Annotated in this window: 79 protein-coding genes and 2 pseudogenes; 53 read left to right on the top strand and 28 right to left on the bottom strand. The window is 58.4% G+C overall.

All coding sequences use genetic code 11. The features are described 5' to 3' along the window. Positions 1-115 precede the first annotated feature (115 nt). Positions 116-364: pseudogene (locus tag IB246_RS27745) on the top strand (NYN domain-containing protein); the annotation flags it as partial. 53 nt (positions 365-417) lie between these two features. On the opposite strand, the gene IB246_RS27740 reads toward IB246_RS27745, so the two are convergent. After that, complete coding sequence (locus tag IB246_RS27740) at positions 418-939, bottom strand: hypothetical protein (protein ID WP_225609162.1); 522 nt, start codon at positions 937-939, stop codon at positions 418-420. Between the two features lie 822 nt (positions 940-1,761). Here IB246_RS27740 and IB246_RS27735 point away from each other — a divergent pair. Further along, on the top strand, positions 1,762-2,139 hold the full coding sequence (locus tag IB246_RS27735) for a c-type cytochrome (protein WP_081500204.1): 378 nt from the start codon (positions 1,762-1,764) through the stop codon (positions 2,137-2,139). Here IB246_RS27735 and IB246_RS29135 read toward each other — a convergent pair. Then, positions 2,120-2,320 (bottom strand): MerR family DNA-binding transcriptional regulator, encoded by a 201-nt coding sequence (locus tag IB246_RS29135; RefSeq protein ID WP_008039741.1) that lies wholly within the window; start codon positions 2,318-2,320, stop codon positions 2,120-2,122. The two genes, IB246_RS27735 and IB246_RS29135, sit on opposite strands and share 20 nt — an antisense overlap. Positions 2,321-2,687: 367 nt before the next feature. Here IB246_RS29135 and IB246_RS27725 point away from each other — a divergent pair, with 367 nt between their 5' ends. Beyond that, positions 2,688-3,140, top strand: coding sequence for a hypothetical protein (locus tag IB246_RS27725; protein WP_008039739.1), 453 nt, complete (start codon positions 2,688-2,690; stop codon positions 3,138-3,140). A 267-nt stretch (positions 3,141-3,407) separates the two neighbouring features. Beyond that, positions 3,408-4,541 (top strand): aminotransferase class V-fold PLP-dependent enzyme, encoded by a 1,134-nt coding sequence (locus IB246_RS27720; protein ID WP_008039735.1) that lies wholly within the window; start codon positions 3,408-3,410, stop codon positions 4,539-4,541. Positions 4,542-4,878: 337 nt separating this feature from the next. On the opposite strand, the gene IB246_RS28795 is transcribed toward IB246_RS27720, so the two are convergent. The 5 genes from IB246_RS28795 to IB246_RS27695 form a co-directional block, all read right to left on the bottom strand. Beyond that, positions 4,879-5,733: a hypothetical protein gene (locus IB246_RS28795; RefSeq protein ID WP_225609161.1), complete on the bottom strand. Its 855-nt coding sequence runs from the start codon at positions 5,731-5,733 to the stop codon at positions 4,879-4,881. Further along, a complete protein-coding gene (locus tag IB246_RS27710) occupies positions 5,727-7,475 on the bottom strand; it encodes an ATP-binding protein (protein WP_008039733.1) in 1,749 nt (582 codons plus the stop codon). Before IB246_RS27710 ends, IB246_RS28795 begins: the two co-directional genes overlap by 7 nt. Positions 7,476-7,844: 369 nt before the next feature. Next, positions 7,845-10,223 (bottom strand): DUF262 domain-containing protein, encoded by a 2,379-nt coding sequence (locus tag IB246_RS27705; RefSeq protein WP_008039731.1) that lies wholly within the window; start codon positions 10,221-10,223, stop codon positions 7,845-7,847. Further along, a complete protein-coding gene (locus tag IB246_RS27700; protein WP_008039729.1) occupies positions 10,220-11,995 on the bottom strand; it encodes a DUF262 domain-containing protein in 1,776 nt (591 codons plus the stop codon). Before IB246_RS27700 ends, IB246_RS27705 begins: the two co-directional genes overlap by 4 nt. Positions 11,996-13,356: 1,361 nt before the next feature. Continuing rightward, on the bottom strand, positions 13,357-13,911 hold the full coding sequence (locus IB246_RS27695; protein ID WP_008039726.1) for a TetR/AcrR family transcriptional regulator: 555 nt from the start codon (positions 13,909-13,911) through the stop codon (positions 13,357-13,359). Positions 13,912-14,037: 126 nt separating this feature from the next. Here IB246_RS27695 and IB246_RS27690 point away from each other — a divergent pair, with 126 nt between their 5' ends. The 7 genes and pseudogenes from IB246_RS27690 (at position 14,038) to IB246_RS27660 (ending at position 21,241) form a co-directional block, all read left to right on the top strand. Continuing rightward, positions 14,038-14,688: a DJ-1/PfpI family protein gene (locus tag IB246_RS27690; RefSeq protein ID WP_032832512.1), complete on the top strand. Its 651-nt coding sequence runs from the start codon at positions 14,038-14,040 to the stop codon at positions 14,686-14,688. Positions 14,689-14,711: 23 nt separating this feature from the next. Continuing rightward, positions 14,712-15,242, top strand: a complete 531-nt coding sequence (locus IB246_RS27685; RefSeq protein WP_008039722.1) for a DUF2867 domain-containing protein — start codon at positions 14,712-14,714, stop codon at positions 15,240-15,242. Positions 15,243-16,185: 943 nt separating this feature from the next. Beyond that, positions 16,186-16,362: pseudogene (locus IB246_RS28790) on the top strand (ubiquinol oxidase subunit II); the annotation flags it as partial. Between the two features lie 637 nt (positions 16,363-16,999). Beyond that, positions 17,000-18,151: an efflux RND transporter periplasmic adaptor subunit gene (locus IB246_RS27675; protein ID WP_177318176.1), complete on the top strand. Its 1,152-nt coding sequence runs from the start codon at positions 17,000-17,002 to the stop codon at positions 18,149-18,151. Then, positions 18,148-18,834 carry an ABC transporter ATP-binding protein gene (locus IB246_RS27670; RefSeq protein ID WP_008039716.1) on the top strand — a complete coding sequence of 229 codons (687 nt, stop codon included), beginning with the start codon at positions 18,148-18,150 and terminating at the stop codon, positions 18,832-18,834. The genes IB246_RS27675 and IB246_RS27670 overlap by 4 nt, the downstream gene beginning before the upstream one ends. Further along, the gene (locus tag IB246_RS27665) at positions 18,834-20,045 is read left to right on the top strand and encodes an ABC transporter permease (protein ID WP_008039715.1); all 1,212 of its coding nucleotides are present in this window, start codon (positions 18,834-18,836) and stop codon (positions 20,043-20,045) included. Before IB246_RS27670 ends, IB246_RS27665 begins: the two co-directional genes overlap by 1 nt. Then, complete coding sequence (locus IB246_RS27660) at positions 20,045-21,241, top strand: ABC transporter permease (protein ID WP_008039714.1); 1,197 nt, start codon at positions 20,045-20,047, stop codon at positions 21,239-21,241. Before IB246_RS27665 ends, IB246_RS27660 begins: the two co-directional genes overlap by 1 nt. A gap of 313 nt (positions 21,242-21,554) precedes the next feature. Here IB246_RS27660 and IB246_RS27655 read toward each other — a convergent pair whose 3' ends face one another. Next, positions 21,555-22,385, bottom strand: coding sequence for an alpha/beta fold hydrolase (locus IB246_RS27655; protein ID WP_008029447.1), 831 nt, complete (start codon positions 22,383-22,385; stop codon positions 21,555-21,557). A 234-nt stretch (positions 22,386-22,619) separates the two neighbouring features. Between IB246_RS27655 and IB246_RS27650 the strand changes: the two genes are divergently transcribed. After that, positions 22,620-23,069: a MerR family transcriptional regulator gene (locus tag IB246_RS27650; RefSeq protein WP_008029448.1), complete on the top strand. Its 450-nt coding sequence runs from the start codon at positions 22,620-22,622 to the stop codon at positions 23,067-23,069. Between the two features lie 53 nt (positions 23,070-23,122). On the opposite strand, the gene IB246_RS27645 is transcribed toward IB246_RS27650, so the two are convergent. From IB246_RS27645 to IB246_RS27635, 3 genes are all read right to left on the bottom strand, one after another. Further along, positions 23,123-24,049, bottom strand: coding sequence for a hypothetical protein (locus tag IB246_RS27645; protein WP_032832511.1), 927 nt, complete (start codon positions 24,047-24,049; stop codon positions 23,123-23,125). Between the two features lie 343 nt (positions 24,050-24,392). After that, the gene (locus IB246_RS27640; protein WP_008039709.1) at positions 24,393-25,157 is read right to left on the bottom strand and encodes a tetratricopeptide repeat protein; all 765 of its coding nucleotides are present in this window, start codon (positions 25,155-25,157) and stop codon (positions 24,393-24,395) included. A 660-nt stretch (positions 25,158-25,817) separates the two neighbouring features. Further along, positions 25,818-28,640: an amino acid adenylation domain-containing protein gene (locus IB246_RS27635; protein ID WP_192230221.1), complete on the bottom strand. Its 2,823-nt coding sequence runs from the start codon at positions 28,638-28,640 to the stop codon at positions 25,818-25,820. 135 nt (positions 28,641-28,775) lie between these two features. On the opposite strand from IB246_RS27635, the gene IB246_RS27630 reads away from it, so the two are divergent. After that, positions 28,776-30,212, top strand: coding sequence for a M15 family metallopeptidase (locus IB246_RS27630; protein ID WP_008044119.1), 1,437 nt, complete (start codon positions 28,776-28,778; stop codon positions 30,210-30,212). Positions 30,213-30,216: 4 nt separating this feature from the next. Here the strand turns inward: IB246_RS27630 and IB246_RS27625 are convergent, their stop codons facing one another. Genes IB246_RS27625 through IB246_RS27615 form a run of 3 tightly spaced genes read right to left on the bottom strand, consistent with a single transcriptional unit; the run spans position 30,217 to position 32,130 of the window. Continuing rightward, positions 30,217-30,675, bottom strand: a complete 459-nt coding sequence (locus tag IB246_RS27625) for a GNAT family N-acetyltransferase (RefSeq protein ID WP_008044118.1) — start codon at positions 30,673-30,675, stop codon at positions 30,217-30,219. 20 nt (positions 30,676-30,695) lie between these two features. Further along, positions 30,696-31,070 (bottom strand): nuclear transport factor 2 family protein, encoded by a 375-nt coding sequence (locus IB246_RS27620; RefSeq protein ID WP_008044117.1) that lies wholly within the window; start codon positions 31,068-31,070, stop codon positions 30,696-30,698. Further along, positions 31,060-32,130, bottom strand: a complete 1,071-nt coding sequence (locus tag IB246_RS27615) for a sterol desaturase family protein (RefSeq protein WP_008044115.1) — start codon at positions 32,128-32,130, stop codon at positions 31,060-31,062. The genes IB246_RS27620 and IB246_RS27615 overlap by 11 nt, the downstream gene beginning before the upstream one ends. A gap of 176 nt (positions 32,131-32,306) precedes the next feature. Here IB246_RS27615 and IB246_RS27610 point away from each other — a divergent pair, with 176 nt between their 5' ends. After that, positions 32,307-32,621: a DUF3630 family protein gene (locus IB246_RS27610; RefSeq protein ID WP_008044113.1), complete on the top strand. Its 315-nt coding sequence runs from the start codon at positions 32,307-32,309 to the stop codon at positions 32,619-32,621. Between the two features lie 306 nt (positions 32,622-32,927). Here the strand turns inward: IB246_RS27610 and IB246_RS27605 are convergent, their stop codons facing one another. Together IB246_RS27605 and ggt are read right to left on the bottom strand one after the other, a co-directional pair. Next, positions 32,928-33,461, bottom strand: a complete 534-nt coding sequence (locus IB246_RS27605; protein ID WP_192230220.1) for a cysteine hydrolase family protein — start codon at positions 33,459-33,461, stop codon at positions 32,928-32,930. A gap of 69 nt (positions 33,462-33,530) precedes the next feature. Further along, on the bottom strand, positions 33,531-35,258 hold the full coding sequence (gene ggt / locus IB246_RS27600; RefSeq protein WP_008045279.1) for a gamma-glutamyltransferase: 1,728 nt from the start codon (positions 35,256-35,258) through the stop codon (positions 33,531-33,533). 150 nt (positions 35,259-35,408) lie between these two features. Here ggt and IB246_RS27595 point away from each other — a divergent pair, with 150 nt between their 5' ends. Beyond that, entirely contained in the window at positions 35,409-35,918 is a 510-nt protein-coding gene (locus tag IB246_RS27595) for a methylated-DNA--[protein]-cysteine S-methyltransferase (protein ID WP_008029471.1), read from the top strand. Positions 35,919-36,026: 108 nt separating this feature from the next. Here the strand turns inward: IB246_RS27595 and IB246_RS27590 are convergent, their stop codons facing one another. After that, on the bottom strand, positions 36,027-36,614 hold the full coding sequence (locus IB246_RS27590) for an NUDIX domain-containing protein (protein WP_008045277.1): 588 nt from the start codon (positions 36,612-36,614) through the stop codon (positions 36,027-36,029). A 50-nt stretch (positions 36,615-36,664) separates the two neighbouring features. After that, entirely contained in the window at positions 36,665-37,102 is a 438-nt protein-coding gene (locus IB246_RS27585; RefSeq protein WP_008045275.1) for a hemerythrin domain-containing protein, read from the bottom strand. 146 nt (positions 37,103-37,248) lie between these two features. On the opposite strand from IB246_RS27585, the gene IB246_RS27580 reads away from it, so the two are divergent. Then, a complete protein-coding gene (locus IB246_RS27580) occupies positions 37,249-37,692 on the top strand; it encodes a GNAT family N-acetyltransferase (protein ID WP_008045273.1) in 444 nt (147 codons plus the stop codon). Positions 37,693-37,778: 86 nt separating this feature from the next. On the opposite strand, the gene IB246_RS27575 is transcribed toward IB246_RS27580, so the two are convergent. Continuing rightward, on the bottom strand, positions 37,779-38,129 hold the full coding sequence (locus tag IB246_RS27575; RefSeq protein WP_008029480.1) for a hypothetical protein: 351 nt from the start codon (positions 38,127-38,129) through the stop codon (positions 37,779-37,781). Positions 38,130-38,290: 161 nt separating this feature from the next. Here IB246_RS27575 and IB246_RS27570 point away from each other — a divergent pair, with 161 nt between their 5' ends. The 9 genes from IB246_RS27570 (at position 38,291) to IB246_RS27530 (ending at position 43,258) form a co-directional block, all read left to right on the top strand. Further along, a complete protein-coding gene (locus IB246_RS27570) occupies positions 38,291-38,539 on the top strand; it encodes a hypothetical protein (RefSeq protein WP_008045271.1) in 249 nt (82 codons plus the stop codon). Between the two features lie 20 nt (positions 38,540-38,559). Further along, the gene (locus IB246_RS27565) at positions 38,560-38,889 is read left to right on the top strand and encodes a DUF6388 family protein (RefSeq protein ID WP_008045269.1); all 330 of its coding nucleotides are present in this window, start codon (positions 38,560-38,562) and stop codon (positions 38,887-38,889) included. Positions 38,890-38,917: 28 nt separating this feature from the next. Beyond that, entirely contained in the window at positions 38,918-39,622 is a 705-nt protein-coding gene (locus IB246_RS27560) for a YoaK family protein (protein WP_008029486.1), read from the top strand. Between the two features lie 158 nt (positions 39,623-39,780). Then, complete coding sequence (gene tusD / locus IB246_RS27555) at positions 39,781-40,173, top strand: sulfurtransferase complex subunit TusD (protein WP_008029488.1); 393 nt, start codon at positions 39,781-39,783, stop codon at positions 40,171-40,173. Between the two features lies 1 nt (position 40,174). Then, entirely contained in the window at positions 40,175-40,537 is a 363-nt protein-coding gene (tusC, locus tag IB246_RS27550) for a sulfurtransferase complex subunit TusC (RefSeq protein WP_008043790.1), read from the top strand. Beyond that, the gene (tusB, locus tag IB246_RS27545) at positions 40,537-40,830 is read left to right on the top strand and encodes a sulfurtransferase complex subunit TusB (protein WP_008043791.1); all 294 of its coding nucleotides are present in this window, start codon (positions 40,537-40,539) and stop codon (positions 40,828-40,830) included. The genes tusC and tusB overlap by 1 nt, the downstream gene beginning before the upstream one ends. Continuing rightward, positions 40,827-41,162 carry a TusE/DsrC/DsvC family sulfur relay protein gene (locus tag IB246_RS27540; RefSeq protein ID WP_008043792.1) on the top strand — a complete coding sequence of 112 codons (336 nt, stop codon included), beginning with the start codon at positions 40,827-40,829 and terminating at the stop codon, positions 41,160-41,162. Before tusB ends, IB246_RS27540 begins: the two co-directional genes overlap by 4 nt. After that, complete coding sequence (locus tag IB246_RS27535) at positions 41,159-42,160, top strand: glycosyl transferase family protein (RefSeq protein ID WP_008043793.1); 1,002 nt, start codon at positions 41,159-41,161, stop codon at positions 42,158-42,160. The genes IB246_RS27540 and IB246_RS27535 overlap by 4 nt, the downstream gene beginning before the upstream one ends. Before the next feature lie 90 nt (positions 42,161-42,250). Beyond that, on the top strand, positions 42,251-43,258 hold the full coding sequence (locus IB246_RS27530; protein ID WP_008043794.1) for a glutathione S-transferase family protein: 1,008 nt from the start codon (positions 42,251-42,253) through the stop codon (positions 43,256-43,258). A gap of 137 nt (positions 43,259-43,395) precedes the next feature. On the opposite strand, the gene cysG is transcribed toward IB246_RS27530, so the two are convergent. The 6 genes from cysG to IB246_RS27500 all read right to left on the bottom strand — a co-directional run bounded on the left by cysG (position 43,396) and on the right by IB246_RS27500 (position 51,020). After that, entirely contained in the window at positions 43,396-44,790 is a 1,395-nt protein-coding gene (gene cysG, locus IB246_RS27525) for a siroheme synthase CysG (RefSeq protein WP_008043806.1), read from the bottom strand. After that, positions 44,791-46,071 (bottom strand): serine--tRNA ligase, encoded by a 1,281-nt coding sequence (gene serS / locus IB246_RS27520; RefSeq protein WP_008043810.1) that lies wholly within the window; start codon positions 46,069-46,071, stop codon positions 44,791-44,793. Positions 46,072-46,086: 15 nt separating this feature from the next. Beyond that, entirely contained in the window at positions 46,087-46,461 is a 375-nt protein-coding gene (gene crcB / locus IB246_RS27515) for a fluoride efflux transporter CrcB (RefSeq protein WP_008029503.1), read from the bottom strand. Further along, positions 46,461-47,783: a replication-associated recombination protein A gene (locus IB246_RS27510; RefSeq protein ID WP_008029505.1), complete on the bottom strand. Its 1,323-nt coding sequence runs from the start codon at positions 47,781-47,783 to the stop codon at positions 46,461-46,463. The genes crcB and IB246_RS27510 overlap by 1 nt, the downstream gene beginning before the upstream one ends. A 139-nt stretch (positions 47,784-47,922) precedes the next feature. After that, positions 47,923-48,546: an outer membrane lipoprotein chaperone LolA gene (lolA, locus tag IB246_RS27505; RefSeq protein WP_008043813.1), complete on the bottom strand. Its 624-nt coding sequence runs from the start codon at positions 48,544-48,546 to the stop codon at positions 47,923-47,925. Positions 48,547-48,611: 65 nt separating this feature from the next. Continuing rightward, the gene (locus IB246_RS27500; RefSeq protein WP_032832837.1) at positions 48,612-51,020 is read right to left on the bottom strand and encodes a DNA translocase FtsK; all 2,409 of its coding nucleotides are present in this window, start codon (positions 51,018-51,020) and stop codon (positions 48,612-48,614) included. Positions 51,021-51,315: 295 nt separating this feature from the next. Between IB246_RS27500 and trxB the strand changes: the two genes are divergently transcribed. The 4 genes from trxB to infA all read left to right on the top strand — a co-directional run bounded on the left by trxB (position 51,316) and on the right by infA (position 54,103). Then, positions 51,316-52,275, top strand: a complete 960-nt coding sequence (trxB, locus tag IB246_RS27495; protein ID WP_008029514.1) for a thioredoxin-disulfide reductase — start codon at positions 51,316-51,318, stop codon at positions 52,273-52,275. A 64-nt stretch (positions 52,276-52,339) separates the two neighbouring features. Further along, a complete protein-coding gene (gene aat, locus IB246_RS27490) occupies positions 52,340-53,020 on the top strand; it encodes a leucyl/phenylalanyl-tRNA--protein transferase (protein WP_008043823.1) in 681 nt (226 codons plus the stop codon). 56 nt (positions 53,021-53,076) lie between these two features. Further along, complete coding sequence (locus IB246_RS27485; RefSeq protein WP_008029519.1) at positions 53,077-53,784, top strand: arginyltransferase; 708 nt, start codon at positions 53,077-53,079, stop codon at positions 53,782-53,784. A 100-nt stretch (positions 53,785-53,884) separates the two neighbouring features. Continuing rightward, complete coding sequence (infA, locus tag IB246_RS27480) at positions 53,885-54,103, top strand: translation initiation factor IF-1 (RefSeq protein ID WP_002553999.1); 219 nt, start codon at positions 53,885-53,887, stop codon at positions 54,101-54,103. Between the two features lie 1,173 nt (positions 54,104-55,276). Here infA and clpA read toward each other — a convergent pair. Continuing rightward, entirely contained in the window at positions 55,277-57,547 is a 2,271-nt protein-coding gene (clpA, locus tag IB246_RS27475; RefSeq protein WP_008033994.1) for an ATP-dependent Clp protease ATP-binding subunit ClpA, read from the bottom strand. A gap of 30 nt (positions 57,548-57,577) precedes the next feature. Continuing rightward, positions 57,578-57,940, bottom strand: a complete 363-nt coding sequence (gene clpS / locus IB246_RS27470; RefSeq protein WP_015094394.1) for an ATP-dependent Clp protease adapter ClpS — start codon at positions 57,938-57,940, stop codon at positions 57,578-57,580. A 225-nt stretch (positions 57,941-58,165) separates the two neighbouring features. On the opposite strand from clpS, the gene IB246_RS27465 reads away from it, so the two are divergent. Continuing rightward, complete coding sequence (locus IB246_RS27465; RefSeq protein WP_192230217.1) at positions 58,166-58,447, top strand: cold shock domain-containing protein; 282 nt, start codon at positions 58,166-58,168, stop codon at positions 58,445-58,447. Between the two features lie 61 nt (positions 58,448-58,508). On the opposite strand, the gene icd is transcribed toward IB246_RS27465, so the two are convergent. Then, on the bottom strand, positions 58,509-59,765 hold the full coding sequence (gene icd, locus IB246_RS27460) for an NADP-dependent isocitrate dehydrogenase (RefSeq protein ID WP_008033986.1): 1,257 nt from the start codon (positions 59,763-59,765) through the stop codon (positions 58,509-58,511). Between icd and IB246_RS27455 the strand changes: the two genes are divergently transcribed. The 23 genes from IB246_RS27455 to nuoN all read left to right on the top strand — a co-directional run bounded on the left by IB246_RS27455 (position 59,764) and on the right by nuoN (position 86,583). Then, on the top strand, positions 59,764-59,991 hold the full coding sequence (locus IB246_RS27455; RefSeq protein WP_032829130.1) for a hypothetical protein: 228 nt from the start codon (positions 59,764-59,766) through the stop codon (positions 59,989-59,991). The two genes, icd and IB246_RS27455, sit on opposite strands and share 2 nt — an antisense overlap. Before the next feature lie 268 nt (positions 59,992-60,259). After that, positions 60,260-62,485, top strand: a complete 2,226-nt coding sequence (locus IB246_RS27450; protein WP_192227333.1) for an NADP-dependent isocitrate dehydrogenase — start codon at positions 60,260-60,262, stop codon at positions 62,483-62,485. 190 nt (positions 62,486-62,675) lie between these two features. Next, a complete protein-coding gene (locus tag IB246_RS27445; protein WP_008041234.1) occupies positions 62,676-63,122 on the top strand; it encodes an NUDIX hydrolase in 447 nt (148 codons plus the stop codon). A gap of 59 nt (positions 63,123-63,181) precedes the next feature. Beyond that, on the top strand, positions 63,182-64,327 hold the full coding sequence (gene mnmA / locus IB246_RS27440) for a tRNA 2-thiouridine(34) synthase MnmA (protein WP_008041236.1): 1,146 nt from the start codon (positions 63,182-63,184) through the stop codon (positions 64,325-64,327). Next, positions 64,324-64,947 (top strand): high frequency lysogenization protein HflD, encoded by a 624-nt coding sequence (hflD, locus tag IB246_RS27435; protein WP_008041238.1) that lies wholly within the window; start codon positions 64,324-64,326, stop codon positions 64,945-64,947. Before mnmA ends, hflD begins: the two co-directional genes overlap by 4 nt. Positions 64,948-65,074: 127 nt before the next feature. Next, entirely contained in the window at positions 65,075-66,445 is a 1,371-nt protein-coding gene (purB, locus tag IB246_RS27430; RefSeq protein WP_008032719.1) for an adenylosuccinate lyase, read from the top strand. A gap of 86 nt (positions 66,446-66,531) precedes the next feature. Then, positions 66,532-67,701 (top strand): cupin domain-containing protein, encoded by a 1,170-nt coding sequence (locus IB246_RS27425; protein WP_008041240.1) that lies wholly within the window; start codon positions 66,532-66,534, stop codon positions 67,699-67,701. Then, on the top strand, positions 67,694-68,119 hold the full coding sequence (locus IB246_RS27420; RefSeq protein WP_017339601.1) for a GNAT family N-acetyltransferase: 426 nt from the start codon (positions 67,694-67,696) through the stop codon (positions 68,117-68,119). Before IB246_RS27425 ends, IB246_RS27420 begins: the two co-directional genes overlap by 8 nt. A 321-nt stretch (positions 68,120-68,440) precedes the next feature. Beyond that, complete coding sequence (locus IB246_RS27415; RefSeq protein ID WP_008041242.1) at positions 68,441-69,202, top strand: secretin N-terminal domain-containing protein; 762 nt, start codon at positions 68,441-68,443, stop codon at positions 69,200-69,202. Between the two features lie 475 nt (positions 69,203-69,677). Then, positions 69,678-71,003, top strand: coding sequence for an isocitrate lyase (gene aceA / locus IB246_RS27410; protein ID WP_008032724.1), 1,326 nt, complete (start codon positions 69,678-69,680; stop codon positions 71,001-71,003). A 640-nt stretch (positions 71,004-71,643) separates the two neighbouring features. Further along, positions 71,644-72,057, top strand: coding sequence for an NADH-quinone oxidoreductase subunit A (locus IB246_RS27405; RefSeq protein ID WP_003223812.1), 414 nt, complete (start codon positions 71,644-71,646; stop codon positions 72,055-72,057). A 10-nt stretch (positions 72,058-72,067) separates the two neighbouring features. After that, the gene (locus tag IB246_RS27400) at positions 72,068-72,742 is read left to right on the top strand and encodes a NuoB/complex I 20 kDa subunit family protein (protein ID WP_008032725.1); all 675 of its coding nucleotides are present in this window, start codon (positions 72,068-72,070) and stop codon (positions 72,740-72,742) included. A 72-nt stretch (positions 72,743-72,814) separates the two neighbouring features. Further along, a complete protein-coding gene (nuoC, locus tag IB246_RS27395) occupies positions 72,815-74,599 on the top strand; it encodes an NADH-quinone oxidoreductase subunit C/D (protein ID WP_008032726.1) in 1,785 nt (594 codons plus the stop codon). A gap of 2 nt (positions 74,600-74,601) precedes the next feature. Next, a complete protein-coding gene (gene nuoE / locus IB246_RS27390) occupies positions 74,602-75,099 on the top strand; it encodes an NADH-quinone oxidoreductase subunit NuoE (protein ID WP_008020715.1) in 498 nt (165 codons plus the stop codon). Further along, on the top strand, positions 75,096-76,451 hold the full coding sequence (gene nuoF / locus IB246_RS27385) for an NADH-quinone oxidoreductase subunit NuoF (RefSeq protein ID WP_008032727.1): 1,356 nt from the start codon (positions 75,096-75,098) through the stop codon (positions 76,449-76,451). The genes nuoE and nuoF overlap by 4 nt, the downstream gene beginning before the upstream one ends. A gap of 137 nt (positions 76,452-76,588) precedes the next feature. Then, positions 76,589-79,303, top strand: a complete 2,715-nt coding sequence (nuoG, locus tag IB246_RS27380) for an NADH-quinone oxidoreductase subunit NuoG (RefSeq protein WP_008041246.1) — start codon at positions 76,589-76,591, stop codon at positions 79,301-79,303. Beyond that, positions 79,300-80,307, top strand: coding sequence for an NADH-quinone oxidoreductase subunit NuoH (nuoH, locus tag IB246_RS27375; protein ID WP_008032732.1), 1,008 nt, complete (start codon positions 79,300-79,302; stop codon positions 80,305-80,307). The genes nuoG and nuoH overlap by 4 nt, the downstream gene beginning before the upstream one ends. Before the next feature lie 12 nt (positions 80,308-80,319). Then, positions 80,320-80,865 carry an NADH-quinone oxidoreductase subunit NuoI gene (gene nuoI, locus IB246_RS27370; RefSeq protein WP_008032736.1) on the top strand — a complete coding sequence of 182 codons (546 nt, stop codon included), beginning with the start codon at positions 80,320-80,322 and terminating at the stop codon, positions 80,863-80,865. A 9-nt stretch (positions 80,866-80,874) separates the two neighbouring features. Further along, positions 80,875-81,378 carry an NADH-quinone oxidoreductase subunit J gene (gene nuoJ / locus IB246_RS27365; RefSeq protein WP_008032738.1) on the top strand — a complete coding sequence of 168 codons (504 nt, stop codon included), beginning with the start codon at positions 80,875-80,877 and terminating at the stop codon, positions 81,376-81,378. A 2-nt stretch (positions 81,379-81,380) separates the two neighbouring features. After that, positions 81,381-81,689, top strand: a complete 309-nt coding sequence (gene nuoK, locus IB246_RS27360; protein ID WP_007940879.1) for an NADH-quinone oxidoreductase subunit NuoK — start codon at positions 81,381-81,383, stop codon at positions 81,687-81,689. After that, positions 81,686-83,539 carry an NADH-quinone oxidoreductase subunit L gene (nuoL, locus tag IB246_RS27355; RefSeq protein WP_008032743.1) on the top strand — a complete coding sequence of 618 codons (1,854 nt, stop codon included), beginning with the start codon at positions 81,686-81,688 and terminating at the stop codon, positions 83,537-83,539. Before nuoK ends, nuoL begins: the two co-directional genes overlap by 4 nt. Positions 83,540-83,579: 40 nt before the next feature. Next, entirely contained in the window at positions 83,580-85,112 is a 1,533-nt protein-coding gene (nuoM, locus tag IB246_RS27350) for an NADH-quinone oxidoreductase subunit M (RefSeq protein WP_008032746.1), read from the top strand. A gap of 7 nt (positions 85,113-85,119) precedes the next feature. Next, positions 85,120-86,583 (top strand): NADH-quinone oxidoreductase subunit NuoN, encoded by a 1,464-nt coding sequence (gene nuoN / locus IB246_RS27345; protein ID WP_008032749.1) that lies wholly within the window; start codon positions 85,120-85,122, stop codon positions 86,581-86,583. The last annotated feature ends 292 nt before the right edge of the window (positions 86,584-86,875 follow it).

Raw genomic sequence — 86,875 nt, 5'->3', positions numbered from 1 at the left:
CGCGAATAGCCCATCATGGCCCTGCATCGAATCGATGCTGAAATCAGAGGCCGAATATACGTGTGCAGTCGGCACGGGCGCCAAAGCGAAGGGGGCTTGCAACGAGGAGGAGTCCATATACGGTCATTCCCAAATTCCTGCAAGAAACAGAAGACTTGCCGTTGCAGCAATTGCCGAATGTTTACTCGAAGAAGTCGCCAAGTACGGCGTCGCCAATGTCAAACGGATCAATGGCGACCGGATTGGTCTTCAGTTGGGTGGATGGAAGAAGGTGCTACTCGACCATTAGATTCAGCCCATCCAACAACTTGCGTACACCAAAGGTAAGAGCGCAATAGACAGCTCCCTGATCTTCAACGTAATGGGCTGCTGTTCCCGAGTGTTGGCAGTAGCATATAAAAAACTTTAGCGATAAACTCAACATGGGCCCTTCGCGTAAGTCCCGAAGACAATATGTTTAACCGCCCGATAAACCCTTAATACTCTATCGTTAGAAAGCATTCTTTCACCAGGGTGAAAATCCACTCGCAATCTAATTTTCCCTTCATAAGTTCCGCGAATAGAGCAGGTAAACCGAAACATACAATCATAGTAAAAATATTTTTCATCACGCAAATCTTTAAAAATCAATTCTTTCTTGCGGTCAACCTCATCAAAGCGATAGACCACGAAATCATTCGTCGCCTCCACCACCTCCAAGGTCCTCCCCCCTCTTGTGTTGAATTCGTAAGCAGACCTACCTGGGTCATTCATGCCAACATCATTACGATCAACAAGCACCGTAACCTTTCCAACACTACTACCAACGATATCTACACCGTTGATCAAAAGCGTCTGATGCGCCCCCTTTGAACTAACTCCTTTAGAAATCAAATCTGAATTTAAACAGTACTTCACGCCATCTACCAAAAAATAATTGACCTGCTGACTTTCAGTCATGACACTACGCCACATCCACACAGTAGCTAACACTACCGCAACCAGAATAAAAAACCTCACAGCATCGCTCCCTCACACTTCCAGAAATATGGCGATCTAGAGGAATTAGCACACAACCAATCACTCTTCCGCTATCAGTTTTACTTCAGCTGAAACCGCCCCCAAAGTGCCAACTGAATACCCTACCCCATCACCACAACTGTATCCTTCAACAATCGAATCCTGATGTTATATAAAAGACCACGTCTTTCATCTTCGATCGCATCATTGGACACTCTGGCAGCGTCGGCGACCGTAACTTCATCCTTATCGACAGTCGTGCCCAAATGTACGCGACTCGGCTCTGCCCCTGACGAAGGGACACTAATGCGAGCGTAGACTAGGTGCGTCGGGTGAATTAAAAACTCTTAGATCAAAATGCTATCACGGCATTTTTTGTTTAGAGCCGATCATTGCTAGTCCGCTGCGCTCCTACCCCGTCTAGGGGCTCAAATCCTAGCTAGGCCGTACTTGTTTGCCCACTTTGTTTACTCGTACGTGAGCGAATCAGACCAGTGACAAGATGCTATGTAACGAAGAGAGGTGCCGCCCTGAACTGGTCAATTGCAACCACATGCGAGAGACCGCTATGGGTCGTTTTCTGCCCATCGTGACAGGAAGAAATCGGCCAAGAATGGTCACCGGGATGCGCCGGGAAAACGTGTTGGTTTAATGGGCATCAGAAATGCAGAAATGACTGTGTGCCGACGCGATGGCTGATATCTTTCCCGCGTTCCAAATCGCGTCCAATCGACGCCGATCCCATCAAGGAAGATAAAAACAATGAAAATATTATTCATCGCTTCGCTAGGAATTTTATCGCTGACTCAAACATCACTATCCTTCGCGGATAATGCTAATGGAAAAAATCTCTATCTACAGCGATGCAGCATGTGCCACGGAATGGATCTCAAGGCAACAGGACCGCTGGCCAATAAAAGCAATCCGCCTACACCTGATCTAACAACGTCCGCTTTCAAAAAACGATTAAATGATTATCCGGGCGTGATTGTATCTTCGATAATACTTCGCCCAAATGGCGACTTAATTCCAAGAACCTTGCGTGAGAATGGAGTAAAGCTATCGCCGCAGTCATGGAGCGTTAAGGATTTTCGCGATTTAAATCAATACATGGGTGGTGTTATTTCACAAAACCAATGACCTTTGAAGTGCCTGGTCCTATGCCGTCACCTTCGATTGACATGACGCCAGCGCTTGACTCTGTCCCTTGGGGCAACCCGTAACTGCCGTGGCGCTGAGGGCCCAGCAGGCCCAGTTGCTCATACAAACGAATGGCTTTGGGAGTGCACCCCGACAACCTGGCAAGTTCACCTATGCACATATGACGCTCCTCCCCGATCCAGCTCCGGCCCGCAGTTTACTGGCTGTGGCCGGATGCTGTCCTGGTGCTCACGGTGTTCATGCAGAGTCGGTCAGCGACACCGCGACAGGCAGAAAGCGGCCAAAAGCTGCCTCTAGCCCTTATCCGCGCATGCGCCGCCCGCTGCCTGATGTCCCTCACGGAGAGAGTGATAACAATCAGCGCTGATGCAGACGGTCGCGGCGCACATTCAGCCAACGCATCGCGGATAAATCCGCTCTTGCAACAGCGCGTGCAACTGCCGATCAGGCAGAGCAGCTGTCTTGCGACTAGCTTTACCTCGAACACTAAAATCTCAGTCCACTGCTCAATCAGGTGAAGGTTCGTTATGACAAAAAAAATCGATCTGACGATTACCCACGATTACCTCAATCCGTTTGCCTCGCCGGACAACCCCAAGCTAAGCCCCGAGCTGGTGGACTACCTGTCAGATAGCGCCTGGTACCACTCCGAACTGTGTCTGCACATTCGCTGCCCGGAAGATGAGCGAGAACGCCTGCAGCAAGCCATCAGCAATACCTTTGCGGAAAAGAGCGAACAACTCAGAGGGGATATTCGCACCCACCGGCTGGTAGCGCTGACACTCCTGGGCTTGGCACTAGCCTTGGTGCTGGCAGGCACGGCTCTGGGCATTGAAGGCACCATCCCCGTGGGAGTCGTTACCGTCACCGCGTGGATGCTGCTCTGGCGTAGCGCAGAGATATTTTTTCTGGATATCCGCAACATTAACCGACAGCTGCGTAAGTACCAGCGCATTGCCAGCGCATCAAAGCAGTTTTGATTGAGGTTGATCGTTCTCACGCTACGCGTGGAAGTCATGCCTGAGTTCTGGCGGGCTGAAAATCCGACTTTTTCAACTGATGACCCATTGCTGCCCTGCATGAAGGGCAGCAATGGGTCGGCTGCTACCCTTCGTAACTGGTCGTTATCGACCTGATGATGCCAGCCGCTCGACAGAAGTCGCCATTCCATCCCGAGCAATCTTGTCATTTGCCAAGGCTTAAGGCAGGGTCGATACCACTGACATCTCTGCCAAAGGAGTCACTCCATGTCAAAGCTATATCCCAGTATCGATCCTGAGGGGCTGGTCGAGTACTCAGTGGTCTACACCGACCGCTCGCTCAACCACATGTCGCAGTCATTTCAAGGCGTGATGAAGAACATTTCCAGGACCCTGAAACAGGTCTACAACGCCCAGGCGGTTGCGGTGGTCCCGGGCAGCGGCACATTTGGCATGGAAGCGGTGGCGCGACAGTTTGCCACCGGCCAGCAATGCCTGGTGATACGCAACGGCTGGTTCAGTTATCGCTGGAGCCAGATCCTTGAGATGGGCAACATCCCGGCGGCCACCACGGTGCTGAAAGCCCGACCGGTCGACACGGGTCGCCAGGCTGCGTACGCCCCACCCCCTCTGGACGAAGTGCTGGCAGCCATTGCGGCGCAGAAGCCGCAGATTGTCTTCGCCCCCCACGTTGAAACCTCATCAGGGATTATCCTGCCCGACGAGTACCTGCGGGCCGTCGGCGACGCCGTGCATGCGGTGGGTGGCCTGTTTGTGCTGGACTGCATCGCCTCAGGCACTATTTGGGTTGATATGCACAAATGCGCCGTCGACCTGCTGATCAGCGCACCGCAGAAAGGCTGGAGCGCCTCCCCTTGCTGCGCCCTGGTGATGTTCAGTTCCTTGGCCCTCGAACGCATCGAGCAGACGCAGAGCAGCAGCTTCGCCTGCGACCTGAAAAAGTGGCTTCAGATCATGCAGGCCTACGAACAGGGCGGACATGCCTACCATGCGACCATGCCCAGCGATTCCCTCGCGCGATTCAACGAAGTGATGAAAGAGACGCAAGCCTACGGTTTCGACAAGGTACGCGACGCACAACAGGCGCTGGGCGATCGGGTGCGCGCCATGTTGACCGGCAAAGGCATCAAAAGCGTGGCCGCAGCCGGCTTTCAGGCCCCTGGCGTCGTGGTGAGCTACACCGATGATGCCGACATCAAGAACGGCAAGAAATTTGCCAACCATGGCCTGCAGATCGCCGCCGGAGTGCCGTTGCAATGCGACGAGCCGGCCGACTTCCAGACCTTCCGCATAGGTCTGTTCGGACTCGAAAAGCTGCAAAATATCGAGCGCACGATCAGCACCCTCGAGCAGGCACTGGATGAGGTGATGGTGAACTAAGCCTGCATCTTGCCTGCAGCACAAACCGGACTTGTGAACTCCAAGAAGTCATCCTGCCCTGGGCACTGTCGGCCCATGGCGCTGATCTTCGAATATGACGCTGCTCGTCCAGACGTCATGTCAGAACCACAAGGGAAAGCCCGTGCACGTGTCTTACTGACACGTGTGCTCTTCAGCGCTGTCAGAGAAGGTTTCCAATGAAGCCTTTCACGGGGCGGATGATTGGCGGCTGTATGACTTGGATCGACCCAAAGCTGACTGTGGGGACAGGCAGAAATCGGCCAGAAGCGGTCATCGAGTGCCAACGATTCAGGACGATTCACTTTTCATACAAAGCCTAGACTTGAGGAAGGTCTGGACTGTTTAACAGATAATCCAACAGGGCGTCGTTGCGCAGGACCCCATCATAGAAAATGTGCCCCCAAGCATTCACAGACTTCAATGCTTCCATGTCTCTGAAGTCTTCAAGCCTTGAGCAGACATCCGAACCCTTACTTCTCATCCTTTGTACGTGTCGCAGAAGACGCAGGTAAGCTTCGGAAAAGTAACGATAGTAACGCGACGGGATGCTCAGCTCTTGCAAGTGCCTCTCTATCAAAAAACGGCTGGCGTCAGATAGGCCTGCCGCTGCCGTCAGGTGTATTGCTTCCGGTGCATTGTATGGGCCGTCAATGGTCAACTCGACAAGCTGAGTATCAATGAACGCGTCGAAGTATGGGTGCAAGAACAATCGCTCATTGTCAGTGCTCAACAGCTTTGTTCCCTTGGCTCCCTGGCAGATATCACACATCGGGAACAGGTTCACGGGAGAGACAGCAAATTCTGGGTAGGTATCTTTGGGTAGGTAGTGATCCAAAGTGTTCGGTGTTCCATCCTCTCCACATGCAGGACAATACGTTAATGTACGCCGTCTTAGCACATCCAGAATGGGCTTTTGAACTGACTGAGCTCCAGGTGAAAGATAGAGATTCCTGAACCTGTCCCCTACCTCTTTGGCACTCACGTTAGGCCAAGGCGCTATAGCCTCAGGGTTTCCATTCACAGCAACGTAAAGGCCGACGCGCGCTCGCCACTCTGCATGGATGGCGTTGAAATAGAGTCGATTGACACCATTTTGTCGTTCCAGCACCAGTTGATCGACAATCTCAAGCTCACTTAGATGAAAATGCGGTAAGTCCAGACGTATCACCACTTACCCTCCGCCATCGCGTGAATCTGGATCAGCATTTCTTCGTTGATATTATCCCCGAGTGCATTGATCAAAGCGTCAGCAGATCCGAACTCCAGCAACTTGACTTTCAGCCATTCCTCGAATGGTTTTGAGACTGACTTATCGCCGAAAACGTAAGAGGAGATTCGCTGAATGTCGCCACCAAACGTTTCAAACGGCGGATGGTTGATGAACACTCCGTCGGGAGTGCGCTCGTAGACGTGTACACAGTGCCTTGGGAGTTCTCGGACAGTCACAAGAGAATGCGTCGCGAGCAGCGCTTTCGAGGCGTAGCTGGCCAGGAGCTGTTTAAGCATACCTACGAAAGCAATCTCTAGCGTCGGATGCAGGAAAAGCTCAGGCTCATCGATCACGATAAGGCTGTTGCGGCGCATTGCCCCAAGGATATTGGCGACAATGTATGAAAAAAGTCGTTGGCCGGAGCTGAGTTGTACAGGTTGGCCATCCTTTATGAATACGATGCCGGAGCGGTCATGCACGTACTTTTTCATGCCATCTACTTTTAACGCATGCACTTCAGTTGGAACCACAAGCAGGTAGGCGTCAGGCAGGTTGGATTCACTTTCCTGCGGCTCGACCTCAATCAAACTTGAAACCCAGGTGGGCTCTTCGAAAAACGCGTCCTCCTCGAAGTGGCCGGTCATCCCAAGGGCAATCTCATCAAATTCTATGGCACCTTGCAGAACGTCTTTGAGAGTCTGGACCTTTGCCGACCAACTCTTGATCGCTCCATAACGCTGGTCATCAGCCACGCATTGTATGAGTGAGTGGGCAGCATTTCGACGCGGCCAATCTCGTGAGAGCCTTATACCGTGGCGCTCCTGGCCTAACTCATCGGTGATGGGATAGAAGGCTCTGAGACCAAAGTACTGATACACCCCTTGGTCAGATCGCTCCCCAGGGTCATAGTGGCGATCTCCTTCACTACTCATCGGAAACAATTCGAAAGGGCTGTAAGACACCACGACAACCTGATTGATGTTGACCGCTTCTTGAAAGCCCACATCCTCCTTTTCGGTCGGATTGAGTTTGAGCCACGATCTCACCAGCTGAATGAGGGTTTGGGATTTACCTACCCCATTTGGCCCTATCAGCACATTGATGTCATGCGGTAGCGGGCTGTTCGCACCGAAATTGAGCTGCAGAGGCTGTACGACGCCCTCGGTGTCTTTGAAGTTGAACACCAGGTTGCCGATGCTGATCCCGAGCTGTTGGAAGAAACGCCATCCATCCAAAAAGGCAGCTACCGAAGCCCGCTCACGCTGTAGCGAGTTAGAGAAGCCGTCGCTTTGCGTCAACCTCAGGCTATCTGGGTCAGCGGCGATGTGAACCATGAAGCTGGCGTCGCGCAGAACCTGAGCAACCTCAGCGGCAGTGTTCAAATCAAGATGCCCATCGATCTGTTCGTAAAAAGTAAGCGAATGGGGTGTGGAGATGTAGTGCACGCCCTGTACGGGGAATTTTCCATTCCAACCGTTAGCCACAAGCTCATCGAGATAGCTGTAAGAAACCTTTTGTCCATCGAAAAGAATTCGGATAGGACACAGCTCGACGACCTCACCGCCAATCCGACAATACGTAGGGAAGGTCGTCTTGAAGTTGAAATCGTCCCAGCGGTCAAAGAGCAACAGGATCACATCTGCATCAGAAGCCAGCAGCGCGGTGCGCTTGGTTTTATCCGTACCAACGTAGTAAACGTCCATGTCATTTCCAATCGAAAAGCGATCCGCCGTTTGAATGCGGCTGAATGATCAAAGGGCGCCTGGAGAGCAGCCCTCGAAGGGTGGTTTATTACAGCTGTTGCTTAACGCCCAAGCAATGTCCGGGGCCCATAGATTCAAGCGAGCTAGCTACTCTACTGCCTCTAGAGCGTCAAGGAAAAGACATGATCGCAACGCTGTCATAAAAAATGCCAAAGATGTAGCTGCGGTTGGGGCATCACGAGGGGCTGCTATGGGTCGATTGCAGCTATTTGCGACAGGCAGCAATCGGCCAAAAACAGCCACATTGCTTCGATTAGCAATGTGGCTCTTCAACACTGTATTCAGAGGGTTAATTCAGCGATGGGCATCTCAACCCACTTCACTCACAGTGGACGCAGCCAACTCAAGGAGCCATGACTCAACCTCCTCTCGATCAACGAGCCACTCTTGTATGTCTTCTCCCTCCATAAACCCTAAGGCCCGAAGCGCTTTCGCCTCACTCTCTTGAAGGTCTGCCCCAAAACTCTCATATGCAATGACAAATTGGCCTTGGTCGAATCGGACTGATATTGGCAAAGGCACTTCATTTTTTGTGAGTGAAATATAGAAGCACGGCTCCGACTCAGAGCCACTGACCTCTGAGTAATACAACAGTTCAAGAGCTCCAAGCCTATCTACATCAGCTTTCAGCTTGTGATAGAGCGCATAGCTGAAAAGTTCAGCATGCATGCCATTCATCTGCGTTTTACTCAGCAGGTAAATCTGCTCAGTTGCTTGGTCAAACCGGAGACAGCGAGATTGGCAATAAGCCAAAGCCTGGGGAGTTTGGACAAGTGCTTCAACCCATGGATCTAGCTCCGTAGCGTCATCAATCAAAGCACTTAGCTGCGTCACAAGATTAGCAGTAGGGTCAATATGATCAAAAAGCTGTTTTAAAAGCTTTCTGCGCGCAAATGTATACTCACCCGCCCCCCTTAGCAGGCGTTTCCAACTGACTGTGTCGGTAGATGAATTTACTAATAACGAATAGTTTCTCCCCTTAGATAGTAAGTAATCGCCAATGCAAAGCAACGCACGCTCCCAAATAAAATCAGGCAACGCTTTCAGGCCTCTCTCGTCGAACATGGTGGACGCTTTGGCTAGGTACTCTTGAAACCTTTCTTGCATCTCTCGATGCTGTCCGTCGTTCCAGTTTTGAAGCGGAACCCCGATCTCAATACCACAAAAGTTGATTAGGAACTCGATCTGGCCACGAAAGTAGCCATGTGCCTCGGCACGATAGACACACTCAGACCAACTAGCTTCCGCTCTGATCAGTTGAGCTTTTAGCCTTTCCTCTTCGATTTGCTGTTTTGAAAAACCGGCGACCATCGAGTCCGCATCAGCAAAGTATGCAAGTATATCTTTCGACTGAGGTAGCAGCTCTTGCAGGCCACTGATGCTTCGCTGGAGATCTTCTGTACGATTGTACTCAGTATTCTCTGCAAGATTAAACGCGACTCGCATCCAGTCTTGGAGATGCTTGACCTCATAGCCGTCTTCGTTAAACGACAAAAATAAGGCATAAGCGGAAAACTGAACTATCTCGGTGTAAGAAAGTGATTTTTTCGAAGTGACTACCTTCTGGAAGAACGCACGCTCATCGAATGGATGGTTTTCAGGCAGATGTGTTTGCACCCCTTCACTGCAGCCACTCCAGGTATCGAGTAGCGCAATAACAGAAAGCGTGAAATCTTCATCCAGCCAGTTTCTCGCATGGAAATCACTGTAGTTTGGTGCGCGCTCACTCTGTCGCAAGCGTTCTATGTCCTCCAAGTACTGTTCACTTTCCGGGCTCCTGGTGACTAGGGCAACAGCTCGAAATACGCTCATGATTGCGCCGTCGAACTGATTGTTCGACTTGTCACGAGCGGCCCAAAAAAGATCTGCCCACGCATTATCCATCCGCCAGGCAACGTACTCTGCAACAGAGTGTGCTGCCCCTGCGAACTCGTACGAACGGCTCACAAACTGCGATTTCAACTCGCGTTCATAACGAGCCTTGAAGGTTTCAAATGGCGTAAGCGGCTTTCCGCGCGAGTTCATCTTGATATACAGGTCATCGGACAGGCCGAAATTTTCCAGATCAAGCAGCTGAAAAGTAATGGCCGGTTGACTCTCGCTGACCAACCGCTCGAAAAGATCGGCGGTAGAGGCAAAACGATCGTGGATGGCATCCAGCATGAACAGCGCAGATTGAATGGTGGGATCTAAACGCCAGCTACGAAAATACCAAGGTTGATCAGTAATCAATGCGCTAAGCGAAGTAACATCAGTTGCGTCCTCATCTGGTAAGTAACTGACGAGAGCATCAAAAAACTCGTTACTGCTGGGGCGAACTCTATAGAAAAATCGCGACTTACTCTCGGCTATGAGCATATCGGAAAACCGTTCCCACCTCCCATCAACCCAAGCCAGATACCAATGCAAAAGAAAGAGCGTTGTCAGTCGTTGCTGACCGTCAAGCGGCAAGAACCGTGTGGTCTCACGCCCCTCTACACTGCCGTAAATAAAGTCGAGGTTGAATGGTAACGAGGGGTCATCCGCTGGCTTATCCAGAGCAACCTTGATTGCCTGAAGAAACTCCTGGCGCACCTCCTCTTCCTCTGGGCGGCCTTGCGCATAGTCACGCTGAATTATGGGAATACAAACTCTGCCATGGCGATCCAGCAGCTGCTTGAAATTAATCCGGCTATCCAGTGCACTCATTGCCCACACTCCATGTTTCCAACGAAGAAATCAGCTAACGTATTGTTCATAATCCCGAGGTAACCGTTACTGTCCTCTTCGCCCCAGAACATCATGTTGCCGACTTCTGGGCTGTAGCACTTGAGGAACACATTACGAGTACACAAGGGCACGAAAATACCTGCCTGATCTAACTGCAGAAGTCTCTGCCGTTTCACGGCAAAAACCGCATTTTTGTAGCTCTTGTTGGTGTATTCATCAAGCAGGGCTAAATTAGCGATACTGTGGTCGGCCGCCTCGTCAGAGCCCTCGTTGAAATTGGCGAGAACCCGGTCATACAGTGGGTCAAAAATATCGTTGCTGGCATCGAGCTGAGGCAACGCCAGAAACGATCTGATGTCGTCTTGAAGCTCCAGCTCAGCGCTGCTCGACTCAAGGTAGCTTAGGCAATTGCCCAACCATTTGACTCGCTCATGATGACGCTCAGGCTTATCGTCCGTGATGGAGCGGACATGCTCAATGTTCCAGCTAGCACCTTTAAAACTATCGAACTGAAAGCGCAGGTTCGACTGAGTGTTTTGTAGCAGCGTTGCCACATTAAATAACAGCAAAAGTGACTTAATTTTGGGGGTAGGGTACGTGAGGGTGTCCAGCCTCTCAGCTACCTGCTCACGAATTTCCTGTTTGCTCAATGGCCAGATCACCCGCGCATCAATTGCCTTGGCAAAAATTTCTTGCCGAAGCCGCTGTTGAAAGCCGCTTTTCGAGCAGTTGGAAGACAGCTCACGAATAGTATTTATCGCGGTGTTTTCACTGACTAGATAACCAATCATGTGAAAAAGCACACGATCCTCATACCACTCCTCAAGCAGCAGAAAAGCCTGTTTGATCTTGCGCCACTCAGCCTCAAGGCTGATATCTGGCTGCTTCAATCGTGTGCCAAAAGTAAAAAAGACACCATACGGGTCATGCTTGAACGCTTCGGGAATACCTTCGGCGCTGGCCACCAGCTCGAACAATAAGCCGATGCGGTTCTGCGCGCGATCAAGGTCATTACTGACGAAGTACCAGAACGCATCCGCCTGGAGTGCTTTCTCCATGTGGTCCCACTCGTAGGCAATCTGCGTTTGCAGATTGAGGTACTCTGCCTGATCGGCACTGGAGCGTTTTAAGAATAAGGCACGAATCAGCTCGTCATTGGTCAGCGGAATTTTCCCGACGTTAAGCCTGGTAAACACATCCACCGGGTGCTCAGTCTCTGCAATTTCGTACCAGATGACCTTAACCTTGCCCTGAAACGCAGCTTTGATTTCCTCAAGCTCGCTATCCTTGTCCGCAAACCAGCTCTCGATGGCATCCATGGCCATTTTCAAATGGAAGAAATCCACATTCCTATTGGCAAGCTCTTCAGTGGGCTCATCAAGAAACTTCAGCAGCTCTGGCCTTGTTTCGTACTCGAGCTTAAACAACGGTTGCCGGTATTTCTCGGTAAGCCGTTCATTGAAATGACGCAGGATCAGCATCAGGGTAGTCAGGCGTTGCTGACCATCCACAACCTCATAACCACCCTCTTCGCAGACACGCATAACCAACGGCTGCAAACAATAGAAGTCTTCCGGCTGAGGATTACGGCGCTTGGTGAATTCACGGATATCTTCCAGAAGTTGCGTTACCTGCAGCGGCGTCCAGCGGTAGCCGCGTTGATAAGCAGCAATAAAATAACGCTGAGGTTTTCCTTCATCACCTAGCCGTAATTCGTTGACAGTCTTTAAGGTGATGGCCTGTTCGGTCATATCAGGGGGTCCTTCCGGTGGGCAGTTCATACATATCGCGTTGAGATAGCCAGACGAGGCGTGCGGGCCATTGGCCAGCTAACCCTACCACTTTGGGGGCATCAGGCCAGCATAGCTGTGCATACAGTTTCGGTGCCCACGTAAAGGCTCTCAACGTGAATGCTAAAAACCTCCGCAGAATGCAGGACATGTCACGAAATATCGCGGAGCACAGAACGACCAAAAACTACTGGGGGTTGTGGATTCAACCGGTCGAATGCAGCCCTTCGCGACAGGCAGCAATCGGCCCTTTCGGCCCTTTGCGGACGGTCGCTGCTATCCAGGCGGCATCAATGCTTTCACACTATTAGCATCGCAGATATGCGCGCCTCCTATTTTCTCCAGCGGTAAGCGTCTTCACTAAGCGGGCGATTTCCTGGGCGCCGACATTCCTTCAGTTCTCCCCCTTCTGCCGTTTCAATCTTGGTTCGTGACGTCCCTTTCCAACAAAAAGTAGGCGGCTCGCGCCACTTTAAAACTTCATCCTCGCCGTCTCGCGAAATTTTTAGATTCGTGACGCGGCGCCCATACAAGCAAGGATTTCCCCCAATGGAAATACGTTCATGGGGCACCCCATTTATCGACAGCTGATACTGGGCACGTCCGATCATTTTTTTTGGACGGTTAGCGTAGTACGCCATATCCGAGGCATCGCACGTCGCGCGGAGGTAAAGGAATTCCATAAACTCAGCCACTGAGCGTTTTGACCGCCGGCCGCTAAGTATGGCCGCAACTTTCTCGTAGGGCTCTGGCCGTGCATCCAGCCTCTCCCAGGTGATTAGCCATGCGTTCATGTCGATTATGCTGCCATGCAGGGCGATATAATCAGATGAAGTGGTCACATTCCGCCTCTCAGCCCAAAAGTATAAGTCAAACTATTCGGAGAGCTCTCGCGAAATGGATTTGTGAGCGATGCCAAGAAAAAATACGCTTCGGCATCGAAAGATCGCGCTTTCGCCCAGCGTTGCGCACGTAAAAAAGGGAAGGATTGATTTTTCCGGAAATAAATCCGTCCCCCTTTTCGTTTAGGAAGTCATCCTGCCCTGGGTACTGCAGGCCCATGGCGCTGATCTTCGACGAATATGACGCTGGTCGTCCGGACGTCATGTTAGAACCACAAGGGAAAGCCCGTGCACGCGTCTTACTGACGTGTTCCCCCCTTCAGCGCTATCAGAGAAGGTTTCCAATGAAGCCTTTCACGGGGCGGGTGATTGGTGGCTGTATGATTTGGATCGACCCATTCGGTGAGGGAATTGAGTGCTGCCGAGAATTTAGCGGCACGCGAACTCTATTTATTCAGTTAACCCAATCTAGCTCATGACTTAGACCCGCCACGGTGGAAGAGCCCCTTCGAAAAGTGAAAAGGCTCGACTCAGAAAACTGTTGAAGCGAGCGGCATCACGCCGCAGCCCTGCCTGTTGACCACCAATCAGGCACAGATGGGCCACCCTTCCAATCACTTCTGCTTCGCCTGGCATAGGGACCAAGCGGCGGCACGTGCGTATCGCGAAGTCCAGTCGTCTGGTGTCAACACGCTGCTGAAACTCGCCTACCAATGGATCGTGCAGTGACCAGGCGCGGATGGAAACCTCCCGCCCAGGTTGTTTCTCAGCGGCAATACTCAAGTAGCGTTTCAAGATTTCGCCCGCGCTACGACCCTGCGCCGCATAAGTGAGCATGCGCTCCGTGTAGTCTTCTTCCCAAGCGGCCAGCAAGGCGCGGACAAAGTCTTCGCGATTGCGGAAATGGTGATAGAACGATCCGCGGGTCACATTCAATCGGCGCGATAGACTCTCGGCCGAAACACCACTATGTCCTATCTGGTCGAGGGCCTCAAAACCAGCCGCGATCCAATGGTTGCGAGTTAATTTTCCCACCCGTTATTTCGCTCCATGTTTAGCGCCATACAGACTGTGTATGGCGCGCAACCGATTGATACGCTGCGAACACCAGCAAAGATAGCCGTTGCGTTTTGCACGCTAGCACTTTTCATGGAGCTCGCCTTGAAGAAAATCGTTCTGGTTGCTTTCGACCAATTCACTGATATCGACCTGTTCCTGATGTGGGACATTTTGGGTCGCAACACTGAGGACTGGCACGTCCGGATATTGGGTTCCAGCGCTATCGTGCGATCGGCGCATGGCCTGCCTGTTTCGGTGCACGGTCCGCTTTCCGAGGCCAATAGTGCCGACGCGGTATTGTTCGTCAGCGGCAAGGAAGGGATACCCGCTGCACTTGCCGCCCCGGATTTCCTGCCGTCGTTTGAACTTGACTCCAGACGCCAGCGAATCGGCTCCATATGCGCCGGAGCGTTCATTCTCGAACGGCTTGGGCTGCTCAGCGGCCAAGCAACTACACACCCGGATGCACGATCGAGCTTGCAAGCTCTGGGACTTGAACCCGTGGACCAGCCTCTTGTTTGCCAGGGGAACGTTGCAACGGCTGGCGGATGCCTTTCGGCGCTCTATCTGGTGGGATGGTTGGTTGAATCCTGGTTCGATGTCGGCAAGCGCCGTGCGACGTTGCTTCCTGTTTTGCCAGCTGGGCAGCAAGAGCTCTATGATGCCTTGATCGGGCTCAGCATCCGACAAGGAGCGTTATACGACAGACCATCGCAACAAGAAACGCGACATGGCATGTCATCTAATTGGTAGTTGGAACTCAGGAGAGATCCCCGATGCCCCGAGAATTTGAGCTCATTATGTCCGTGCCAGTACCCTCGAGGTCCGGCATCACTCACCTTTACAAGTCGATGAACCTGGCGGACGCTTTTGCGATTCAGCTCCCGGCGGGCACCTCCGGCAATCCAGATGTGCTGGCTCGATTCATCCTTTCCCACCAGCCATCCTGGATCGGATGGCTCATGAAAGTCCGAGACACTATCGTTGCCTGTTTTGGTATCAAGACAGCCAGACATTTGGCAACGCTTGCTGATCGGATTCAAATCTTCAAGGTCTACAGCTCGAACCAGACTGAAATCGTGTTGGGAGAGGACGACAAGCACCTCGACTTCCGGATATCGATCCTGTGTTCTGGAGAGGCAGAGCCAGAAGGCAGTCGCCAACTCGTTTTTTCAACCGTGGTCCAGTGCCACAACCGTCTAGGCCGAGCCTACATATTCGTTATTGCCCCATTTCACCGCTTGGTTGTTAAGGCCAGCCTCCTCCGTGCAGCGCGCATCGGTTGGCCTCTGGCTACCTGCCCCTAAGGCTGAGAGCCGTTGCTGATCCATTGGGCACGAGATTGCGTCACTTTGTCGGTGCCACGCGGGTGCTGGATTTCAACGCAGATGCTCGATGAAGGAGACAGGGGATGCCCTTAAATCTGCCTTATCCTCGCCACATTTTGTCTACCTGCTAACCGCCGCGTGCGCCACAAATAGCGGCCACCGTCGAAAACAAGCAAGCCCACCGCCATCCAGATTGGGATTTAGGATAATGGTGGTCTGGCCCCGGTTTCCCCACGGCGCTGATCTTCGACGAATATGACGCTGGTCGTCCGGACGTCATGTTAGAACCACAAGAGAAAGCCCGTGCATGTGCCTTACTGACACGTGCGCCCTTCAGCGCTATCAGAAAAGATTTCCAGCGAAGCTTTTCACGGGGCGCATGATTGGCGGCTGTATGATTTGGATCGACTCAAAGGTGACTGTGGGGACAGGCAGAAATCGGCCAGAAGCGGTCTGGTGAAACAGGGTCGCTACGATCTCCATAAATGGGGAATTACACCCACGCTTCCGGGCGTTTACCACCTGATTTGAGGATTATTCCCCACTCACCTTTTCTCTAACTCGAAACGCCCGGAAGCAGTTTATTAATTAAGTTGAACTTTTTTCGCTCTATTGAAATGGCTCATTAGTTGCACCGCCCCCTCGTACCCGCAATAGCTGTCGTCCCGGACATCATGCAGACGACAGGGCTTGGCAGATTCGGCATGACAGGAGGGGTGAAAAATGAAACGCGCGACACCACCATGCCGCTCCGTCGCCTTGCTGCTCGGGTCAAGGCTGCGCTGTCCGATGCGCCTTACCCTGACCACCGCCAACGCAATGCCGCTGGATGATTTCGGTCCGCCACCACCGGCGGCCCCTTCGGCAACTACTAACCCGCCGGCCGCCCCAAAGGCCGCGCCGGATGCCTTGCTGACCTTGCTGGCCGGACATCATCCCGCCATCCGTCAGCCTGTGGACGGCGACATCACCGGCCACCAGTTAGCTGTTCACCTTGATTGGCACGCTGTTCATCCTGCCGGTGATTCTGATGTACACCTTCAGGAACTATTGGGTGTTTTGCGCAAAAGTGAGGATTGGTGATGTCTTCCACTGTTAAATCAATTGCTCGAATCACGAATAGGCTGATACCCCGTTATAAGCAGGTCGCTCATTTGAGCCTGATGTTTATAGCGTTGCTGATTATGTTGGCGTTGAGCACTTTCGTAGCGATGGAGTTGCCCCTCGGAACGCTCTGACGGTGGATGAGGCCGATCGCCCTCCGGACTGAACCACAGTGTTACCCGTAACGACCCGAACCGAAGTGAGAAAATCCCCCTTCGCTCAACCAGAAAGCCCCCACACTTGAGCCGAGTGCGGGGGCTTTTCTTCGAGCACGAAAACCAGTCGCGCCTACCCGGTCTACCTAGACCTGCGTCACTAGTTTGAGACCTTGAGTTCAACACGCAGCTATCGGCCAATTTGAGCCAATGCTGACCGACAGCCTGGGCTGCTTGAAGACATTCGGGTATGAGCAAAGCGTGGCACAGTTTCCGGGGATATTTCGACGTCGTAGCGTCGCCGCGGCAAGGAGTTTTAGTGAGTTGGCATGGCTGGGGGATAGCAGTTGCGAGAGAAATAAATCTCATTCGCCATTTTTATGACGCTCGTCTGAAAATCGTCGGATAAATGGCGCTTCGCGTTGAGCTTTTACCTTCCTGACCTAGGCTCAAGCCATGTGGGAGGAGGTGCAGTCCATGCGCAAATTATTGATTGGCTCGTCGATGCTGGCCTGTCTGATGGTGCTTGGCGGCTGGTTGAGTCGACCACAGCCGTTGCCGGTCAGGCTGCTAGAGGTTGAGCGGGGGCCGGTGGAGACGCTGGTGGCCAACACTCGCGCGGGTACGCTGAAGTCCTGTCGACGCTCGCATCTGTCCTTCAATGTCGGCGGCCAGGTTGCCGAGTTGCTGATCGGCGAGGGCCAGCGGGTTCAGCCGGGGCAGGTGCTCATGCGCCTGCGACAGGACGAGCAACAGGCCCGGCTGCAGGAGGCCGAGGCGCGGCTGGAGGCCCAACGCAACGCCCGCGAACAGCGCTGCCAGCAGGCTAATCTGGACCGGCGCGACCTAGATCGCCTGGGCCTTCTGGCCGACCGCAAGTTGGTTGCCGCCGATCGCCTCGATCAGGCCGAGACCAAGGCTCACCTGGCGAAGCTGATGTGCAGTGCCACTGCCGTGCTGATCCGCGAGGCCGACGCCAGCCTGCAGTTGCAGCGTTCACTGCTGGAGCAGACGACCCTGCGTGCGCCATTCGCCGGCATAGTCGCAGAAATCAACGGCGAACTCGGCGAGTTCGTCACCCCTTCGCCGCCGGGTATTCCCACGCCGCCGGCGATCGACCTGATCGACGACAGTTGCCTGTATGTCGAGGCGCCGATCGATGAGGTGGACGCTGCCCGGGTTCGCCCCGGAACCGCCGTGCGGATCAGCCTGGATGCCTTCCGTGGCCAGCATTTCGCCGGCCGCGTCAGCCGCATCGCGCCCTATGTGCGTGAACTGGAGAAGCAGGCGCGCACCGTCGATGTCGAGGTGCGCTTCGACCAGCCGCCGGCCGATCTGGTCCTGCTCACCGGCTATAGCGCCGATGTCGAGATCCTCTTGGAGCAGCGCGCACGTGCTTTGCGCATCCCCACCGAGACCCTGCTGGAGGGGCAGCACGTGCTGCGATATGACCCGACCACCCGGGTGTTACGCGAGGTGGAGGTGCAAACCGGGTTGAGCAACTGGCGCTGGACCGAGGTGCTCGCAGGGCTGGACGAGGACGCACGTATAGTCGCCAGCCTCGAGCAGGAAGGGCTCAAGGACAACGTGGCGGTGATCCCGGTGGATGCGGCGGAGACTGAGCAATGATCCGTCTGCGCGGCGGTAGCCGCAGTTTCCAGTTGGGCGAGCAGCAGGTGATGGGGCTGGACGGCCTGGATCTGGACATCGCCGCCGGTGACTACATGGCGGTGATGGGCCCGTCGGGCTCGGGCAAGTCGACCCTGCTGAACATCCTCGGTTTGCTCGATGCGCCGAGCGCCGGCGAATACTGGCTGCAGGGCGAGGCCACGGCGACGCTGAGCGAGGCGCGGCGCGCCCAATTGCGCAGCCAACTGATAGGTTTCGTGTTCCAGTCCTACCACCTGATCGCACGGCTGACGGTGCTGGAAAACATCGAGCTGCCGATGGTCCTCGCTGGCATCGGCGCGGCGCAACGGCACAAGCGCAGCAGCCAATTGGTGGCGCGCCTGGGGCTGGGCGAGCGCATTGTCCACCGCCCTGCCGAGCTGTCCGGTGGTCAGCGCCAGCGCGTCGCCATCGCCCGGGCGATGGTCATGCAACCGGCGCTGTTGTTGGCCGACGAGCCCACCGGCAATCTCGATAGCCAGGCCGGCGCCGAGGTCTTCAGCCTGCTGGAGGAGCTCAACGGCGAGGGCCTGACCCTGATAGTGGTGACCCACGACGCCAGCCTGGGCGCCCGCGCGCAGCGCCAGTTACACATGCGTGACGGGCGGATCCACACTGCTGCGTCGCAGCGGGCGCTGACCTGATGCGCGCTGCCGATGCCCTGGGCTTCTGGCTCGGCGCCTTGCGTGGGCATCGCTCGCGCAGCTTGATGCTGCTGCTGGCCATCTCTATCGGAGTGGTTGCGGTCAATCTGCTCACCGGTCTCGGCGCGGGGGCGCGGGCCTTCGTCCTGAACGAGTTCTCGCTGCTCGGGCGCGACATCCTGATCGTTTTCCCGGGCCGCAAGGAAACCACGGGGCGCTTGCCGCCGCTCACCGGCCTGACGCCGCACGAGTTGACCTTGCAGGACGTCCAGGCCATCACCCAGTTGCCGGGCATCCGCCGGGTCGCGCCGCTGCAGGCCGGGCAGATGGAGGTGATAGTCGGCAACCGCAATCGTGAGGTACTGACCCTGGGCACCACCCGGGACTTCTTCGCCATTCGCCAACTGACGGTCGTCCAAGGTCAGCCCCTGCCGGCGCTGGACCCTGAGCAGGCCGAGGCCGTCTGCGTGATCGGCGGCAAACTCCGGCGCGAGCTATTCGGTGCGCGCCCGGCCCTGGGTGAATGGCTGCGCGCCGGCGACCGGCGCTTCCGGGTGGTCGGCATCCTCGGTGAGCGGGGCGAATCCCTGGGGATGGATTTCGCCGAGATGTTGATCATCCCGGTGGCCAGTGCCCAGGCCTTGTTCAATCGCGAGGGGTTGTTGCGGGTGTTTGTCGAGGTGCGTGGTCCGAGCTTTCTCGACCGTAGCAAGCGGCTGATACTCGCCGCGCTCAAGGAGCGCCACGAGGGTAAGGAAGACATCACCCTGATCAGCCAGGACAGCCTGCTCAGCGCCTTCGACGACATACTCGGGGTGCTGACCCTGGCGGTCGCCGGGATTGCCGCGATCAGCCTGCTGGTGGCAGGCATCCTGATCATGAACGTGACCTGGATTGCGGTGAGCCAGCGCAGCGCCGAGATCGGCCTGCTCAAAGCCATAGGTGCGACGGCGGCGCAGCTGCGCCTGCTGTTCCTTGGTGAGGCGGCATTGCTCGCACTGACGGGGGCGCTGGCGGGGCTACTTCTGGCCGAAACCTTGCTCTGGCTGGGGCGCCTGGCGTTCGATCTGCCGCTCTATGCACCCTGGTGGGCGCGGGCTAGCGCAGTGCTGCTGGCACTCGGCACGGCGCTGCTGTTCGCCTGGCTGCCGGCCGCTCGGGCCTCGGCGCTGGAGCCGGTGGCAGCGCTACGCACGCCGGGAGCGCACTGATGCGCTGGCAAGATGGTTTCCGGCTGACCAGCTCGGCGCTGACCTGTCGACCCTTGCGCAGCCTGCTGACCCTGCTCGGGGTAGCGATCGGGATAGCCGCCGTGACGCTGCTCACGGCCATAGGCGAAGGCGTGCGCGGCTATGTGCTGGAGAACTTCTCGCAGTTTGGTACGCGGATCATCACTGTGCGCCCGGGCAAGACCCAGACCAGCGGCCTCGGCGGTCTGCTCGGCAGCGTACGGCCACTGACTATCAGTGATACCGACGCCCTGCGGCGCTTGCCGCATGTCGAGGCGGCGGTGCCGATCATTCAGGGCAGCGGGGATATCCAGTTCGGTCAACTGAGCCGGCGCAGCGACATTCTCGGTGGCGGCCATCAGCTGGCGCAGGCCTGGCGCATGCAGCTGAGCCTGGGCGAGTTCCTGCCCGTGGCCCGTGACGGTCGTTCGCCGCCCTATGTGGTGCTCGGCCATCAGTTGCGTGTCGAGCTGTTCGGTGAACGCAATCCGCTGGGCGAGCTGATCCGCGTCGGGGGCGTGCGTTTCCGGGTGATAGGCGTGATGGCGGAAAAGGGCCAATTGCTCGGCTTCAACCTCGACGATATCGCCTACATCCCGGTGGATTGGGCCGAAAGCCTGTTCAACCGCACCGGGGTGGTCAAAGTCCATGTGGTGTTCGGCGCCGGCACCACTTCGCGGGCGTTGAGTCGGCAGATTCGCCAGGTGCTCGGCGAACGGCACGGCGTGGAGGACTTCAGTTTGAGCACCCAGGACGACATGCTGCGCAGCTTCAACCGCGTTCTCGGCACCCTGAGCCTGGCCATCGGTGCCTTGGGGGGCATTTCCCTGTTGGTCGGCGCCGTCGGCATTCTCACCATCATGACGACCACTGTGGGCGAGCGCACGGCGGAAATCGGCCTGTTGCGGGCAATTGGTGCCAGTCCGCGGCAGGTGCTTGGGCTGTTTCTCGCCGAAGCGACACTGCTGTCCCTGGCCGGTGGTCTGCTTGGTCTGCTGTTGATGGGCCTCCTGCTCGGGCTACTGCACCTGGCCATGCCGAGCCTGCCCTTGGCGCTGCAGCCGCTGTTTCTGCTACTGGCGCTGCTGCTGGCGGCGGTGCTCGGCATTCTCGCCGGCCTGGCTCCGGCACTGCGGGCGGCCCGCCTGCATCCGGTGGCGGCTCTGCGCAGTGAATAGCGGCCAGGCCAATGAGCCTGACGGGCTAGCTGTACGCTGCGTGACGATAACGCCGGCGCTGGGCCGGTGATTTTAATTGGTTGGCAGCGGCAAAAACTGAGTGCAACACCTGACCGCTTCGGTAGGGTGTTGCCATGTTTTATCACGAACTCAGCGTTGAAGAGCGCGTCACGATCCATTTCGTTAACCTGGGCGACATTTCCTATTGGTTTGCCTTGTGGTCGGGTAGCAGTGTTTGATAAAGCTGGTAGACAGTGGGGGCGAGTCCATACATAAATAAGGGCAGGATTTTCACCCGCCCTCCTCCGGTTGCCTAGCCTCGCAGGAAAGCGAGCAAATCGGCGTTGATCGTATCGGCGTTCGTTGTAGGCATTCCGTGTGGGTAGCCCGAGTAGGTTTTCAGCGTGCTGTTCTGCAAGAGTCTGGCTGACAAGGGCCCGGAGTTTTCATAAGGCACGATCTGATCATCATCACCATGCATCACCAGCACAGGGATCTTGATGCTCTTCAGATCGTCGGTAAAGTCGGTCTGGGAAAAGGCTACGATCCCGTCGTAATGTGCCTTTGCACAGCCCATCATGCCTTGGCGCCACCAGTTCAGGATGATGCCCTCAGACGGTTTGGCGCCCGGGCGGTTGTAACCGTAGAAAGGTCCCGCTGGAACGTCGTGGTAGAACTGTGCACGGTTGGCTTTGAGCTGGGCCTGCAAGTCATCGAAAACCGACTTCGGCAAGCCACCTGGATTAGCCGGGGTCTGAACCATCAGCGGAGGCACGGCGCTGATGATGGCGGCCTTGGACACTCGGTCTTCGCCGTGGCGAGCAATGTAATGAATGACTTCACCACCGCCGGTGGAGTGCCCCACATGGGCTGCGCCCTGCACGCCAAGATGGTCGACTACGGCCGCGACGTCATCAGCATAGTGATCCATGTCGTGCCCGTCCCAGACCTGGCTGGATCGCCCATGACCGCGTCGGTCGTGTGCAACCACCCGGTAGCCGTTCGCCAGGAAAAAAAGCATTTGCGCATCCCAGTCGTCCGCGCTGAGCGGCCATCCGTGATGGAAAAAGACCACTGGGGCATCGCGTGGTCCCCAGTCTTTATAAAAGATCTCAACACCGTCCTGCGTAGTGACATAACCCATGTTCGCATCTCCCGAATGAAATGGAGGCCATGACCAGAATCGTGTACTGATCGTGCCCCTTGTTGAACAAGTGCAGCCCACCCCATAGGCGGTTCTGAGACGGGTCCCGGTCCGGCTTTCGCCTATCCCTGCATTCCATGGCGTTTGAGCAACGCATGACATCCGCGCCGCTTGGCCACCAAATCACTTTAGGTTTAAAGTCAACTTTAAGGTCAATGGTTTTCTGGGGGGAATATGAGAATAGGCGAACTGGCGAAAATCAGCGGATTGGCGCCTTCACGTATCCGTTTCTACGAAGCGAGCGGCCTGATTAAATCTGTCGTGCGCAAAGCCAATGGGTATCGGGACTACGCACCGGACACGGAGTGGGTTCTGGAGATCATCACGGGCGCTCAGGCGGCGGGTTTTTCATTGGAAGAAATCCGACAATTGCTGCCGATGAATGCGAACGGTTGGCAGCATGAAGAGTTGCTCAGCGGGCTCAAACGCAAGGTTGAGGAAATCGAAGTCCTGCAGCAACGGCTGGCCCAGAATAAGGCACAACTTCTTCTGGTTATCGAGGGCATTGAAAGCAAGCCGGAAGGCATGGGTTGCGTGGACAACACGCAGTTGTTATTGCATCGCCTGCGCGAGGAAGGTGTGGCGGCAGCACCGCGCGGCCGTGATACCGCATCGTCCAAGTAAGGCGTCACCTGTCAGGCTTATGAGGCCTGACAGATATTTGCCGGCGGGTTAAATCAGTGCGTGTCAGCCAGTGCCGCTAACGGCTTCGGCGCGTAGAGCGCACTTTGGAACGCTGGCACGTATTCGTACTTCATCATTTTCCCCAGCTTCAAGGAGCGGATGTAGTTCGACAGGCTGCCGTCGCCCAGCGTGAGGGTTGCCGAATCCTCGTTTCTGCTGGAGCCGTGGCTGAGCTGGCGGGAAACAGCATACCCATAGGCTAACCGGCCTTGGTGATCGAGATTGGTGAAACTGCTGGTGACGATATCGACGTCACTGGACAGGTCGTCGAGCTTCTGCGCTTTGAAGGACACGTCCACTTTGCCGGTCTCGCTATCGGTAATGTCATAGACCACCGAATGGGCATCTTCTTTGCGGTCAATCCCCGTCAGCCATTTCGGCAGGTTGTAACCGACGACACCACGAACCCTCGCAAGCTCTGTATTGACCGGCAACTTGAGTACATAACCCCAAAAGTCTCCAGACATCGACTGGCCCATCAGCGTGAACGGCCCCAGATTGGCTTTGCCCGGTTTGTTGGTGATGATCGACACCGCGACTTCGTTATAGGCGTCGTTATCGCAGTGTTCATAGGTGTACGCGGTAAACGCAATCAGGCCTCGACCAGGCCAGATTTGCAGAGGCTGGGCGGTTGCCAGGACTTCGGGTGGCATCAGTGCCCGGAGCTTGTCCAGATCTGCCGTATAGACAGCCGTTACGCGACTGTTCTGGTAGTAAAAGTTTGGCGAGAACGATTCAAAGCCTATGTCGACCTTGTTCTTCTCCAACCCTTTGAACCAGCTCAAATCAACGCCCGGTACTTCTGCTGCAATCACCGACAAAGGAGGGTTGGAGCGAAAGCGATCGTACAAACCGCCCTTTACGACGGGCACCTGGTGACCGGCGATATCGATCATGGTTGTGTCGGTCGGGCTGGGCATTTCAGGCATTCCCGCCAACGCATGGTTGGCGAACGTATTGAACAGCAATCCTGTTAAAACGGCGCTTGCGAGTTTCAATCTGTCTCTCTCCAGGTGATTGCATCTGCTTGATGGCGTCGGCCAGGGCCGGCTTCTGAGGCCGGCTTGAAATCACCTTAACGTTAAACTGAACTTTAAGGTCAAGCGCTGGAAAGGCAGATTTTCAGTTTGTTCGTAGCAGCGTTTTCAACGTGCCATCGACCAGGATTCAGCGATTCGCGATTGAGGGTTTTGGCCCTTCATCGGTGATGGCAAAGCTCACCCTCCTGTCCTCAAATAAGTCCATATATGGTCACCCAGAAGCTCAACCGCGGACCAAATAGGCCCCTGGCGGAACCCGATGTCGCAGCTTCTTGCATTTGCCGGGTGCGGGCTGATGCCCCGGCGGGCGATCCGGGAACCAGATTCGGCATTTGCCCGGCGGCGGCCAATGGCCGCGGGGAATCTCGACCGCATCGTTTGTACCCGCAGGCTCGGTGGAAGCCATTTGCATGTTTCCTTCGGGCCCCGGCCTGCCAACCATAGGCGAGTCCAATACCGGCGCAGCCTCTGCGCGAGCGAAGCTGCCAGCGTCGCGCCCAGCATTCTGAGCGGGGTGTTCAGCAATGCTGATTTCTTCTTCGCTGCGCCTTTGGGTCTCCACTTCCGGCTTGTTCAGTACGGCGACCCTGTCTGCGTTGGCACTGGGTGGGATACCGGTAGCCTGGGCCCGCTGCGCAGCCTGAATCAATTGCAAGTTGCGGTTACGTAACTCGACGTTACGCCCCACCCGAATGTTCGAGCGCATCCCCAAGGTTTCAGCCTGCTGGTACTGCCCCTGTTGAAGACGCAACACACCGAGGTAATGCAGCGTCGCGGGATTGTTCGGCTGAATATGCAGGGCCCGTTCCAGCGTGGCAGCAGCCTGATCCAACTGGCCATTTTCATACTGCCGCGAAGCCGTTTCGATCAAGGTGGTTGATGCGCTGTTGCTTTGCGCTGTCGCTCTTCGCTCAGCAGCCACCGAATAAAGCGACGCGCTGGCGCAGAACACCAGAATGAAACCTGTCAGAAAACGTTTGGCTGGCATCAGTGGGCGAACTCGATTGATCTCTCGTGGCACGATCGTACAACCGACCACAGCACTCGATACAGGGCTCCAACTGACCTGCCCGGCCCCCTGAAGTTCCCGCTGCAACGACCAGCGTAACCCGTGTTTTTTTTGCCACCCCATCACAGAGCGTGAAGGTTGATGCAACTTAAAAGCGCTGGTGATATCGACCTTGAGCTGCGCACCGATCCATGGCCGGGGCGGCACCTAAAACGGACTGGCTACACCAATCAACTGTAGGAGCCGGCTTGCTGGCGATGGCGATGTGTCAGTCAACGCATGTATTGGCTGAACGGACGCTATCGCCAGCAAGCCGGCTCCTACAGGGATTCGCGTGTGCTTTTGATTTTCGCCACTCATCAGGTCGAGCGTTAGCTCGCCTTCAGCTTTTGATCTGAGCGCCCCTCGAGGGCATGCCGAGCCACAGCGAGGCTCAAGCGGGCAGGCTACTTAGACATGACACCAATCAACTGTAGGAGCCGGCTTGCTGGCGATAGCGGTGGGTCAATCGACACATCTGTCGCCTGAAAGGACGCCATCGTCGGAACGCCGCCCGCAGCAAGCCGGCTCCTACAGGGGGAACGTGTGCAGACGCCGGTAGGCCGCTTCGCCCCCCATCCAATAGACAAAAGCTCACCATCAAGCCACACGCTCAACCGTATCCGAACCGCTCTTCTTGCCTGCGCCACTCCAGCGCACCAAAACGAATCGAACAACTTTGTTCCACCCATACGCGACCCCGATGCCACCTACGACGGCAAAGACCACCGCGAACACAGGCAGGTCAACAATATGCCGGGCCAGGGACTGGAATTGAAAATGCGTCAGATAAATAAACAGCGTTGACGATGCAACTAGCGCAAGCCCCCGGGCGACGAGACCTGGCACCGGAATTGACTTGACCCAAATCAGAGAGAGAACTGCAGGGATGGCGATATCAACATAGTCCTTCGCAACTTCCTGCGCCCCCGTCCCGAAGATTGCCAGAAGATCCTCCCCACCCATCACAACCACAGCAACCGCACTGACGATCCACTTCTGGGCACTTGAATGAGCATAGTGAACGGCCATTCCAAGCACCATGACCGCAAGGTAGTGCTGTGGCACGCGGTTATAGAGCGGTGACGCGTCAAACAGAAACGCACTGATCACAATGTCGGCCACGGCCAATGCACATGCCGCCAGAACAAGGCAGCGAAACGGGTTCGCAACAATAATGTTCCTGACGCGCTCGAACGACAGAACAAACCCGATGATGACAATCATCTGCAGGAGCACTTCAACATACCAGTAGGCAAAGCCGCCCATCATCGTCGGTGGAAACCAGTTGGAGATCAGCAACATCGTTTGCCAATGAACCTGGTCGAACAGTATCTGATTCAAAAGTGTGTAAAGGATGGTCGGCACCGCAATAAAGACCACTGACCTGACCAGCGTACGCACATTGCCGCGTTCATTGATGGCTTGAAACTGGAACCTCGCCAGACTGATGCCCGAGATCAGAAACAATACCGTCGTCTCGCCGACCACTGACCAGGTCGAGAACAGATGAAGATGCCCAATGACAATCAGGATTATCGAGATAACACGTAAAAGGACAGGGACTTCCATTGCCCTGATGGACAGCTTTGAACTGCTGGTTTTACCGGCCAACCCACACAGTTCATGTACCGGTGTCATTTCCCATTGATCGGGCAGATGGCCGATCAGTTCTTCAAGCACCATTGAGGCCTGAACGAACGACAGCGAATCCCCACCCAGCTCGACAAACGTCAGGTTTGCGTCGATGCGCGGGACCTGGAGTATTTCGGCCCAAGCCTGCGTCAGTTTTAACGCAAGCGGCGATAGATCCCGATCGGAATGGTTGGACGCCGCCTCTGTGTTGGCAGCTATCCGCGGCAGCGCCCGCCTATCGATCTTTCCGTTCGGCGTCAGTGGAATCGCATCCAGAAAGACGAACAACGCCGGCACCATGTATTCCGGGAGCCGAGTGTTGAGGTGCTCACGCAGTTCACCCGTTGAAACAGCGTTGATTGAAACGCAATAGGCCACCAGCCTGACCTGCGCGTTGTCATTGACGGCAAGCACAACGCACTGCTTGATCAGCGGATGTTTCGAAAGTGCGCCTTCGATTTCAGCCAGCTCAATACGATGTCCGCGAATCTTGACCTGACTATCGCCCCGCCCCAGAAAGCTGACTCTGCCATCTGAAAGATAAGTCCCAAGGTCGCCGGTTCTATAACAAATGTCGTTCTCGACATTGGTAAACGGATTCACCACAAACTTTTCCCGGGTTTGCGCGATGTCCTCCCAGTAACCCTGCGCCAAGTAAGGGCTGCGTATCAGGATTTCTCCGACCTCACCTTCATGCACCAATTGACGGGTGTCATTCACGACCAGCAATTGCGCGTTTTTAATGCCTCTACCCAGTGGAATCCTGGAATTGTCGGCTTCAGGGTCGACGTGGTGGTACGCCATTGCCTGAGGCGTTTCCGTCGTACCGTAAAAATTGACACTGACGGCATTGGGGGCGATCACGCACATTTGCTCGAACAGCGAAATGCCTAATGCATCGCCACCCCAGAACAAGTATCGAAGCGCGTTGAATCTTGCACCCTGAAGTGTTGCGCCGGTTCCTATCAGCCTTCCCAACGGCGGCGTCAGATGAATAATCGAAATGGCATTTTTTTGTATCCACGCCGCCAATGCCACAGGGTCTATGACGGTCGACTGTGCGGGAACGATAACTTTTGCGCCAATCGACAGCGGGGTAAATACATCCCGGTACACAGGGTCATGCCCCAGCCCGGACAGCAGCGAAAAGCAATCGTCTTTTGACAAGGAATGGCGCTGGGTATGCCACTCAATGAAATGCACCAACGGCGCATGAGTGGCCACGATGCCCTTCGGTTCGCCGGTGCTGCCCGATGTGAAGGTGATATAGGCCGGCTGTGCAGGGTCGACTTGCGGCAAGGCATGTTGGTGAAAGGCGAACTCACGCAATGAATCGGCGGGGTTTTCCGCAATGCTGACGATCCGTGGAGCCGGACGCCCGGCCTCCAGGTGTTCGGAATCGAGATCGACGGTGGCCCCACCGCAAAGCAGGACAAAGGAAGGCTTTAGCATTCGGATGATTTGTCCGATGCGCGCAGGTGGATACGCAACGTCGGCAACGGTGAACGTCGACCCGGCACGCAAGGCGCCAAGCATTGCATAGACCAACCCCGCACAGCGATTGGAAACAATAACCACCCGGTCGGATTCGGTCGCGCCATTGACCTTCAGGAAGGACGCAATGCCATGGCTGATCTGTTCAAGCTGACGATAACTGCACGTCGCGTCGTGAGAGACGACCGCAATGGCGTCAGGCGAGCGCTGTGCCTGTTGCAAGAAGTCCATGAATATCGGGCGATCGGCACAATACTCCAGATTAAGCGTCGGATTTGGGCGATGATCCTGCATCTTGGATTTATGCTCCGCATGATCTGTACGAGGTTAACGTCGTGATCCGGAAATGCAGACTGAGGTTAGTCCCCCTCACCTCAGTCTGCTACCTTTCCCCCGTTCATTGCGTACCCGGCATCCTGGAGACATCGCATGCGCCCTCTTCGCACCATCGCCCGCCCCTGGCTGCAATCGCTGCTGTTGCTGGGCAGCGTCCTGGCGGGCATGTCCAGTGCCGAGCCACGGCCCGGACACATGGTCTATCTGCGCGCGATTGATCCGAGCATCGAGCAAGACATTCGCTACGCCGGCCCCCACAACTTCACCGGTCACCCACTCGACGGTTATGCCGCCGCCGAATGCCTGTTGACGCTGGACGCCGCCAGGGCGCTCGCCCGAGTGCAAGCGTCGTTGCGCACGCAAGGCTACGGTTTGAAGGTATTTGATTGTTATCGACCGAATCGGGCGGTGGCCGATATGGGCCGCTTTGCCACCGAACCGGGCGATCCACGCAAGGCCGAGTTCTACCCGCGCGTGGACAAGCAGGACTTCTGGCGCCTGGGGTATGTGGCGCGGGTGTCGAATCACTCCAGAGGCTCGACCGTGGACCTGACACTCACCGGGCCCAAGGCGTTGCCCGCCAGCGCCTGGACGCCCTCGGCCACGCAGGTCGATTGCACCGCCCCCTACGATCAGCGCTGGCATGACGGCGCACTCGACATGGGCACCGGCTTCGATTGCTTCGATGAGCGGGCGCATACCGCCAACCCGACGATCAATGCGACCGCGCAGGACAATCGCCAGCGGCTCGGCAGCGCCATGGCCAAAGAAGGCTTCTCCGGGTACTCGAAAGAATGGTGGCACTTCACTTATGGCAGCGCACAGGCACCGAACAACGTGATGGATTTCCCCATCACGCCGCTCGACGCCAATGCCGCACTCGACGCCAGCCATCAGCTGATTGTGGTCACCACAAAAAACTGGGATGACCTGCAAGGCAGCGCCCAGCGCTATGAACGCGACGGGAACAGCTTCCGCAAATATGGCGAGGCGTTTGCGGTGGTGGTCGGCAAAAACGGCATGGCCTGGGGCAAAGGGTTGGACAACGTTGAGCCAGGTGCAGACCCCGTCAAACACGAAGGCGATGGAAAAGCGCCGGCCGGGATTTTCAAGCTGGGAACAGCGTTCGGTTACGAGACCAGCGCCGGCACGAAACTGCCCTACCTCGCCCTGACAGCGACCACCGAATGCGTGGACGACAGCCATTCCGAACACTACAACACCCTGGTCGACGGCGCGGCGATGCCCAAGGACTGGAACAGCTCCGAACGCATGCGCAGCGAAGTAGGCTATCGCAAAGGCATTGTCATCGAGCACAACACACCGGCGTCCCCCGCCTCGGGCTCGTGCATCTTTTTCCACATCTGGCGTAGCCCGACATCGCCGACGGCGGGTTGCACGGCCATGGATCAGGCGGACATCAGCCGATTGTTCGACTGGCTCGATCCGCAGCAGTCTCCCCTGCTGGTGCAAATGCCCGAGGCGCAATACGAGCACATTCGCGAGCGCTGGAACCTGCCGGAACGGTGACCGGTCAGCCCTGCTTCAAATCCAGGCAATAGGTGTAGTAACCCGTATCGCGCACATAGCCCAAGGCTTCATACAACCGCTGCGCACCGTGATTGTCCGTGGCGGTTTCCAGCACCAGGCCTTTGGCACCGCTCAACACCGCGAAGTCGCGCGCGGTGTTCATCAGCCGCGTTGCGACCCCGCGCCCTCGGGCAGCAGGCGCGGTGAACAGGTCGCTGAGCAGCCAGGTGCGATGCGCGTCGATAGACGAAAAGGTCGGGAACAACTGGACGAACCCCAGTGCTTCGCCGTCGGTGTCCCGGGCGAAGAAGATCACGGACTCATCCCGGGCAATGCGCTCGGCGATAAAGTGGCGGGACTGATTCAGGTTCGAGGGCTGGCCATAAAACCCTCGATAGGCGTCGAAGAGGCTGGCGACTTGATCGATGTGCGTTGCGTCGGCGCGATGTACCTGAACATCCATCTCAATGGTCTCCGTGCGGTTCACGACTCATGGTAGTAGTACAGCTTGTTGATGATGACCCAGCGATCATCGATCTTCAGCAACGACAGGTAATCGGTAAACCTCATCCCCGCATAATCATCGATGATTTTTACGGCGGCGGCGTCGCCTGTTATATCCAGGTCAATCACCTCCCAAAAAGGCTTCACCTCTTTTGCCGCCGGGCCTTCGGTTTTGATCGCGTCGATAAACTCATCAAGGGACAGCCATTCAAGCGCTTTTTGGAAGTGACCGATGATGCGACAAGACGGATGAAATGCTTTTCGCAACGAGGCTTCGTCAGCGAAGACCATACCCTCGACATAAAGTTTGACGGCTTCTTTGACAGACTCTTTTTCTGCGGAATCAGTTGTCATGTCTCACCTCCACTTCTGCTAACGCATTCTGGATTGTTCGCAAGGGCGCCCGCGAACGATCAGGTCGTTTGGTCGAACGGATCTTGCGGGCAATGTCTACAAACGGCGTGACGATCAGGCTGTAAACCGTCAGGTAACGCTCAGAATCCTGCTCACCGGTGCCGAACCGCAGGGCTTCGGGTTTCGACGTGGTGACGTAGAGCGTGCCGAACATCCAGTCCCACAGGGACAGGTTGATGCTGAAGTTCTTGTTGAAATGGCGCGGTGCGTCGCTGTGATGAATCTGGTGCTGGGCCGGGCTGTTCAGCACATGTTCGAACACCGGGCCGAACGACAGCCAGACATGACTGTGACGCAGGTTTCCCACCAGCCCGTTGAGGATGAACACCAGCCAGGTCACGCCGAACAAAGTATAGCGGCTGATCTCGCCGCCGCAGGCGTACCAGAAGACGCCGGCAAAGGCGCCGATGCCGATGATCGTCGAGAGCTTTTCGACAATTTTTTCCACGAAATGAACCCGGCTAGCGGTCGCTGGAACCAGCACCGGCGCCGAATGGTGGACCTTGTGGAATGCCCACAGCCATTTGGAATGGAAGGCGCGGTGCGCCCAGTAGGCCATGAAGTCTTTCACCAGGAAAACGCCCAGCCCGTAGAGCAAGGACAGTGAAAGATTCTGCTCCACTTGCACTCGCGCGCCCCACAGGTTGGTGAAAAAGGCGATGTAGTCTCCGGAGCGCAGGACGAGCGGGTCCACCAGACCGACAATCGGCAACACCAACGCCACTTTCAGAATCGCCCGCACGAAGTAGTAGCGGTAATCGAGCAACGCCGAACGATGGAAATACACCCGACGCCCGCCGATGAACTGCCCGAACGACTGCGCGTCGGTGAGACCTCGATGTTTCCTGAACCGGAACAGGGCGTAAGCGATGCTGTAAGACGAGAACAGAAACAGTACACCCATGCGCCCATTCAGATCGAAAAGGCCCAGGAACTGGCGAGTGACGGGCTCGATCACCCACTCGGTCAGGCCGTTAAAAAGCAGCACAAGGGCATCCACCAGGAGCTTGCCTCCCTCAAAGAAAAGCTATTGGAATTTAACCGCAACAGAGAACGGTTCTTAAGTGTAGATTGAGTTCAAGCCTCTGCACATCCCCCCACTCAGAGATTGGATCTGCTTCCTCGCCACAGGGTTTGCGGCTGACGTAAAGTCGCGGGACTTTCCGGAGGCTCAACATGAGCGAACCCACCCCCACGATCTACCTGTCCGATACATCCGACCGGGCGCTGTTCGACCGGATCGCCGATGAATTGAGGCAAGCACTCGACGGGACGTGGGTCGTACAGGCCAGCGGGCTGGATCAGCGTTATTGGGACCTGGAGGTCGAGGAGCAGCTCATTACGCTGCATCTGGAACATTACCTGGGAATCATGCTGCTGGTGGACGACGCGGATCCGGCCTGGGTGGCGTCGGAACGCTTTCAGGCGTTGGTGCAGCGGTTGCAGGTTTTCGATCAGGAAAAATCGATGGGTACGCACCCCAATCCGTAGGAGCCAGGCTTGCCGGCGAAGGCGTCCATGAAATCGCCATCGCCAGCAAGCCGGGCTCCTACAGGGTTTGCGTGAACCCTAAATCTCCAACACCCTCGCGATTTGTAGGAGCCGGCTTGCTGGCGATGGCGTCCGTAAAATCGCCATCGCCGGCAAGCCGGGCTCCCACAGGTTTTGCGTGAAACCTAAATCTCCAACACCCTCGCGATCCGTAGGAGACAGCTTGCCGGCGATGGCGTCAGTGAAATCGCCATCGCCGGCAAGCCGGCTCCTACAGGGTTGGGGGGGAGTTCGTCATCATGGGTGCTAGAAGGTGATGTCGGCGGCGGGTATCACGTCGATCCGTGCCACTGAACCGGTCAAATGCGCCAGGTCCTTGTTGTGCTCGGCGATGATGTCTTCGGCGGGGATGTTGCCGTTGTCGACCGTGGAGTGAGCGTCAGCCGCCAGCACCACGTCGTACCCCAGTTGCAGCGCCTGACGCACCGTGGCGTTGACGCAGTAGTCGGTTTGCAAACCGCAGATGACCAGGCGTTCGAAATCCTGCACCGGCAGCAGCTTTTGCAGGTTGGTCTGGTAGAACGAATCCGGTGTGGTCTTGCGTACGTGCCAATCCTTGGGCGAGGTTTCCAGCCCCTCGGCAAGTTGCCAGCCCTCAGCGTTATACGCCAGTGGACTGCCGTCTTCCTCATGCTGGATCAGCACCACCGGAATGCCGGCCTTTCGGGCACGGGTGCTGAGCCCGTTAATGGTGTCGATGACACGTGAGATTTCGAAGCACTCGTACTCGCCCGTGCAAAGTGCTCGCTGGACATCGATGATCAACATTGCAGTGGTCATGGTTCCATCCTTGATCTGTCGTTGGGTCAGGGGACAGAAACTAAATCCGTCCCCTTCCAAACACAACCCTCAATAACCGAGAGACAACCCGGTGTTACGACGCGGATCGTTCGCTCCGTAGAAACGGTTTTTGCCCACCGGTTTACCTTCCAGCGACGGCGCCCCGACCAGGATCGCGGCGATATGGTTAGCATCCTGCGGCCCGGCAAACTTGTGGCCCCAGCTTTCAAGCAGCTTCACCGTGTCCGGACTGGTGGTGAACGCCTCCAGGTTGGTCTCCTCCGGCAACCACTGCTGGTGGAAACGCGGCGCATCCACCGCCTCCTGAATGTTCATGCCGTAGTCGATCACGTTGAGGATGGTCAGCAAGGTCGCGGTGATGATGCGGCTGCCGCCTGGGGTGCCGACGACCATCACGACTTTGCCGTCCTTGGTGACGATGGTCGGGCTCATGGACGACAGCGGCGCCTTGCCCGGCGCGATGGCGTTGGCCTCCCCTTGCACCAGACCGTACATGTTCGGCACGCCGATTTTCGAGGTGAAGTCGTCCATCTCGTCGTTGAGGATGACCCCGGTTTTGCTGGCCATGACACCGGCGCCGAACCAGTCGTTCAAGGTGTAGGTCACCGACACCGCGTTGCCCCATTTATCGACGATGGAGTAATGGGTGGTGTTGCTGCCTTCGTGCGGCGCGACGCCGGGTTTGAGCTCGCGGGACACGCCGGCCTTTTGCGGATTGATGGCAGCGCGGATTTTGCTCGCGTAGTTTTTATCCAGCAGATGGGCGATCGGATTTTTCACGAAGTCCGGGTCGCCGAGGTAGCTGTTGCGGTCGACATACGCGTGGCGCATGGCTTCGATCTGGTAATGCATACCCTGCGCCGAGCGGTAACCCAGGTCTTTCATCGGGTAGCCGTCGAGGATGTTCATGATCTCGCAGATCACTACGCCGCCGGAGCTTGGCGGTGGTGCCGAGACCACGTGGTAGCCACGGTAATCGCACTCGATGGGGGCCAGTTCGCGGGTCTTGTATTTGTCGAGGTCGGCCTGGGTGATGATGCCTTTGTTGGCCTGACTGGAGGTGACGATCGCGTCAGCGACCCAGCCCTTATAGAAACCGTCGGCGCCCTTCTCGGAGATTTCCCGCAGGGTTTTGCCCAGGTCTTTTTGCACCAGTTTCTGGCCGACCTGCATCGGCTCGCCGTTGCTCAGGAAAATCGAGCCGGAATCTTTCATATCCTTTTTGAAGACGTCGGTGGCGTACTCCAGCAAATCGACATCGCCCTGCTCCAGCACAAAACCGTCTTCAGCGAGTTTGATCGCCGGGGCGATCACTTCCTTGCGCGGTTTGGTGCCGTAGGTTTTCAGGGCCAGTTCCATACCGGACACGGTGCCCGGCACGCCGACAGCCAGATGACCACGGGTGCTGAGGTCCGGGACGACGTTGCCCTCTTTGTCGAGGTACATGTCGGCAGTGGCGGCCAACGGGGCTTTTTCGCGGAAGTCGAGGAAGGTCTTGCGCCCGTCCGCCAGTTGAATGGTCATGAAACCACCGCCGCCCAGGTTACCTGCCGCGGGATACACCACCGCCAGTGCATACCCGACCGCGACGGCGGCATCGACGGCGTTACCACCGTTCTTGAGCACATCGACGCCCACATGACTGGCCAGATGCTGGGCCGTGACCACCATGCCGTTTTCGGCGGCGACGGGGGCGACAGAAGCGGCGTGAGCCGCCAGGCAACTGAGTGCCAATGAAGTCGCGATGAGCGATTTGGCAAAAGGTTCGAACTTCATGAGTCGGTCTCTTTTTGTTTTTAGGGTCGGTAAAAAAAACAGAGAAAACGTTTCAAGAGCAGTACGCAGTATGGTCGGGATTGCGTATTGCGCCTCCCCGTCGAGGCAGTATGCTTGCCGCCTGCTCACCTGTTTTCGGAGTCCGCCCGCATGAGTTACACCTTCACCACCATGGCGTCGCCGGTCGGCGAGTTGAAGCTGGTCGCGAACGGTTCGAGACTGGCGGCCATCCTCTGGGAAAACGACAAACCGAATCGCGTACGGCTCGGGCCGATGAGTGAGGCGGCGGACAACCCGGTCCTGGTGCGCGCGGTTCAACAGTTGCAGGAATACTTCGCCGGCACACGAAACCGCTTCGACCTGGAACTGGATTTTGCCGGGACGGACTTTCAGAAAAAGGTGTGGCAGGCCCTGCTGACCATTCCGTTCGGCGAAACGCGCAGCTATAGCCAGATTGCCGAGCAGATCGGCAACCCGAGCGCAGTGCGTGCAGTGGGTGCGGCGAATGGCAAGAATCCGATCTCGATTATTGCGCCGTGCCATCGGGTGATCGGCGCGTCGGGGAAATTGACCGGGTTTGCAGGTGGGCTTGAGGCGAAGGAATTATTGCTGACCCTGGAAGGCGGCCGAGGTAAAACCGGGCGTTTCGAAGGCTTTTGACCTTGCTTTATGTAGGAGCGAAGCTTGCTCGCGAAGGTGTGTCAGCAACGGTGCTGTCGCCTGACATACCTTCGCGAGCAAGCTTCGCTCCTACAGGGGATTGCGTGCTCAGGTGAACATATTTTTCATGGCGGCGTACTGCAGCAGCATGATGGTCTTCGCGTCGCAGATCTCCCCGCGATAAAACGCTTCCAGTGCGGCCTCGAACGGCCACTCCAGCACTTCCAGTTCTTCGGTCTCTTCTTCGAGCCCGCCGCCCTCGCCGACTTTCGATGAAGCATCGTATTCGGCGATGAAGAAATGCAGTTTTTCAGTCACCGAGCCGGGGCTCATGTAGGCCTCGAACACCTTCTGCACATGGTGCACGCGATAACCGGTTTCTTCCTCCGCTTCATCGCGGATGCGTTCTTCGGGCGCAGCGCCTTCGAGCAATCCCGCAGCCACCTCGATCAACAGACCGTCGTGACCGTTGACGAACACCGGCAAGCGGAATTGCCGGGTCAGTACGACGGTTTTCTTCTCGCGGTTGAACAGCAGAATCGCCGCACCATTGCCACGGTCGTAGACCTCGCGAGTCTGGCGTTGCCATTCGCCGTTGTTGCGCTGGTAATCGAAGGTGATTTTCTTCAGCAGATACCAGTCGTGGGACAACACCTGGGACTCGACGATGTTGACCCGCTCGGCTGTGTTCGGCATGACAACGCATCCTTATTTCGTCAGAAAACGCCCATCTTAGACGAAGGCCCTCACGAAAGTTGAGCCTTGTATTCCTTCTCGTATTGCCTGGCGAGCGTTTCTTTCTGCTGGTCGTCGAGCAGCTTGCCGGCCATCTGGAAGAACTTCTGCTCTTCCTCCTCCAGATGGTGATGGACCTTCTCGGAGAGCTTCTTCGCGGTCACCAGCCAGGCCGGGCTGGACATCTCGGTCTCGTCGAGTTCCTCCATCATTTCGTCCATCTCGTGATGTTCCGAAATCGCGTGGCGACTGAGGTCGACACCGTTGTCGAACTCCATCAGCGGGATGTAGAAATGCCGCTCTTCTGCAGTTTCGTGTGCCTGGAGTTCGGACTTGAGCTGCTTGTAGGCTTCAACGCGCTCCGGGGTGTCGCCGCTGGTCTTGACCAATGCGACGGCGTAGGTGCGTTGGCGGTCGTGGCTTTCGCGCAAGGCTTCGAAAATGTTCATTGGCAATCCTCATCGGCCGCGTTCTGGAATGACGCTGTAAAGGCTAGACATCTGCGCGCTGGCGACGGTTCCTCTGAATAACGAGGGATAGAACAATCGGCGCGACCCGGATACGCTCGTGCATCACTGCCATAAGGATGTAGCCGATGACACTCAGCATCGAACAGTCGCACAACCCGACACCGGAAGATCGCGAGGCGATCCTCGCACCGTTGCGGGCTTACAACGTCACCCAAGCGGGGGACGGCAAAGCGCAACCGCTGGCCCTGCTGGTGCGCAATGACCAGGGCGAGATTCTCGGCGGGCTGTACGGCCGGTTTTTCTATCAATGGTTGTTTATCGAATTGCTGTCGGTGCCGGAACAGGGCCGGGGACAAGGCATCGGCTCCAGACTGATGCAGATGGCCGAAGACCTGGCGCGGGAGAAGGAATGCATCGGGATCTGGCTGGACACCTTCGACTTTCAGGCGCCGGAGTTCTACAAGAAGCTTGGGTTCAGCGAGTTGGGGCAGATCGTTGACTACCCGCCGGGGCACAGGCGCTTCTTTTTCCAGAAGCGCCTGATCAATAAAGCTGAACTCTCCCTGTAGGAGCATGGCTTGCCAGCGAAGGCGTCCGTGAAATCGCCTTCGCCGGCAAGCCGTGCTCCTACAAAGGTATTGCGGTGCTCAAAAGATCAGAGGCAGGTAGCCAGCGCCGCCAAACGGCGCTTGGCGACAAAGTCGTCATGCTGCGCGTAGTAACTCAACGCCGTCCCTGATGCATCGGTGGTCACGTCCACAAAGGACTCCGCCGAACGCGTGTAAACGGTAGACCCGCCCTTCTTGCCCGGCTGCAAATAAGCGCCCGCATCGACGCCGAATACCGCCTCGTCCTGCCAGGCGAACTGCACGCACTGGGCGACGACTTTTTCCGGTTTGTCCGAAGTCAGGGTTTTGTACGGGGTGCCCGTGCGGGCATCGTTCATCACCGAACCGGCGCATCCCGCCAGCAACGTTGCGGCCAGCGCCACCATCAGAATTCGCATTGCGTGTGCTCATCAAGAAAAAGCGGACTGTATCACCGTGGGCCGGCGTATCGTTCTGCTTTACTTCATTTATACCGCGACACCGCGCAACGATTCGCGCACCCTGTCGCGCCAACCGCTGCATCGCCCCTGTTTTCGGGCTCATTTTTTCTGGAACGTCCATGACACCCAATGCCGAATTCTACAAACCGACCGCTGAATATGCCGACAAGCTGATCAGCCAGATCGGCCAGACGCCTTCCTGGATCGCCAAGCGAATCGGCGTCACCGACAAGCGGATCCGTTACATCCTCGACGGCGAACGCACCGTCAAGGGCGAAACCACGCCAATCCAGATGACCTACTGCGAGCAGTTTGCCCTCGAATGCCTGGCCGCAGCGGCCAAGGCCAGCAAGAAGCAGTCCGTGTAACCCATTCTCAAGGAGCGACCATGGCGGCAACCGAACAGCAACACGAGCAGGCGCTGCAGAAGTTTCTCGATGAGCGACCTGAACTGCGCCACGAACTCGACAACCTCAACCCGCTGCTGGCTCAGGCCAAGGGCGAAACCGCAGCGCAGTTTCGCGACGAGCGCTTGCATGAAGCGTTCGAAGCCGAGGCCGAACGTCTGGGGTTGTTTGCCTGGGAGCTGACCCTGCAACTGACCGCTGCGACGTCTGAGGACTACGAGGCCCAGCGCCTCGAAGTGCACAGGGAAGTGGCCGAAATGGCGGGGATGGACTGGCTGGAGTATTGCGAGTTATATGGTCTGACCCCGTAACCGTCGCCGCACAAGGATCCCGCCACCGATGCTGCCTTCGTCCTCCACGACCCGCGCCAGTCCGGGGCATCTGCACACTCAGAAATGGCGCGGCCGCATCGGCCTGTCGCTGGTGGCCGCACTCTCGGTACTTGCCGGCATGACCGACGCTATCGGCTTCATGGCCAGCGGCGATTTCGTTTCCTTCATGAGCGGCAACACCACCCGCCTCGCCGTGGCGATCAGCGACGGCGACATGGGCCTGACCCTGCGCCTGCTGCTGCTCGTGGCCACGTTCATCCTCGGCAACGCCTTGGGCATTGTCGTCAGCCGGGTCGGTGGGCGCCGCGCGCTGCCCTTGCTGTTGTGCATCGCCATGTTGCTGTGTGCGGCAGCGGCCTGGCCTTATGACGAACAATTGCCGGCGCTGCTGGCGGCGATCATCGCGATGGGCATGCTCAATGCCGCCGTCGAAGAAGTGAATGGCCTGCCGGTGGGGCTTACTTACGTGACAGGCGCCCTGTCGCGCTTCGGTCGCGGCCTGGGACGCTGGATGCTCGGCGAACGGCGCAATGGCTGGCGGGTGCAGTTGATCCCCTGGACCGGAATGTTTGCCGGCGCGGTGCTGGGAGCGGTGCTGGAGCATCATCTTGGACTCAGGGCGTTGTTTGTCAGCGGGTTGCTGGCGGGGGCGCTTGGCGTGTTGTCGTTGAGGATTCCACGGCGTTGGCAGTTGGGGTATATGCCGCGTTGAGCGGCGTAGCACATTCAGCATTTATGTCGGCAGACAGACCGCCATCGCTGGCAAGCCAGCTCCTACAGGGGGTTTTCCTGTAGGAGCCGGCTTGCTGGCGATGGCGACAACTCGGTCCACGCCTTATCATGGCCGCAGTTTTACTGATCGAGTCCGTCATGAAGTTCGCCATCGCGCTGTTTTCCGCCGCCCATGCGCCCTCCTCGCGCCGTGCCTTGCTGTTCGCCCAGGCTGCGCTGGCCGGCGGGCATGAGATTGTCCGGCTGTTTTTCTATCAGGATGGCGTCTACAACGCGTCCGCCAGCGTGGTCACGCCGCAGGATGAACAGGACCTGCCCAAGCAATGGCGCGCCTTTGTGGCCGAACATCAACTGGACGGCGTCGTCTGCATCGCCGCCGCCCTGCGTCGTGGCGTGTTGAACGACGAAGAAGCCCAGCGTTATCAGCGCGAAGCGGTCGCCGTCGGCGCGCCGTGGGAGTTGTCCGGTCTCGGTCAGTTGCATGACGCGGTGCAGGACGCCGACCGACTGATCTGTTTCGGAGGTGCGTGACATGCCTAAATCCTTGCTGATTATCAGCCGTCAGGCGCCGTGGTCCGGGCCGAGCGCACGTGAAGCACTGGACATCGTGCTGGCCGGCGGTGCCTTCGACCTGCCGATCGGCCTGCTGTTTCTTGATGACGGGGTGTTCCAGCTCGCGCCGAAACAGGACGCCAAGGCCCTGCAACAAAAAGACTTGAGCGCCAACCTGCAAGCGTTGCCGATGTTCGGCGTCGAAGACCTGTTCGTCTCTGGCGACAGCGCCGCTGAACGCGGCCTGGCCCCGGACAGCTTGTCGCTGGCAGAAGCCCAGGTGCTGGCCGCCCGCGAAATCACCGCCCTTATTGACCGTTACGACCAGGTGATCACCCTCTGATGTCGACTTTGCATGTGTTGTCTCATTCCCCGTTCGGCGACGACCGCCTGAGCAGTTGCCTGCGCCTGATCGGCGCGAACGATGCGCTGCTGCTGACCGGTGACGCGGTGTATGCGTTGCAACCGGGCACCGCGCCCTTCAACGCACTGATCACCGGCAACCCAACGCTGTTCGTGTTGGCCGAAGACGCCCAGGCTCGTGCGGTGGAGGTTCCGGATACGGCCAAGGCGATCGATTATCCCGCCTTCGTCGAACTGTCGATTCACTACGACAAGGTCAACAGCTGGTTATGAATGCACTGACGGTCGGCGCCCGCGCCATCGAGTTGGACAAGGACGGTTTCCTGGTTGAACTGAGCGACTGGTCCGCCGACGTGGCCAGCGCCCTCGCCGCTGCCGAAGACATCGAGTTGAGCCCCGAGCACTGGGAAATCCTCGAATTGCTGCGCAGCTTCTACGCCGAATTCCAGCTGTCCCCGGCGACACGTCCGCTGATCAAGTACACAGCGTTGAAGCTCGGCCCGGAAAAAGGCAACAGCCTGCACCTGAACCGACTGTTCAAAGGCACCCCTGCCAAACTCGCCGCGAAACTGGCGGGCCTGCCCAAACCGACGAATTGCTTATGACCGATTATCCAGTGCTGACTCTAGAAACGCCCGCCGAACACCCCTTCGCCCAATTCGTGCGGATCCTCGGCAAAGGCAAGCGCGGCGCCCGCGACCTGACCCGCGAGGAAGCCCGCGAAGCCATGGGCATGGTGCTCGACGACAAGGTCGAAGACACTCAGCTCGGTGCATTTCTGATGCTGCTGCGGCACAAGGAAGAAAGCGCCGAGGAAATGGCCGGTTTCACCGAAGCCCTGCGTGAGCGCTTGCAACCACCGACCCTGAATGTCGATCTGGATTGGCCAACCTACGCCGGCAAGAAACGCCATCTGCCGTGGTATCTGCTGGCGGCCAAGTGCCTGGCGCAGAACGGCGTGCGGATTTTCATGCACGGCGGCGGCGCACATACGGCCGGGCGGCTGTACAGCGAGCAACTGCTGGATGAGCTGAAGATCCCGTTGTGCCGCAACTGGCAACAGGTCGGCTCGGCGCTCGATAACGGCGGCCTGGCGTTCATGCCGCTGGTGGATTGGGCGCCGCAACTGCAACGCATGATCGACCTGCGCAATACCTTGGGCCTACGCTCGCCGATCCACTCCCTGACGCGCATTCTCAATCCGTTGAACGCCCGCTGCGGCCTGCAAAGCATTTTCCACCCCGGCTACCAGGCGGTGCATCGCGATGCCAGCGGCTTGCTCGGCGACACCGCGATTGTGGTCAAGGGCGATGGCGGCGAGATCGAGATCAACCCCGACACCGACAGCCACCTGTACGGCACCACCGGTGGCGAGAGCTGGGATGAGGAATGGCCGCAGCTGTCGGCGCAACGCCATGTCAAACCCGCCTCTCTCGATCCCGAACATTTGAAAGCCGTATGGCGTGGCGACGTGGTCGACAGTTATCCGCAAATGGCGCTGATTGCGACAATGGCCCTCGCACTACGCGGCCTCGGCCAACCTCGCGAAATCGCCTTCGAAACAGCCCAGAAATATTGGGATGCACGGGATAGATCGATTTAACCGATCATAAGCGCCCAACCTTTGCGCTTTTTTATCGAACCTATCGGAATAGACTCCTCTCCAACGCTTATCGGTTGAGGAGTCTTGAACATGGGTTTGTTAGTCGAAGGTCGCTGGCATGACCAGTGGTACGAAAGCAGCAAGGACGGCGCGTTCCAGCGCGAACAGGCGCAGCGTCGAAACTGGCTGACCGCCGACGGCACGCCCGGCCCGACCGGTGTGGGTGGCTTTGCCGCCGAGGCGGGTCGTTATCACCTCTACGTATCGCTCGCCTGTCCGTGGGCGCATCGCACACTGATCCTGCGCAAACTCAAAGGCCTTGAAAGCCTGATCGACGTGTCGGTGGTCAGTTGGCTGATGCTGGAAAACGGCTGGACCTTCGACAAGCACTTCGGCTCGACCGGCGACAAGCTCGATCACTTCAACTTCATGCACCAGCGCTATACCGCCGACACTGCCGACTACACTGGCCGCGTCACTGTGCCGGTGCTCTGGGACAAGCAGCAGAATCGCATCGTCAACAATGAATCGGCGGAGATCATCCGCATGTTCAACGGCGCATTCGATGACTTGACCGGCAATGACCTGGATTTCTATCCGGCGCCGTTGCGCGGCGAGATCGATGCGTTGAATGAGCGGATTTATCCGGCGGTGAACAACGGTGTGTACCGCGCCGGGTTCGCGACATCGCAGACGGCTTATGAAGAGGCGTTTGACGGGTTGTTTGCGGAACTGGATCGACTGGAACAGCTGTTAGACGCCAATCGTTATCTGGTGGGCGAATACCTGACTGAAGCGGACATTCGCCTGTTTACCACGCTGATCCGCTTTGATGCGGTGTACCACGGGCACTTCAAGTGCAACCTGCGGCGGATTGCCGATTATCCGAACCTGTCGAACTGGCTGCGCGAGATTTATCAGTGGCCGGGGATTGCCGAGACGGTGGATTTTCAGCACATCAAGAACCACTACTACGGCAGTCACAAGACCATCAACCCGACCGGTGTTGTGCCGAAGGGGCCGGAGCAGGACTTTACCGTGGCGCATGATCGGGCGCGGTTGAGTGGGAAAGGGGTTTGGCGCAAGAACAGCGCCTGATCCGGGTTCTATTTCGATTTTGAGGCCCCCTTCGCGGGCAAGCCTCGCTCCTACAGGTTTTGTGTCCACCCGCAATCGTGCGAACAACATAAAATCTGTAGGAGCGAGGCTTGCCCGCGAAGGAAGCGACTCGGTCTTCAGACTTGCGCCTGAGCCCCCTCAAACCACGCCAGTTTCTCGCGCAACTGCACCACTTCCCCAACAATCACCAGCGTCGGTGCATGTACTTCATGCTCCGCTACCAGCCGTGGAAGATCGGCCAAGGTGCCGGTAAACACCCGCTGATTAACCGTGGTGCCCTGCTGAATCAACGCCGCCGGCGTATCCGCTGCGCGACCATGCTTGATCAACTGCTCGCAGATGATCGGCAAGCCCACCAGCCCCATGTAGAACACCAGGGTTTGCGCCGGCGCAACCAGGTCACCCCACGGCAAATCGGTGGAACCGTCCTTCAGGTGCCCGGTGACAAATCGCACCGACTGCGCGTAATCGCGGTGGGTCAGCGGAATCCCGGCGTACGCCGCGCAACCGCTGGCCGCCGTGATGCCCGGCACCACCTGGAACGGGATGCCATGGGCCGCCAGTTCTTCGATCTCTTCACCGCCACGGCCGAAGATGAACGGATCACCGCCCTTCAACCGCACCACGCGCTTGCCTTGTTTGGCCAGGTCCACCAGTTGCTGGTTGATCTGATCCTGCGGCACGGCGTGATCGGCACGACGCTTGCCGACGTAGACCCGCTCGGCATCGCGACGGCACAAATCGAGAATCGCCGGCGCCACCAACCGGTCATACAGCACCACATCGGCTTGCTGCATCAGGCGCAAGGCGCGGAAGGTCAACAGGTCGGGATCACCCGGCCCTGCACCGACCAGATACACCTCACCCGTGGCAACCGGCGCTTCACCGCTGATTTTCGCCTGCATCATGCGCTCGGCTTCAGCGCCCTGCCCGGCCAGTTGCCGGTCGGCAATCGGGCCCTGGAACACATCTTCCCAGAACGCCCGACGCTGCTGTACATCCGGAAACAGGCCTTTGACCTGACTGCGAAAACGCGCAGCCAGACCGGCCAGTTGACCGTAGGTGGAAGGAATCCAGGTTTCGATCTTGGCGCGGATCAACCGCGCCAGCACCGGCGCATCGCCGCCACTGGAAACCGCGATGATCAATGGCGAACGGTCGACGATCGCCGGGAAGATCACGCTGCACAAGGCTGGCGCATCCACCACGTTGACCGGCACGCAACGCCGATGAGCATCGGCGGAGACTTGTGCATTCAGCGGTTCATCATCGGTGGCGGCAATGATCAGCCCGCAGCCGTCCAGATCCGCTTCGACGTAGCCACGCACCAGGCACTCGCCACCGCTGCCGGCAACGAGTTCGCGCAGTTGCGGTTCGATTTCAGGCGCAACCACCCGCAGCAGCGCACCGGCTTCGGCCAGCAGGCGGGATTTGCGCAAGGCAATTTCCCCCCCACCGACGACCAACACACGACTGCCGCGAAGGTTGTGAAACAGCGGCAGATAGTCCATTTAGCCGATGACCTCGAGGCCACCCATGTACGGTTTCAGCACGTCCGGCACACGGATCGAACCGTCGGCCTGCTGGTAGTTTTCCAGCACGGCAACGAGGGTACGACCGACCGCCAGACCGGAACCGTTCAGGGTGTGAACCAGTTCAGGCTTGCCGGTTTCCGGGTTGCGGAAACGCGCTTGCATGCGACGGGCCTGGAAATCGCCGCAGTTGGAGCACGACGAAATCTCGCGGTATTTGTCCTGGCTCGGGATCCACACTTCCAGGTCGTAGGTCTTGACTGCGCTGAAGCCCATGTCGCCGGTGCACAGCGCAAGGGTGCGATAAGGCAGTTCCAGCAATTGCAGGACTTTCTCGGCGTTGGCGGTCAGGCCTTCCAGCGCTTCCATCGAGGTCGATGGCTCAACGATCTGGACCATCTCGACCTTGTCGAACTGGTGCTGGCGAATCATGCCGCGGGTATCGCGACCCGACGCACCGGCTTCACTGCGGAAGCACGGCGTATGGGCGACGAACTTGATCGGCAGTAGTTTCGAATCGACGATTTCGCCGGCGACGATGTTGGTCAGCGACACTTCAGCGGTCGGGATCAGGTACAGATCGGCCTCGCCTTCGCGAGCGATCTTGAACAGGTCTTCTTCGAATTTCGGCAATTGACCGGTGCCTTGCAGCGCCGGCGCCTGGACCAGATAAGGCGTATAGGCCTCTTCGTAACCGTGCTCGCTGGTGTGCAGGTTGATCATGAACTGCGCCAGGGCGCGGTGCAGACGGGCGATCGGGCCACGCAGCAAGGCGAAACGCGCTCCGGACAGCTTGGCGGCGGTTTCGAAGTCCAGCCAGCCGAATTTCTCGCCCAGGGCGACATGGTCCTGGACCGGGAAATCGAACGCGGTCGGGGTGCCCCAGCGGCGCACTTCAACGTTGCCGTCTTCGTCATCGCCGATTGGCACGGATTCGTGCGGCAGGTTCGGGATGCCGAGCAGGATCGAATCCAGATCGGTCTGAATCCCGTCCAGTTCCACTTTGCCGGCGCTCAATTCGTTGGCCATGCGCTCGACGTCCGCCATCAACGGCGCGATGTCTTCGCCGCGCTGCTTGGCCTGACCGATGGATTTGGAGCGCGCATTACGTTCAGCCTGCAGTGCTTCGGTGCGGGTCTGGACGGTCTTGCGCTGTTCTTCCAGCGCTTCGATGCGCGCAACATCCAGCGTGTAGCCACGGGATGCCAGGCGGTCCGCTACGTCCTGAAGGTTGCTACGTAACAGTTTGGAATCGAGCATGTCGGTCTCTCGTTATCAAAGTTTGGTCAAGGACAGGCCGGCCCAAGTGGCGAGCAGCCCGCCGAATACGCTGATGGCAGCATAGCCCAGGGCTAGTGGCACCTGCCCGCTTTCCAGCAGGCGCACCGTATCCAGTGAAAAGGATGAAAAAGTCGTCAGCCCCCCGAGGAAGCCGACAATCAGCCCGGCGCGCACTTCGAAAGGCACCTCCGGGCGAATCAAAAACAGACCGTATAGAACGCCGATCAGCAAACAGCCGACGATATTAACGGCCAGCGTCGCGGTATAGAAGTGCCGTGGCCAATTAGCGTTGACCCAGTTGCCAGTGGCGAAGCGCAACAGCGTGCCAGCGACCCCGCCGACGGAAACCGCAACAATCAATGGAAGCACTATTTTCTCCGCTGCCGGGGGCTTAAACGGTCAAGTTGCGCGAGGTGATTGAGCTTCTCGCCGATCTTCAGCTCCAGGCCTCGCGGCACTGGCTGATAGAACGGTTGCGGCTCAAGCTCTTCGGGGAAGTAGTCTTCGCCGGCAGCGTAGGCATCCGGCTCATCGTGGGCATAACGGTACTCGTCGCCGTAACCGAGTTGCTTCATCAACTTGGTCGGGGCGTTGCGAAGGTGCAACGGCACTTCCAGCGAACCGTGTTCGGTGGCGCTGCGCATCGCGGCTTTGAAACCCATGTACACCGCGTTGCTTTTCGGCGCGCAGGCCAGATAGGTGATGGCCTGGGCCACCGCCAACTCGCCTTCCGGGCTGCCGAGGCGTTCCTGCACTTCCCACGCGGCCAGGCACAGGCTCAAGGCGCGGGGGTCGGCGTTGCCGATGTCTTCGCTGGCCATGCGCACCACGCGCCGGGCGAGGTACAGCGGATCGCAACCGCCATCGATCATCCGTGCAAACCAGTACAACGCGCCGTCCGGATTGGAGCCGCGAACCGATTTATGCAGCGCGGAAATCTGGTCGTAAAACGCTTCGCCGCCCTTGTCGAACCGCCGACGGGTATCGCCGAGCAGGCTTTGCAGGAGATCGACGCCGATTTCGCTGTTGTCTTCGGCAAGGTCCGAGGCGTTTTCCAGCAGGTTGAGCAGGCGTCGACCATCGCCATCGGCGGCGGACAGCAGCATCTGAAAGCCTTCATCGCTGAGGGTCAGTTGCCGTTTGCCCAGGCCACGCTCTTCGGTCAGCGCACGATGCACCAGTTTGCGCAGCGCCGCTTCGTCGAGGCTTTTGAGTACGTAGACGCGCGCCCGGGAGAGCAAGGCGTTATTGAGTTCGAACGAGGGATTTTCCGTGGTCGCGCCGATGAAAATCAGCGTGCCGTCTTCGACGTACGGCAGGAAGGCGTCCTGCTGCGACTTGTTGAAGCGATGCACTTCGTCGACGAACAGGATGGTGCGTTTGCCGTACTGGCCGGCCTGTTGCTTGGCGATTTCCACCGCCTGGCGGATTTCCTTCACGCCGGCCAATACAGCCGAGACCGTTTCGAAGTGCGCATCCGAGACTTCCGCCAGCAACCGCGCCAGGGTGGTTTTGCCCACGCCCGGCGGGCCCCAGAAAATCATCGAATGCAGCGCACCCTGCTCCAGCGCTTCGCGCAAAGGCTTGCCGCGAGCGAGCACGTGTTCCTGACCGACGTACTCGTCCAGATTGGCCGCACGCAAACGGGCGGCCAAGGGCTGAGCTATCGGGGCGCTGCGAAACAGGTCCATCACGACTTGCGAAACCTCACTACTTGAACACTGCAGGCCTCTGTAGGAGCCGGCTTGCTGGCGATGGTGGGTCAGTCGACATTAATGTTGAATGAATAATCGCCATCGCCAGCAAGCCGGCTCCTACAAGGGATTTGTGTTACTCCTGGATGATGTCCGCGCCTTTAGGGATGTCGAACTTGAACTTCGACGCCGGGATCGGCTCGTTGGCCTTCACGCCGGTAAACAGGATGTTGGTACGCTGGCCGACGCTGTCGATCAGTTGCATGTCATTGACCAGGCCATTGCGGAACGACAGGCGCAGGCTGTCGAACAGGGTGTCCTTGGATTTCGGCTTCAGGGTGAAGTCAATCACACCGCCAGCTTCCTTGGCGCTGATGGCGAAGCTCTGGCTGATCTTGGACACGTCACCGGACAACAGCAACGCCGGCGTCTGGCTCAGACGCAGATCGAGGGTCTTGATGGTGGCCTGTTCCAGGTCCGGGTCCCACAGGGTCACTTTCTTGCCGTCGGAAACCACGACTTGCTCGGCCGGCGCATCGGTGTGCCAGTAGAACAGGCCCGGGCGCTGCAGCGACATTTCACCGGCCGTTTCCTGCAACTGGGTGCCGCTGCCATCGAGGGTCAGCTGCGAGAAGCGTGCGGTCAGGGTCTGGGATTTTTCCAGGAGTTGGGTCAGACGTGCCACGTCCTTGTCATCGGCGTGGGCCGAGAGCGTGGTCAAAGCCAGAACCGGCAGCAACAGCATGCGGATAAGACGCATGGGAGTCCTCATAACATTCGTGGGAGTTCGGACGGTGCGTCACCGCACCATCCTTGCAAATCAAATCAGTCGCGCACCGGGCCAGGCGCCAGGACTTCACGCGAACCGTTGGTGTTCATGGACGTCACGACCCCGGCCATTTCCATGGCTTCGATCATGCGTGCGGCGCGGTTGTAGCCGATTTTCAGCTTGCGCTGAACCGCAGAGATGGACGCGCGACGGCTTTCCAGTACGAACTGCACCGCTTCGTCGTACAGCGCATCGGTTTCAGCATCGTCATCACCGCCGCCACCGCCATTCTCAAAGCCGCTACCGGCCTCTTCAACACCGGCGAGGATGTCATCGTTGTATTCCGGCGCACCGCGCAGTTTCCAGGCTTCCACCACCCGGTGAACCTCGTCATCGGACACGAACGCGCCATGCACACGAATCGGCAGGCTGGTGCCCGGCGGCATGTAAAGCATGTCACCGTGGCCCAGCAGTTGCTCGGCACCACCCTGGTCGATGATGGTCCGCGAGTCGATCTTGCTCGACACCTGGAACGCCATGCGCGTCGGGATGTTTGCCTTGATCAGACCGGTGATCACGTCAACCGACGGACGCTGGGTCGCGAGGATCAAGTGGATACCGGCGGCACGGGCCTTCTGGGCGATACGGGCGATCAGCTCTTCAACCTTCTTGCCGACGATCATCATCATGTCGGCGAATTCGTCGACCACCACGACAATGGTCGGCAGCTTGGTCAGCAGCGGCGCTTCGTCGTGAATGCTTTCGCGCTTGTACAGCGGATCGCTCAGCGGCGTGCCGGCGTCCTGGGCTTCCTTGACCTTGGCGTTGAAGCCGGACAGGTTTCGCACGCCCATCTTCGCCATCAGTTTGTAGCGACGCTCCATCTCCGCCACGCTCCAGCGCAGGGCGTTGGCCGCGTCTTTCATGTCGGTCACAACCGGGCACAGCAGGTGCGGAATGCCTTCGTAGATCGACAACTCAAGCATTTTCGGGTCGATCATGATCAGCTTGGCGTCTTCCGGGCCGGACTTGAACAGGATCGACAGAATCATCGCGTTCACACCCACCGACTTACCGGAACCTGTCGTACCGGCCACCAGCAAGTGCGGCATTTTCGCGAGGTCGGTGATGACCGGCTTGCCGCCGATGTCATGACCGAGGGCCAGGGTGACCGGGGATTTAAAGTTGTCGTACTCAGGCGTCGACAGCACTTCGGAGAAGCGCACGATCTGCCGGTCTTCGTTGGGAATCTCGATACCGACGGTGGTCTTGCCCGGAATCACTTCCACCACCCGCACGCTGGTCACGGCCAGGGAACGCGCCAGGTCTTTCGCCAGGTTGGCGATACGGCTGACCTTGACCCCGGCGGCAGGCTGGATTTCGTAACGGGTAATCACCGGGCCCGGGTGAATCGAGTCTACCGAGACTTCGACGCCGAATTCCTTGAGCTTGATTTCCAGCAAGTGGCCAACGGCCGCCAGCGACTCCGGGGAATAATTGAGTTGTTTCTTTTCTGCAGGATCGAGAATCGAGATCGGCGGCAAGGTGCCTTCGACGGCGCTGTCGACGAACAGCGGCGCCTGTTTCTCTTTTTCCACGCGCTGGCTTGGCGCGGCGGGTTTCGGCGGCGCGGGGGCAATCACCGGCGGGACCTGCTTCTCGCGGTCCGACATGTGTTTGCTCAGGGCTTGCTCACGCTCGATCAGGCGTTCCTTGACCTTGGCTTGCTCGCGCTTGTCGGTAACGGTCGGCGCGACCACGTCATGCACGCGATCATCGACTTCACGCAACTGCGCAACCAGCTGCTTGCGCTCGACACGGGCGGCCCACCAGCGGTTGGCCGCGCCCTGGAACACTTCGAACAGGTCGAGGGTGATCTTGCCGGTAACGTCCATCACCTTGAACCACGACAGGTCGGTGAACACCGTCAGGCCGAACAGGAACAACGCGATGAACAGCAAGGTGCTGCCCTGGATATTCAGTGCATTGCGGGCCAGATCGCCAAGGCTTTCGCCCAACGCGCCGCCCGCGCCGGCCGGCAGACCGGTCGGTGCATGGAAATGGATGTGGGCCAGGGCCGCGCCCGACAGCACCAGGAACACCAGGCCGATCAGGCGCCAGGAAAACAGCCAGCCGCTCCACTGCCACGGCTCGTGGCGTTGACGGAAGATCTGGTAGGTCTTGACCGCCAGCAACAGCGGGAAAATGTAGGCGAAGTAACCCAGCACCATGAACAGGATGTCGGCACTGTAGGAGCCGACCGGTCCGCCAAAGTTCTGAACATCGTCGATCTTGCTGTTATGGCTCCAGCCCGGATCGTCCTTGCCGTAAGTCAACAAGGCCATCATCAGGAACAGGCACAGGCCGCCGATGGCGATCAATGCACCTTCCTTGAGCCGGTAGTGCAAATGCTGGCGCCAGAGCGGAACGACGGCTGGTTTAGGTGCTGCGGTGGATTTCTTCAAAACGCTTCTTTTCCTGCGCCTATGGCGCGTCCATCTGTTGAATGACTATAAAAAACTGCCCAATCCAGGCAGGTAAAAAAGTTAACCGGCGCAACTGGGACTACTTTTAACACTGCACTCCGGTTTTTATAAACACGGGGCGCACTGAATATTCAAGTGACCGGCACGCATTGTACGGGTTTGTTCGTACGATGCCATGCTGGCAGGCCATGGATCAGCATAGCTAACGGCGCACCGATTGCGATTCAATTTGAGCACGCATTCTCTTTCGTGACAAAGGCTTATGAGGTGTTTTATGAGCGAATCCAAGCATTGCCGTCTGATCATTCTGGGTTCCGGCCCTGCCGGTTACAGCGCAGCGGTTTATGCCGCCCGCGCCAACCTCAAACCTGTGGTCATTACCGGCATACAGGCAGGTGGCCAGCTCACCACCACCGTCGAAGTCGACAACTGGCCCGGTGACGTCGAAGGCCTGACCGGCCCGGTACTGATGGAACGCATGCAAAAACACGCCGAGCGCTTTGACACAGAGATCGTTTACGACCACATCCACACAGCCAAGTTGCAACAGCGCCCGTTCGAACTTATCGGCGACGGCGGCACTTATACGTGCGACGCACTGATTATTGCCACCGGCGCTTCGGCGCAGTATCTGGGTCTGCCCTCGGAAGAGGCCTTCGCCGGCAGAGGGGTTTCGGCCTGCGCAACGTGCGACGGCTTCTTCTACCGCAACCAGGTAGTCGCCGTAGTCGGTGGCGGCAATACCGCTGTTGAAGAAGCGTTGTATTTGTCCAACATCGCCAAGGAAGTCCACTTGATCCACCGACGCGACAAGTTGCGCTCGGAGAAAATCCTTCAGGACAAACTCTTCGAAAAAGCCGCCAACGGTAATATCCGTTTGCACTGGAACCAGAATCTCGATGAAGTGCTGGGCGATGCCAGCGGCGTGACCGGCGCCCGCCTGCGCGAAAGCCACAGCGGCGAAACCAGCGAGCTGTCGGTGGCCGGCGTGTTCATCGCCATTGGCCACAAGCCCAATACCGGACTGTTCGAAGGCCAGCTGAAAATGCGTGACGGTTATCTGCTGATCAGAGGCGGCAGCGAAGGCGATGCCACCGCCACCGAGATCCCCGGCGTGTTCGCCGCCGGTGATGTGGCCGACCACGTTTATCGCCAGGCCGTCACTTCCGCCGGCGCCGGCTGCATGGCCGCACTCGACGCCGAGAAATACCTCGACGACATTCCGGCCGTTTGACGGCAAACTTCACGGTGGGCCCAACCGCCCACCACTGCCCTCCCCTTCTGTAAGCCCGGATGCCATGCTGACTTGGTTACAACGCAACACCCTGACCTTCCCGCCGCTGGAAAAAGCCATGCGCGATCCCAACGGATTGCTGGCTGCGGGCGGCGATCTGTCCGCCGATCGTCTGATTCAGGCCTATCGCCATGGCTGCTTTCCGTGGTTTTCGGAAGGCCAGCCGATTCTCTGGTGGTCGCCGGATCCGCGTACCGTGCTGTTTCCCGACGAACTGCATGTCTCGCGCAGCCTCAGCAAGCTGCTGCGTCAGCAACGCTATCAAGTGACCTTTGATCAGGATTTTGCTGCGGTCATTCGCGCGTGCGCTGCACCGCGCGAATATGCCGACGGGACCTGGATCACCGAAGCGATGCAGAACGCCTACCTGGCGCTGCACCAGCGGGGCTACGCGCATTCGGTGGAGGTCTGGGATCAGGGGGAACTGGTCGGCGGGCTCTATGGCCTGGCGATGGGGCAGTTGTTTTTCGGCGAATCCATGTTCAGCCGCGCCGACAACGCCTCCAAATTCGGCTTTGCCACCCTGGTCAAACATCTGAAAGACTCGGGTTTCGTGCTGATCGACTGCCAGATGCCCACCGATCATTTGCACAGCCTGGGCGCCCGCGCCATTCCTCGTCGCGAGTTTGCCCGCTATCTTGCGCAGCATCTGGACCAACCCAGCCGTGCCACCTGGGTTTGCTGAGCGACTTTCGCGCGCGTGGCTTACACTTAATTCAAAGCTTATACCGAGGGTTGATCATGACCGAGTTGGCGCGTTTGAAGTTTTATGCCACTCAGCCCCACTCTTGCAGTTATCTGCCCGAGGAGCAGGCCACAACGCTGTTCCTCGACCCTAGCCAGCCCATGGATGTGCATGTCTATGCAGACCTGTCTGAAATGGGTTTTCGTCGCAGCGGCGATCATCTTTATCGGCCACATTGCCAGAATTGCAATGCGTGCGTGCCTGCGCGCATTCCGGTGGCGCAATTTTCACCGAATCGTCAGCAGAAACGCATTTTCAAGCGCAATGCCGACGTGCAGGTGCGCCCGACCAAGCCGAAGTTCAGCGAAGAGTACTTCGACCTGTATCAGCGCTACATCGAACAGCGCCATGCCGATGGCGACATGTACCCGCCGAGTCGTGACCAGTTCTCGACCTTCCTGGTGCGTGACCTGCCATTTTCGCGCTTCTACGAATTTCGCCTGGAGGGCCAGCTGTTGGCGGTGGCGGTCACTGACTTGCTGCCGAACGGTCTGTCGGCGGTCTACACCTTCTACGAACCCTCTGAAGAACGCCGCAGCCTGGGGCGCTATGCGATTCTCTGGCAAATCGCCGAGGCCCAGCGCCTGGGGCTTGAAGCGGTCTACCTCGGATACTGGATCAAGAACTGCAAAAAAATGAGCTACAAGACCCAATATCGCCCGATCGAACTGTTGATTAATCAGCGCTGGGTCATCCTGAACTAGAACCCCTTGGCTTAAACCCCATTTTTCGGGCACAATGCACGCCGCTTTTGCCTGGCGCAGTTGCACCGGGCCATTCATTGGACACCGAGGGCTTTACTGCATGTCGAAAGAAGACAGCTTCGAAATGGAAGGCACTGTCGTCGACACCCTGCCCAACACCATGTTTCGCGTGGAGTTGGAAAATGGGCACGTCGTAACCGCGCATATCTCCGGCAAGATGCGCAAGAACTACATTCGTATTCTTACCGGTGACAAAGTGCGCGTCGAGCTGACGCCCTATGACTTGAGCAAAGGGCGCATCACTTACCGCGCTCGCTAATCAAGTCAATACAAGACGCCCGGCTTTTGCCGGGCGTTTTTGTTTGTCTGCGATTTGGTTTGGCTTGGCTTGGTGTGAATATCCATTTTTTTGGTGATGGCTGGTATTGGTTTCGCTTTTACAGCGAGTCACTTTCGAAAAGCGCGAAAGTAACCAAAGCGCTTTTGCCCCTTTCGTTCGGTGCCTCGCTAAGGCTCGCCATACCCTCGCTCCGGTCCTGCTCCGTGGGCACGCCGCCATCGGCCATCCATGGCCGGGGGCGGCTAACCCGGCATCCATGCCGGGTTGCCCACTGCGCAGAACCTCCACTCGGCCTCTCGAGGGGGCGACCACCGCCACAGCCGCCGAGGCGGCCTGAAAGCCGACCTGGCTCATCGGTCGTGCGCACACTTCCGCACTGTGGTGGCTGCACTAATTTTGGATGTTTGCACATTCCCCTGTAGGAGCCGGCTTGCTGGCGATGGCGTCCTTTCAGGCGATAAATGCGCGACTGACCCGCCGCTATCGCCAGCAAGCCGGCTCCTACAAGGGATTGGGTTCACACGATTCAAAATTGTAGGAGCTGGCTTGCCAGCGATGGACGTCAACGATAACGCGGGCTGTCTGAATGAACGCGTCGCCCAAACGCTTTTCGCCGGCAAGCCGGCTCCTACAAGGGATTGGGTTCACACGATTCAAAATTGTAGGAGCTGGCTTGCCAGCGATGGACGTCAACGATAACGCGGGGTGTCTGAATGAACGCGTTGCCCAGACGATTTTCGCCGGCAAGCCGGCTCCTACAAGGAATCGCGTTTGCTTTCGCTTTTCACCACTCATCAGGCCGAGCGTTAGCTCGCCTTCAGCTTTTGATCTGAGCGCCCCCTCGAGAGGCCGAGCGCAGGTTCTGCGCAGTGGGCAACCCGGCATGGATGCCGGGTTAGCCGCCCCCGGCCATGGATGGCCGATGGCGGCGGGCCCACGGAGCAGGACCGGAGCGAGGGCATGGCGAGCATTAGCGAGCCACCGAACGAAAGGGGCAAGAGCCCTTGGTTACTTGGGGCTCTTCCAAGTGACTCGCCGTAAGGGCGAAACCAATAGCCGCCGTTACCAAAGAAACGGATATGCCCCCAAACCAAGCAGACAACAAAAAAGGCGCCCGAAGGCGCCTTTCGCTTTACAACAGATCAACAACCGTCAGGCCATTTCAGCCGTGGTTTCAAACTCGAAGGTCAGCTCGCCGTCCTTCAGATCGATATGCACCACGCCACCATGGTCAGCCAGCTCGCCAAAGAGAATCTCTTCCGCCAGCGGACGCTTGATCTTGTCCTGGATCAAACGCGCCATCGGCCGAGCGCCCATTGCCGAGTCGTAACCACCTGCCGCCAGCCAACTGCGCGCCGCGTCGGTCACTTCCAGCTGCACGCGCTTGTCTTCCAGCTGCGCCTGAAGCTCGGTAAGGAACTTGTCCACCACGCTTTTGATGACCTCATGACTGAGGCGACCAAACTGGATAATGGTGTCCAGACGGTTGCGGAACTCCGGCGTGAAGCTCTTCTTGATCACTTCCATCGCATCGGACGAGTGGTCCTGATGGGTGAAACCGATCGAAGCACGCGCTGCGGTTTCGGCACCGGCGTTGGTCGTCATGATGACAATCACGTTACGGAAGTCCGCCTTGCGCCCGTTGTTATCGGTCAGCGTACCGTGGTCCATGACCTGCAACAGCAGGTTGAAGACTTCCGGATGCGCCTTCTCGATTTCATCGAGCAACAGCACGCAGTGAGGCTGCTTGGTGATGGCTTCGGTCAGCAGACCGCCCTGATCAAACCCGACATAGCCAGGAGGTGCACCGATCAGACGCGATACGGTGTGGCGCTCCATGTACTCGGACATGTCAAAACGAACCAGCTCGATACCCAACGCCTTGGCCAACTGACGTGCCGCTTCGGTTTTACCGACACCGGTCGGGCCTGCGAACAGGAACGAACCGACAGGCTTGTCAGGCGACTTGAGGCCGGCACGGGACAGTTTGATCGCAGTCGACAGCGAATCGATTGCGGCATCCTGACCAAACACCGTCAGCTTCAGGTCACGCTCAAGGTTACGCAGCAGCTCTTTGTCGGAGCTGGTGACGTGTTTTGGCGGAATCCGCGCGATTTTCGCGACGATGTCCTCGACCTGAGGCACTTCGATGCGTTTCACGCGTTTCTCGATCGGCTGCAGACGCTGGTAGGCGCCCGCCTCGTCGATCACGTCGATGGCCTTGTCCGGCATGTGCCGGTCATTGATGTAACGCGAGGCCAGTTCGGCAGCGGCGCGCAGGGCTTCATCACTGTATTCGATATTGTGATGGAGCTCGAAACGCCCTTTCAGGCCGCGCAGGATGCCGATGGTGTCTTCCACCGACGGTTCCGACACATCGACTTTCTGGAAGCGTCGCGCCAGGGCACGATCCTTCTCGAAGATGCCGCGGAATTCCTGGAAGGTGGTCGAACCGATGCAACGGATGTCACCGGACGACAGCAGCGGCTTGAGCAGGTTCGAGGCATCCATGACGCCACCGGACGCGGCACCCGCACCGATGATGGTGTGAATTTCGTCGATGAACAGGATCGCCTGCGGACGTTTTTTCAGTTCATTGAGCAACGCCTTGAAGCGTTTCTCGAAATCGCCGCGGTATTTGGTCCCGGCCAGCAAGGCGCCCAAGTCGAGGGAATACACCACGCTGTTGGCCAGCAGGTCCGGCACCTGGTTGTCGACAATACGCTTGGCCAGGCCTTCGGCAATCGCGGTTTTACCCACGCCCGCCTCGCCCACCAGCAGCGGGTTGTTTTTGCGTCGACGCGCGAGGATCTGCGCGACGCGCTCGACTTCGAGCTCACGACCTACCAACGGATCGATACGACCCTGGCGCGCGAGTTCGTTGAGGTTACTGGCATAAGCATCCAGAGGATTGCCTGAAGAAGAAGACTCACCGCCCTCGTCGTCCTGCATATCTTGCTCACCTTCAGAGTGATCGCCATGCCCCGGCACTTTGGAAATGCCGTGTGCGATGTAGTTGACGACATCAATGCGTGCAACGCTCTGCTGTTTCAGCAGGAACACTGCCTGACTTTCTTGCTCACTGAAGATCGCAACCAGCACGTTGGCGCCAGTCACTTCGCGTTTGCCCGAGCTCTGTACGTGGAAAACAGCACGCTGCAGAACACGCTGGAAGCCCAGGGTAGGTTGGGTCTCGCGATCCTCATCATGAATAGGGATCAACGGCGTGGTGGAGTCGATGAACTCCTGCAGATCATGCTTGAGTTTGTCGAGGTTGGCGCCGCAGGCACGCAAAACGGTGGCGGCAGCCTCATTGTCCAATAAGGCCAGCAGAAGATGTTCGACGGTCATGAACTCATGACGCTTCGAACGGGCCTCCTTGAAGGCAAGATTGAGGGTGACTTCGAGCTCGCGGTTTAACATAGCTTCACCTCATACCCAAGTGGTCGGCGATTAACCGTCCTTCTCGATTTCACAGAGTAGCGGATGCTGGCTTTCCCTGGCGTACTGGTTGACCTGCATGGCCTTGGTCTCGGCAATGTCGCGGGTAAACACTCCACATACTGCCCGTCCTTCTGTGTGGACGGCCAGCATGACCTTGGTCGCCAGCTCGCGATTCAGGTTAAAAAACACCTCGAGCACTTCGACGACGAAATCCATCGGTGTGTAGTCATCATTAAACAAAACCACCTTGTACATCGGCGGCGCCTGTAAAGCAGGCTTGGCCTCCTGAACAGCAATGCCTGCGGAATCGTCGTCGTGTAAATCAGGGCGATCCTGATTGAATGTTAGTCGAATCTGGCTGATTGCATGCATGGAAAGAAAGGTTCGTCAGTTGTGCGAATACAGTAGTGGGGACGGTTATGAACGATTTCAATACCGACTGCCGGGTCACCTTGACTATCGGCAAAACGGTGTTACAACCAATAGAGCCCACAGTGGGTAAAAAAGGTCCGCGGAGTCAATCTTATTTACAGGATTCGACTGCGGATGTACTGGATGATACTCCAGTGATGGAGTCTGTTGCAGAGGGATATGAGCATGGCTGTCGGTAAGGTGAAATGGTTCAACAATGCCAAAGGGTTCGGTTTCATCAATACCGACACCAGTGAAGGTCGCCACGAGGATGGTTGCCTTATTGATTTCTTCGCCCACTATTCATCCATTGAAATGGACGGGTACAAAACTCTCAAGGCCGGGCAGCTCGTGAAATTCGAGATCGTCCAAGGCCCTAAAGGCCTGCACGCCGTGAAGATTACGGCGGCGCCAGCCTCTAACGAACTGCCCACACCCGCCCCCCACAAAGAAACAGTGTCGAACTGACGCAAGCCATCCCCCAGTCATAAAAAAACCGCCCGAAGGCGGTTTTTTTGTTCCGATTCGCTTACATGTGCGAAATCAGTGCATCGCCAAACCCGGAAGACGACACCAGCTTCGCGCCGTCCATCAGACGTTCGAAGTCATAGGTCACGGTCTTCGCGGAAATCGCGCCGTTGGTGCCCTTGATGATCAGGTCGGCCGCTTCGGTCCAGCCCAGGTGACGCAGCATCATCTCGGCGGACAGGATCAGCGAGCCCGGGTTGACCTGGTCCTTGCCGGCATACTTCGGCGCAGTACCGTGGGTCGCTTCGAACATGGCGATGGTGTCGGACAGGTTGGCACCCGGCGCGATACCGATACCGCCCACTTCCGCCGCCAGGGCGTCGGAGAGGTAGTCGCCGTTCAGGTTCAGGGTCGCGATCACATCGTATTCGGCCGGGCGCAGCAGGATCTGCTGGAGCATGGCGTCGGCGATGGCATCCTTGACGATGACGTTCTTGCCGGTTTTCGGGTTCTTGAACTGCATCCACGGACCGCCATCGAGCAGGGTCGCGCCGAACTCTTCAGCCGCCACTTCGTAGGCCCATTCCTTGAAGGCACCTTCGGTGAACTTCATGATGTTGCCTTTGTGCACGATGGTCAGCGAGTCGCGGTCGTTGTCGACCACGTACTGCAGAGCCTTGCGCGCCAGACGCTTGGTGCCTTGCAGGGACACCGGCTTGACGCCGATACCGCAGTTTTCGTCGAAACGGATCTTGGTGACGCCCATTTCTTCTTTGAGGAACTTGATGACCTTGGTCGCTTCCGGCGAACCGGCCTTCCACTCGATACCGGCATAAATGTCTTCCGAGTTTTCACGGAAGATGGTCATGTCGACGTCGCCTGGCTTCTTGACCGGGCTAGGCACGCCTTCGAACCAGCGCACCGGGCGCAGGCACACGTACAGGTCGAGTTGCTGACGCAGGGCCACGTTCAGGGAACGAATGCCGCCGCCGACCGGCGTGGTCAGAGGGCCCTTGATGGAAACCACGTAGTCCTTGACTGCGTCCAGGGTTTCCTGAGGCAGCCAGGTGTCCTGATCGTAAACCTGAGTCGCTTTCTCCCCGGCGTAGACTTCCATCCAGGAAATTTTGCGCTCGCCGCCGTAAGCCTTCTTAACAGCAGCATCGACAACCTTGATCATGACCGGGCTGATATCAACGCCAATACCATCGCCTTCGATGAAGGGGATGATCGGGTTGTTAGGAACATTGAGAGAATGGTCCGCGTTGACGGTGATTTTGTCGCCGACTGCTGGAACCTGAATCTTCTTGTATCCCATGCTGAACTCCATTGTTTGGATTGAACATCTGGCTTCGTCCGAGCGTACCCCAGTTAAATCGGCGCGCAAACCCTATGTTCTGCCCATCGACTGCAAAGCTGCGCAGTTCGTGTTCTACAAGCCTGAAAGCAAAGGGAAAAGCGCCAAACTCAAGCACGGCCAACGACTCTACGCCCTGCACTCCCCTGCGACCTTTAGACCAATGGACGACAATCGTTACGTATGAACCATCGGCAGATTGCCAGCTACCTATGTATAATGCCGCCCGCTGACCACAGAGTCACGACGGCCGACCTCTCTAGCACGAGACTTTGGACCCGAAAAAGCAGGACTGTTACCGCAGTCCACCCGCTTGACGCTCGACTGATGCACCCAACATCACCGCGCACAAATCTCGACATTCGGCTCATGGATGACTTTGAACGAACGCGCTTACCCGGCGCCCCTCGAGTTTCTGCGCACGCTTTAGCAAAGAAGAGAGAGTTAATCCGAATATGCCCACCCGCTCGAAGATCATCTATACCTTCACCGACGAAGCCCCAGCCCTCGCCACCTATTCACTGTTGCCTATCGTAGAAGCGTTCACCGCTTCGGCTGATATCGCCGTTGAAACCCGCGATATCTCTCTTGCAGGGCGCATCCTGGCCAGCTTCCCCGAGCAATTGGGTGACAAAGCCGTAGCCGACCACCTCGCCGAACTGGGCGACCTGGCCGTTACGCCAGAAGCCAACATCATCAAGCTGCCGAACATCAGTGCTTCGGTTCCGCAACTGCAGGCCGCGATCAAAGAGCTGCAAGCCCAGGGCTTCGCACTGCCGGACTACCCGGAAACCGTGACCAGCGACGCCGACAAAGAAGCCAAGTCGCGTTACGACAAGATCAAGGGCAGCGCCGTGAACCCGGTTCTGCGCGAAGGCAACTCCGATCGTCGTGCCCCGCTGTCGGTCAAGAACTACGCTCGCAAGCACCCGCACAAAATGGGCGCCTGGGCTGCGGACTCCAAGTCCCACGTCGCGCACATGAGCACCGGCGATTTCTACGGCAGCGAAAAAGCTGCCCTGATCGACGCCGCTGACGCCGTCAAAATCGAACTGATCGCTCAAGACGGCACCACCACCGTCCTGAAAGAAAAGACCACCGTGCAAGCCGGTGAGATCCTCGATTGCGCGGTCATGAGCAAAAACGCTCTGCGCAGCTTCATCGCTGCCGAGATCGAAGACGCCAAAGCCAAAGGCGTGCTGCTGTCGGTTCACCTGAAAGCCACCATGATGAAGGTCTCCGACCCGATCATGTTCGGCCAGATCGTTGCCGAGTTCTATAAAGACGCACTGGCCAAGCACGCTGACGTGCTGGCACAGATCGGCTTCAACCTGAACAACGGCATCGGCGACCTGTACGCTCGCATCAAGGCTTTGCCTGCCGAGCAACAAGCGCAGATCGAAGCGGACATCCAGGCGGTCTACGCCGTTCGTCCGTCGTTGGCCATGGTCAACTCCGACAAAGGCATCACCAACCTGCACGTGCCGAGCGACGTAATCGTCGACGCCTCGATGCCGGCGATGATCCGTGACTCCGGCAAAATGTGGGGCACTGACGGTCAGCTGCACGACACCAAGGCTGTGATCCCGGATCGCTGCTACGCCACCATCTACCAGGCCGTTATCGAAGACTGCAAGCTGCATGGCGCTTTCGATCCGACCACCATGGGCAGCGTGCCAAACGTTGGCCTGATGGCGAAAAAAGCCGAAGAGTACGGCTCGCACGACAAGACTTTCCAGATCAAGACCAACGGCGTTGTCCGCGTGACGGACAGCAAAGGCGCCTTGCTGCTGGAGCAGTCGGTTGAAGCCGGCGACATCTTCCGCATGTGCCAGACCAAAGACGCGCCGATCCAGGACTGGGTCAAACTGGCCGTCAACCGTGCTCGCGCAAGCAGCACCCCGGCGATCTTCTGGCTGGACCCAATGCGCGCTCACGATGGCGTAGTGATCGAGAAAGTTCAGGCTTACCTGAAGGATCACGACACCTCCGGCCTGGACATCCGCATCATGTCGCCAGTCGACGCGATGGCCTTCACCCTGGGCCGCACCCGCGAAGGCAAGGACACCATCTCGGTGACCGGCAACGTACTGCGCGACTACCTGACCGACCTGTTCCCGATCATGGAACTGGGCACCAGCGCCAAGATGCTGTCGATCGTTCCGTTGATGAACGGCGGCGGTCTGTTCGAAACCGGCGCCGGCGGTTCGGCACCGAAGCACGTTCAGCAGCTGCTGGAAGAGAACTTCCTGCGCTGGGATTCCCTGGGCGAGTTCCTCGCACTGGCCGCTTCCCTTGAGCACCTGGGCGTTACTTACAACAACCCTAAGGCGCTGGTTCTGGCCAAGACCCTGGACCAGGCCACCGGCCAGTTCCTGGACAACAACAAGTCGCCATCGCGTAAAGTCGGCAACATCGACAACCGCGGCAGCCACTTCTACCTGGCGCTGTACTGGGCTCAGGCCCTGGCCGCCCAGACTGAAGACGCTGCACTGCAAGCGCAGTTCGGCGAGCTGGCAAAAACCCTGACCGAGAACGAGGCGACCATCGTTGCCGAGCTCAACGCCGTTCAGGGCAAGCCAGTGGACATCGGCGGTTACTACCACGCCAATGCCGAGCTGATCAGCAAGGCCATGCGCCCAAGCAACACTTTCAACGCCGCGATCGCTGCGCTGGTTTAAGGTTGTAAGGATGCAAAGAAGCCCCGGCCCAGTGCCGGGGTTTCTGTTTCTACAGGCTGACCACAACCGTGTAGGAGCCGGCTTGCCGGCGATAGCGGTTTATCATTCAACATTTTTATTGGCTGACACTCCGCGATCGCCGGCAAGCCGGCTCCTACAGGTTTCGCATTTCAACATTTGAGGACTATCTATGGACTGGAAACCCCACATCACCGTCGCCACCATCGTCGAAGACAATGGCCGCTTCCTGATGGTCGAAGAAACCAAGCACGGACGGACGGTGCTCAACCAGCCCGCCGGGCACCTCGACCCGAACGAAACCCTGACCGAAGCCGCCGTACGCGAAACCCTCGAAGAAACCGGCTGGGACGTCGAGGCGACCGGCGTGGTGGGCATTTACCTCTACACCGCCCCCAGCAACGGCGTGACGTATCAGCGAGTCTGCTTCATCGCCAAACCGCTCAAGCATCACCCCGACTATCAACTGGATGACGGCATCGTCGGCGCAAAATGGCTGACACGTGACGAACTGCTGGCACAACGCGCAAACTGGCGCAGTGAGCTGATCATCCGCTGTATCGATGATTATCTGGACGGTAAACACTTCGGCCTCGAACTGATCCGCCCTTCTCTTTAGCCTTGTGGGCTGCGGCCTGCTAGAATCGCGTCCTTTTTCAAGACACTCATTGAATCCCTATGCGTGATCCAGCCCCTTCTGACACACAAAAGAAGCGCGTCATTGTCGGCATGTCCGGCGGCGTGGACTCTTCCGTTTCCGCCCTCCTGCTGATCGAGCAGGGTTATGAGGTGGAAGGCCTGTTCATGAAGAACTGGGAAGAAGACGATGGAACGGAATACTGCACCGCCATGGACGACCTGGCGGACGCCCAGGCCGTGTGCGACAAAATTGGCATCAAGCTGCACACCGCCAACTTCGCCGCCGAGTACTGGGACAACGTGTTCGAGCACTTCCTGGCCGAATACAAGGCCGGTCGCACGCCGAACCCGGACATCCTGTGCAACCGCGAAATCAAGTTCAAGGCGTTCCTCGACTACGCCATGGTGCTCGGCGCCGACCTGATCGCCACCGGCCACTACGTGCGCCGCCGCGACATCGACGGCCGTACCGAACTGCTCAAGGGCCTGGACCCGAACAAGGACCAGAGCTACTTCCTGCATGCCGTCGGCGGCGAACAGATCGCCAAGACCCTGTTCCCGGTCGGCGAGCTGGAAAAACCGCAAGTGCGGGCGATTGCCGAGAAATACGAACTCGCCACCGCGAAGAAAAAGGATTCCACCGGGATCTGCTTTATCGGCGAACGCCGCTTCAGCGACTTCCTCAAGCAATACCTGCCGGCGCAGCCAGGCGAAATCAAAACCACCGAAGGTGAAGTCATCGGCCGCCACCACGGCTTGATGTACCACACCATCGGCCAGCGTCAGGGCCTGGGCATCGGCGGCTTGAAAGACGCCAGCGACGAGCCGTGGTACGTGCTGATCAAAGACCTGGAACACAACGAACTGATCGTTGGTCAGGGCAATGACCACCCTTACCTGTTCTCCCGCGCTCTGCTCGCCTCGGACATCTATTGGGTCAACCCGATCGACCTGAGCGAGCCGCGCAAGCTGACCGCCAAAGTGCGTTATCGCCAGAGCGACCAGTCGTGCACACTGGAGAAAACCGCCACCGGCTACCGCGCGACCTTCGATGAGCCGCAACGCGCGGTCACTCCGGGTCAGTCCGTGGTGTTCTACGACGGCGAAATCTGCCTCGGCGGCGGCGTGATTGAAGTGGCGGAACCGTGGACCAGCAAAGGCACCCTTCAAGGCGAGCAGCAATGAGCCCCACTCAGGAGCAACTGACGGCGCTGGGCGGCGTATTTCTCGCCGCCGTCCTTGTCGACAAGATCGCCAAGACCGGCCAGACCAGCGAAGCCGGCCTGACCTGCATGCTTGGCAGCCTGCTGATTCGCGACCCCAAGGACACGCTGGAAGTCTACGGCGGCGACGACATCAATCTGCGCGAAGGTTATCGCGCACTGATCGGCGCCCTTGAACGTGACCCGAGCACCCTGCAGCGCGAACCGCTGCGCTACGCCCTGGCAATGCTCGGGCTGGAGCGTCAACTGGCCAAGCGCAACGACATGCTCGAGGTGATCGGCAAACGTCTGCCGCAGATTCAGTCCCAGGTCGAACACTTCGGCCCGGCGCACGAAAATGTGATCGCCGCTTGCGGCGCGCTGTACCAGGACACCCTGAGCACCTTGCGCCAACGGATTCAGGTTCACGGCGACATGCGCAACCTGCAGCAGCCGAGCAACGCTTCGAAGATCCGCGCGCTGTTGCTGGCCGGGATTCGTTCGGCACGCCTGTGGCGGCAGTTGGGCGGTCATCGCTGGCAGTTGGTCGTCAGCCGCCGCAAATTGCTGAAAGAGCTTTACCCGCTGATGCGCAGCAGCTGAACCGCGCCCGCAACACCGTTTTGTAGTCAGTAACGCGTAATACGCTGGTCAGTTGGCAACGGACCGGCGGATTTTTTCATGTATGATACGCGCCCCATTTCGTTGCCCGACTGTCCGAGAACACCCCATGCAGCTTTCTTCGCTCACTGCGGTTTCCCCTGTTGACGGCCGCTACGCCGGCAAAACCCAGGCCCTGCGCCCAATTTTCAGCGAATACGGCCTGATCCGTGCTCGCGTGCTGGTTGAAGTGCGCTGGCTCCAGCGCCTCGCCGCTCACCCTGCCATCAGCGAAGTGCCGGCGTTCTCCGCCGAAGCCAACGCTGTGCTGAACACCCTGGCGGAAAACTTCTCTCTGGAGCACGCCGAGCGTGTCAAAGAGATCGAGCGCACCACCAACCACGATGTCAAAGCCATCGAATACCTGCTCAAAGAGCAAGCGGCCAAGCTGCCGGAGCTGGCGGCTGTCAGCGAATTCATCCACTTTGCCTGCACCAGCGAGGACATCAACAACCTGTCCCACGCCCTGATGCTGCGCGAAGGCCGTGATGACGTCATGCTGCCGCTGATGCGCCAGACTGCCGAAGCCATCCGCGAACTGGCCATCCGTTTCGCTGACGTGCCGATGCTGTCGCGCACCCACGGTCAACCAGCCTCGCCGACCACCCTGGGCAAAGAACTGGCAAACGTGGTTTACCGTCTGGAGCGTCAAATCGCTCAAGTCGCTGCCGTTCCGCTGCTGGGCAAGATCAACGGCGCTGTCGGCAACTACAACGCTCACCTGTCGGCCTACCCTGAAATCGACTGGGAAGCCAACGCCCGCGCCTTCATCGAAGACGAGCTGGGCCTGGGCTTCAACCCGTACACCACGCAGATCGAACCGCACGACTACATCGCCGAGCTGTTCGACGCGATCGCGCGCTTCAACACCATCCTGATCGACTTCGACCGCGACATCTGGGGCTACATCTCCCTGGGTTATTTCAAACAGCGCACCATCGCTGGCGAAATCGGTTCGTCGACCATGCCGCACAAGGTCAACCCGATCGACTTCGAAAACTCCGAAGGCAACCTGGGTATCGCCAACGCACTGTTCCAGCACCTGGCGAGCAAACTGCCGATCTCCCGCTGGCAGCGCGACCTGACCGACTCCACCGTACTGCGCAACCTCGGTGTCGGCTTCGCCCACAGCGTGATCGCGTACGAAGCCAGCCTCAAAGGCATCAGCAAACTGGAGCTCAACGCTCAGAAAATCGCTGCTGACCTCGATGCTTGCTGGGAAGTCCTGGCCGAGCCGATCCAGACCGTGATGCGTCGCTACAACATCGAAAACCCGTACGAGAAGCTGAAAGAGTTGACCCGTGGCAAGGGCATCAGCCCTGAAGCGCTGCAAACTTTCATCGACGGGCTGGACATGCCTGCCGCCGCCAAGGCCGAGCTGAAACTGCTCACCCCGGCGAACTACATCGGCAACGCTGTAGAACAAGCCAAGCGCATCTGATCGACCGCTTTACCCGTTTGAGACGCCCGGCAGCGCCGGGCGTTTTTATTCCCGTCTGAAAAGTGCTTTTTTTCAATAGGTTACACATGAATCCTGACATTCCTCTTCAACTTCTGGGCGGCATCACGGCGCGCGAATTCCTGCGTGACTACTGGCAGAAAAAACCCCTGCTGATCCGTCAGGCGATCCCTGATTTCGAAAGCCCGATCGACGCCGACGAACTGGCCGGCCTGGCGCTGGAAGAAGAAGTTGAATCGCGCCTGATCATCGAGCACGGCGAGCGCCCTTGGGAATTGCGCCGCGGCCCGTTCGCCGAAGACGAATTCAGCAAGCTGCCGGAAACCGAATGGACCCTGCTGGTGCAAGCGGTTGACCAGTTCGTGCCGGAAGTCAGCGAACTGCTGGAACAGTTCCGCTTCCTGCCGAGCTGGCGCATCGACGACGTGATGATCAGCTTCGCTGCGCCGGGTGGCAGCGTCGGTCCGCACTTCGACAACTACGACGTGTTCCTGCTGCAAGGCCACGGCAAGCGCAACTGGAAAATCGGCCAGATGTGCAACTCCGACAGCCCGATGCTGCAACACGCGGACCTGCGCATCCTGGCTGATTTCGAAGCCACCGATGAGTGGGTCCTGGAACCGGGCGACATGCTCTACCTGCCGCCACGCCTGGCCCACTGCGGCGTGGCCGTCGATGACTGCCTGACCTACTCCGTAGGTTTCCGCGCACCGAGCGCCGCTGAAGTGCTGACCCACTTCACCGACTTCCTCAGCCAGTTCCTGACTGACGAAGAGCGTTACACCGACGCCGACGCCCTGCCGGCGGTTGATCCGCATCAGATCCAGCACGACGCCCTCGATCGCCTGAAAGCCCTGCTGGCCGAGCACATGAGCGACGAACGCCTGCTGCTGACCTGGTTCGGCCAGTTCATGACCGAACCGCGCTACCCGGAACTGGTGGTCGGCCCTGAAGAAATCGAAGAAGACGACCTGCTCGCCAGCCTGGAGCAAGGCGCCGTACTGATCCGCAACCCGAGCGCCCGTATGGCCTGGTCCGAAGTCGATGACGACCTGCTGCTGTTCGCCAGCGGTCAGAGCCGTTATCTGCCGGGCAAACTGCGCGACCTGCTGAAGTTAATCTGTGCCGCCGATGCGCTGCACATCGACAACCTCGGCGAATGGCTGAGCGACGAAGACGGTCGCGGCTTGATTTGCGAACTGATCAAGCAAGGAAGCCTGGGGTTTGCCGATGAATAAAATTCACGTACGTGTCGCAGACTGGCAAAAGGATAACGCCGAGATCCGGCGCATTCGTGAGACGGTGTTCATCGCCGAGCAATCCGTTCCGCCCGAGCTGGAATGGGATGCAGATGACGCGACAGCGGTGCATTTCCTGGCCTTCGAAGGTGACTTTCCGATTGGCACCGCGCGCCTGCTGCCCGACGGGCATGTTGGCCGGGTTTCGGTGCTGAAAGACTGGCGCGGCTTGAAGGTTGGCGACGCGCTGATGCAAGCGGTGATCGGTGAAGCCGAGAAGCGCGGGCTGAAGCAGCAGATGCTGAGCGCGCAGGTACAGGCGACGGCGTTCTATGAGCGCCTGGGCTTCAGCCTGGTCAGTGAGGAGTTCCTGGAAGCCGGGATTCCGCATGTGGACATGGTGCGGCACTCCGCTTAAACCGCGGCGCGGCCTTCGCGAGCAAGCTTCGCTCCTACAGAATCACACTGAACCTGTAGGAGCGAGGCTTGCCCGCGAAGAGGCCCGAAAGCACACCACAAAACGCCCCGCCATTTTCGGATGCCGGGGCGTTTTGCTGTCTAGGATTCAACTTGCCCCACGCCGGGCCGACAAACTGGCAAACTCAAGACCTGTAGGAGCGAGCCTGCTCGCGATGGTCGTGAGAGCGCCGCGGGATATCAGGCTTCCAGCGTCATCGTTGACGACCATCGCCAGCAAGCTGGCTCCTACACACAAACTTCAAGGCCGGAGATAACGGATATGTCCCTACGCACCCTGCTCACCACGCTGCTGCTGACCTGCAGTTTTTCGGTCATGGCAGCCACCGAGATCGTGCCATTGAACTACCACACCAGCGCCGACATGCTGCCGATGGCGCAGGACTTTATCGGCAAGGACGGCCAGGTCAGCGCCTACGGCAACCAACTGATCGTCAATGCCGATCAGCGCAAGATCGACGAACTTAAAGCGCTTATCGCCCAACTCGACACTCAGCCCAAGCGCCTGCTGATCACCGTCGACACCAACGAAAACAACTTCCAGGGCGATCAGGGTTACTCGGTGAACGGCGCCAAACCCAGCCAGACCCGAATCATCAATCGCAGCACCGAAAGCCGTGATGGCGGCATTCAGCAAGTCCAGGCCAGCGAAGGCACACCGGCGCTGATCCAGGTCGGCCAGAGCGTGCCGCTGACCAGCACGCAGATCGATTCGTATGGCGATCCCCGCAGCCAGACCGAATACCGCAACGTCACCCAGGGTTTCTATGTCACCGCCAGCGTCACCGGCGACATCGTTCACCTGTCGATCAGTACCAACCGTGACCGCATGAGCCAGGAACGTCCCGATGTAGTGAACGTGCAAAGCACCGACACAACCGTCACCGGCCGCCTCGGCGAATGGATCACCCTCGCCGGTGTGAATCACCAGACTCAGGCCGACAAACAGGGCATGACCCGCAGCTACTCGACTCAGGGCCGGGATGACATGACCCTGCGGGTGAAAGTCGATACTTTGGACTAAACCACCAAAAACTGACTGATTAGTCGTATTAGACCAAAGATGTAGTGCTCGAAAAAAAGCACTACAAAACGTTTGACGAGCCAAAAAAGCGAAGGCATGATGGCCTCGCTCCCGCTAATCAGGGGCCCTGGCAAGGGCCTTCGAAGCGATGCTCGCACCTACCCCGCGAGCCGTTTCGTGTCTGTACCGCCCACAAGGTGTGTTTGACGAGGTTGCCGACTGGAACGAAGTTGTCCCGAGGGACGGAAGCGTATTTAGGTAACCCGGCATCACACTGAAGTTCGTATAAAGGCCCACGACGCCCGAATGCGCTCGCCAGTCCGCCCTTACCTGCTCACTTCCCCTCGAGCCTATCGTTCATCCCGTCGCCAACCCCGCCGAATTCGACTTGACCGCCTAAGCTTCTGGTCTGCGAGCGCATGAATTTTCCACCGCAGAACAACTTTCCGTAAAAGACGCGACGAGGTTTATCTCCATGGCACTGACACGCGAACAGCAAATTGCAGCCCTCGAAAAAGACTGGGCTGAAAACCCACGCTGGAAAGGCGTGACACGCGCTTACTCCGCTGCTGACGTCGTCCGCCTGCGTGGCTCGGTTCAACCTGAGCACACCTTTGCAAAACTCGGCGCCGAGAAGCTCTGGAACCTGGTCACCCAGGGCGCCAAGCCGTCCTTCCGTCCTGAGAAAGATTTCGTCAACTGCATGGGCGCCCTGACCGGCGGCCAGGCTGTACAACAAGTCAAAGCCGGCATCCAGGCGATCTACCTGTCGGGCTGGCAGGTTGCTGCGGACAACAACTCCGCCGAATCGATGTACCCGGACCAGTCGCTGTACCCGGTGGACTCGGTTCCAACCGTGGTCAAGCGCATCAACAACTCGTTCCGTCGTGCTGACCAGATCCAATGGAAAGCCGGCAAGGGCCCGGGCGACGAAGGTTACATCGACTACTTCGCACCAATCGTGGCTGACGCCGAAGCCGGTTTCGGCGGAGTACTGAACGCCTACGAGCTGATGAAGAGCATGATCGAAGCAGGCGCCGCCGGCGTTCACTTCGAAGACCAACTGGCTTCCGTGAAAAAATGCGGCCACATGGGCGGCAAGGTACTGGTTCCTACCCAGGAAGCCGTACAGAAGCTGACCGCTGCCCGTCTGGCGGCTGACGTTGCCGGTACTCCGACCATCATCCTGGCACGTACCGACGCTAACGCGGCTGACCTGCTGACTTCCGACTGCGACCCGTACGACCAGCCATTCGTGACTGGCGAACGTACCCAGGAAGGTTTCTACAAAGTGCGCGCTGGCCTGGACCAGGCAATCGCTCGCGGCCTGGCTTACGCTCCGTACGCCGACCTGATCTGGTGCGAAACCGCCAAGCCGGATCTGGACGAAGCCCGTCGCTTCGCTGAAGCGATCAAGAAGGAATACCCGGACCAACTGCTGTCGTACAACTGCTCGCCTTCCTTCAACTGGAAGAAAAACCTGGACGACGCGACCATCGCCAAGTTCCAGCGCGAACTGTCCGCCATGGGTTACAAGCACCAGTTCATCACCCTGGCCGGCATTCACAACATGTGGCACAGCATGTTCAACCTGGCGCACGACTACGCCCGCAACGACATGACTGCCTACGTGAAGCTGCAAGAGCAGGAATTCGCCGACGCCGCCAAGGGTTACACCTTCGTGGCTCACCAGCAGGAAGTGGGCACCGGCTACTTCGACGACATGACCACCGTGATCCAGGGCGGCTCCTCGTCGGTTACCGCACTGACCGGTTCGACTGAAGAAGAACAGTTCCACTGATCTGCTTCGCCTGAACGAACGGCCGTTGCGGACCGAATAAAAAGCTAACCGCAACGCCGCACATCTGACGCCCCGACTGGTTCGGGGCGTTTTTTTTGCGTTCATTTTTTACACGATACGGCCCCTGTAGGAGCGAGGCTTGCCCGCGAAGAATGCACCGCGACATGTCAGGTAGACCGCAGCGCATTCTTCGCGGGCAAGCCTCGCTCCTACAGGGGGACGGTGGTGATTCAGGAAAAATCCTTGATCCAGCGCAGTTTCACGATCAGAAAAACAGGGTAAAACGGTGCCGCCCGCTACTTGCAGTAACGCGCATATAAGACAACTTTCCACCCACCTACCCGTTAAACAGTTTGAAAACCGCTTCAAACAATATTGATTATCATTTAGCTCAAACTATGTTCGTTACATTCCCTACAAAACATAATTGATGAAAAGCCTGCTAATGCCCGCAACGCATGGGCTGCGGGACTTTGGAGGTGCGCTATGTCCTTATTCCTATAAATAATTTCGCTATAGGAATTTTACTTGCACGGTGTTGTGCCATAAAATCAGCGGGATTGATTGCTGCGACATATCGTCACTGCTTTGTTTCTTTTTCAAGCTCAGAGACCTTTGCTCTCTGTTAAGGATTACCAGCATGCCCGAAGCGACAGGACTCATGGCCCACAACTGGGGCTTTGCCATTTTCCTTCTGGGCGTCGTCGGCCTTTGCGCCTTCATGCTCGGCGTCTCCAGCCTCCTCGGGTCAAAAGCCTGGGGCCGCAGCAAAAACGAACCGTTCGAGTCCGGCATGCTACCTACAGGTGGCGCCCGCTTGCGGCTCTCAGCCAAATTCTATCTGGTCGCGATGCTCTTCGTGATCTTCGATATCGAAGCCCTTTTTCTCTTTGCCTGGTCTGTGTCCGTCCGCGAAAGCGGCTGGACCGGATTCGTCGAAGCTCTCGTTTTCATAGCAATTCTGTTGGCAGGCCTTGTCTACCTATTCCGAGTGGGCGCCCTTGACTGGGCTCCGGAAGCTCGTCGTAAGCGGCAAGCGAAGCTGAAACAATGAGGCTTTGGCAATGCAATACAATCTCACCAGGATCGACCCCGATGCTCCTAACGAGCAGTATCCGATTGGCGAACGGGAAACCGTTTCCGATCCGTTAGAAGATCAAGTCCACAAAAACATCTTCATGGGCAAGCTCGAAGACGTGCTTAACGGCACGATCAACTGGGGGCGCAAGAACTCCCTGTGGCCGTATAACTTCGGCCTTTCGTGCTGCTACGTGGAAATGACCACCGCCTTCACGGCGCCCCACGACATCGCGCGCTTTGGCGCCGAGGTTATCCGGGCATCGCCGCGTCAGGCGGATTTCATGGTTATCGCCGGTACCTGCTTCATCAAGATGGCGCCGATCATTCAGCGTCTCTACGAGCAAATGCTCGAACCTAAATGGGTCATCTCCATGGGTTCGTGCGCCAACTCCGGTGGCATGTACGACATCTACTCAGTCGTTCAAGGGGTGGACAAGTTCCTGCCCGTGGACGTCTACGTGCCTGGCTGCCCGCCTCGTCCTGAAGCTTTTCTGCAAGGCTTGATGCTCTTGCAGGAGTCGATTGGACAGGAGCGTCGTCCGCTTTCCTGGGTCGTTGGCGATCAAGGCGTGTATCGCGCCGAGATGCCTTCCGAGAAGGACAAGCGCCGCGAACAGCGAATCGCAGTCACCAACCTGCGCAGCCCCGACGAAGTCTGATCCAGATCTGCTTCTTATATAGAACGAGACACTGGCTTCATTCTTTACGTTGACCGAAAGCGATAAATAACCATGACTACAGGCAGTGCTCTGTACATCCCGCCTTACAAGGCAGACGACCAGGATGTGGTCGTCGAACTGAATAACCGTTTTGGCCCCGAGGCGTTCACCGCCCAGCCTACCCGCACCGGCATGCCGGTGCTTTGGGTTGCCCGCGCCAAACTCGTCGAAGTGATGACCTTCCTGCGCAACCTGCCCAAGCCGTACGTCATGCTCTATGACCTGCACGGCGTGGACGAGCGTCTGCGCACCAAGCGTCAAGGGCTGCCAAGCGGCGCCGACTTCACCGTGTTCTATCACCTGATGTCGATCGAACGTAATAGTGACGTGATGATCAAGGTCGCCTTGTCCGAGAGCGACCTCAGCGTGCCGACCGTCACCGGGATCTGGCCGAACGCCAACTGGTACGAGCGTGAAGTGTGGGACATGTACGGCATCGACTTTGCCGGCCACCCGCACCTGACCCGCATCATGATGCCGCCGACCTGGGAAGGTCACCCGCTGCGCAAGGACTTCCCGGCCCGCGCCACCGAGTTCGACCCGTTCACCCTGAACCTGGCCAAGCAACAGCTTGAGGAAGAAGCCGCGCGCTTCAAGCCTGAAGACTGGGGCATGAAGCGTTCCGGTGCGAACGAGGACTACATGTTCCTCAACCTCGGTCCCAACCACCCTTCCGCGCACGGTGCGTTCCGCATCATCCTGCAGCTGGACGGTGAAGAGATCGTCGATTGCGTACCGGACGTCGGCTACCACCACCGTGGTGCCGAGAAGATGGCCGAGCGTCAGTCCTGGCACAGTTTCATCCCGTACACCGACCGTATCGACTACCTCGGCGGCGTGATGAACAACCTGCCGTACGTGCTCTCGGTCGAGAAGCTGGCCGGCATCAAGGTGCCCGAGAAGGTCGACGTCATCCGCATCATGATGGCCGAGTTCTTCCGGATCACCAGCCACCTGCTGTTCCTGGGTACCTACATCCAGGACGTCGGCGCCATGACCCCGGTGTTCTTCACCTTCACCGACCGCCAGAAGGCGTACACGGTGATCGAAGCCATTACCGGTTTCCGTCTGCACCCGGCCTGGTACCGCATCGGTGGCGTCGCCCACGACCTGCCGCGCGGCTGGGAAAAGCTGGTGAAAGACTTCGTCGAGTGGATGCCAAAGCGTCTGGACGAATACCAGAAAGCCGCCCTGGACAACAGCATCCTGCGTGGCCGGACCATCGGCGTCGCTGCCTACAACACCAAAGAGGCCCTCGAATGGGGCGTCACCGGTGCAGGCCTGCGTTCGACCGGTTGCGACTTCGACCTGCGTAAAGCGCGTCCATACTCGGGCTACGAGAACTTCGAATTCGAAGTGCCGCTGGCCGCCAATGGCGATGCCTACGACCGTTGCATCGTGCGCGTCGAAGAAATGCGCCAGAGCATCAAGATCATCGACCAGTGCATGCGCAACATGCCGGAAGGCCCGTACAAGGCGGATCACCCGCTGACCACGCCGCCGCCGAAAGAGCGCACGCTGCAGCACATCGAGACCCTGATCACGCACTTCCTGCAAGTTTCGTGGGGCCCGGTCATGCCGGCCAACGAATCCTTCCAGATGATCGAAGCGACCAAGGGCATCAACAGTTATTACCTGACGAGCGATGGCGGCACCATGAGCTACCGCACCCGGATTCGCACCCCAAGCTTCCCGCACCTGCAGCAGATCCCTTCGGTGATCAAAGGCAGCATGGTCGCGGACTTGATTGCGTACCTGGGTAGTATCGATTTCGTTATGGCCGACGTGGACCGCTAAGCATGAACAGCACGCTTATCCAGACAGACCGTTTCACCTTGAGTGAAACCGAGCGCTCGGCCATCGAGCACGAGCTGCATCACTACGAAGACCCGCGCGCGGCGTCGATCGAAGCCCTGAAGATCGTCCAGAAGGAACGTGGCTGGGTGCCTGACGGCGCGCTCTACGCCATCGGCGAGATCCTCGGCATCCCGGCGAGTGACGTTGAAGGCGTGGCTACTTTCTATAGCCAGATCTTCCGTCAGCCAGTCGGTCGTCACATCATTCGCGTCTGCGACAGCATGGTCTGCTACATCGGCGGCCATGAATCGGTAGTCAGCGAAATCCAGAGCAAACTCGGCATCGGCCTGGGCCAGACCACGGCCGACGGTCGTTTCACCCTGCTGCCGGTCTGCTGCCTCGGCAACTGCGACAAGGCGCCGGCGTTGATGATCGACGACGACACTTTCGGTGATGTGCAGCCTGCCGGCGTTGCCAAATTGCTCGAGGGCTACGTATGACCCTGACTTCCTTCGGTCCTGCCAACCGCATCAAGCGTTCGGCCGAGACTCACCCGCTGACCTGGCGTCTGCGTGACGACGGCGAAGCTGTCTGGCTCGACGAGTACCAGGCCAAGAACGGTTACGCGGCTGCGCGCAAAGCCTTCGCCGACATGGCACAGGACGACATCGTCCAGACCGTGAAAGACGCCGGCCTGAAAGGTCGCGGCGGTGCAGGCTTCCCCACGGGCGTGAAGTGGGGCCTGATGCCCAAAGACGAATCCATCAACATCCGCTACCTGCTGTGCAACGCGGATGAAATGGAGCCGAACACCTGGAAAGACCGCATGCTGATGGAGCAACTGCCCCATCTGCTGATCGAAGGCATGCTGATCAGTGCCCGCGCGCTGAAAACCTACCGTGGCTACATCTTCCTGCGTGGCGAATACACCACCGCCGCCAAGCACCTCAACCGTGCCGTGGAAGAAGCCAAGGCAGCTGGCCTTTTGGGCAAGAACATCCTGGGCAGCGGCTTCGATTTCGAGCTGTTCGTCCACACCGGCGCCGGGCGTTACATCTGCGGTGAAGAAACCGCACTGATCAACTCCCTCGAAGGCCGCCGCGCCAACCCGCGCTCCAAGCCGCCCTTCCCTGCCGCCGTTGGCGTGTGGGGCAAGCCGACTTGCGTGAACAACGTTGAAACCCTGTGCAACGTCCCGGCGATCATTGCCGATGGCGTGGACTGGTACAAATCGTTGGCTCGCGAAGGCAGTGAAGACATGGGCACCAAGCTCATGGGCTTCTCCGGCAAGGTCAAGAACCCGGGCCTGTGGGAATTGCCATTCGGCGTCACCGGTCGCGAGTTGTTCGAAGACTACGCCGGCGGCATGCGCGACGGTTACAAGCTCAAGGCCTGGCAGCCAGGCGGCGCCGGTACCGGTTTCCTGTTGCCTGAACACCTGGACGCACAAATGTACGCCGGCGGCATCGCCAAAGTGGGCACCCGTATGGGTACCGGCCTGGCCATGGCGGTGGACGACAGCGTCAACATGGTTTCCCTGCTGCGCAACATGGAGCAGTTCTTCGCCCGCGAATCCTGTGGTTTCTGCACCCCTTGCCGCGATGGTTTGCCATGGAGCGTCAAGCTGCTGATGGCCATCGAGAACGGCGAAGGCCAGCCAGGCGACATCGAGACCCTGCTGGGTCTGGTCGGTTTCCTCGGCCCAGGCAAGACCTTCTGTGCTCACGCACCGGGTGCCGTGGAGCCATTGGGCAGCGCAATCAAATACTTCCGCCATGAGTTCGAAGCCGGCATCGCGCCTGTCAGCGCCGTCGTCCCGCCTCTGGCAAGGCCGATCGTAGTCGGCGCTTAACGCTTAAAAAAGGCGAACGGTCCGTGCCGTTCGCCTTCTCGTGTGATGACGCCTTGAACGGCTGTGTTGATTCACGCGAATAACAAGATTCCATTAGCCACGCCCGCTGACACCGGGCCAACGAAGAACTTTGAACCATGGCCACTATCCACGTAGACGGCAAAGAGCTCGAAGTCGATGGGGCAGACAACCTGTTACAGGCATGTCTGTCGCTAGGCCTCGATATCCCTTATTTCTGCTGGCACCCTGCCCTTGGCAGCGTTGGCGCTTGCCGCCAGTGCGCGGTCAAGCAGTACACCGACGAGAACGACACCCGCGGTCGCATCGTCATGTCCTGCATGACCCCTGCCACCGACGGCACCTGGATCTCCATCGAAGATGAAGAGTCCAAGGCCTTCCGCGCCAGTGTTGTTGAATGGCTGATGACCAACCACCCGCACGACTGCCCGGTCTGTGAGGAAGGCGGTCACTGCCACCTGCAAGACATGACCGTGATGACCGGCCACAACGAGCGCCGTTATCGCTTCACCAAGCGTACCCACCAGAACCAGCAACTGGGCCCGTTCATTTCCCACGAAATGAACCGCTGCATCGCTTGCTACCGCTGCGTGCGCTTCTATAAGGATTACGCTGGCGGCACCGACCTTGGTGTGTTCGGCGCCCACGACAACGTGTACTTCGGTCGCGTTGAAGACGGCGTACTGGAAAGCGAATTCTCCGGCAACCTCACCGAGGTCTGCCCGACCGGTGTGTTCACCGACAAGACTCACTCCGAGCGCTACAACCGCAAGTGGGACATGCAGTTCTCGCCGAGCATCTGCCATGGCTGCTCCAGCGGTTGCAACATCTCCCCGGGCGAGCGTTACGGCGAACTGCGTCGGATCGAAAACCGCTTCAACGGTTCGGTCAACCAGTACTTCCTGTGCGACCGTGGCCGTTTCGGCTATGGCTACGTCAACCGCGAAGACCGCCCGCGTCAGCCTCTGCTGGCCAACGGCACCAAGCTGAGCCTCGACGAAGCGCTGGATAAAGCGGCTGACCTGCTGCGCGGTCGCAACATCGTCGGTATCGGTTCGCCGCGTGCCAGCCTCGAAAGCAACTACGCGTTGCGCGAGCTGGTCGGTGCCGAGCACTTCTACTCCGGTATCGAAGCCGCCGAGCTGGAACGCATTCGTCTGGTCATGCAGGTGCTGAAAGACAGCCCGCTGCCGATCCCGAACATGCGCGACATCGAAGACCACGACGCCATCTTCGTCCTCGGCGAAGACCTGACCCAGACCGCCGCCCGTATGGCGCTGTCCCTGCGTCAATCGGTCAAGGGCAAGGCCGAAGACATGGCCGACTCCATGCGCGTTCAGCCTTGGCTCGACGCTGCGGTGAAGAACATCGGTCAGCACGAGCTGAACCCGCTGTTCATCGCCAGCCTGGCTGAAACCAAGCTCGACGACATCGCCGAAGAGTGCGTTCACGCCGCTCCAGACGACCTGGCCCGCATCGGTTTCGCCGTGGCTCACGCCCTCGACGCCAGCGCCCCAGCGGTTGAAGGCCTCGACGCCGAAGCCCTCGAACTGGCCAAGCGCATTGCCGACGCCCTGCTCGCGGCCAAGCGTCCACTGATCATTGCCGGTACCTCGCTGGGTTCCAAAGCATTGATCGAAGCCGCCGCGAACATCGCCAAAGCCCTGAAGCTGCGCGAGAAGAACGGTTCCATCAGCCTGATCGTGCCAGAGGCCAACAGCCTCGGCCTGGCCATGCTCGGTGGCGAATCGGTCGACGCCGCGCTGCAAGCGGTGATCGATGGCAAGGCCGACGCCATCGTCGTGCTGGAAAACGATCTGTACACCCGTACCGACAAAGCCCGTGTCGATGCCGCCCTGACCGCCGCGAAAGTGGTGATCGTTGCCGACCACCAGAAAACCGCCACCAGCGATCGCGCGCACCTGGTTCTGCCAGCCGCCAGCTTCGCTGAAGGCGACGGTACGCTGGTCAGCCAGGAAGGCCGCGCCCAGCGCTTCTTCCAGGTCTTCGATCCGAAGTACATGGACGCGAGCATCCTGGTTCACGAAGGCTGGCGCTGGCTGCATGCCCTGCGCGCTACCTTGCTGAACCAGCCGATCGACTGGACCCAACTGGACCACGTCACCGCTGCCGTCGCTGCAAGCACGCCGCAACTGAACCGCATCGTCGATGCCGCACCGTCCGCCTCGTTCCGCATCAAGGGCATGAAGCTTGCCCGTGAACCGCTGCGTTATTCGGGTCGTACCGCCATGCGCGCTGACATCAACGTGCACGAACCGCGTACCCCGCAAGACAAGGACACCGCGTTCGCCTTCTCCATGGAAGGTTACTCGGGCTCGGCCGAACCGCGTCAGCAAGTGCCTTTCGCCTGGTCTCCGGGCTGGAACTCGCCGCAAGCCTGGAACAAGTTCCAGGACGAAGTCGGTGGTCACATCCGCGCTGGCGACCCGGGCACCCGCCTGATCGAAAGCACCGGTGATTCGCTGAACTGGTTCTCGGCTGTTCCGCGCGCCTTCAACCCGGCGCCGGGCACCTGGCAGGTCGTGCCGTTCTTCCACCTGCTCGGCAGCGAAGAGAACTCTTCGAAAGCCGCACCGGTTCAGGAACGCATCCCGGCCGCCTACGTCGCTTTGGCCAAGTCCGAAGCGGATCGCCTGGGTGTCAATGACGGTGCCCTGCTGAGCTTGAACGTTGCCGGCCAGACCCTGCGTCTGCCGCTGCGCATCAACGAAGAGCTGGGTGCTGGCCTGGTCGCATTGCCGGCCGGTATCGCGGGCATTCCGCCAGCGATCTTTGGCAAATCCGTTGACGGTCTGCAGGAGGCAGCTCAATGACCTGGTTCACGCCTGAAGTGATTGACGTGATCATCGCGGTCCTCAAGGCCATCGTGATTCTGCTCGCCGTGGTGGTGTGCGGCGCGCTGCTGAGCTGGGTCGAGCGTCGTCTGCTCGCCCTCTGGCAGGACCGTTACGGTCCGAACCGCGTCGGCCCGTTCGGCGCGTTCCAGATCGCGGCCGACATGATCAAGATGTTCTTCAAGGAAGACTGGACCCCGCCGTTCGCCGACAAGATGATCTTCACCCTGGCACCGGTCGTGGCCATGAGCGCCCTGCTGATTGCCTTCGCGATCATCCCGATCACCCCGACCTGGGGCGTGGCGGACATCAACATCGGCATCCTGTTCTTCTTCGCCATGGCCGGTCTGTCGGTCTACGCGGTGCTGTTCGCCGGCTGGTCGAGCAACAACAAGTTCGCCCTGCTGGGCAGCTTGCGGGCCTCGGCACAGACCGTGTCGTACGAAGTGTTCATGGGCCTGTCGCTGATGGGCATCGTGATCCAGGTCGGCTCGTTCAACATGCGCGACATCGTTGAATATCAAGCGCAGAACCTGTGGTTCATCATTCCGCAGATCTTCGGTTTCCTGACCTTCTTCATCGCCGGCGTCGCCGTGACTCACCGTCACCCGTTCGACCAGCCGGAAGCGGAGCAGGAACTGGCTGACGGTTACCACATTGAATACGCCGGCATGAAATGGGGCATGTTCTTCGTCGGCGAGTACATCGGCATCGTGTTGATTTCGGCGCTGCTGGTGACCTTGTTCTTCGGTGGCTGGCACGGTCCGTTCAACATTCTGCCGCAGATCCCGTTCATCTGGTTTGCACTGAAAACCGCGTTCTTCATCATGATCTTCATCCTGTTGCGCGCCTCGATTCCGCGCCCACGGTATGACCAAGTGATGGACTTCAGCTGGAAGTTCTGCCTGCCGCTGACCCTCGTCAACATGCTGGTGACCGCTGCGATCGTGTTGCTCAACACGCCCGCCGTCGCGGCTCAGTGAGGATAGAGAATCATGAAGTACATATTTGACATCGTGCATGGCTTCTTCACCCAGCTTCGCAGCCTGGTAATGATTTTCGGCCACGCCTTCCGCAAGCGCGACACGCTGCAGTACCCGGAAGAACCGGTCTACCTGCCGCCGCGCTACCGTGGCCGTATCGTCCTGACCCGCGACCCTGATGGCGAAGAGCGTTGTGTAGCCTGCAACCTGTGCGCCGTGGCGTGCCCGGTCGGGTGCATCTCGCTGCAGAAAGCTGAAACCGAAGACGGTCGCTGGTACCCGGACTTCTTCCGCATCAACTTCTCGCGCTGCATTTTCTGCGGCCTCTGCGAGGAAGCCTGCCCGACCACCGCGATCCAGCTGACACCGGATTTCGAGATGGCCGAGTTCAAACGTCAGGACCTGGTTTACGAGAAAGAAGATCTGCTGATCTCCGGCCCCGGCAAAAACCCTGATTACAACTTCTATCGTGTTGCAGGTATGGCGATTGCCGGGAAGCCGAAAGGCTCCGCGCAGAATGAAGCCGAACCGATCAACGTGAAGAGCTTGCTGCCTTAAGGAAGAAAGATGGAATTCGCTTTCTATTTCGCATCGGGTATCGCTGTGGTGTCCACGCTTCGCGTGATCACCCACACCAACCCTGTGCACGCCCTGCTCTACCTGATCATTTCGCTGATCGCCGTGGCCATGACGTTCTTTGCCCTCGGCGCACCGTTTGCCGGTGTTCTGGAAGTGATCGCCTACGCTGGCGCCATCATGGTGCTGTTCGTGTTCGTGGTGATGATGCTGAACCTGGGCCCCGCCTCGGTTCAGCAAGAGCGCGTCTGGCTCAAGCCCGGCATCTGGCTCGGCCCGGTGATTCTCGGCGCCCTGCTGCTGGCTGAACTGCTGTACGTGCTGTTCAGCCACCAGAGCGGCCAGGCCGTCGGCCACACCACCGTAGACGCCAAGGCCGTGGGCATCAGCCTGTTCGGTCCGTACCTGCTGGTGGTCGAACTCGCCTCGATGCTGCTGCTCGCCGCAGCCGTGACGGCGTTCCACTTGGGCCGTAACGAAGCCAAGGAGCAATGACGATGCCTGCTATCCCTTTGGAGCATGGTCTGGCGGTCGCCGGCATCCTGTTCTGCCTCGGTCTGGTCGGCCTGATGGTCCGCCGCAACATTCTCTTCGTGCTGATGAGCCTGGAGGTCATGATGAATGCCTCCGCTTTGGCGTTCATCGTTGCCGGTAGCCGCTGGGCGCAGCCGGATGGACAGATCATGTTCATCCTGGTGATCAGCCTGGCAGCCGCCGAGGCCAGTATCGGCCTGGCGATCCTGCTGCAACTGTATCGCCGCTTCCACACGCTCGATATCGACGCTGCCAGTGAGATGCGCGGATGAATCTTCTCTATCTGACTTTCGTATTCCCTCTCATCGGTTTCCTGCTGCTGTCGTTCTCCCGTGGACGCCTCTCGGAAAACCTGTCGGCGCTGATCGGCGTCGGTTCCATCGGCCTGTCTGCCATCGTCACCGCTTACGTGATCTGGCAGTTCAACGTCGCGCCACCTGAAGGCGGTCACTACACCCAGGTGTTGTGGCAGTGGATGGCGGTGGAAGGCTTCACGCCGAACTTCGCGCTGTACCTGGATGGTCTGTCCCTGACCATGCTCGGTGTCGTGGTCGGTGTCGGCTTCCTGATCCACCTGTTCGCGTCCTGGTACATGCGCGGTGAAGCCGGTTACTCGCGCTTCTTCGCCTACACCAACCTGTTTATCGCCAGCATGCTGTTCCTGGTCCTGGGCGATAACCTGTTGTTCCTGTACTTCGGCTGGGAAGGCGTGGGCCTGTGCTCGTACCTGTTGATCGGTTTCTACTACAGCAACCGCAACAACGGTAACGCGGCACTCAAAGCCTTTATCGTGACCCGCATCGGCGACGTGTTCATGGCCATCGGCCTGTTCATCCTGTTCGCCCAACTGGGTACGCTGAACGTCCAGGAACTGCTGGTGCTGGCACCGCAGAAATTCCAGGCCGGCGACTTCTGGATGGTCATGGCCACCCTGATGCTGCTGGGCGGCGCTGTCGGTAAATCCGCGCAACTGCCACTGCAAACCTGGCTGGCGGACGCGATGGCCGGTCCTACCCCGGTTTCGGCACTGATCCACGCCGCGACCATGGTGACCGCTGGTGTCTACCTGATCGCCCGTACTCACGGCCTGTTCACCCTGGCGCCGGAAATCCTGCATCTAGTAGGCATCGTCGGCGGCGTGACCCTGGTACTCGCCGGTTTCGCGGCACTGGTTCAGACCGACATCAAACGTATCCTCGCCTACTCGACCATGAGCCAGATTGGCTACATGTTCCTGGCGCTGGGCGTTGGCGCATGGGATGGCGCGATTTTCCACCTGATGACCCACGCCTTCTTCAAGGCACTGCTGTTCCTTGCGTCCGGTGCGGTGATCGTTGCCTGCCACCACGAGCAGAACATCTTCAAGATGGGCGGCCTGTGGAAGAAACTGCCACTGGCCTACGCCAGCTTCATCGTCGGCGGCGCGGCCCTGGCGGCCCTGCCACTGGTGACCGCAGGCTTCTACTCCAAGGACGAAATCCTGTGGGAAGCGTTTGCCAGCGGCAACCAGGGTCTGCTGTACGCAGGTCTGGTCGGTGCGTTCATGACTTCGCTGTACACCTTCCGCCTGATCTTCATCGCGTTCCACGGTGAAGTGAAGACCGAAGCGCACGCCGGTCACGGCATCGCTCACTGGCTGCCACTGTCGGTGCTGATCGTATTGTCCACCGCTATTGGCGCGATGATCGTTCCGCCGCTGCACGGTGTGCTGCCGGAAAGCGTCGGCCACGCCGGCGGCGAAGCCAAGCACAGTCTGGAAATCGCCTCGGGCGCCATCGCCCTGGCCGGTATCCTGCTGGCCGCGTTGCTGTTCCTCGGCAAGCGTCGTTTCGTCACTGCAATCGCCAACAGCGGCATCGGCCGCTTCCTTTCGGCCTGGTGGTTCGCTGCCTGGGGCTTCGACTGGATCTACGACAAACTGTTCGTCAAGCCATACCTGGCGATCAGCCATGTACTGCGCAAAGACCCGCTCGACCAGACCATCGGTCTGATCCCGCGTATGGCCAAAGGCGGTCACACCGCCCTGAGCCGTACCGAAACCGGTCAACTGCGTTGGTACGCGGCATCGATGGCAGCCGGCTCCGTGCTGGTCATCGGCGCCATCGTGCTGGTAGCGGTCTGAATATGAACCTTGCGAACTTGCGAAAGGAATTGAGCCCGTCATGATTCTGCCTTGGCTAATCCTGATCCCCTTCATCGGCGGCCTGCTGTGCTGGATGGGTGAGCGCTTCGGCGCCACCCTCCCCCGCTGGATTGCGCTGATCACCATGTCCCTGTTGCTTTCCCTCGGCCTCTGGCTGTGGGCCACCGGTGACTATTCATTTGCCCCGGCGCCTGGCGCCGACCCGACCTGGGCGCTTGAGTTCAAGCACATCTGGATCGAACGCTTCGGCATCAGCGTGCACCTGGCCCTCGACGGCCTGTCGCTGCTGATGATCATGCTGACCGGTCTGCTGGGTGTGCTTTCGGTACTCTGCTCGTGGAAAGAGATTCAACGTCACGTTGGCTTCTTCCACTTGAACCTGATGTGGATCCTGGGCGGTGTCGTCGGCGTGTTCCTCGCCCTCGACCTGTTCATGTTCTTCTTCTTCTGGGAAATGATGCTGGTGCCGATGTACTTCCTCATCGCGCTCTGGGGTCACAGTTCTTCAGACGGCAAGAAAACCCGGATCTACGCGGCGACCAAGTTCTTCATCTTCACTCAGGCTTCCGGCCTGATCATGTTGGTGGCGATCCTGGGTCTGGTACTGGTCAACTTCAACGACACCGGCGTAATTACTTTCAACTACGCCGATCTGTTGAAAACCAAGATGTCGCTGACCACCGAGTACATCCTGATGCTCGGCTTCTTCATCGCCTTCGCGGTCAAGCTGCCAGTCGTACCGTTCCACTCCTGGTTGCCTGACGCTCACGCCCAGGCGCCGACCGCAGGTTCCGTCGACCTGGCCGGTATCTTGCTGAAAACCGCTGCGTACGGTCTGCTGCGTTTTGCCCTGCCGCTGTTCCCGAATGCGTCGGCCGAGTTTGCGCCGATCGCCATGACCCTCGGTCTGATCGGTATTTTCTACGGCGCGTTCCTGGCTTTCGCACAAACCGACATCAAGCGTCTGATCGCCTTCTCGTCCGTTTCCCACATGGGCTTCGTACTGATCGGCATCTACTCCGGCAGCCAGCTGGCGCTGCAGGGCGCGGTGATGCAGATGCTGGCGCACGGTCTGTCGGCCGCTGCACTCTTTATCCTGAGCGGTCAGTTGTACGAGCGTACCCACACCCGCGACATGCGTGAAATGGGTGGCCTGTGGTCGAAGATCGCTTACCTGCCAGCCCTCAGCCTGTTCTTCGCAGCCGCGTCGCTGGGCTTGCCGGGCACCGGTAACTTTGTCGGTGAGTTCCTGATCCTGATCGGTACCTTCCCTGCTGCACCGTTGGTCACCATCATCGCGACGTCCGGCCTGGTGTTCGGTTCGGTCTACTCGCTGATCATGATCCACCGTGCGTACTTCGGTCCGGCCAAATCGGACGCGGTGCTGCATGGCATGGACGGTCGCGAACTGATCATGGTGGTCGGTCTGGCGGCATTGCTGATCTACATCGGCGTGTACCCGCAACCGTTCCTCGATACCTCTGCTGCGACGATGCATGGCGTGCAGCAATGGCTCGGCACCGCCTTCACTCAACTCGCTTCGGCCCGGTAAGAGCGCTATGGAATTCACGACTCAACACTTTATCGCGCTAGCGCCGTTGTTGATCACCAGCGCCACGATCATCGTGGTGATGCTGGCGATTGCCTGGCGCCGCAACCACTCGCAGACCTTCCTGATTTCCGTGGCGGGCCTGAACCTAGCGTTGCTGTCGATCCTGCCAGCCTTGAAAGTCGCGCCATTGGCCGTGACCCCACTGCTGCAGATCGATAGCTTTGCCTGCTTGTACATGGCGCTGATCCTGGTCGCCACCCTCGCTTGTGTGACCCTCGCCCACGCCTACCTCGGCGATGGCGGTTCGGGTTACCCGGGCAACCGCGAAGAACTGTACCTGCTGATCCTGATGGCCGCCGCCGGTGGCCTGGTTCTGGTCAGCGCGCAGCACCTGGCCGGGTTGTTCATCGGTCTGGAACTGCTCTCGGTGCCGGTCTACGGTCTGGTGGCCTACGCCTTCTTCAACAAGCGTTCGCTGGAAGCCGGTATCAAGTACATGGTGCTGTCGGCCGCCGGTTCCGCGTTCCTGTTGTTCGGTATGGCCCTGCTCTACGCCGATTCCGGCAGCCTGAGCTTTGTCGGTATCGGCCAGGCCCTCGCGGCCACCGGTCTGCCAAGCTCCCTGGCGCAGATGGGCCTGGGCATGATGCTGATCGGCCTGGCGTTCAAACTGTCGCTGGTACCGTTCCACCTCTGGACCCCGGACGTTTACGAAGGTGCTCCGGCACCGGTGGCGGCGTTCCTGGCGACCGCTTCCAAAGTCGCTGTGTTCGCAGTGATGGTGCGTCTGTTCCAGATCTCGCCAGCGGCGAGCAGCGGTGTACTCAGCGACGTGCTGACCATCATCGCCATCGCCTCGATCCTGTTCGGTAACCTGCTGGCCCTGACCCAAAGCAACCTCAAGCGTCTGCTGGGTTACTCGTCCATCGCGCACTTCGGCTACCTGCTGATCGCCCTGGTGGCGAGCAAGGGTCTGGCCGTGGAAGCCATCGGCGTGTACCTGGTCACCTACGTGATCACCAGCCTCGGCGCCTTCGGCGTGATCACCCTGATGTCCTCGCCGTACAACGGCCGTGACGCGGATGCCCTGTACGAATACCGCGGCCTGTTCTGGCGCCGTCCGTACCTGACCGCCGTACTGACCGTGATGATGCTGTCCCTGGCCGGTATCCCGCTGACCGCGGGCTTCATCGGCAAGTTCTACATCATTGCCACCGGTGTCGAGTCGCACCAATGGTGGCTGGTCGGCTCCCTGGTACTGGGCAGCGCCATCGGCGTCTTCTACTACCTGCGCGTCATGGTCACCCTGTACCTGATGGAGCCAAACCTGCGTCGCCACGATGCGCAACTGCATTGGGAACAACGTGCAGGCGGCGTGATGCTGCTGGCCATCGCCGTACTGGCGTTCTTCCTCGGGCTGTATCCGCAGCCGTTGCTGGCTCTGGTTCAACAGGCTGGTCTGGCGGGTTGATCGCTTAGCGGTAGATCGTAGAAAACAGAAACGGCACCTTCGGGTGCCGTTTTTGCGTTTGTGGGGTTTGGTTCTGCTGTTTTTCCCCTCCTCTGGCGTACATATCCATTTTTGCGGTAACGGCGGCTATGGGTTTCGCCCTTACGGCGAGTCACTTGGAAGAGACCCAAGTAACCAAGGGCTCTTGCCCCTTTCGTTCGGTGCCTCGCCTAGGCTCGGCATGCCCTCGCTCCGGTCCTGCTCCGTGGGCCCGCCGCCATCGGCCATCCATGGCCGGGGGCGGCTAACCCGG

This window comes from Pseudomonas sp. PDM01 (genome assembly GCF_014852325.1).
GTDB classification, from domain to species: Bacteria; Pseudomonadota; Gammaproteobacteria; order Pseudomonadales; family Pseudomonadaceae; genus Aquipseudomonas; species Aquipseudomonas migulae.
This window is presented reverse-complemented; position numbering and strand designations above follow the sequence as displayed.

What these genes read in the sequence shown, in the direction of transcription:
- aceA (WP_008032724.1), top strand. Translation starts at nt 69,678, where the DNA reads ATGGCACTGACACGCGAACAGCAAATTGCAGCCCTCGAAAAAGACTGG.
- nuoK (WP_007940879.1), top strand. Translation starts at nt 81,381, where the DNA reads ATGCCTGCTATCCCTTTGGAGCATGGTCTGGCGGTCGCCGGCATCCTG.
- IB246_RS27400 (WP_008032725.1), top strand. Translation starts at nt 72,068, where the DNA reads ATGCAATACAATCTCACCAGGATCGACCCCGATGCTCCTAACGAGCAG.
- hflD (WP_008041238.1), top strand. Translation starts at nt 64,324, where the DNA reads ATGAGCCCCACTCAGGAGCAACTGACGGCGCTGGGCGGCGTATTTCTC.
- purB (WP_008032719.1), top strand. Translation starts at nt 65,075, where the DNA reads ATGCAGCTTTCTTCGCTCACTGCGGTTTCCCCTGTTGACGGCCGCTAC.
- IB246_RS27405 (WP_003223812.1), top strand. Translation starts at nt 71,644, where the DNA reads ATGCCCGAAGCGACAGGACTCATGGCCCACAACTGGGGCTTTGCCATT.
- IB246_RS27530 (WP_008043794.1), top strand. Translation starts at nt 42,251, where the DNA reads ATGGGTTTGTTAGTCGAAGGTCGCTGGCATGACCAGTGGTACGAAAGC.
- nuoC (WP_008032726.1), top strand. Translation starts at nt 72,815, where the DNA reads ATGACTACAGGCAGTGCTCTGTACATCCCGCCTTACAAGGCAGACGAC.
- IB246_RS27740 (WP_225609162.1), bottom strand. Translation starts at nt 939, where the DNA reads ATGACTGAAAGTCAGCAGGTCAATTATTTTTTGGTAGATGGCGTGAAG.
- nuoH (WP_008032732.1), top strand. Translation starts at nt 79,300, where the DNA reads ATGACCTGGTTCACGCCTGAAGTGATTGACGTGATCATCGCGGTCCTC.
- IB246_RS27640 (WP_008039709.1), bottom strand. Translation starts at nt 25,157, where the DNA reads ATGCCAGCCAAACGTTTTCTGACAGGTTTCATTCTGGTGTTCTGCGCC.
- IB246_RS27575 (WP_008029480.1), bottom strand. Translation starts at nt 38,129, where the DNA reads ATGCGAATTCTGATGGTGGCGCTGGCCGCAACGTTGCTGGCGGGATGC.
- tusD (WP_008029488.1), top strand. Translation starts at nt 39,781, where the DNA reads ATGAAGTTCGCCATCGCGCTGTTTTCCGCCGCCCATGCGCCCTCCTCG.
- aat (WP_008043823.1), top strand. Translation starts at nt 52,340, where the DNA reads ATGCTGACTTGGTTACAACGCAACACCCTGACCTTCCCGCCGCTGGAA.
- IB246_RS27585 (WP_008045275.1), bottom strand. Translation starts at nt 37,102, where the DNA reads ATGAACATTTTCGAAGCCTTGCGCGAAAGCCACGACCGCCAACGCACC.
- IB246_RS27720 (WP_008039735.1), top strand. Translation starts at nt 3,408, where the DNA reads ATGTCAAAGCTATATCCCAGTATCGATCCTGAGGGGCTGGTCGAGTAC.
- tusB (WP_008043791.1), top strand. Translation starts at nt 40,537, where the DNA reads ATGTCGACTTTGCATGTGTTGTCTCATTCCCCGTTCGGCGACGACCGC.
- IB246_RS27685 (WP_008039722.1), top strand. Translation starts at nt 14,712, where the DNA reads ATGCCCCGAGAATTTGAGCTCATTATGTCCGTGCCAGTACCCTCGAGG.
- cysG (WP_008043806.1), bottom strand. Translation starts at nt 44,790, where the DNA reads ATGGACTATCTGCCGCTGTTTCACAACCTTCGCGGCAGTCGTGTGTTG.
- IB246_RS27665 (WP_008039715.1), top strand. Translation starts at nt 18,834, where the DNA reads ATGCGCGCTGCCGATGCCCTGGGCTTCTGGCTCGGCGCCTTGCGTGGG.
- IB246_RS27610 (WP_008044113.1), top strand. Translation starts at nt 32,307, where the DNA reads ATGAGCGAACCCACCCCCACGATCTACCTGTCCGATACATCCGACCGG.
- IB246_RS27630 (WP_008044119.1), top strand. Translation starts at nt 28,776, where the DNA reads ATGCGCCCTCTTCGCACCATCGCCCGCCCCTGGCTGCAATCGCTGCTG.
- IB246_RS27625 (WP_008044118.1), bottom strand. Translation starts at nt 30,675, where the DNA reads ATGGATGTTCAGGTACATCGCGCCGACGCAACGCACATCGATCAAGTC.
- trxB (WP_008029514.1), top strand. Translation starts at nt 51,316, where the DNA reads ATGAGCGAATCCAAGCATTGCCGTCTGATCATTCTGGGTTCCGGCCCT.
- IB246_RS27620 (WP_008044117.1), bottom strand. Translation starts at nt 31,070, where the DNA reads ATGACAACTGATTCCGCAGAAAAAGAGTCTGTCAAAGAAGCCGTCAAA.
- IB246_RS27590 (WP_008045277.1), bottom strand. Translation starts at nt 36,614, where the DNA reads ATGCCGAACACAGCCGAGCGGGTCAACATCGTCGAGTCCCAGGTGTTG.
- lolA (WP_008043813.1), bottom strand. Translation starts at nt 48,546, where the DNA reads ATGCGTCTTATCCGCATGCTGTTGCTGCCGGTTCTGGCTTTGACCACG.
- nuoJ (WP_008032738.1), top strand. Translation starts at nt 80,875, where the DNA reads ATGGAATTCGCTTTCTATTTCGCATCGGGTATCGCTGTGGTGTCCACG.
- IB246_RS27700 (WP_008039729.1), bottom strand. Translation starts at nt 11,995, where the DNA reads ATGACCGAACAGGCCATCACCTTAAAGACTGTCAACGAATTACGGCTA.
- nuoN (WP_008032749.1), top strand. Translation starts at nt 85,120, where the DNA reads ATGGAATTCACGACTCAACACTTTATCGCGCTAGCGCCGTTGTTGATC.
- IB246_RS27710 (WP_008039733.1), bottom strand. Translation starts at nt 7,475, where the DNA reads ATGGACGTTTACTACGTTGGTACGGATAAAACCAAGCGCACCGCGCTG.
- nuoF (WP_008032727.1), top strand. Translation starts at nt 75,096, where the DNA reads ATGACCCTGACTTCCTTCGGTCCTGCCAACCGCATCAAGCGTTCGGCC.
- serS (WP_008043810.1), bottom strand. Translation starts at nt 46,071, where the DNA reads ATGCTCGATTCCAAACTGTTACGTAGCAACCTTCAGGACGTAGCGGAC.
- IB246_RS27425 (WP_008041240.1), top strand. Translation starts at nt 66,532, where the DNA reads ATGAATCCTGACATTCCTCTTCAACTTCTGGGCGGCATCACGGCGCGC.
- icd (WP_008033986.1), bottom strand. Translation starts at nt 59,765, where the DNA reads ATGGGATACAAGAAGATTCAGGTTCCAGCAGTCGGCGACAAAATCACC.
- nuoI (WP_008032736.1), top strand. Translation starts at nt 80,320, where the DNA reads ATGAAGTACATATTTGACATCGTGCATGGCTTCTTCACCCAGCTTCGC.
- nuoL (WP_008032743.1), top strand. Translation starts at nt 81,686, where the DNA reads ATGAATCTTCTCTATCTGACTTTCGTATTCCCTCTCATCGGTTTCCTG.
- IB246_RS27655 (WP_008029447.1), bottom strand. Translation starts at nt 22,385, where the DNA reads ATGGGTTATGTCACTACGCAGGACGGTGTTGAGATCTTTTATAAAGAC.
- nuoG (WP_008041246.1), top strand. Translation starts at nt 76,589, where the DNA reads ATGGCCACTATCCACGTAGACGGCAAAGAGCTCGAAGTCGATGGGGCA.
- IB246_RS27725 (WP_008039739.1), top strand. Translation starts at nt 2,688, where the DNA reads ATGACAAAAAAAATCGATCTGACGATTACCCACGATTACCTCAATCCG.
- IB246_RS27660 (WP_008039714.1), top strand. Translation starts at nt 20,045, where the DNA reads ATGCGCTGGCAAGATGGTTTCCGGCTGACCAGCTCGGCGCTGACCTGT.
- IB246_RS27560 (WP_008029486.1), top strand. Translation starts at nt 38,918, where the DNA reads ATGCTGCCTTCGTCCTCCACGACCCGCGCCAGTCCGGGGCATCTGCAC.
- IB246_RS27650 (WP_008029448.1), top strand. Translation starts at nt 22,620, where the DNA reads ATGAGAATAGGCGAACTGGCGAAAATCAGCGGATTGGCGCCTTCACGT.
- IB246_RS27510 (WP_008029505.1), bottom strand. Translation starts at nt 47,783, where the DNA reads ATGGACCTGTTTCGCAGCGCCCCGATAGCTCAGCCCTTGGCCGCCCGT.
- infA (WP_002553999.1), top strand. Translation starts at nt 53,885, where the DNA reads ATGTCGAAAGAAGACAGCTTCGAAATGGAAGGCACTGTCGTCGACACC.
- IB246_RS27445 (WP_008041234.1), top strand. Translation starts at nt 62,676, where the DNA reads ATGGACTGGAAACCCCACATCACCGTCGCCACCATCGTCGAAGACAAT.
- IB246_RS27705 (WP_008039731.1), bottom strand. Translation starts at nt 10,223, where the DNA reads ATGAGTGCACTGGATAGCCGGATTAATTTCAAGCAGCTGCTGGATCGC.
- IB246_RS27450 (WP_192227333.1), top strand. Translation starts at nt 60,260, where the DNA reads ATGCCCACCCGCTCGAAGATCATCTATACCTTCACCGACGAAGCCCCA.
- ggt (WP_008045279.1), bottom strand. Translation starts at nt 35,258, where the DNA reads ATGAAGTTCGAACCTTTTGCCAAATCGCTCATCGCGACTTCATTGGCA.
- nuoE (WP_008020715.1), top strand. Translation starts at nt 74,602, where the DNA reads ATGAACAGCACGCTTATCCAGACAGACCGTTTCACCTTGAGTGAAACC.
- IB246_RS27670 (WP_008039716.1), top strand. Translation starts at nt 18,148, where the DNA reads ATGATCCGTCTGCGCGGCGGTAGCCGCAGTTTCCAGTTGGGCGAGCAG.
- IB246_RS27635 (WP_192230221.1), bottom strand. Translation starts at nt 28,640, where the DNA reads ATGCAGGATCATCGCCCAAATCCGACGCTTAATCTGGAGTATTGTGCC.
- IB246_RS27420 (WP_017339601.1), top strand. Translation starts at nt 67,694, where the DNA reads ATGAATAAAATTCACGTACGTGTCGCAGACTGGCAAAAGGATAACGCC.
- IB246_RS29135 (WP_008039741.1), bottom strand. Translation starts at nt 2,320, where the DNA reads ATGTGCATAGGTGAACTTGCCAGGTTGTCGGGGTGCACTCCCAAAGCC.
- IB246_RS27605 (WP_192230220.1), bottom strand. Translation starts at nt 33,461, where the DNA reads ATGACCACTGCAATGTTGATCATCGATGTCCAGCGAGCACTTTGCACG.
- clpA (WP_008033994.1), bottom strand. Translation starts at nt 57,547, where the DNA reads ATGTTAAACCGCGAGCTCGAAGTCACCCTCAATCTTGCCTTCAAGGAG.
- mnmA (WP_008041236.1), top strand. Translation starts at nt 63,182, where the DNA reads ATGCGTGATCCAGCCCCTTCTGACACACAAAAGAAGCGCGTCATTGTC.
- IB246_RS27580 (WP_008045273.1), top strand. Translation starts at nt 37,249, where the DNA reads ATGACACTCAGCATCGAACAGTCGCACAACCCGACACCGGAAGATCGC.
- nuoM (WP_008032746.1), top strand. Translation starts at nt 83,580, where the DNA reads ATGATTCTGCCTTGGCTAATCCTGATCCCCTTCATCGGCGGCCTGCTG.
- IB246_RS27540 (WP_008043792.1), top strand. Translation starts at nt 40,827, where the DNA reads ATGAATGCACTGACGGTCGGCGCCCGCGCCATCGAGTTGGACAAGGAC.
- tusC (WP_008043790.1), top strand. Translation starts at nt 40,175, where the DNA reads ATGCCTAAATCCTTGCTGATTATCAGCCGTCAGGCGCCGTGGTCCGGG.
- IB246_RS27465 (WP_192230217.1), top strand. Translation starts at nt 58,166, where the DNA reads ATGGCTGTCGGTAAGGTGAAATGGTTCAACAATGCCAAAGGGTTCGGT.
- IB246_RS27535 (WP_008043793.1), top strand. Translation starts at nt 41,159, where the DNA reads ATGACCGATTATCCAGTGCTGACTCTAGAAACGCCCGCCGAACACCCC.
- IB246_RS27735 (WP_081500204.1), top strand. Translation starts at nt 1,762, where the DNA reads ATGAAAATATTATTCATCGCTTCGCTAGGAATTTTATCGCTGACTCAA.
- IB246_RS27675 (WP_177318176.1), top strand. Translation starts at nt 17,000, where the DNA reads ATGCGCAAATTATTGATTGGCTCGTCGATGCTGGCCTGTCTGATGGTG.
- IB246_RS27415 (WP_008041242.1), top strand. Translation starts at nt 68,441, where the DNA reads ATGTCCCTACGCACCCTGCTCACCACGCTGCTGCTGACCTGCAGTTTT.
- IB246_RS27565 (WP_008045269.1), top strand. Translation starts at nt 38,560, where the DNA reads ATGGCGGCAACCGAACAGCAACACGAGCAGGCGCTGCAGAAGTTTCTC.
- clpS (WP_015094394.1), bottom strand. Translation starts at nt 57,940, where the DNA reads ATGCATGCAATCAGCCAGATTCGACTAACATTCAATCAGGATCGCCCT.
- IB246_RS27645 (WP_032832511.1), bottom strand. Translation starts at nt 24,049, where the DNA reads ATGCCCAGCCCGACCGACACAACCATGATCGATATCGCCGGTCACCAG.
- IB246_RS27485 (WP_008029519.1), top strand. Translation starts at nt 53,077, where the DNA reads ATGACCGAGTTGGCGCGTTTGAAGTTTTATGCCACTCAGCCCCACTCT.
- IB246_RS27455 (WP_032829130.1), top strand. Translation starts at nt 59,764, where the DNA reads ATGCTGAACTCCATTGTTTGGATTGAACATCTGGCTTCGTCCGAGCGT.
- IB246_RS27595 (WP_008029471.1), top strand. Translation starts at nt 35,409, where the DNA reads ATGAGTTACACCTTCACCACCATGGCGTCGCCGGTCGGCGAGTTGAAG.
- IB246_RS27570 (WP_008045271.1), top strand. Translation starts at nt 38,291, where the DNA reads ATGACACCCAATGCCGAATTCTACAAACCGACCGCTGAATATGCCGAC.